This is a genomic window from Amycolatopsis sp. NPDC114504 (assembly GCF_055633595.1).
In genome coordinates this window covers 53167-165189 of sequence record NZ_JBVKDU010000001.1, presented here as the reverse complement: position 1 = coordinate 165189, position 112023 = coordinate 53167, and the positions used below count along the sequence as shown (strand labels likewise).

At 72.1% G+C, this 112023-nt stretch carries 108 protein-coding genes and 3 pseudogenes (2 of these 111 cut by a window edge); 61 read left to right on the top strand and 50 right to left on the bottom strand.

The genetic code is table 11. The features are described from left to right. Together ACZ7PG_RS00865 and ACZ7PG_RS00860 are read right to left on the bottom strand one after the other, a co-directional pair. Positions 1-412, bottom strand: the 5' portion of a protein-coding gene (locus ACZ7PG_RS00865; protein WP_470237002.1) for a CocE/NonD family hydrolase. Its footprint begins 1208 nt before the window's first position; 412 of the gene's 1620 nt are visible here — the first part of the coding sequence; it begins with the start codon at positions 410-412; its stop codon lies beyond the left edge, outside the window. Further along, the gene (locus tag ACZ7PG_RS00860; protein WP_470237001.1) at positions 409-1002 is read right to left on the bottom strand and encodes a TetR/AcrR family transcriptional regulator; all 594 of its coding nucleotides are present in this window, start codon (positions 1000-1002) and stop codon (positions 409-411) included. The genes ACZ7PG_RS00865 and ACZ7PG_RS00860 overlap by 4 nt, the downstream gene beginning before the upstream one ends. 70 nt (positions 1003-1072) lie before the next feature. On the opposite strand from ACZ7PG_RS00860, the gene ACZ7PG_RS00855 reads away from it, so the two are divergent. Beyond that, on the top strand, positions 1073-2074 hold the full coding sequence (locus tag ACZ7PG_RS00855) for a zinc-dependent alcohol dehydrogenase (RefSeq protein WP_470237000.1): 1002 nt from the start codon (positions 1073-1075) through the stop codon (positions 2072-2074). On the opposite strand, the gene ACZ7PG_RS00850 is transcribed toward ACZ7PG_RS00855, so the two are convergent. Continuing rightward, positions 2071-3618, bottom strand: coding sequence for an adenylate/guanylate cyclase domain-containing protein (locus ACZ7PG_RS00850; protein ID WP_470236999.1), 1548 nt, complete (start codon positions 3616-3618; stop codon positions 2071-2073). The two genes, ACZ7PG_RS00855 and ACZ7PG_RS00850, sit on opposite strands and share 4 nt — an antisense overlap. Before the next feature lie 206 nt (positions 3619-3824). Here ACZ7PG_RS00850 and ACZ7PG_RS00845 point away from each other — a divergent pair, with 206 nt between their 5' ends. Continuing rightward, the gene (locus ACZ7PG_RS00845; RefSeq protein WP_470236998.1) at positions 3825-4733 is read left to right on the top strand and encodes an AurF N-oxygenase family protein; all 909 of its coding nucleotides are present in this window, start codon (positions 3825-3827) and stop codon (positions 4731-4733) included. Positions 4734-4737: 4 nt separating this feature from the next. Next, positions 4738-6177 carry an FAD-dependent oxidoreductase gene (locus tag ACZ7PG_RS00840; protein WP_470236997.1) on the top strand — a complete coding sequence of 480 codons (1440 nt, stop codon included), beginning with the start codon at positions 4738-4740 and terminating at the stop codon, positions 6175-6177. A gap of 10 nt (positions 6178-6187) precedes the next feature. Here ACZ7PG_RS00840 and ACZ7PG_RS00835 read toward each other — a convergent pair whose 3' ends face one another. The 9 genes from ACZ7PG_RS00835 to ACZ7PG_RS00795 all read right to left on the bottom strand — a co-directional run bounded on the left by ACZ7PG_RS00835 (position 6188) and on the right by ACZ7PG_RS00795 (position 14489). Beyond that, complete coding sequence (locus tag ACZ7PG_RS00835) at positions 6188-6721, bottom strand: pyridoxamine 5'-phosphate oxidase family protein (RefSeq protein ID WP_470236996.1); 534 nt, start codon at positions 6719-6721, stop codon at positions 6188-6190. 22 nt (positions 6722-6743) lie between these two features. Further along, positions 6744-7883, bottom strand: a complete 1140-nt coding sequence (locus ACZ7PG_RS00830) for a M20 family metallopeptidase (RefSeq protein ID WP_470236995.1) — start codon at positions 7881-7883, stop codon at positions 6744-6746. Next, positions 7880-8866, bottom strand: a complete 987-nt coding sequence (locus ACZ7PG_RS00825; RefSeq protein WP_470236994.1) for a ketopantoate reductase family protein — start codon at positions 8864-8866, stop codon at positions 7880-7882. Before ACZ7PG_RS00825 ends, ACZ7PG_RS00830 begins: the two co-directional genes overlap by 4 nt. After that, entirely contained in the window at positions 8859-9638 is a 780-nt protein-coding gene (locus tag ACZ7PG_RS00820; RefSeq protein WP_470236993.1) for an SDR family NAD(P)-dependent oxidoreductase, read from the bottom strand. Before ACZ7PG_RS00820 ends, ACZ7PG_RS00825 begins: the two co-directional genes overlap by 8 nt. Then, positions 9638-10921 carry an MFS transporter gene (locus ACZ7PG_RS00815; RefSeq protein WP_470236992.1) on the bottom strand — a complete coding sequence of 428 codons (1284 nt, stop codon included), beginning with the start codon at positions 10919-10921 and terminating at the stop codon, positions 9638-9640. Before ACZ7PG_RS00815 ends, ACZ7PG_RS00820 begins: the two co-directional genes overlap by 1 nt. Further along, the gene (locus ACZ7PG_RS00810; RefSeq protein ID WP_470236991.1) at positions 10918-11805 is read right to left on the bottom strand and encodes a polysaccharide deacetylase family protein; all 888 of its coding nucleotides are present in this window, start codon (positions 11803-11805) and stop codon (positions 10918-10920) included. The genes ACZ7PG_RS00815 and ACZ7PG_RS00810 overlap by 4 nt, the downstream gene beginning before the upstream one ends. After that, positions 11802-12809: an Lrp/AsnC family transcriptional regulator gene (locus ACZ7PG_RS00805; RefSeq protein ID WP_470236990.1), complete on the bottom strand. Its 1008-nt coding sequence runs from the start codon at positions 12807-12809 to the stop codon at positions 11802-11804. Before ACZ7PG_RS00805 ends, ACZ7PG_RS00810 begins: the two co-directional genes overlap by 4 nt. A gap of 79 nt (positions 12810-12888) precedes the next feature. Beyond that, complete coding sequence (locus ACZ7PG_RS00800; RefSeq protein WP_470236989.1) at positions 12889-13821, bottom strand: carbohydrate kinase family protein; 933 nt, start codon at positions 13819-13821, stop codon at positions 12889-12891. Beyond that, on the bottom strand, positions 13818-14489 hold the full coding sequence (locus ACZ7PG_RS00795) for a class II aldolase/adducin family protein (RefSeq protein WP_470236988.1): 672 nt from the start codon (positions 14487-14489) through the stop codon (positions 13818-13820). Before ACZ7PG_RS00795 ends, ACZ7PG_RS00800 begins: the two co-directional genes overlap by 4 nt. A 55-nt stretch (positions 14490-14544) precedes the next feature. On the opposite strand from ACZ7PG_RS00795, the gene ACZ7PG_RS00790 reads away from it, so the two are divergent. The 4 genes from ACZ7PG_RS00790 (at position 14545) to ACZ7PG_RS00775 (ending at position 18629) form a co-directional block, all read left to right on the top strand. Further along, a complete protein-coding gene (locus ACZ7PG_RS00790; RefSeq protein WP_470236987.1) occupies positions 14545-15141 on the top strand; it encodes a TetR family transcriptional regulator in 597 nt (198 codons plus the stop codon). A gap of 10 nt (positions 15142-15151) precedes the next feature. Continuing rightward, complete coding sequence (locus ACZ7PG_RS00785; RefSeq protein ID WP_470236986.1) at positions 15152-15949, top strand: thymidylate synthase; 798 nt, start codon at positions 15152-15154, stop codon at positions 15947-15949. Next, positions 15946-16404 (top strand): dihydrofolate reductase, encoded by a 459-nt coding sequence (locus tag ACZ7PG_RS00780; protein ID WP_470236985.1) that lies wholly within the window; start codon positions 15946-15948, stop codon positions 16402-16404. The genes ACZ7PG_RS00785 and ACZ7PG_RS00780 overlap by 4 nt, the downstream gene beginning before the upstream one ends. 461 nt (positions 16405-16865) lie before the next feature. Then, a complete protein-coding gene (locus tag ACZ7PG_RS00775) occupies positions 16866-18629 on the top strand; it encodes a ricin-type beta-trefoil lectin domain protein (RefSeq protein ID WP_470236984.1) in 1764 nt (587 codons plus the stop codon). 1 nt (position 18630) lies between these two features. Here ACZ7PG_RS00775 and ACZ7PG_RS00770 read toward each other — a convergent pair whose 3' ends face one another. Further along, complete coding sequence (locus tag ACZ7PG_RS00770) at positions 18631-19626, bottom strand: LacI family DNA-binding transcriptional regulator (RefSeq protein WP_470236983.1); 996 nt, start codon at positions 19624-19626, stop codon at positions 18631-18633. A gap of 171 nt (positions 19627-19797) precedes the next feature. Between ACZ7PG_RS00770 and ACZ7PG_RS00765 the strand changes: the two genes are divergently transcribed. From ACZ7PG_RS00765 to ACZ7PG_RS00745, 5 genes are read left to right on the top strand one after another with little or no spacing between them, the layout of a single operon-like run. Next, positions 19798-21090: an ABC transporter substrate-binding protein gene (locus tag ACZ7PG_RS00765; protein WP_470236982.1), complete on the top strand. Its 1293-nt coding sequence runs from the start codon at positions 19798-19800 to the stop codon at positions 21088-21090. A 2-nt stretch (positions 21091-21092) separates the two neighbouring features. Beyond that, the gene (locus ACZ7PG_RS00760; protein WP_470236981.1) at positions 21093-22019 is read left to right on the top strand and encodes a carbohydrate ABC transporter permease; all 927 of its coding nucleotides are present in this window, start codon (positions 21093-21095) and stop codon (positions 22017-22019) included. Continuing rightward, positions 22016-22813: a carbohydrate ABC transporter permease gene (locus ACZ7PG_RS00755; RefSeq protein WP_470236980.1), complete on the top strand. Its 798-nt coding sequence runs from the start codon at positions 22016-22018 to the stop codon at positions 22811-22813. The genes ACZ7PG_RS00760 and ACZ7PG_RS00755 overlap by 4 nt, the downstream gene beginning before the upstream one ends. Positions 22814-22842: 29 nt before the next feature. Continuing rightward, entirely contained in the window at positions 22843-24726 is a 1884-nt protein-coding gene (locus tag ACZ7PG_RS00750) for a glycoside hydrolase family 127 protein (RefSeq protein ID WP_470236979.1), read from the top strand. A 29-nt stretch (positions 24727-24755) separates the two neighbouring features. Further along, positions 24756-26429, top strand: a complete 1674-nt coding sequence (locus ACZ7PG_RS00745) for a carbohydrate-binding protein (protein WP_470236978.1) — start codon at positions 24756-24758, stop codon at positions 26427-26429. Here ACZ7PG_RS00745 and ACZ7PG_RS00740 read toward each other — a convergent pair. The 5 genes from ACZ7PG_RS00740 to ACZ7PG_RS00720 form a co-directional block, all read right to left on the bottom strand. After that, a complete protein-coding gene (locus ACZ7PG_RS00740) occupies positions 26422-27321 on the bottom strand; it encodes an alpha/beta hydrolase (RefSeq protein WP_470236977.1) in 900 nt (299 codons plus the stop codon). The genes ACZ7PG_RS00745 and ACZ7PG_RS00740 overlap by 8 nt on opposite strands. Before the next feature lie 127 nt (positions 27322-27448). Beyond that, positions 27449-28009 carry a snapalysin family zinc-dependent metalloprotease gene (locus ACZ7PG_RS00735; RefSeq protein ID WP_470236976.1) on the bottom strand — a complete coding sequence of 187 codons (561 nt, stop codon included), beginning with the start codon at positions 28007-28009 and terminating at the stop codon, positions 27449-27451. A gap of 156 nt (positions 28010-28165) precedes the next feature. Next, on the bottom strand, positions 28166-28723 hold the full coding sequence (locus tag ACZ7PG_RS00730; RefSeq protein WP_470236975.1) for a TetR/AcrR family transcriptional regulator: 558 nt from the start codon (positions 28721-28723) through the stop codon (positions 28166-28168). Between the two features lie 2 nt (positions 28724-28725). Next, positions 28726-30210, bottom strand: a complete 1485-nt coding sequence (locus tag ACZ7PG_RS00725; RefSeq protein WP_470236974.1) for an MFS transporter — start codon at positions 30208-30210, stop codon at positions 28726-28728. 71 nt (positions 30211-30281) lie between these two features. Then, on the bottom strand, positions 30282-30473 hold the full coding sequence (locus ACZ7PG_RS00720) for a hypothetical protein (protein WP_470236973.1): 192 nt from the start codon (positions 30471-30473) through the stop codon (positions 30282-30284). A 311-nt stretch (positions 30474-30784) separates the two neighbouring features. Here ACZ7PG_RS00720 and ACZ7PG_RS00715 point away from each other — a divergent pair, with 311 nt between their 5' ends. After that, positions 30785-31015: a hypothetical protein gene (locus ACZ7PG_RS00715; protein WP_364615465.1), complete on the top strand. Its 231-nt coding sequence runs from the start codon at positions 30785-30787 to the stop codon at positions 31013-31015. A 126-nt stretch (positions 31016-31141) separates the two neighbouring features. Here the strand turns inward: ACZ7PG_RS00715 and ACZ7PG_RS00710 are convergent, their stop codons facing one another. After that, a complete protein-coding gene (locus ACZ7PG_RS00710) occupies positions 31142-32311 on the bottom strand; it encodes an ROK family protein (protein ID WP_470238974.1) in 1170 nt (389 codons plus the stop codon). 138 nt (positions 32312-32449) lie between these two features. On the opposite strand from ACZ7PG_RS00710, the gene ACZ7PG_RS00705 reads away from it, so the two are divergent. From ACZ7PG_RS00705 to ACZ7PG_RS00695, 3 genes are read left to right on the top strand one after another with little or no spacing between them, the layout of a single operon-like run. Further along, positions 32450-33880 carry an APC family permease gene (locus tag ACZ7PG_RS00705; protein ID WP_470236972.1) on the top strand — a complete coding sequence of 477 codons (1431 nt, stop codon included), beginning with the start codon at positions 32450-32452 and terminating at the stop codon, positions 33878-33880. After that, a complete protein-coding gene (locus tag ACZ7PG_RS00700; protein WP_470236971.1) occupies positions 33877-36735 on the top strand; it encodes a glycoside hydrolase family 2 protein in 2859 nt (952 codons plus the stop codon). Before ACZ7PG_RS00705 ends, ACZ7PG_RS00700 begins: the two co-directional genes overlap by 4 nt. Continuing rightward, on the top strand, positions 36732-37622 hold the full coding sequence (locus tag ACZ7PG_RS00695) for an ROK family protein (protein ID WP_470236970.1): 891 nt from the start codon (positions 36732-36734) through the stop codon (positions 37620-37622). The genes ACZ7PG_RS00700 and ACZ7PG_RS00695 overlap by 4 nt, the downstream gene beginning before the upstream one ends. A gap of 60 nt (positions 37623-37682) precedes the next feature. Here the strand turns inward: ACZ7PG_RS00695 and ACZ7PG_RS00690 are convergent, their stop codons facing one another. Together ACZ7PG_RS00690 and ACZ7PG_RS00685 are read right to left on the bottom strand one after the other, a co-directional pair. Further along, positions 37683-38081: a DUF4279 domain-containing protein gene (locus ACZ7PG_RS00690; protein WP_470236969.1), complete on the bottom strand. Its 399-nt coding sequence runs from the start codon at positions 38079-38081 to the stop codon at positions 37683-37685. Positions 38082-38083: 2 nt separating this feature from the next. Next, on the bottom strand, positions 38084-39289 hold the full coding sequence (locus tag ACZ7PG_RS00685) for an MFS transporter (RefSeq protein ID WP_470236968.1): 1206 nt from the start codon (positions 39287-39289) through the stop codon (positions 38084-38086). 193 nt (positions 39290-39482) lie between these two features. On the opposite strand from ACZ7PG_RS00685, the gene ACZ7PG_RS00680 reads away from it, so the two are divergent. Next, positions 39483-40100 carry a hypothetical protein gene (locus ACZ7PG_RS00680; protein ID WP_470236967.1) on the top strand — a complete coding sequence of 206 codons (618 nt, stop codon included), beginning with the start codon at positions 39483-39485 and terminating at the stop codon, positions 40098-40100. A gap of 9 nt (positions 40101-40109) precedes the next feature. Here ACZ7PG_RS00680 and ACZ7PG_RS00675 read toward each other — a convergent pair whose 3' ends face one another. Continuing rightward, the gene (locus ACZ7PG_RS00675; RefSeq protein WP_470236966.1) at positions 40110-41105 is read right to left on the bottom strand and encodes a LacI family DNA-binding transcriptional regulator; all 996 of its coding nucleotides are present in this window, start codon (positions 41103-41105) and stop codon (positions 40110-40112) included. A 131-nt stretch (positions 41106-41236) separates the two neighbouring features. Between ACZ7PG_RS00675 and ACZ7PG_RS00670 the strand changes: the two genes are divergently transcribed. Both ACZ7PG_RS00670 and ACZ7PG_RS00665 read left to right on the top strand, forming a co-directional pair. Continuing rightward, on the top strand, positions 41237-42898 hold the full coding sequence (locus ACZ7PG_RS00670; RefSeq protein ID WP_470236965.1) for a peptide-N4-asparagine amidase: 1662 nt from the start codon (positions 41237-41239) through the stop codon (positions 42896-42898). 53 nt (positions 42899-42951) lie between these two features. Then, positions 42952-44229: a cytochrome P450 gene (locus ACZ7PG_RS00665; RefSeq protein WP_470236964.1), complete on the top strand. Its 1278-nt coding sequence runs from the start codon at positions 42952-42954 to the stop codon at positions 44227-44229. Positions 44230-44483: 254 nt separating this feature from the next. Here the strand turns inward: ACZ7PG_RS00665 and ACZ7PG_RS00660 are convergent, their stop codons facing one another. Further along, positions 44484-45110, bottom strand: coding sequence for an alpha-ketoglutarate-dependent dioxygenase AlkB (locus ACZ7PG_RS00660; RefSeq protein WP_470236963.1), 627 nt, complete (start codon positions 45108-45110; stop codon positions 44484-44486). 34 nt (positions 45111-45144) lie between these two features. Beyond that, the gene (locus ACZ7PG_RS00655) at positions 45145-45720 is read right to left on the bottom strand and encodes a dihydrofolate reductase family protein (RefSeq protein WP_470236962.1); all 576 of its coding nucleotides are present in this window, start codon (positions 45718-45720) and stop codon (positions 45145-45147) included. Positions 45721-45959: 239 nt separating this feature from the next. On the opposite strand from ACZ7PG_RS00655, the gene ACZ7PG_RS00650 reads away from it, so the two are divergent. Then, complete coding sequence (locus tag ACZ7PG_RS00650; protein WP_470238973.1) at positions 45960-46538, top strand: hypothetical protein; 579 nt, start codon at positions 45960-45962, stop codon at positions 46536-46538. A gap of 17 nt (positions 46539-46555) precedes the next feature. On the opposite strand, the gene ACZ7PG_RS00645 is transcribed toward ACZ7PG_RS00650, so the two are convergent. Further along, positions 46556-47491, bottom strand: coding sequence for an RluA family pseudouridine synthase (locus ACZ7PG_RS00645; RefSeq protein WP_470236961.1), 936 nt, complete (start codon positions 47489-47491; stop codon positions 46556-46558). A gap of 16 nt (positions 47492-47507) precedes the next feature. Beyond that, positions 47508-47900, bottom strand: coding sequence for a DUF5313 domain-containing protein (locus ACZ7PG_RS00640; protein ID WP_470236960.1), 393 nt, complete (start codon positions 47898-47900; stop codon positions 47508-47510). A gap of 64 nt (positions 47901-47964) precedes the next feature. On the opposite strand from ACZ7PG_RS00640, the gene ACZ7PG_RS00635 reads away from it, so the two are divergent. Together ACZ7PG_RS00635 and ACZ7PG_RS00630 are read left to right on the top strand one after the other, a co-directional pair. Next, on the top strand, positions 47965-48402 hold the full coding sequence (locus ACZ7PG_RS00635; protein WP_470236959.1) for a MarR family winged helix-turn-helix transcriptional regulator: 438 nt from the start codon (positions 47965-47967) through the stop codon (positions 48400-48402). 10 nt (positions 48403-48412) lie between these two features. Beyond that, positions 48413-49303: a TIGR03854 family LLM class F420-dependent oxidoreductase gene (locus tag ACZ7PG_RS00630; protein WP_470236958.1), complete on the top strand. Its 891-nt coding sequence runs from the start codon at positions 48413-48415 to the stop codon at positions 49301-49303. Here ACZ7PG_RS00630 and ACZ7PG_RS00625 read toward each other — a convergent pair. Beyond that, entirely contained in the window at positions 49300-50814 is a 1515-nt protein-coding gene (locus tag ACZ7PG_RS00625) for an MDR family MFS transporter (RefSeq protein WP_470236957.1), read from the bottom strand. The two genes, ACZ7PG_RS00630 and ACZ7PG_RS00625, sit on opposite strands and share 4 nt — an antisense overlap. Before the next feature lie 125 nt (positions 50815-50939). Between ACZ7PG_RS00625 and ACZ7PG_RS00620 the strand changes: the two genes are divergently transcribed. Continuing rightward, positions 50940-52100, top strand: coding sequence for a DUF1015 family protein (locus ACZ7PG_RS00620; RefSeq protein WP_470236956.1), 1161 nt, complete (start codon positions 50940-50942; stop codon positions 52098-52100). On the opposite strand, the gene ACZ7PG_RS00615 is transcribed toward ACZ7PG_RS00620, so the two are convergent. Together ACZ7PG_RS00615 and ACZ7PG_RS00610 are read right to left on the bottom strand one after the other, a co-directional pair. After that, on the bottom strand, positions 52097-53020 hold the full coding sequence (locus ACZ7PG_RS00615; protein ID WP_470236955.1) for a squalene cyclase: 924 nt from the start codon (positions 53018-53020) through the stop codon (positions 52097-52099). The two genes, ACZ7PG_RS00620 and ACZ7PG_RS00615, sit on opposite strands and share 4 nt — an antisense overlap. Beyond that, complete coding sequence (locus ACZ7PG_RS00610) at positions 53020-53526, bottom strand: DinB family protein (protein ID WP_360475606.1); 507 nt, start codon at positions 53524-53526, stop codon at positions 53020-53022. Before ACZ7PG_RS00610 ends, ACZ7PG_RS00615 begins: the two co-directional genes overlap by 1 nt. A 55-nt stretch (positions 53527-53581) precedes the next feature. Here ACZ7PG_RS00610 and ACZ7PG_RS00605 point away from each other — a divergent pair, with 55 nt between their 5' ends. The 3 genes from ACZ7PG_RS00605 to ACZ7PG_RS00595 are packed head-to-tail and all read left to right on the top strand — an operon-like array spanning position 53582 to position 56128. Beyond that, positions 53582-54661, top strand: a complete 1080-nt coding sequence (locus tag ACZ7PG_RS00605) for an ATP-dependent DNA ligase (protein ID WP_470236954.1) — start codon at positions 53582-53584, stop codon at positions 54659-54661. Next, positions 54658-55662: a non-homologous end-joining DNA ligase gene (gene ligD / locus ACZ7PG_RS00600; RefSeq protein ID WP_470236953.1), complete on the top strand. Its 1005-nt coding sequence runs from the start codon at positions 54658-54660 to the stop codon at positions 55660-55662. The genes ACZ7PG_RS00605 and ligD overlap by 4 nt, the downstream gene beginning before the upstream one ends. Before the next feature lie 10 nt (positions 55663-55672). Then, entirely contained in the window at positions 55673-56128 is a 456-nt protein-coding gene (locus ACZ7PG_RS00595) for a GNAT family N-acetyltransferase (RefSeq protein WP_470236952.1), read from the top strand. 5 nt (positions 56129-56133) lie between these two features. Here the strand turns inward: ACZ7PG_RS00595 and ACZ7PG_RS00590 are convergent, their stop codons facing one another. Next, a complete protein-coding gene (locus tag ACZ7PG_RS00590) occupies positions 56134-56415 on the bottom strand; it encodes a hypothetical protein (protein ID WP_470236951.1) in 282 nt (93 codons plus the stop codon). A 71-nt stretch (positions 56416-56486) separates the two neighbouring features. After that, on the bottom strand, positions 56487-57491 hold the full coding sequence (locus tag ACZ7PG_RS00585; RefSeq protein WP_470236950.1) for a CobW family GTP-binding protein: 1005 nt from the start codon (positions 57489-57491) through the stop codon (positions 56487-56489). Positions 57492-57929: 438 nt separating this feature from the next. On the opposite strand from ACZ7PG_RS00585, the gene ACZ7PG_RS00580 reads away from it, so the two are divergent. The 3 genes from ACZ7PG_RS00580 to ACZ7PG_RS00570 all read left to right on the top strand — a co-directional run bounded on the left by ACZ7PG_RS00580 (position 57930) and on the right by ACZ7PG_RS00570 (position 61046). Then, positions 57930-59060 (top strand): nitric oxide synthase oxygenase, encoded by a 1131-nt coding sequence (locus tag ACZ7PG_RS00580; protein ID WP_470238972.1) that lies wholly within the window; start codon positions 57930-57932, stop codon positions 59058-59060. A 109-nt stretch (positions 59061-59169) separates the two neighbouring features. Continuing rightward, positions 59170-59676, top strand: coding sequence for a flavodoxin domain-containing protein (locus tag ACZ7PG_RS00575; protein WP_470236949.1), 507 nt, complete (start codon positions 59170-59172; stop codon positions 59674-59676). A 77-nt stretch (positions 59677-59753) separates the two neighbouring features. Continuing rightward, on the top strand, positions 59754-61046 hold the full coding sequence (locus tag ACZ7PG_RS00570; protein WP_470236948.1) for an MFS transporter: 1293 nt from the start codon (positions 59754-59756) through the stop codon (positions 61044-61046). Between the two features lie 4 nt (positions 61047-61050). On the opposite strand, the gene ACZ7PG_RS00565 is transcribed toward ACZ7PG_RS00570, so the two are convergent. The 3 genes from ACZ7PG_RS00565 to ACZ7PG_RS00555 are packed head-to-tail and all read right to left on the bottom strand — an operon-like array spanning position 61051 to position 63478. Then, positions 61051-61566, bottom strand: a complete 516-nt coding sequence (locus tag ACZ7PG_RS00565) for an STAS domain-containing protein (protein ID WP_470236947.1) — start codon at positions 61564-61566, stop codon at positions 61051-61053. 43 nt (positions 61567-61609) lie between these two features. Next, positions 61610-62269: a response regulator transcription factor gene (locus ACZ7PG_RS00560; protein ID WP_470236946.1), complete on the bottom strand. Its 660-nt coding sequence runs from the start codon at positions 62267-62269 to the stop codon at positions 61610-61612. A 9-nt stretch (positions 62270-62278) separates the two neighbouring features. Continuing rightward, on the bottom strand, positions 62279-63478 hold the full coding sequence (locus ACZ7PG_RS00555) for a sensor histidine kinase (RefSeq protein WP_470236945.1): 1200 nt from the start codon (positions 63476-63478) through the stop codon (positions 62279-62281). A 158-nt stretch (positions 63479-63636) separates the two neighbouring features. On the opposite strand from ACZ7PG_RS00555, the gene ACZ7PG_RS00550 reads away from it, so the two are divergent. Then, positions 63637-64245 (top strand): MmpS family transport accessory protein, encoded by a 609-nt coding sequence (locus tag ACZ7PG_RS00550; protein ID WP_470236944.1) that lies wholly within the window; start codon positions 63637-63639, stop codon positions 64243-64245. Between the two features lie 86 nt (positions 64246-64331). Here ACZ7PG_RS00550 and ACZ7PG_RS00545 read toward each other — a convergent pair whose 3' ends face one another. The 3 genes and pseudogenes from ACZ7PG_RS00545 to ACZ7PG_RS00535 all read right to left on the bottom strand — a co-directional run. After that, positions 64332-65381 (bottom strand): sialidase family protein, encoded by a 1050-nt coding sequence (locus tag ACZ7PG_RS00545; protein ID WP_470236943.1) that lies wholly within the window; start codon positions 65379-65381, stop codon positions 64332-64334. Positions 65382-65414: 33 nt separating this feature from the next. Next, positions 65415-65816 carry a hypothetical protein gene (locus tag ACZ7PG_RS00540; protein WP_470236942.1) on the bottom strand — a complete coding sequence of 134 codons (402 nt, stop codon included), beginning with the start codon at positions 65814-65816 and terminating at the stop codon, positions 65415-65417. Between the two features lie 133 nt (positions 65817-65949). Next, positions 65950-66159 (bottom strand): annotated as a pseudogene (locus ACZ7PG_RS00535) (putative sulfate exporter family transporter); the annotation flags it as partial. A gap of 92 nt (positions 66160-66251) precedes the next feature. Here ACZ7PG_RS00535 and ACZ7PG_RS00530 point away from each other — a divergent pair. Together ACZ7PG_RS00530 and ACZ7PG_RS00525 are read left to right on the top strand one after the other, a co-directional pair. Next, positions 66252-67037: a PadR family transcriptional regulator gene (locus tag ACZ7PG_RS00530; RefSeq protein WP_470236941.1), complete on the top strand. Its 786-nt coding sequence runs from the start codon at positions 66252-66254 to the stop codon at positions 67035-67037. Positions 67038-67318: 281 nt separating this feature from the next. Next, entirely contained in the window at positions 67319-68350 is a 1032-nt protein-coding gene (locus ACZ7PG_RS00525; RefSeq protein ID WP_470236940.1) for a class I SAM-dependent methyltransferase, read from the top strand. Position 68351: 1 nt separating this feature from the next. On the opposite strand, the gene ACZ7PG_RS00520 is transcribed toward ACZ7PG_RS00525, so the two are convergent. After that, positions 68352-69671, bottom strand: a complete 1320-nt coding sequence (locus ACZ7PG_RS00520; RefSeq protein WP_470236939.1) for a M14 family zinc carboxypeptidase — start codon at positions 69669-69671, stop codon at positions 68352-68354. Between the two features lie 196 nt (positions 69672-69867). On the opposite strand from ACZ7PG_RS00520, the gene folP reads away from it, so the two are divergent. Both folP and ACZ7PG_RS00510 read left to right on the top strand, forming a co-directional pair. Beyond that, positions 69868-70737 carry a dihydropteroate synthase gene (gene folP / locus ACZ7PG_RS00515; protein ID WP_470236938.1) on the top strand — a complete coding sequence of 290 codons (870 nt, stop codon included), beginning with the start codon at positions 69868-69870 and terminating at the stop codon, positions 70735-70737. Further along, on the top strand, positions 70734-71474 hold the full coding sequence (locus ACZ7PG_RS00510) for a dihydrofolate reductase family protein (protein ID WP_470236937.1): 741 nt from the start codon (positions 70734-70736) through the stop codon (positions 71472-71474). The genes folP and ACZ7PG_RS00510 overlap by 4 nt, the downstream gene beginning before the upstream one ends. A 78-nt stretch (positions 71475-71552) precedes the next feature. Here the strand turns inward: ACZ7PG_RS00510 and ACZ7PG_RS00505 are convergent, their stop codons facing one another. Both ACZ7PG_RS00505 and ACZ7PG_RS00500 read right to left on the bottom strand, forming a co-directional pair. Continuing rightward, complete coding sequence (locus ACZ7PG_RS00505; RefSeq protein ID WP_470236936.1) at positions 71553-77018, bottom strand: ATP-binding protein; 5466 nt, start codon at positions 77016-77018, stop codon at positions 71553-71555. A gap of 274 nt (positions 77019-77292) precedes the next feature. Beyond that, a complete protein-coding gene (locus ACZ7PG_RS00500) occupies positions 77293-77532 on the bottom strand; it encodes a hypothetical protein (RefSeq protein ID WP_470236935.1) in 240 nt (79 codons plus the stop codon). 114 nt (positions 77533-77646) lie between these two features. On the opposite strand from ACZ7PG_RS00500, the gene ACZ7PG_RS00495 reads away from it, so the two are divergent. The 3 genes from ACZ7PG_RS00495 (at position 77647) to ACZ7PG_RS00485 (ending at position 80457) form a co-directional block, all read left to right on the top strand. Further along, entirely contained in the window at positions 77647-77973 is a 327-nt protein-coding gene (locus ACZ7PG_RS00495; RefSeq protein WP_470236934.1) for a hypothetical protein, read from the top strand. Between the two features lie 86 nt (positions 77974-78059). Then, positions 78060-79580 carry a CehA/McbA family metallohydrolase gene (locus tag ACZ7PG_RS00490; RefSeq protein WP_470236933.1) on the top strand — a complete coding sequence of 507 codons (1521 nt, stop codon included), beginning with the start codon at positions 78060-78062 and terminating at the stop codon, positions 79578-79580. A gap of 88 nt (positions 79581-79668) precedes the next feature. Further along, positions 79669-80457, top strand: a complete 789-nt coding sequence (locus ACZ7PG_RS00485) for a hypothetical protein (protein ID WP_470236932.1) — start codon at positions 79669-79671, stop codon at positions 80455-80457. A 192-nt stretch (positions 80458-80649) separates the two neighbouring features. On the opposite strand, the gene ACZ7PG_RS00480 is transcribed toward ACZ7PG_RS00485, so the two are convergent. The 3 genes from ACZ7PG_RS00480 to ACZ7PG_RS00470 are packed head-to-tail and all read right to left on the bottom strand — an operon-like array spanning position 80650 to position 83376. After that, positions 80650-81675, bottom strand: coding sequence for an NAD(P)-dependent alcohol dehydrogenase (locus ACZ7PG_RS00480; protein ID WP_470236931.1), 1026 nt, complete (start codon positions 81673-81675; stop codon positions 80650-80652). Further along, a complete protein-coding gene (locus ACZ7PG_RS00475) occupies positions 81672-82361 on the bottom strand; it encodes an iron-sulfur cluster assembly protein (RefSeq protein WP_470236930.1) in 690 nt (229 codons plus the stop codon). Before ACZ7PG_RS00475 ends, ACZ7PG_RS00480 begins: the two co-directional genes overlap by 4 nt. Before the next feature lies 1 nt (position 82362). Then, positions 82363-83376, bottom strand: coding sequence for an amidohydrolase family protein (locus ACZ7PG_RS00470; RefSeq protein WP_470236929.1), 1014 nt, complete (start codon positions 83374-83376; stop codon positions 82363-82365). Between the two features lie 162 nt (positions 83377-83538). Here ACZ7PG_RS00470 and ACZ7PG_RS00465 point away from each other — a divergent pair, with 162 nt between their 5' ends. After that, positions 83539-85008, top strand: coding sequence for an AAA-type ATPase lid domain-containing protein (locus tag ACZ7PG_RS00465; RefSeq protein ID WP_470236928.1), 1470 nt, complete (start codon positions 83539-83541; stop codon positions 85006-85008). A gap of 388 nt (positions 85009-85396) precedes the next feature. Here ACZ7PG_RS00465 and ACZ7PG_RS00460 read toward each other — a convergent pair whose 3' ends face one another. Continuing rightward, a complete protein-coding gene (locus ACZ7PG_RS00460) occupies positions 85397-86620 on the bottom strand; it encodes an MFS transporter (protein ID WP_470236927.1) in 1224 nt (407 codons plus the stop codon). 81 nt (positions 86621-86701) lie between these two features. Here ACZ7PG_RS00460 and pdxR point away from each other — a divergent pair, with 81 nt between their 5' ends. Further along, positions 86702-88111: a MocR-like pyridoxine biosynthesis transcription factor PdxR gene (gene pdxR / locus ACZ7PG_RS00455; protein ID WP_470236926.1), complete on the top strand. Its 1410-nt coding sequence runs from the start codon at positions 86702-86704 to the stop codon at positions 88109-88111. Here the strand turns inward: pdxR and ACZ7PG_RS00450 are convergent. After that, on the bottom strand, positions 88039-89472 hold the full coding sequence (locus ACZ7PG_RS00450) for an MFS transporter (RefSeq protein ID WP_470236925.1): 1434 nt from the start codon (positions 89470-89472) through the stop codon (positions 88039-88041). The two genes, pdxR and ACZ7PG_RS00450, sit on opposite strands and share 73 nt — an antisense overlap. 108 nt (positions 89473-89580) lie before the next feature. After that, positions 89581-90051 (bottom strand): SRPBCC family protein, encoded by a 471-nt coding sequence (locus ACZ7PG_RS00445; RefSeq protein ID WP_470236924.1) that lies wholly within the window; start codon positions 90049-90051, stop codon positions 89581-89583. 172 nt (positions 90052-90223) lie between these two features. On the opposite strand from ACZ7PG_RS00445, the gene ACZ7PG_RS00440 reads away from it, so the two are divergent. Beyond that, positions 90224-90739, top strand: coding sequence for a bifunctional nuclease family protein (locus tag ACZ7PG_RS00440; RefSeq protein ID WP_470236923.1), 516 nt, complete (start codon positions 90224-90226; stop codon positions 90737-90739). A 38-nt stretch (positions 90740-90777) separates the two neighbouring features. Further along, the gene (locus ACZ7PG_RS00435) at positions 90778-91746 is read left to right on the top strand and encodes a sigma-70 family RNA polymerase sigma factor (RefSeq protein ID WP_470236922.1); all 969 of its coding nucleotides are present in this window, start codon (positions 90778-90780) and stop codon (positions 91744-91746) included. Here the strand turns inward: ACZ7PG_RS00435 and ACZ7PG_RS00430 are convergent. After that, complete coding sequence (locus ACZ7PG_RS00430) at positions 91710-92174, bottom strand: DUF2087 domain-containing protein (RefSeq protein ID WP_470236921.1); 465 nt, start codon at positions 92172-92174, stop codon at positions 91710-91712. The genes ACZ7PG_RS00435 and ACZ7PG_RS00430 overlap by 37 nt on opposite strands. A 78-nt stretch (positions 92175-92252) precedes the next feature. On the opposite strand from ACZ7PG_RS00430, the gene ACZ7PG_RS00425 reads away from it, so the two are divergent. The 8 genes from ACZ7PG_RS00425 to ACZ7PG_RS00390 are packed head-to-tail and all read left to right on the top strand — an operon-like array spanning position 92253 to position 100494. Continuing rightward, entirely contained in the window at positions 92253-92696 is a 444-nt protein-coding gene (locus ACZ7PG_RS00425) for a MarR family winged helix-turn-helix transcriptional regulator (protein WP_470236920.1), read from the top strand. Beyond that, positions 92693-94072 carry an MFS transporter gene (locus ACZ7PG_RS00420; RefSeq protein WP_470236919.1) on the top strand — a complete coding sequence of 460 codons (1380 nt, stop codon included), beginning with the start codon at positions 92693-92695 and terminating at the stop codon, positions 94070-94072. The genes ACZ7PG_RS00425 and ACZ7PG_RS00420 overlap by 4 nt, the downstream gene beginning before the upstream one ends. Then, positions 94065-94661, top strand: coding sequence for a cysteine hydrolase family protein (locus ACZ7PG_RS00415; protein WP_470236918.1), 597 nt, complete (start codon positions 94065-94067; stop codon positions 94659-94661). Before ACZ7PG_RS00420 ends, ACZ7PG_RS00415 begins: the two co-directional genes overlap by 8 nt. Positions 94662-94671: 10 nt before the next feature. Continuing rightward, positions 94672-96318 (top strand): fatty acyl-AMP ligase, encoded by a 1647-nt coding sequence (locus tag ACZ7PG_RS00410; protein WP_470236917.1) that lies wholly within the window; start codon positions 94672-94674, stop codon positions 96316-96318. Continuing rightward, the gene (locus tag ACZ7PG_RS00405; RefSeq protein WP_470236916.1) at positions 96299-96568 is read left to right on the top strand and encodes an acyl carrier protein; all 270 of its coding nucleotides are present in this window, start codon (positions 96299-96301) and stop codon (positions 96566-96568) included. Before ACZ7PG_RS00410 ends, ACZ7PG_RS00405 begins: the two co-directional genes overlap by 20 nt. Position 96569: 1 nt before the next feature. Beyond that, complete coding sequence (locus ACZ7PG_RS00400; RefSeq protein ID WP_470236915.1) at positions 96570-96887, top strand: hypothetical protein; 318 nt, start codon at positions 96570-96572, stop codon at positions 96885-96887. After that, on the top strand, positions 96887-100096 hold the full coding sequence (locus ACZ7PG_RS00395; protein WP_470236914.1) for a WXG100 family type VII secretion target: 3210 nt from the start codon (positions 96887-96889) through the stop codon (positions 100094-100096). The genes ACZ7PG_RS00400 and ACZ7PG_RS00395 overlap by 1 nt, the downstream gene beginning before the upstream one ends. Positions 100097-100104: 8 nt before the next feature. Beyond that, the gene (locus ACZ7PG_RS00390; RefSeq protein WP_470236913.1) at positions 100105-100494 is read left to right on the top strand and encodes a hypothetical protein; all 390 of its coding nucleotides are present in this window, start codon (positions 100105-100107) and stop codon (positions 100492-100494) included. Positions 100495-100512: 18 nt separating this feature from the next. Here ACZ7PG_RS00390 and ACZ7PG_RS00385 read toward each other — a convergent pair whose 3' ends face one another. Then, a complete protein-coding gene (locus tag ACZ7PG_RS00385) occupies positions 100513-101322 on the bottom strand; it encodes a class I SAM-dependent methyltransferase (RefSeq protein WP_470236912.1) in 810 nt (269 codons plus the stop codon). A gap of 26 nt (positions 101323-101348) precedes the next feature. Between ACZ7PG_RS00385 and ACZ7PG_RS00380 the strand changes: the two genes are divergently transcribed. The 3 genes from ACZ7PG_RS00380 (at position 101349) to ACZ7PG_RS00370 (ending at position 103650) form a co-directional block, all read left to right on the top strand. Beyond that, entirely contained in the window at positions 101349-102923 is a 1575-nt protein-coding gene (locus ACZ7PG_RS00380; protein ID WP_470236911.1) for a glycoside hydrolase family 13 protein, read from the top strand. A gap of 362 nt (positions 102924-103285) precedes the next feature. Then, on the top strand, positions 103286-103474 hold the full coding sequence (locus ACZ7PG_RS00375) for a hypothetical protein (protein ID WP_470236910.1): 189 nt from the start codon (positions 103286-103288) through the stop codon (positions 103472-103474). Further along, positions 103474-103650 (top strand): hypothetical protein, encoded by a 177-nt coding sequence (locus ACZ7PG_RS00370; protein ID WP_470236909.1) that lies wholly within the window; start codon positions 103474-103476, stop codon positions 103648-103650. Before ACZ7PG_RS00375 ends, ACZ7PG_RS00370 begins: the two co-directional genes overlap by 1 nt. Positions 103651-103661: 11 nt before the next feature. Here the strand turns inward: ACZ7PG_RS00370 and ACZ7PG_RS00365 are convergent, their stop codons facing one another. Continuing rightward, the gene (locus ACZ7PG_RS00365; protein ID WP_470236908.1) at positions 103662-104549 is read right to left on the bottom strand and encodes a PfkB family carbohydrate kinase; all 888 of its coding nucleotides are present in this window, start codon (positions 104547-104549) and stop codon (positions 103662-103664) included. Positions 104550-104783: 234 nt separating this feature from the next. On the opposite strand from ACZ7PG_RS00365, the gene ACZ7PG_RS00360 reads away from it, so the two are divergent. After that, on the top strand, positions 104784-105179 hold the full coding sequence (locus tag ACZ7PG_RS00360; RefSeq protein WP_470236907.1) for an anti-sigma factor antagonist: 396 nt from the start codon (positions 104784-104786) through the stop codon (positions 105177-105179). Between the two features lie 101 nt (positions 105180-105280). Next, positions 105281-105421, top strand: a complete 141-nt coding sequence (locus ACZ7PG_RS00355; RefSeq protein ID WP_470236906.1) for a hypothetical protein — start codon at positions 105281-105283, stop codon at positions 105419-105421. Positions 105422-105449: 28 nt separating this feature from the next. Here ACZ7PG_RS00355 and ACZ7PG_RS00350 read toward each other — a convergent pair whose 3' ends face one another. Further along, positions 105450-106484, bottom strand: a complete 1035-nt coding sequence (locus ACZ7PG_RS00350; RefSeq protein WP_470236905.1) for an NAD(P)-dependent alcohol dehydrogenase — start codon at positions 106482-106484, stop codon at positions 105450-105452. A gap of 18 nt (positions 106485-106502) precedes the next feature. Here ACZ7PG_RS00350 and ACZ7PG_RS00345 point away from each other — a divergent pair, with 18 nt between their 5' ends. From ACZ7PG_RS00345 to ACZ7PG_RS00315, 7 genes and pseudogenes are all read left to right on the top strand, one after another. Further along, on the top strand, positions 106503-107297 hold the full coding sequence (locus ACZ7PG_RS00345; RefSeq protein WP_470236904.1) for an SDR family NAD(P)-dependent oxidoreductase: 795 nt from the start codon (positions 106503-106505) through the stop codon (positions 107295-107297). 76 nt (positions 107298-107373) lie between these two features. Continuing rightward, positions 107374-108243, top strand: coding sequence for a branched-chain amino acid ABC transporter permease (locus tag ACZ7PG_RS00340; RefSeq protein WP_470236903.1), 870 nt, complete (start codon positions 107374-107376; stop codon positions 108241-108243). 8 nt (positions 108244-108251) lie between these two features. Beyond that, positions 108252-109130 (top strand): annotated as a pseudogene (locus ACZ7PG_RS00335) (branched-chain amino acid ABC transporter permease); the annotation flags it as partial. Positions 109131-109301: 171 nt separating this feature from the next. Further along, positions 109302-109748, top strand: a pseudogene (locus ACZ7PG_RS00330) (ATP-binding cassette domain-containing protein); the annotation flags it as partial. 84 nt (positions 109749-109832) lie between these two features. Then, the gene (locus tag ACZ7PG_RS00325; RefSeq protein WP_470238971.1) at positions 109833-110759 is read left to right on the top strand and encodes an ABC transporter ATP-binding protein; all 927 of its coding nucleotides are present in this window, start codon (positions 109833-109835) and stop codon (positions 110757-110759) included. Beyond that, on the top strand, positions 110759-111751 hold the full coding sequence (locus ACZ7PG_RS00320; RefSeq protein ID WP_470236902.1) for an acyl-CoA dehydrogenase family protein: 993 nt from the start codon (positions 110759-110761) through the stop codon (positions 111749-111751). Before ACZ7PG_RS00325 ends, ACZ7PG_RS00320 begins: the two co-directional genes overlap by 1 nt. Positions 111752-111828: 77 nt before the next feature. After that, positions 111829-112023, top strand: the start of a protein-coding gene (locus ACZ7PG_RS00315; RefSeq protein ID WP_470236901.1) for an enoyl-CoA hydratase/isomerase family protein. Its footprint extends 594 nt past the window's final position; the window shows 195 of its 789 coding nt (coding positions 1-195); it begins with the start codon at positions 111829-111831; its stop codon lies beyond the right edge, outside the window.

Genomic DNA, 112023 nt, shown 5'->3' with positions numbered 1-112023 from the left:
CGACCGCCCACTGGACGTAGCCGAGGTAGCTGGCCCCGACGAGCACCATCGCGTCGCCGAACCAGGGCTGCCGCACGACCCAGTCCAGCGTCGCGAGGCCGTCTTCGCGCTCCTGCCGCAGCGGGTCGAAGACGCCGCCGGAGCCGAAGCCGCCGCGGGTGCTCTGGATCAGCACCTGGAAGCCGCGTTCCGCCAGCGGCCGGGCGAAGAGCGCGCCGAAGGCACCCTTGCGGCCGTAGGGACTGCGCACCAGCGCCGTCGGCAGGCCGTCCCCGCCCGCGCGCGGCGCCCACCGGTCGGCGAGCAGCTCGGCGCCGTCGGGCATCGGGACGCGCAGGTCGCGCTGGACGACCAGCTTCCGGGTCGCCGGGGCGGGCAGCTTCAGCAGACGCTCGAAGAGACGGCTGATCACCGGTCGGCCTCCTTCGTGATCATCGAGGTGACGACCGAGCGGATCTGCATCAGCCGGTCGGTGAACTCGTCCGGGTCGAGGGGCTCCGGCCCGTCGACGACCCACGCGTTGACGACCGCGCCGGCCCCGCCGGTCAGGAACGTGGCCAGGTCCTCGATCCCGCGCGGGTCGAGGACGTCGCCGAAAGCGCGGCCGAGGTGCCGCCGGTTGAGCGGGAGGAACAGGCCGGTCAGCGCCTCCGTGAACGCGAACGCCGACGCTCCGGTCAGGAGGGCGCGGTAGAAGCGGCGGTGCGCGGCGAAGTGCTCGGCCAAGGCCAGGAGGGACGCGCGTTCGTCGCCGGGTGGCTCGGCGAGCAGCTCCCGCCGGACGAGGTCCTGCGCGGCCTCGAGGACGAGCGAGTCGCGGTCGCCGAACTGCTGGTAGAGCACTTGGCGGCTGACGTCCGCGGCCTCGGCGATCTCGGACACCGCGACGGCGGCGGACTCCCGTTCGGAGACGAGCTCGACGGCGGCCCGCATCAACGCCGCACGCGACCGGCGCACCCGCCGGTCCTTGACGGGAGCTTCGGTCGTCCAGTCGGCCCGCATGACCTCGATAATGGACAGGTGTCAAGAAAATGGCAAGTGTTCGGCAACGGCCTTGTGCGAGCATGCCGTCATGTCTTCGACCATGCGGGCCTTCGTGCTCACCGGGCCGCGCCGGGGGGCCGTCCACGAGGTCCCCGTGCCGCGGGCCGACGCGGGGGAGGTCGTCGTCGACGTCGAACGGGCCGGGGTCTGCGGCACCGACGTCGAGTTCTTCACCGGGGAGATGGCCTACCTGCACCAGGGCCACGCTGCCTACCCGATGCGGCTCGGGCACGAATGGTGCGGCACCGTCTCCGCCGTCGGGCCGGGCGTCGACCCCGCGTGGCTCGGGCGGCGGGTCATGGGGGACACCATGCTCGGCGACCGGACGTGCCGCCGCTGCCGGAAGGGGCACCAGCACACCTGCGAGCGACGGCAGGAGGTCGGCATCCGCGGCGGGCGGGCGGGTGCGCTGGCCGAGAAGCTCGCCGTTCCCGCCTGGTCGCTGCACGTCCTGCCCGATGCGGTCGACGCCGCGCTGGGTGCCCTGGTCGAGCCCGGAGGCAATGCCTTGCGGGCCGCGCGGGCGGCTGGGGCCGGTGCCGGCGACCGGGCCCTCGTGCTCGGCCCGGGAACGATCGGCCTGCTCACCGCGATGTTCCTGCGCGCCGCGGGCGCCGAGGTCCACCTCCTCGGCCTCGCCGGCAGCACTGGCGGTCTCGGGTTCGAGCACGTCTGGACCCGCGAGACGCTCCCCGACCTGCCTTTCGACGCGGTCGTCGACGCCACCGGTGCGCCCGATTCGCCCGCGCTGGCGCTGGACCTGGTGGAACCGGCGGGCCGGGTCGTCTACATCGGACTGTCCGGCCGTCCCAGCCTGCTCGACAGCCGCGCGCTGGTGCTGAAGGACGTCACCGCGATCGGGGTGCTGTCCGCGTCACCGGGGCTGGCGGACACCATCACCGCCTACGCCGCCGGGACCGTGGACCCGCGCCCGCTGGTCGGGGCGACCGTCGCGCTGGACCGGGTCGGCGCGGTGCTCGCCGGCGAGCGGTTCGGCGCTCCGAAGGTCCACATCGACCCGCGGCTCTAGCGCGGTGAGGCCAGCGTCGTCGGGCGGCTGCGCCCGCGCAGGGTGACGTCCTCGGTGGCCCGCCACTGGCCCGCTTCCTCCGCCGCCGCGGCCTCGACGGCCGTCCACGACGCCAGCAGACGGCCCGGTGCGTTCTTCGCCAGCTCGGTCAGCCGGGCGGCTTCGTTGACCGGGTCGCCGATCACCGTGTACTCGAACCGGCGCGGGTCGCCGACGTTGCCCGCCACCGCGTCGCCGGTCGCGACGCCGATGCCGGCCGGGCCGTCCGGCACTTCGAGCGCCAGGCGGCGGGCGATCGCGCGGCCGGCGGCCAGCGCGCACGTCGCGTGGTCGCCGAGCGGCGCCGGCGCCCCGAAGACCGCCAACGCGGCGTCGCCGACGAACTTGTTGACCAGCCCGTGGTGCCGGTCGACCTCGTCGACCACCACCGCGAAGAACCGGTTGAGCAGGCCGACGACCTCCTCGGGCGGCCGGCTCGCGGCCAGCGCCGTCGAGCCGACGAGGTCGACGAACAGCACCGACACCGTGCGGACCGTGCCGCCGAGCTCGGACGTGCGCATGGCCTCGACGGCGACCTCGTGGCCGACGTGCCGGCCGAACAGGTCGCGCATCCGTTCCCGTTCGGCCAGTCCGGCCGCCATGTCGTTGAACCCGGCCTGCAGCAGGCCCAGCTCGGTGCCGTCGTAGACCGGGATGGCCACGTCGAACTCGCCGGCCCGGACGCGGCCGAGCGCGTCGCGGACCGAGGCGATCGGGTTCACGACCGCGCGGGCGGTGAACACGGTGACCAACAGGCCGAAGCACAGCACGACCAGGCCGAGCGCGATCACCGACACGGCGAGCTTCGTCGTCGAGACGTCGCCGCGCACCCAGGCCAGCACCGCCGTGACGACCAGCCCGGCCACCGGCACCCCGGTGCCCAGGCACCAGAACAGCAGCATCCGCAGGTTGACGCCGCCGCTGAGCGGGCGCGGCGGCGCGGTCCCGGCGAGTGCGCGGGCCGCGTACGGCCGCAGGGCGAACTCGCCGGAGAGGTAGGCGATCGCGCACACCACGACGCTCGCGAACGCGACGACCAGGAAGACGGTCAGCGCGACGGCGGGCTGCCGGAGTACGGCCAGCGCGGCGAACACCACCGTCGCCACACCCCACAGGACGGCCTGCATGAGCGTGAGGCGCAGGGGAACCCGCAGGCTGGCGACGCGCTCGGCTTCGGTCGGGCGGCGCCGTTCGGCCGCCCAGCGCAGGGTCCGCAGCGCCCCGCGAGTGCCCCAGAGGGTGCCGACGACGACTGCCGACACGACGTAGACCGGTACGGCGACCGCCGTGACCCGCACGAGGTCGGCGGACATGCCCGGGGCGGGCATGAGCAGCGCCGCCAGCCCGACGACCACCAGCGCGCCGATGACGTTCGTGGCGATCAGGGTGGCGGTGAGCAGGCGCTGGACCCGCCGCCGCAGTACGGTGACGTCCTGGTCGAGGGGCCCGAGCAGCCCGGAGCCGAACGGCCCGGACCGGGTGGGGATGTCGCTTCGTGAGTGCACCGGTTCCCGCCGTTCGACGCGATTGAGTGAACGAATGTACACCGACGCGTCCAAGGCCTGCGAGCCGGTTCACGCCTCCGAGTGGCTGACGACTGTCCCGCCGAGCGACCTTTCGTCGTCCTTGAGCCGACGGGTGTGTACTGGGCCGGGTATGTGTTACGGTTGGTAACAGTGAACTTGGGTAACACCTGTCAAGGAGGTCGGCGATGACCAGCACCAGCGAACGCGAAGCGGGCGTGACTGAGCGCGAGACCACCGCGCGCCGGCTGCTGGACTCGGCGGAGCAGCTCTCCTACGACCCCGTCAAGGAGGTCGACTGGGAGACGCCGCTGGACACGGGCTACCACGGTGCGAGCCCCGAGTGGAGCACGCTCTACGGCACGTCCTACTGGGCCGAGATGACGCCGGAGCAGCAGCGCGAGCTGACTCGCCAGGAGGCGGCGTCGGTGGCCAGCACCGGGATCTGGTTCGAGATGATCCTGCAGCAGATGATCCTGCGGGACTTCTACGCCAAGGACCCGACCGACCCGGCGTTCCAGTGGGCGTTGACGGAGATCGCCGACGAGTGCCGGCACTCGATCATGTTCGCCCGCGGCGCGGCGAAGCTGCGCGCGCCCGCGTACCGGCCGCGCAAGTTCGTCGTCGAGGCCGGCCGGATCTTCAAGGCGACCGCGACCGGCGAGGCGGCCTACGCGGCGATCCTCGTGGCCGAAGAGGTCCTCGACGTGATGCAGCGCGACTGGATGCGGGACGAGCGCGTCGTCCCGTTCGTCCGGACCATCAACAACATCCACGTCGTCGAAGAGTCGCGCCACATGAAGTTCGCGCGCGAGGAGACCCGCCAGCGGCTCGAGGGTGCCGGCTGGGTGCGGCGGCAGGTCAACGCGCTGGTCGTCGCGATCGCGTCCTACGTCATCGTCGGCAGCATGGTCAACGGCAAGGTCTACGAGAACGCCGGGCTCGACGGCAAGCGCGGGCGCCGCGAGGCGAAGGCCAACGAGCACCACAAGTCGATGCTGCGCTCGAGCTGCTCCGGGCTGATGGAGTTCCTGCACTCCGCCGGGCTGCTCACCAAGCCCGCGCTGTGGTTCTACAAGCGCGCGAACCTGATCTGACGTCATGGCCTTCGCGATCACCCAGACCTGCTGCGCCGACGCGTCCTGCGTGTCGGTCTGCCCGGTCAACTGCATCCACCCGACGCCGGACGAGCCGGACTTCGGGCGCACCGAGATGCTCTACGTCGACCCGGCCACGTGCATCGACTGCGGTGCCTGCGCCGACGCGTGCCCGGTCGACGCGATCTTCCCGGCCGGCGACCTGACCGGGCCGCTGAAGGTCTACGAGGAGATCAACGCGGAGTACTACGCGGGCCGGGACGTGCTCGCCGAAGCGACGGCCGCCCCGAACTTCCACCGCTGGTCCCCGCCGGAGTTCGCCCGGGTCCTGCCGAGTGACTTCGCGGCGCTGGACGTCGCGGTCGTCGGCACCGGCCCGGCGGGCATGTACGCCGTCGAGGACCTGTTGCTGCACACGGGTTCCCGGGTCACGCTGATCGACCGGCTGGCCACGGCCGGCGGCCTGATCCGCTACGGCGTCGCGCCCGACCACCCGTCGACGAAGAAGATCGCCGAGACGTTCGCGCGGTTCCACGACCACCCCCGCCTGCGGCTGCGGCTCGGCACCGAGGCCGGTCCCGAGCTGGCCGACCGCCACGACGCCGTCATCTACGCGGTCGGGGCCACGGAAGCCCGTCGCCTGGGTGTCGCCGGTGAAGACCTGCCGGGCAGCCTCCCGGCCGCTTCGGTGGTCGGCTGGTACAACGGCCACCCGGACATCGCGCCGGACGCCGTGGACCTCTCGGCCGAGCGCGTGGTCGTGGTGGGCACGGGCAACGTCGCCCTCGACATCGCCCGGATCCTGACGGCCTCGCCCGAATCGCTGGCCGGGACCGCGATCGCTCCCGCGGCGCTGGCCCGGCTGCGGTCGAGCAAGGTGCGCGAGGTCGTGGTGCTGGCCCGGCGCGGGCCGGCCGACGCGGCGTACACGCGGCCGGAACTGCTGGCGCTGGCGGCGCGGGGCGACCTCGTCGTGGACGCGCACGACCCGCGTGTCGGTGCGGCGATCGACGCCGGGGAGGGGAAAGCCGCGTGGTTGAGCGGGCTGCCCCGCGTGGCGGTGGACTGGTCGTCGCCGCCCCCGGACGGGCGGCGGATCGTGCTGCGGTTCCACTCTTCGCCGCTGGAGTTCACCGGCGACACCGAGGTCCGCGGCGTCCGCGTGACCGGCGACGTCGAGATCGTCGCCGGCCGCGTCGTGCGGGCCGCCGGGTTCCGGGGCGCCCCGGTGCCGGACCTGCCGTTCGACGCGGACACGGGGACCGTGCCGAACGTTTCCGGGCGGGTCGAGCCGGGGACCTACGTGGCGGGCTGGATCAAGCGCGGCCCGTCGGGCGGGATCGGCGCCAACAAGGCGTGCGCCCGGGAGACCGTGGGCGCGCTGCTGGACGACGCGGTCGCCGGTCGGCTGCGGACCCGGCGGCGCGGGCTGCTCCGCCGCTGAGCCGGTCCGGTCAGGGCCGGTGGCTGGTGTGGGTGAATTCCACAGTGGACAGCATCGAGGTGTCCGAAGGGCTTGTCCGCTTCCGGCCGAAGGCCAGGACTTTCGCGGGCTCGACCGCGAACACCGCGACGTCGTCGTGGCCGCCCTGCCGGAACCCTTCGTCGGTCGTCTCGTAGACCCAGCTGCCGTCCCACTTGGCCAGCCAAGCTTCGGCGAGACGCTCCAGTGTCGGGCGGTCCGTGACGCGCCGGGCGACGCCCTCGACCATCACGTCCAGGGCGTCGTCCCACGAGTCGCTGCCGGTGGTCAGCACGACGTTCGGGTTCGCGGTCAGGTTGAGGTACTTCTGCTCGGTCTTGCCGGTGCTGAAGTGGAGGGCACCGTCGAGCCACACCGCGACCAGTGGAGTCACGTGCGGCCGGCCGTCGGCGCGCACCGTCGTGAGCCAGCTGATCTGGGCGTTTTCGAGTGTATGGACCGTTTCGGCCCAGCCGGTGGCCTCGGTGCCGGGGTCGCTGAACCGTTCGTCGAGCCGGGTTTCCATCGTCACTCCGTTCGGTCGGCCGCTATCCGGCCAGCCGGTGCAGGACGGCGGCCGCCAGCGCGGTGCGTTCCATCATCCCCTCTACGCTGATGTGCTCGTGGCGGGCGTGCGCGCCGTCGCCGACCGCGCCGAAGCCGTCCAGGACCGGGTGGCCCAGCGCCGCCACGAAGTTGCCGTCGCTGGCGCCGCCGACCGAGCACTCCCGCAGCGTGACGCCCAGTTCCGCGGCCTCCTCGCGGGCCAGCTCGTACAGCCGTGCGATGGCTTCCGACCGTTCCATCACCGGCCGGTTCCAGCCACCGGTCACCTCGACCTTCGCCCGGGAGTCGTGCGCCGCGAGCGCCGCCAGGCCCGCGTCGATGCGGGCCGCCTCGGCCGCGCTGGACACGCGGACGTCGATCTCGCCGGACGCGGCGCCCGCGATCACGTTCTGCCGGGTGCCCCCGGTGATCACGCCGACGTTCACCGTGGTGCCGGCGTCCGGATCGGACAGTCCGTGCAGCGCGAGGATCGCCCGCGCCAGCTCGTCGATCGCGCTCGCACCCTTCGTGGGGTCGAGCCCGGCGTGCGCCTCGACGCCCGTCGTGTGCACCCGGAACAGGCCGACGCCCTTGCGCGCGGTCTTCACCGCGCCGTCGGCGCTCGCCTCGAACACCAGCGTCGCGCGCGTCCCCGCGGCGGCTTCCTCGATCACCGGCCTCGACGCCGGGCTGCCGATCTCCTCGTCGCCGTTGAGCACCAGCCGCACCGCCGGGCGCGGCAGCCCGGCCGCGTCGAGCGCGCGCAGCGCCCACACCGCGTGCACCAGACCCGACTTCATGTCGAAGATCCCGGGGCCGGTCGCGCGGTCACCGTCCACAGTGAACGGCCACGCGGCGAGTGTCCCCAGTGGCCACACCGTGTCGTAGTGGCAGAGCAGGAGCACCGGCTCGCCGGCGCCGGGGAAGTCGTAGACCTTGATGTCGCCGTACCGCCCGCCGTCGACGTCCCGGACGTTCCCGGGTGCGCCGAGCCGCTCGCGCAGCCAGCCGTCCACCCAGGACAGCCCGCGGTCCAAAGCGGACTTGTCGTCGCTGGGTGTCTCGATGCCGACGTAGGTCGCGACGTCGTCGAGGAGCTCGTCGCGGTGCGTGCGCACCCACTCGTGCAGTTCGCGGATCACAGCGCTCGCTCCAGTTCCGTCAGGTGGTCTTCGGACATCGCCGCGGCGCCGGTCTCGACGTCACGCAGCCTCGTCAGCATCGCACGCAGCAAGGGGACGTCCGCCGTCGCGAGCACGGGCGCGTAGTGGTGGTGGACCTCGACCGGGCGGTGCCGGACGGCGATGTCGCGCCAGATGCCGCTGCGGTCCTTGGGCTGGGTCCGCAGCCACGCGACGAGCCGGTCGGTGGCCGCCTCGCGCCCGGTCGCACCCGGCAGGTAGGCGGCCGGGTCGAACTGGTCGAACGGCTCCAGCGTCCGGTCGCCGGCCGCGGCGAACACCTCCGCGGTGAGCGCGTGCATGAGCGGCCGGTGCCGGTCGATCAGGTCGGCCATCGGCGCGTCGGCCAGCGCCGTCGTGGTGAGCATCGCGCCGAAGCCGAGCTTCGCCCACAGGTAGCCCTCGACGTTGGCGGTCGCCTTCGCCGGGCCCCACGCCTGCAGGTCCGCGACGACCTCTTCGACGCGGTCGGTGATCCGGCCGTCGGGCTCGCCGACGACCAGCGCGCCGAGGCCGCCGTCCCGAACGACGCCGGGCTCGACGACGTCGGCGAAGAGGTTCACGAACGCCCCGACCGTCCTTTCCGGACCGACGTGCGAGGCGATCAGTCCTTCGTTGAGCCCGTTCTGCAGTGAGACGACGAAGCCGTCGTTCGCCAGTCGCGGAGTGAGCCACGGCAGCACCGTCTCGGTGGCCTGGGCCTTGACGGCCAGCAGGACCCGGCCGAGCACCGGCGGGGCGTCGTCCGGGAGGAAGGCGGGCAGGTCGACCGTCTCGTCGCCGTCGGGGCGGCGCAGGGTGAGGCCGCGGTCCGCGATCGCCGCGACGTGCGCCGGGTCGGCGTCCACGATGGACACCGGGTGCCCGGCCCGCGCGAGGTGGAACGCGAGTGTCCCGCCGATCGCGCCGCCGCCGACCACGGTGTACGAGCGCCGGTCAGACATGGGCTTCCTCTCCTTGTTGCACGGCGGTCTCCCCGGCCCAGTGCAAGGGAAGGCCGGCCGCGCCCGCGGTCGAACCGCCGTCGACGCGCAGGACGGCACCCGAGATCCAGCCGGCTTCGGGACCGGCGAGCCAGAACACCGCGTCGGCGATCTCGCGCGGCTCGCCGCGCCGGCCGAGCGGGTTGACCGACACCGCCGCCGCGTAGGCCTCGGTGACCGGGTTCGCGTCGCTGTCCACGGTGACGAAGCCCGGGCTCACGGCGTTGACGCGGATGCCGAGCGGGCCCAGCTCGACCGCGCACGCCTTGGTGGCCATCTCCAGTGCGGCCTTCGACGTCGCGTAGTGCGCGGCGCCGGGACGGGCCCGGGTCGCCGCGCCGGAGGAGATGTTGACGACCGCGCCGCTGGTCCCGGCCTTGGCGTGCGCACGTCCGAAAGCGACAGTGGTGAGCAGCGCGGCCCGCACGTTGACGTTCTGCACGCGGTCCCAGATCGCCGCGGTCATGTCGAGCAGGGGAGTGGCGGGGTAGATCCCGGCGGCGTTGACCAGGACGTCGACCGCCCCGGCCCGGTCGACGAGCCCTTCGGCGTAGTCCGCGTCGGCGAGGTCGCCGGGCAGCTCGACGACCTCGCCGGGCAACCGGGCCGCCACTGTGGACAGTTCCGCCGCGCGGAGGTCGGACAGGACGAGGCGGTCTCCCGCCGCGGCGAACCGGGCCGCGATCGCGGCGCCGATGCCACCGCCGGCGCCGGTGACGAGCACGGTCCGCACTACAGCACCTTTCCCTTCGTCTCCGGCATGGTGAGGTAGACCGCGACGCCGATGAGCGCGGCGGCCGCGACGTAGACCCACACGAGGTTGCCGAGGTGGTTGGCGTTGAGCCAGGTCGTGACGTACGGCGCGGTCCCGCCGAAGATCGCCACGGCGAGCGCGTACGGCAGGCCGATGCCGGTGGTGCGGACCTCCGGCGGGAACTGCTCGGCCATGATCACCGCGCAGTTCGCCGAGTACCCGACGATCAGGACGAGCCCGATCAGCTCGATGACGAACACGCTCCAGAAGCTGTTGCCCAGGAAGTGGAACGCGGGCCAGGCGAACACCACGAACCCGCCGGCGAAGATCGTCATCGTCGGCTTGCGCCCGAGCCGGTCGGACAGCAGGCCGCCGAAGGGCAGCAGCGCGATGAACACGACCATGGCGAGGGTGTTGGCCAGCAGCGCCGTCTTCAGCGGGATGCCGGTGGCCAGGTGGGCGTAGGCCGGCATGTAGGAGACCCACACGTAGTAGATCAGCGTCCCGGCGATGGTGACGCCGGCGACGCGCAGCGCGGCCTTCGGGTGGTCGCGCAGCATCGCGACCACCGGGTTGCGCCGCGGCTTCGCGGCGATCTTCGTGAACGCCTCGGTCTCCTGCACCGAAACTCGCAGCCACAGCCCGACCAGGCCGAGCAGCCCGGCGAGGCCGAACGCGAGCCGCCAGCCCCAGCCGCGCAGGTCGGCGTCGGACAGCGTCGAGTTGAGGATCGTCCCCATCAGCGCGGCGAGCAGCGAGCCGAGACCGACCGAGACCTGCTGCCAGGATCCGGCGAACGCGCGGCGTCCGGGCGCGGCCGACTCGATGAGGAACGCCGACGACGAGCCGAACTCGCCGCCCGCGGAGAAGCCCTGCACGAGCCGGGCCAGCAGCAGCACGATCGGGGCCAGCACGCCGATCGCGGAGTACGTCGGGCAGACCGCGATGACGATCGACGCTCCGGCCATCAGCGAGATGGTGAGCGTCAGGCCCTTCTTGCGGCCCCTCCGGTCGGCGTACGCGCCGAGCACGGCGCCGCCGATCGGCCGCATGACGAACCCGACGGCGAAGACGGCCAAAGTGGACAGCAGGGCCGTGGTCTCGTTGCCACCGGCGAAGAACTGGCCGGCGAAGACCGGGGCGAACGTGGCGTAGACGGCCCAGTCGACCCATTCGACGGTGTTGCCGACGGCACCGGCGACGATCGCCTTGCGCTGCCGGGCCGTCAAGCGGTGGCTGACGACGGTGTCCACAGTGGTCATGACCGCTCCTTCAGGACGTGGTCGACGATCTGGGCGTGCGTGGCGAACCAGACGCCGTCGTGGCCGGAGATGTGGTCGAGGAGGTCCGCCAGGATCGCGATCCGCGAGCGGTGGCCGATGATGTGCGGGTGCATGGTCAGCTGGAAGATGCCGCCGTCGGCGAGGGCGGCGTCGAACTCGTCGAGCCAGATCGAGAGGACTCCGCGCGGCGGGGTGTAGGGCCGCAGCGAGGCGAACCGGTCCATCATGAAGTACGGCGCGTCGTCGCGGATCCACTCGACCGGCAGCTCGACGACGCCGGTGGGCTCACCGTTCTCGATCAGCTCGTAGCAGTCGTCGTCGGCCATCAGCGACGAGTCGTACTTCAGGCCCAGCTCGCGCGTGATGGCGAGGGTGTGCGCGGAGAAGTCCCAGGACGGCGTCCGGATCCCGACCGGCCGGGTGCCCGCGAGGCGTTCGAGGACGTCGGCGGCGCGGAAGGCGAGGTCACGCTCCTCGGTCTGGGTGAGCGCGGTGTTGCGTTCGTGGATCCAGCCGTGCAGCGCGACTTCGTGGCCGTCGTCCACATAGGACTTGACTTCACCGTCGTGCAGCAGCGCCGACACGGCGGGCATGAAGAACGACGCGGGCGCGTCGTGCTGCCGCAGCAGCTTCAGGATGCGCGGCACGCCGACGCGGGCGCCGTACTCGCCCTGGGCCATCTTGCCGGGCAGGACGTCGCCGTCGCGCAGGGCGGGCGTCTCGTGGTCGGAGTCGAAGGACAGGGCCACGGCGACCTTCGCGCCGCCGGGCCACGACGCCGGGCGCAGCGCGCGTCCGGCGCGGACGTGCTCGACGTGTCCGCGCCACGTCTGTTCGTCCCACTGCCACGGTTGTTCCGTCATGCGTCCTCCAAGCTGGCGGCGGGCGTCGGGGCCCACGCGCGCTTGAGCGTCGAAACCTGCAGGGTCACGTCGGCCTCCCGGAGCCCGGGCAGCGCGCCGACGACGTCGGTGGTGTGGCGGTAGAGCTCCCCGTAGTGGCGCAGCACGATCTGGCCGACGAGGTTGAAGCGGCCGGTGGTGGCGCTGAGGTACTTCGTCCCGGGGTGGGCGGCGAGCTGCTGCCCGGCGCGGTCGAGCTCGCCGGGGACGACCGAGAGCCAGAGCATGAACTCGAGCGCGTAGCCGAACATCGCGGGCTCGGCGAGCGTCCGGAACCGCAGACAGCCCCGGCGTACCAGCGAATCGACCCGGCGGGCCACCGTGGACTCGCTGGTGCCGACCTGTTTGGACACTTCCTTGAAGGGTGCCCGCCCGTCCTCGCCGAGGACGGCGCAGATCGCGAGGTCGAGCTCGTCGAGCTGCTCGGGCGGACGCTCCCAGTGCTGCTCCTCGAACGGACGGACGTCGCCGCCGCGCAGCTCCTTCGCGGTCTCGGGGCTCAGTTCGCCGGAGTCCCAGTCGTGGTTGGAGGTGAAGGTCCGCATGACGGCGAAGGTCTCGGCGTCCCGGATCGCTTCGGCGGCGGGGAAACCGTTCTCCTGCAAGGCGGCGATGTCGGCGTAGGACGGCAGGACGAACTCGGCGGAGCAGTCGGCGCTCCCGGCGAGCACGGTCGCGTACCGGACGTCGGGCCGGGCGGCGAGGGCGTCGGCGACGGCGGCGGCCGCACCGGGGCGGCACTTCAGCCGGGCGATGACGGGCACGCCGAGGCCGCACCGGAGCACGTCGACGACGCCGATGACCCGGAGCCGGCCGCTCTCGGTGAGCTTTTCGGCCCGCCGGAGGACGGTGGACTCACTGGCGCCCACGTGCCGGGCGATGGCGCCCCAGGACGCCCGGCCGTTGAGCTGGAGCGCGGCGACGATGCGGCGGTCCAGTTCGGTCGCTTTGCCTTCGATCTGCACAGAAGGCATCCTGCGTGCAGGAAAACGTCAAGTCAAGGGGTGGTGATGCAAGAAATCGGCAAAGCCCGGATCAGTCCGTCTAGAGGACCGGGGTTGCCGCTGCGAAGGCGTCGGCTGCTGCGAGGTCGAACTCGCCGTGGTCGCTGCCCAGGCCCTGGGCCACCAGCCCGGCCGCCGCGCAGCCGAGCACCGCGGCCTCCCGCAGAGAACGGCCCAGGCCGACGCCCCGCAGGAAGCCCGCCGAAAACGCGTCGCCGCAGCCCGTCGTGTCGAGCACCGGCACCTCGAACGCCGGCACCGCGATCGTCTCCTCGGGCGTTACCACCAACGCCCCGCGCGCGCCCCGCGTGACCGCGACGCACCCGACTCCGCGCTCCAGTAACGCGCGGGCGCCGTCCTCCAGCGAGACCGCGCTCGTCAACCCCAGCACCTGCTCTTCGTTCGGCAGCAGGTAGTCCAAAGAGGACAGGGCGGGGTCGATCCAGGCGAGCACCCCCGGGTCGCCGGGTGCCAGCAGGTCCGCCGACGTCACGACCCCGGCCAAGCGCGCCGGCACCAGGATCGACGCCGCCGCGGCGCCACCCATCAGCTCCGGCCCGCCCAGGTGCAGGTGCGTCGCGCGGGAAATCTCGGCCAGCGGAGCCTCCGACGGCTCGTACCCCAGGTTCGCCCCCGGCACGTGGAACGCCGGCCGGCTGCCGTCGGGGCGGATCGGGAGCACCGACGCCGACGTCTGCACGCCCGGGCGCCGCAGGACCATCGACGTGTCGATGCCGTATTGGCCGAGCATCGACAGCAGCAGGTCGCCGATGGGGTCGTCGCCGACCGCGCCGGCGGACCGGACCCAGGCGCCGAGCTTCGCCAAGGTCACCGCGGTGCCCGCGGCCGTCCCCGCCGGGCCGAACCGGATCTGCTCCACCAGCGTCGCGCCCTGGCCCGCCGGGATGGCCTCGACCGGCCGGACCTGCACGTCGAACACGTGCGCGCCCAGCGTCACGACGGTCTGCGTCATCGGTCCTCCAGCCGCCGCGGCCGGCCGTACTCGCGCTGCACCGCCGCGGTCACGACGGCTTCCTGCTGTAACTCGTCGAGTGCGCGGGGCGCGCCGAGCGCCGCCGCCCGCACGTACAGGCCGCACGCCCACTCCAGCAGCAGCGCGTTGTCCATCGCCGCGTCCAGCGTCGGGCCGTGGGCGATCGCGCCGTGGTTGGCCAGCAGCGCCGCCGCCTTGCCCTCGAGCGCCGCGAGCGTGCCCGCGGCCAGCTCCGACGAGCCGAACACCGCGAACGGCGCAACCCGGACCGAGCCGCCCAGCGCGAGCTGCTGGTAGTGCACGCAGGGGAGCTCGTCGAGCACCAGCGACACCGCGGTGGCCTGCGGCGAGTGCGTGTGCACCACCGCGCCCGCGTCGTAGCGCCGGTAGATCCCCAGGTGCAGCTCCAGTTCCGAGGTCGGCGCCAGCTCCCCGGCGACGACCTCGCCGTCCAGGTCGACGACGGTCACGTCGTCCGGCGTGGCCGCGCCCAGCACGATCCCCGTCGCGGTCACCGCCACGTGCTCGCCGGCCCGGACGCTGACGTTGCCCGCGGTGCCGACCAGCAGGCCTTCGCCGGCGAGGCCGTTGCTGGCGCGGGCCACCGCCCGCCGCGCGTCGTCGAGTACGGAACTTCCCACTGCCATGGCCCGAGGCTAGAATAAATGCGAATCAAAGTCACGTTCAGGTTTGGGGTGGTGGATGCCGCAGCGGGTTCCGCGTCAGGCCCGGGCCCGGGAGAAGCTGGCCCGGGTGCTCGAGGCCGCCGACCGCCTGCTCGCGGCGGAGGGTGTCGAAGCGCTCACGACGACCCGGGTCGCCGCCGCGGCCGGCGTCTCCGTCGGCGCGCTGTACCAGTACCTGCCGGACCGCGACGCCATCACCGAGGCGCTGGCCGACGGCTATCTCGCCCGCCTCGAAGACCTCATGACCGCCTTCGCCGACCAAGCGGCGAAGGAGACCTGGGAGGACCCCGTCGGCCTGCTGGTCGACGCGTTCGCCGCGCTCTACCGCGCCGAACCCGGGTTCCGTGCGCTGTGGCTGGGCCGCGGGCTCACCCAGGCGACGCGGGAAGCCGACGTCGCGCACAAGCGCGTGATGGCCGCCGGGGTGCACCGCGTGCTCGTCGCGCAGGGCCTGCTCCGCGACGACGCCGAGGCCGCGACGGCGTGCCGCACCGCGTTCCTCGCCGCCGACGCGGTGATCCAGGAGGCGTTCCGCGCCGATCCCGACGGCGCCGACGCGCTGCTCGACCCGCTGAAAGAGATGCTGCGGGCTTACCTGGAGCGGCTCGTCTAGGCTCGCGGGCATGCCCGACACGCAGTACGAAGACCTGCTCCGCCACGTCCTCGACACCGGAGCCCGCAAGGCGGACCGCACCGGCACGGGCACGCGGTCGATCTTCGGGCACCAGCTGCGCTACCGCCTGGCCGACGGATTCCCGCTGGTCACGACGAAGAAGGTCCACTTCCGGTCGGTCGCGTACGAGCTGCTGTGGTTCCTGCGCGGCGACGGCAACGTCGAGTGGCTCCAGGAGAACGGCGTCACGATCTGGGACGAGTGGGCCGCACCGGACGGCGGCCTCGGACCGGTGTACGGCGTCCAGTGGCGGTCGTGGCCGACCCCGGACGGCGGGCACATCGACCAGATCGCCGAGGTGCTGCGCACGCTGCGCGAGAACCCGGACTCGCGGCGCATCATCGTGTCGGCGTGGAACGTCGCCGACATCCCCCGGATGGCGCTGCCGCCGTGTCACGCGTTCTTCCAGTTCTACGTCGCCGACGGAGAGCTGTCCTGCCAGCTGTACCAGCGCAGCGCGGACCTGTTCCTCGGCGTGCCGTTCAACATCGCGAGCTACGCGCTGCTGACGCACATGATCGCCGCCCAGGTGGGTCTCGCGGTCGGCGACTTCGTGTGGACCGGCGGCGACTGCCACATCTACGACAACCACGAGGAGCAGGTCCGCAGGCAGCTGGCCCGCGACGCGCGGCCGTTCCCGACGTTGAGCTTGAAGGAGGCGGACAGCCTCTTCGACTACACGTACGACGACATCGCGCTGGACGGGTACGACCCGCACCCGGGCATCAAGGCCCCGGTGGCGGTGTGATCGGGCTGGTCTGGGCGCAGTCGTCGAACGGAGTCATCGGCCGCGATGGAACGCTGCCGTGGCACCTTCCGGAGGATTTGAAGCACTTCCGGACGCTGACGTCGGGCGCGACGGTCCTGATGGGACGCCGGACGTGGGAGTCGTTGCCGCCTCGGTTCCGGCCGTTGCCGGGGCGGCGCAATCTGGTGCTGTCGCGGACGGCTCAGGAGGGCGTGGAGACGTTTTCCGAGTTGGCTGCGGCGGTCGCGGCAGTGTCGGACGATGTGTGGGTGATCGGCGGTGCGGCGGTTTATGGGGCGGCGCTGCCGTTTGCGGACCGGATCATGGTGACGGAGATCCGGGAGACCTTCGAGGGTGACACGCGGGCGCCTGAGGTGGGTCGTGTGCCGGACTCCGTGGGGGAGTGGCAGGAGTCTTCGGGTGGGCTGCACTATCGGTTTCTGAGCTGGGGTTGAGCCTGGCTCGGGACTGCGGCTGTGTCGATCATCGGGGCGCTCAACCGACCGTCGGTAGTGGCGAGGGCGACGGCGGGGATGGGGGTGCCGTCAAGGGTTCGGCTCGGTGCGAGGGCGCGGGCTCGTTTGACCACCGTCTCGGCGGCTGACTTCGGGACGTCGGCGAGGTGCTCGAAAAGCCGTGCGGCAGAACGGTATCCGAACAGCTCCATGACACCGCGCGACTCGATCTCGACTAGCAGCGAACCAGGCGCCAACCGACTTTCCTCCCTTGACGCCCAACCCCAGGGGGTCAACAATTCACCCGTACCACAGAATGTTAACGCTAACACACTCGACGACGAAGTCGGAGCGATGCCATGAAGCTGCGCCAAGCGATGTCGGTGCTCCTACTACTAGCCGGGACCCTCCTGGGAACCAGCACCGCAAACGCAGCCGAAGCCCCGACGACACCACCAGCGATGGGCTGGGCCTCCTGGAACTCCTTCGCCGCCAAGATCGACTACAACGTCATCAAAACCCAAGCCGACGCCCTGGTGTCGAACGGCCTGAAAGACGCCGGCTACACCTACGTCAACATCGACGAAGGCTGGTGGCAGGGCACCCGCGACAGCGCCGGGAACATCACCGTCGACGAAACCGAATGGCCCGGCGGCATGAAGGCGATCGCGGACTACCTGCACGGCAAAGGCCTGAAAGCCGGCATCTACACCGACGCCGGACGCGACGGCTGCGGCTACTACTTCCCGACCGGCCGCCCCGCGGCGCCCGGCTCCGGCAGCGAAGGCCACTACCTGCAGGACATGCTGCAGTTCCAGCGCTGGGGCTTCGACTTCGTCAAGGTCGACTGGTGCGGTGGCGACGTCGAAGGCCTCGACCCGGCCAGCACCTACCGCGCGATCAGCGACGCCAACAAGGCCGCCACCGCGCAGACCGGGCGCACGCTCACGCTGTCGATCTGTGACTGGGGCAAGAAGAACCCGTGGAACTGGGGCCCCGGCACCGCTCCGATGTGGCGTACCAGCACGGACATCATCTACTACGGCCAGACCGCGACCCTCCCGCAGGCGCTGACCAACTTCGACCAGGCGCAGCACCCCGTCTCGCAGCACACCGGGTACGTCAACGACCCCGACATGCTCACCGTCGGCATGCCCGGGCTGACCGCCGCGCAGGGCCGGACCGAAATGGGCATGTGGGCGGTCTCCGGTGCGCCACTGCTCGCCGGCAACAACCTCGCGACGATGACGGCGGAAACGGCGAACGTCCTGAAGAACCGGGAGGTCATCGCCGTCGACCAGGACGCACGCGGGCTGCAAGGCGTCAAGGTCGCCGAAGACGCCGCCGGGCTCCAGGTCTACGGCAAGGTCTTGAGCGGCGTCGGCAAACGCGCGGTGCTGCTGCTCAACCGGACGTCTTCGGCGGCGACGATGACCGCGCGCTGGACCGACCTGGGGCTCACCCCGAGCGAAGCGAAGGTGCGGAACCTCTGGGCCGCCGCCGACAAAGGCAGCTACGCCACCGGGTACAGCGTGAGCGTCCCGGCCAACGACTCGGTGCTGCTGACCGTCCAGGGCACCGACGTCGCACAGTCGAGCGGGACCACCGCGGCCGCCACGGGGCTGGCCGTCGCGACCTTCACCTACAGCGCGTCCACCTCGCAGACGTCCACGCTCGCGGTGAACGGCCAGCAGCCGACCGTCGTCGCCTTCCCGGCGACCGGGGGAGTGGCCAAGACCGTCTCCGCCGTCGTCTCGCTGGGCAAAGGCACGAACACCCTGACGTTCGGAGGTGCCCAGCCGCACCCGACCAACGTCTCCATCCTGCCCCTGCCCGGCACCGCCGGCGTCCAGGTGGTCGGCACGCAGTCGAACCGCTGCCTCGACGTCGACGACAACAGCATCGCCAACGGCGTCCGGACCCAGCTGTGGGACTGCGCCGCGGGACCCAACCAGACGTGGACGCCGGCACGCGGGCAGCTCGTCGTCAACGGCACCAAATGCCTGGACGCTTACAACAACGGCACGACGAACGGCACCGCGGTCGTCATCTGGGACTGCAACGGTCAGCGCAACCAGCAGTGGACCTTGAACGCGAACGGCACCATCACGAACGCGTTGTCCGGGCTGTGCCTGGACGCGAGCGGTGCCGGCACCGCGAACGCCACGAAGACCATCCTCTGGGCCTGCGGCGGCGGGGCCAACCAGCAGTGGACCCGGCGGTGACCTACGCGGTCGAGTCGCGGATCACCAGCCGGCACGGCCGCGTGTGCCGGCCGGGTGACGGCGAGCCGTTGATCGCCGCCAGCAGCAGGTCGGCGGCGGTCCGCCCGAGCGCCTCCAGTTCCATGTCGACGCTCGTCAGCGGCGGCTGGCAGGCCAGCGCCATGACGTCCCAGTTGTCGAAGCCGACCAGCGCGACGTCGTCGGGGACGCGGCGCCCGGCCGCCTGCAGCGCGTCGGCGACGCCGCGGGCGATCTGGTCGCTGCCGCAGAACACGGCGTCGAACGGAGAACCCGCGCCGAGCAACATCCGCACTGCCTGGCGGCCCCACGCCTCGCTCCACTCGCCGAACATCGGCGCGGCGACGAGCTCCAGGCCGTCCGAGGCGAGCCGCTCGACGGCCGCGGTCGCGCGCACGGTCGCCGAGTTGTGGTGCTCGGGGCCGGTGACGTGGGCGATGCGCCGCCGTCCGGTGGCCAGGAGGTGCTCGACGGCCTTGCGGGCGCCACCCGCCTCGTCCGGCACCACGGAGCAGTCGTGCGGGTCGGCCGAGCTGATGAACGCGTACACGACGGGGATGGGCAGGGCCGCGCCGATCGGCGGCCGGGCCTGGGTCCGGCGGCCGGTGACGATGATGCCGTCGACGCGGCGCGACAGCAGCGTGCGCAGGTAGTACTGCTCGCGGATCGGGTCGTCGCGGGCGTCGCAGAGGAAGACCGACATCTCGCCGGCGCCCAGCGCGTCTTCCGCGCCCATCATCAGCGGGATGCTGAACCGGCCGATGGTGTCGGTGGTGATCATGCCGACGGTGTAGGTGCGGCCCGAGTTGAGCGTGACGGCCGCGCGGTTGGGCTGGAAGCCCAGCTGCTCGGCGGCGGACAGCACGCGCTGCCGGGTCTCCGCGCGCAGCGACCCGCGGCCGTTGAGCGCCTTCGACGCGGTGCCGACCGAGACGCCGGCCAGCAGCGCGACCTCGCTGATCGTGGCCGGCTTGGTCACGTTTCCGGGAGTTTCCGAAAGTTTCCTCGGGGGCATGGTGGAACAGTACCTCCCCTGCGGCGAAATGGGTGCTTGACGTGCCTGTGTGAGGAGCATAACTTGATTCGGCAACCGGTTTCCGAATTTTCCTCTTCGACGTTCACAGGTGGCGGCCTCCCGTTAGGAGAGTCGATGACTTCGCACATCCGAACCAGGGTCGTGGCCGCAGTCGCGGGCGTGCTCGTCCTCGCGGCCTGCCAGAGCGGGCCGGCCGGACCGGCGGCGGGGGACACCGCCGGCGTCGACGACGGCACCACGATCACCATGTGGACCCGGTCGCCGACGGCCACCTTCAGCCAGACGCTGATCGACGCCTACAACGCGAGCCACAAGAACAAGGTCAAGCTGACCGTCTTCCCGGCCGACTCCTACCAGCAGAAAGTCGGTACGGCGGCGGGTGCGCGGCAGCTGCCGGACCTGCTGGCCGCCGACGTCGTCTACGCGCCGAACTACGCGGCCAAGGGCCTGTTCCTCGACCTCACCGACCGCGTGAACCAGCTGCAGTTCAAGGGTTCCCTCGCCCCGGCGCACATGAAGGCGGCGACCTTCGAGGGCAAGCACTACGCGGTGCCGCACGACATCGACCTGTCCGCGGTCTTCTACAACAAGGTCCTCTTCACCCGCGCCGGGCTCGACCCCGCGAAGCCACCGGCCACGCTGGACGAGCTCGCCGCGGCCGCCCGCAAGATCGCCGCGCTCGGCGGGGACGTCAAGGGCTACTTCTTCGGCGGCGCCTGCCCGGGCTGCCAGCTGTTCACCACCTGGCCGATGATCTGGGCCTCCGGCGGCACGGTGCTCAACGACCAGGGCACCGCGGCGACGCTCGACAGCCCGCAGGCCGCGCAGGTCTACTCGTGGCAGCGGCAGCTCTACACCGACGGGATCGTGCCCACCTCGGCGAAGAACGAGTCCGGGCCGACGTGGACCCAGCCGTTCCTCGACGGCAAGATCGGCATCCAACCGATGGGCGCGACCGCGTTGCAGGGCATCAAGGAAGGACCCGGCCTCCAGGTCGGCGTCGCCCCGATCCCCGGCCTGACCGGCGGCAGCTCGTCGTTCGTCGGCGGGGACGTCGTCGGGATCGGCAGCAACAGCGCGCACGCCGCGGCCGCGTGGGACTTCATCGCCTGGACGCTGTCCGACCAGGCCCAGGTCGACGTCGTGGCGAAGAGCAAGAACATCACCGTCCGCTCCGACCTCGCCGACAACACCTACGCGAAGCAGGACCCGCGGCTCGGCGTGTTCAACCGGCTCGCCGGCCAGGGCCAGACGCCGATCTCGGTCAACTTCGGCAAGACGTTCAACGACACCAACGGTCCCTGGACGCAGACGGTGATCGATGCGGTGTTCGGCGGTGGTGACGTCGGCGCGATCCTGAAGCAGCACAACGCGGCCGTCACCGAATCCCTCGCCGGCGGCAGCTGACGATGGTGTCGCTGTTGTCCTCGCGGGCACCGGCGCCGGAGACCCCGGCGCCGGCACCCCGCCGCCGCGGCTCGATCGCCCGGAACCGGCGCCGGCTGGGGATTGCCTACGCCGCCCCGATGGCGGTGCTGGTCGTCGTCTTCTTCGTCATCCCGCTCGTGCTGATGCTGTGGATGTCGGTCAACCACTGGCCGCTGGTCGGCGTCTCGGCGCCCAACGGCGTCGAGAACTACGACGCGCTGTCCGATCCGCTGTTCCTGCGCGCGGTCGGGTTCACGGTGAAGTACACGCTGGTCACGACCGTGGTGCTCGGGGTCGTCGCGTTCGGGCTGGCGCTGCTGGTCCAGCACGACCGGCCCGGCACCGGCGTGGCCCGCACGGTGTTCTTCCTGCCCAGCGCGGTCGGGCTCGCGTCGACCAGCCTCCTGTTCTATGGCCTGTTCAACACCGACTCGTCCGCGCTCAACCACCTCGTGGACGCCCTCGGCTTCGGCCGCGTGGACTGGCTCGGCTCGGGTGGCGGCGCGCTCGCCTCGACCGTCGGGATGATCACCTGGCGCTTCGCCGGCTTCTACATGCTCATCCTGATGACCGGCCTGCAGAGCATCGACCCGGCGCTGTACGAGGCCGCGCGCATCGACGGCGCCACCCGGTGGCAGATCCTCTGGCGGGTCACGCTCCCGCTGCTGCGCCCGACGCTCGCGCTCGCGGCGGTGCTGTCGCTGACCGGCTCGCTGCTCGCGTTCGACCAGTTCTTCATCCTCACCGGCGGCCGGCACGACACCGCCACGGTCGTCATCGACATCTACCGCGAGGCGTTCCTGTCGCAGGACCTCGGCCGGGCCGCCGCGGTCTCGGTCGCGACGCTCGCCGTGCTCATCGTCCTCAACGTCGCCCAGCTGCGGCTGATCCGCCGGGAGGGACGGTGATCCGGAACGCGGGCCGATACGTGACGAGCGCGGCGCTGGCCGTGTTGTTCCTGCTGCCGCTGCTGTGGACGCTCTACTCGTCGCTGACCGGGCGGGAGGCCGGCGACTCCGGGACCGACAACTACCGGCGGCTCGCCGGCTACGGCATCGGGCTCGGCACCTACCTGCTCAACACGACCGTCGTCGCGCTGGTCGCGGTGAGCGTCACCGTCGTGACGACCACGCTCGGCGGCTACGCCATGGCCCGGCTCGCCTTCCCCGGGCGCAACCTGCTGTTCCTGGTCACCCTGGCCATCCTGATGGTGCCGTACACGACGATCCTGGTGCCGCTCTACATTCTCCTTGGCTGGCTCGGCCTGCAGAACTCGCTGATCGGGCTCGGTCTCGTCATGGCCGTGCTGCAGCTGCCGTTCGGGCTGTTCATGATGCGCAACTCCTTCGAAGCGCTGCCGGTCGAGCTCGAGGAGGCGGCGCTGATCGACGGCTGCTCGGTCGGCGGCGCGCTGCGCCGGGTGCTGCTGCGCGGGGTGCTCCCCGGCGTCGTCACCATCGCGCTGTTCTCGTTCCTGGCGGCGTGGAACGAGTTCGTCGCGCCGCTGATCTTCCTCACCGACGGCGAGAAGTTCACGCTGCCCGTCGCCCTGTTCAACCTGCAGTCCGGCAGCCTCGGCTCGGTCGACTTCGGGGCCCTGCAAGCGGGAGTGGTGGTCTCCGCCCTCCCGTGCGTGGCGGTCTTCCTCGTCCTGCAGCGGTACTACGTCCGCGGCTTCACCTCGGGAGCCCTCAAGGGCTGAACCCTCCACCGGCGCGACAGGAGCACTCGATGACCGAACGCATCCTCGGCCCCGCCCACCCCACGTCCGCCGCGACGTCGGCCCTGCGGCCCCTGTTCCTCGGTGCGGTCACCTTCGCGCCGGACAGCCTCTTCGGCGCGTGGCAGGAGCGCAACGCGACGCGAAGCCTGCCCCACTGCGTCGACCACCTCGACTCCGCCGGCGCGCTGGACAACCTCCGGCGCGTCACCGGCGAGGTCGAGGCCGGCCGTCGCAACATGTGGTTCTCCGACTCCGACGTCTACAAGACCCTCGAAGCCGCCGCCTGGCAGCTCGGCCGGACCCCGGACGACGCCGAGCTGCGCGCGTTCCTCGACACCACCGCCGCGCTGGTCGCGAAGGCGCAGGGGGAGGACGGCTACCTGAACTCGTACTTCGCCGTCGACAAGCCCGAGCTGCGGTGGCGGGAGCTGCACTGGAGCCACGAGCTGTACTGCGCGGGCCACCTGATCCAGGCCGCCGTCGCCGCCGCGCGGGCCGGGGTGGGCGCCCAGCTCGTCACGGTCGCCCGACGCTTCGCCGACTTGATCGTCGAACGGTTCTCGACTGTCGATGACGTCGACGGGCACCCGGAGATCGAGACCGCACTGGCCGAGCTGTACCGGGTGACCGGGCACCGGCCGTACCTGGACCTGGCGAAACGGTTCCTCGAGCTGCGCGGGCGCGGCCTGATCGACGGCGAGCGGTTCGGCCCGCGGTACCTGCAGGACCACGTGCCCGTCCGGGAAGCCGACGAGGTCGCCGGGCACGTCGTGCGCCAGCTGTACCTGCTGGCCGGCGTCGTCGACGTCGCCGTCGAGACCCGCGACGAGGAGCTGCTCGACGCCGCCCGCCGCGTCTGGGCCGACGCGTTCGGTGCGAAGACCTACCTCACCGGCGCGCAGGGTTCCCGCCACCGCGACGAGGCGTTCGGCGACCCGTACGAGCTGCCGCCCGACCGCGCGTACGGCGAGACCTGCGCCGCGATCGCGAGCTTCCAGGCGAACTGGCGGCTGCTGCTGGCGACCGGCGAGCGCCGGTACGCCGACGAGATGGAACGCGCGCTGTACAACGTGATCGCCGGCTCGACCGCGCTGGACGGGACGCACTTCTTCTACTCGAACCCGCTGCACCTGCGCACCGGCCACGACGGCTCGCACGAGGACGCGCCGTCGCAGCGGCTGCCGTGGTACTCGTGCGCCTGCTGCCCACCCAACCTCGCGCGGCTGGTCGCGTCGCTGTCCGGGTACGTGGCGACCACCGACCACGGCGGCCTGCAGGTGCACCTGTATGCCGCCGGGACACTGCGGACCACTGTGGACGGTGCCGACGTCCAGGTCGTCACCCGCACCGAGTACCCCTGGGACGGCCGGGTCGAGCTGACCGTGACGACGGACGTTCCGCTCACGCTGGCGCTGCGCATCCCGGGCTGGGCGTCCGGCGCGCTGGTCGACGGCGAGCCCGCCGACGTCCGCGACGGCTACGCCGAGGTGCGCCGCGACTGGTCCGACGGCGCCACAGTGACCCTGGACCTGCCGATGCCTGCCCGCGTCGTCCGGCCGCACCCGCGGATCGACGCTGTGCGCGGCTGCGTCGCCGTGACGCGCGGACCGCTCGTCTACTGCCTGGAGCAGGCCGACCTCCCGGACGGCGTCACGCTCGAAGACGTCCGGATCGACCCCACCGCGCGGCTCGCCGAGGGACGGCTCCCGGACGTGCCGGTGACCCTCACCGCGCGAGGCTCCGTCGAGGTGCCCGCGTCCGACGAGCTGTACGGCGCCGGTGCCAGCGGCCCCGGCGAGCCGGTCGAGCTGACCGCGATCCCGTATTTCCTGTGGGGCAACCGGACTCCCGGCCCGATGCGGGTCTGGATTCCGGTCGCCACCACGGAGTGACCCCGTCCCCGACAAGATCGAGGTACCCGATGTCACGACGCACTCTCGCACTGCCGATCGCCCTGCTCAGCGCCCTCGCGGTGGTGGCGCCGGCCCAAGCCGCCGGGCACACCCTCGTGGTGAACGCGGCCGCGCCGTTCCGGCCGGTCACGCACGCCGCCGCCGGCGGCCTCTACGCGCTGGCCGAGAACAGTCGGCCCGCTGATTCGACCCTGCTGCCCCTCAAGCTGAACACTCTCACCCAGCCGCCGCCGGACGTCGGCCAGAAACCGAACGGTCAGCCGCCCGGCGGCGACGCGCTGAAGATAGCGCCGCAGGCGGACCGCGTCGGTGCCGCGCAGGTCATCCGGATGCCGGACATCTACCCGGACTTCCCGTACAAGTGGGTGAGCTGGGACGACTGGCTGTCCAAGGTGGACACGATGGTCTCGAAGCGGCTCGCCGCCACGTCGGTGAGCAACGTCGCCGCGTGGGAGATCTGGAACGAGCCCGACGGCACCTGGAACACCGCGGCGGCCGGGGACTTCAACGCCGGCTGGGCGCGGACGGTCCAGCGGATCCGGACCCGCGACACCGTCACCCCGGTCGCCGGGCCCGGGTACTCGTCCTGGAACACCGACCGGATGCGGACGTTCCTGACCGCGGCCAAGAGCACCAACACCGTGCCGGACGTCGTCGTCTGGCACGAGCTGGGCCACAGCAGCGCGTCGATCGCGGCCGACGTCGCCGCGTACCGGTCGCTGGAATCGTCGCTCGGCATCAGCGCGCGGCCGATCTTCATCAACGAGTACGCGTGGACCGACGAGGTCGACGTGCCCGGGCGCGTCGCCAACTACGTCTCGAAGCTCGAACGAGCCGGGGTGGCGGCCGCCGACCGGGCGTTCTGGTACGAGTACGGGACCGTGAACGGCCTGGTCGTCAACAACACCCAGCCGACCGGGACGTGGTGGCTCTACAAGTGGTACGGCGACATGGCCGGGTCGATGGTGAGCACGACCCCGCCCGCTCAGTCCGGGTTGGACGGATTCGCTTCCTATGACTCGACGCGCAAGCGGGTCGACGTCGTCTTCGGTGACGAGTCGGGCACCAACTCGGTGCGGGTGACCGGGCTCAGCGGCACCGTGCGCGTCACGCTGGAGTCGACACCGTCGTCGGGGCGGTTCACGGCGGTGCCCGCGCCGACGACGATCTCGACGTCGACCTACACCGTCTCAGGTGGACAGATCACCGTGCCGGTGGCGAACATGTCCGCGACCAGCGCGTACCACCTGGTGGTCGAGCCGACCAGCGGTACTTATCAGCAGCGCTACGAAGCCGAGAACGCGTCGGTGTTCCGCGCGCAGCGGCTGGCGAGTTCCACCGCGTCCAACGGCGGTTACGTCGGCCGCATCGACAACTCCGGTGACCCGCGCAGCGACAGCTACGTCGACTTCGTCGTCAACGTCCCGAGCGCCCGCGCCTACACGATGACCCTCGGGTACGCGAACGGCACCGGAGCGACGTCGACCCAGGGGCTGGCCTACAACAGCGGCGGCTGGTCGACGGTCAGCTACCCACCGACGGCGGGCTGGGGCCAGTTCGGCACGGTTTCGACGTCGGTGAGCCTGCACGCGGGCTACAACACGATCCGGCTGGCCAAGGGCGCGCCGTTCTTCGCCGGCGGCACCGGTTACGCCGAGCTCGACTACCTCCAGCTCACCTGACCCCACATCGTCCCGGCGCCATTCGGCCGGCTCGGGGTGAACACGACGGTGTCCGGCGCGGAAGCCAGGCCGCCGAGGGTGCGGGACTTGCGCATGGTGATCGTCGCGTTCTACGTCGTCGTGGCCAGCTCACAAATAGCATCGGAAGAAGGAACCGAGCGACGCGCGGGTCGGACACCATCGTCTCGGCGGTGGTGAACCCGCCCGCGGAGTGGCCGAACATGCCGATCCGGGTCAGGTCGAGCGACAGTCCGGCGGGGAGATTTCCCGTCCGGGACAGGGAGTCCAGCTGGTCGAGGACGAACCGGATGTCCGCCACCCGCGTGGCGATCAGCTTCCTGCCGTCGGTGCCCGGCGGCAGCGCCCGCCGTTCGACGCGACCGCCGGGGAACTCCACCGCGGCCGGTTCGTGCGTGTGGTCGACGGCCACCGTCACATAGCCCTCGCTCGAGAGCTGCTCCAGCTGCGCTGTGCCGACCGAGCGCGGGTACTTCGCGCTGGGGGAGTAGAGCACGACGGGCCGCCGTCCACCGGCCGCGGGCGCGCCGGTGCGGGCGTGGGTGGGGAACGTGTAGTCGAGGCGGTCCGGGGAGATGCCGAGCTGCGCGGCGTCCTCTTCGGACACGAGCTTCGCGGCACCCGCCCGCAGGTAAGGCGCTTTCGGGCCGCTGCCGGGCCGCGCCGGGTACCGGACAGTCACCATCAGCTCCCGCGTCGTGCCCGCGACCCACGGGTCCGGCCGAGCGTGGTCGACGAGGTGGAGTTCGGTGCTGCCGACGGCGTACGGCCCGGTCGGCGCCGGAAGGCCGAGCCGGGCCGGAGTGGCCGAAGCGGCGGAAGCCGTGGTGATCAGGAGGACGCCGGCCAGCCCGGCGGCGAGGGTTTTTCGCATGGTTTGACCGTATTGACGCCGAGGTGCCGCGCCATCGGGACGATCACCGATTTCTTCCCGGTCAGGGTAGGGGCGACGCGAGGCGGCCCCGGGGGAGGTCGTCCCCGGGGCCGCGCTCAGCTTCGGGTCAGAAGCCGTAGATCTTTTCGTAGACCTGCTGCTGGTTCGTCGCCGCGAGGCCGTTGGCCCACAGCGAGTTCACCCGGCTGCGCTCGGCCGAGTTCGGCACCGCGTTGGTGCAGGACGGGCCGGGGCCGCCGCCGGACATCAGTTCCGAGCACGGACCCGAGTAGTGGTCGGGCAGCCCGAGCGCGTGCCCGGTCTCGTGCGCCGCGATGCGGGTCGGGTTGTACTGGCGGGCCTGGGTGTAGTCGATGAAGATGGTGCCGCTGCCGTGCCCGTTGGTCGAGGCGTAGGACCCGCGGGGGTCGTTGCCCTCGGTGTAGCGCAGGCTCGCGCCGGAGTTGCGCTCGACCAGTCTGACGTTGGTGACGCTGCGGTTCCAGTTGGCGGCACCGGCGTTGATCACCGAGCGGAACGACGGTGCGCTGGCGGTGCTGTAGTAGACCGTCGTGACGGCGGCTTCCTGCTGGGTGGAGGCCGGAGCGGCGGACGCGGTGCCCGCGGCGATCGGCGTCACGGCCAAGGCCATGGCGACAGCGCCGGCCAGGGCGAACTTCCTCGACATCGGAAGACTCCTCGTGGGGGACGGGGATTTGCCGGATTTGCGCGCGCTGTCGAAAATTTACCGGTTGTTCGCCTTCACCGGAGCCGACTTCCGTAGGGCGGTGCGAGTGGTGATTTCCCAATACTCACTGCGGGTTGACAAACGCCGGTGCGCGGTTCAGGCGTCCAGCGTCAGGTCGATGAGCTGCTGTTCCAGCTTCCGCGCCGCGGCCACCTCGAGGCCGACGCCCCACAGCGGCGCGGTGCTCGCCCCGTCGGCCGCGGCGACCACCAGCGTGACGACGTGGCCGGGGAGGCCGTCGTCGTGGAGGTCGCGTTCCCAGCGCTGGGCGTCCGCGCGGGCGAGCTCCGCGATGTCGGGGATCGAGATCAGCTGGGCGATCAGCGCGATGTTCTCGCGAATGGCGATCTCGTCGTACGACGTGTCCAGCGACGCCCGGATGTAGGCGCGCGTCAGCCGGCCCGGACGGGTGTCCGCGGGGTCGAGGGCCGCCAGCACCTCGGCGCGGTAGGTGTCGAGGATGTCCTGCGCGAGGGCGCGCACGAGCGCGTCCTTCGCCGGGAAGTGGTACAGGAGCCCGCCTTTCGACACGCCGGCGGCCTTGGCGATGTCGTCGAGCGACGCCGAAACGCCCCGCGTGCGGATGGCCGTCCCGGCCGCGTCGAGCAGCGCCCGGCGCGTCTCTTCGGGGCTGCGCCCGGCTTTTCGAGGCATGCTCAGTCCTTTCCGGACGGAATGGTACGCCAGGCGATCACCGCGGCGACGGCGGTGACAGCGGCGGCCGCCAGCGACGTCACCTGCATGGCACCGGTGAAGGCCTCCCGGGCGGCGTGCGCGAGCTCCGACCCCGGGTCGAGCACCGTCGCCGCGGACGCCAGGGAGTCGCGCGCCCGCACCGGGATCGGGCCGGCGGGCAGGGAAGCGCGGTAGACCACCGTGACCAGCGACCCGAGGGTCGCGATGCCCAGCGCCGCGCCGAGTTCGTACGCCGTCTCGGAGATCGCCGACGCCGAACCGGCCTTGTCCCGCGGGACGGCCGACAGCACCGAGTCGACGGTGAGCGTCAGCGCGAGTCCCACCCCGAGCCCGACCGGGACGAGCGTCAGGCCCAGCCACCAGTACTGGGGGAGCGGCTCGGCGACGGCGACCAGCGCGAGGCCCACCGCGGCGACGGTGAGCGCCGCGGCGACGGCCCGTCCCCGGCCGAGCCGCCGGACGACCACGCCGACGGCGGCCACGACGACGATCGACGCGAGCGTCGCCGGCATCTCCGCGAACCCGGCCCGCAACGGCGAGAAGCCGCGGACGAGCTGCAGGTACTGGGAGAAGAAGAACAGCAGGCCCATCAAGGCGAAGACGGCGATGAAGCTCGCCAGGACGGCACCGGTGAAAGCCCCGTTGCGGAACAGGGTGACGTCGATCAGCGGCGCGGCCGTCCGCCGCTGCCGGCGGACGAACAGGACGCCCGAGACGACGCCGACGGCGGCCGCGACGGCCACCCGCGCGTCGATCCCCGAGCCGACGGCGTGCTTGACCGCGTAGACCAGCGGGACGATCGCGGCCATCGACAGCCCGGCCGAGAGCACGTCGAAGCGGCCGGGGTTCGGGTCGCGCGACTCCGGCAGCAGGAACGCGCCCGCGACGAGGAAGACGAGGACGATCGGCACGTTGATCAGGAACACCGAGCCCCACCAGTAGTGCTCGAGGAGGGTGCCGCCGACGAGCGGGCCCAAGGCGATGCCGCCGCCGGAGCCGGCCGACCAGACCGCGATGGCGCGGGTGCGCTCGCGCGGGTCGGGGAACATCGTGCGGATGAGCGACAGCGTGGACGGCATGATCGTCGCGCCCGCGACCCCGAGCAGCAGCCGGGCGACGACGAGCACGCCCGCGGTGGGGGAGAAGGCCGCCAGCGCGGACGCCAGCCCGAAGGCCGCGGTGCCGATGAGCAGCACCCGCTTGCGGCCGAACCGGTCGGCGAGGTTCCCGGCGGTGACCAGCAGGCCGGCCAGGGCGAGGGAGTAGATGTCGCCGATCCAGAGGATCTCGATCGCGGTCGGCGCGAGCTCGCGGGTGAGCGAGGGGACGGCGAGGTAGAGCACGGTGCCGTCGACCGCGAGCAGGAGCACGGCGCCGACGAGCACGCTCAACGCGGCCCACCGGTGGCGAAGGGGGCTTTCCAGGGTCGGGGGATGGACGCTCATGCGAGTTACTATACCGTCTGGACGGTACAGTAAGCAGCTTGAAGTGAGCCACCGCACGGAGGGGTGTGGCGTCAGCTGTCTTGCTGGAGGGCCGGTCCGCGCCGCGCGAGCTCTTCCGCGAGGATGAGGTTGACGTGCACCGAAGCGTGTCCCAGCACGCGCCGCGCGGCGGCGAGCGCGGTCAGGGTGACGAGGACGCTCGTCCCGACGAGCAGTCCCCCGACGGTGTCACCGGGAATCACGGCGGCGACGGAGGCGGCCACGAGAACGGGCGGCCACCACGGGGCGGGGACTGCGTGCCGCGGACGCCGTGACCCGGCTCGCGTGCGCTGCCGATGCAGGGCCATGTCGCCTCCGCTCCGCCGTCGGGTGGGCTCAACATCATGACTGACCGGCTCGTCCGGGTTACCGGGTATTCGCGTTCCGTACACGATCGCCCGAAATCTCCGTCTAACGGCCCAATGGCGTGTGCGTTCGGTGTCCGGGCGGGACGTGGACATCACCACATCGGGGCTCGAAGTCTGGTGGATCAAGTGTTAGCCGGAGGTGCTTAGGATGGAGGGAGGAGGTGGACATGACGTCGGAGGAGCTGATGATCGAGTTCGCCTTGACGCGCCTGGACCACCCCGACCTGGACCTCGAGGACCTGGCGGCGCTGGTGGTGCGTCGGGGCGGGCCCGAACGGGTGCTGGAGTTCGCGTCGGAGAACTTGGCGGAGCGAGGGGAGCTGCGCGGAGCCCTGTTCCCGGCGGCGGTCGAGCACGTGCTGCGGGTGGTGCTCACGTTGCGTGGGCCTTCGGACTAGCTCGCGGGGCTGTGCTGCTGGGCGGGTTGCCGCCCGTTCGGGGACATGAGTGGTCGGTCGCGGGCCGGCGTGACCGGTCGTTCTGCCTGCTGGGGCAGTGCAGCGCTGGGGTGACCGGTCGTTCTCCTAAGCCCCACCCGCGGCCCGCCGCAACCCGCGGCGGTCGAACACCAGCTCCCGAGCCGTCCCCAAGGCCGTCGCGATCGCCCCCGCCAGCACCGCGTCCTCGCCCAGCTGCCCGGCCACGATCTCCGGCACCACCGGCACCGTCGCGGCCAACGCCGCACGCATCGGCGACGCAAGCAAATCCGCGTTGCCCCCGATCCCGCCGCCGAGCACGATCAGCCGTGGGTCGAGCACCGCGGTCACCGCCGCCACCACGTAAGCCAGCTTCTCCGCCTCCTCCGCCACCACCCGCAGCGCCACCGGATCGCCGCTCCGGGCCGACCGGAACACGTCCTTCGCCGACCGCGCCGCCAATCCCAGCGAACGGGCCGCCTCCACCACCGCCTGGCCCGCCGCCGCCGTCTCCATCGGGCCCGGCCGCCGAGCGCCCGCGCCAGATGGCAGGGGGCCGAACGGCAAGTCCGCGATCTCGCCCGCCGCCCCATGGGCTCCGCGGAACAGACGGCTGTCCACCAGTACGCCCATGCCGATCCCCGTGCCGACCGTCAGGCACACCAGCACGTCCACGCCCAGCGCCGCCCCGAGCGCGTGCTCGCCCACCGCGCACAGGTTCGCGTCGTTCTCCACCACCACGTCCGAACCCGCGCCGGCCAGGGCCGCGACCAGTTCGTGCAGCACCCCTCGCCGCTCCCAGCCCGGGAGGTTCGGCGCGCGGTGGACCGTCCCGGTCGCCGGGTCGGGGACGCCCGGGGTGCCGACCACCGTCGACACCACGTCGTGCGAGGCCAGTCCGGCCGACACCACCGCCTTTTCGACGGATTCGCTTACGGTACGCACCAAAGCGCTCGCGGAGCGGCACCGGTTGGGCGCGTCGAGCCGGGCGACGATGCTGCCTTCCAGGTCGGCCACGGCGATGCGGATCGCCCGCCGTCCGATGTCGACGCCGACGACGTGGCCCGCGTCCGGCGCCGCCCGGTAGACGACCGCCGCGCGGCCCGGGCCGGCCAGGCTGTGGCCAGTGGTCCGGACCAGTCCGTGCTGCTCGAGATCGAGGAGCGCCTGTCCCACCGTGGGTTTCGACAGTCCCGTCGCGGCCGCGATCTGCGGGCGCGTCGCTTCGCCCTGCCCGCGCAGCCGCTCCAGCACCAGCCGTTGGTTCAGCGCCCGCATGCTCGCCGGAGTTCCGACCTGCGGCCCGATTTGCCCCACCAGATCCTCCTGTGTTGCCGCAAGTTTATCCACGGAACTCTTCCGGCTCCGCACGTTCTATGTTAAGAAACTTTACTAACTACTAGACGGAGGCACGTCGTGAGTTCACCCACTCGCCCAGGGGAGCCGCAACCCGCCCTTGAGCGCAAGATCGGCCCGGTGCAGGCCACCGCGATCAACATGACCCAGATGTGCGGTATCGGCCCGTTCGTCACGATTCCCGCCATGGTCGCCACGATGGGCGGCCCGCAGGCGATGTTCGGCTGGATCATCGGGGCGATCGTCGCGCTGGCCGACGGGCTCATCTGGGCCGAACTCGGCGCCGCGATGCCGGGCGCCGGCGGCACCTACCTCTACCTGCGCGAGGCGTTCCAGTACCGCACGGGACGGTTGATGCCGTTCCTGTTCGTCTGGAGCGCGGTGCTGTTCATCCCGCTGATCATGTCCACCGGCATCATCGGGCTCGTCCAGTACCTCGGCTACCTGATCCCCGGCGTCACCGACGACGCGGGCACGACGCCACTGGGCAAGATCATCGGCGTCGGCGTCACGCTCGTCATCGTGGCCGCGCTGTTCCGCAAGATCGGCCAGATCGGCAAGCTGACGACGGTGCTGTTCGTGGTCATGCTGGTCGCGGTGCTCACCACGATCGTCGCGGCGTTCTCGCACTTCAGCGGCGCGCAGGCGTTCGCCTTCACCCCGGGCGCGTTCAGCTCCGCCGGCGAAGGCACGTTCTGGGGCGGCCTCGGCGCCGGCCTGATCATCGCGATCTACGACTACCTCGGCTACAACACGACGGCCTACCTCGGCGGTGAGGTGCAGAAGCCGGGCCGGACGATCCCGCGGTCGATCCTCTTCTCGATCGTCGGCATCATGAGCCTCTACTTCCTGCTGCAGGTCGGCGTGCTCGGCTCGGTCCCGCTGGAGGAGCTGAAGACCGCCACCTCCGTCGCCTCGACCGTGCTCGAGCAGGCGTGGGGCACCGCGACGGCGAAGGTCGTCACGGTCTTGATCGTCGTCGCGGCCGTCGGCTCGGTGTTCGCCGGGCTGCTCGGCGGCTCGCGCGTCCCCTTCGAAGCCGCGCGGGACAAGGTCTTCCTGTCGATGTTCGGCAAGCTGCACCCGAAGCTGAACCTGCCGACCGCCGGCGTGCTCACCATGGGCGCGATCACCATCATCGGCTCGCTGTTCACGCTGACCGACGTCATCAACGCGGCCGTCGCGACCCTGGTGATCATCCAATCGCTGGCGCAGGTCGCCGCGATCGTGACACTGCGCCGCCGCCAGCCGAACCTGAAGCGGCCGTACCGGCAGTGGCTCTACCCGGTGCCGACGATCGTCGCGCTGGTCGGCTGGGTCTACATCTACGTCTCCGCGACCTGGCTCTCGATCGGGCTGTCACTGGGCTGGATCGCCGTCGGCGCGATCGCGTACCTGGTCTACGCCAAGGCCGAGAACACCTGGCCGTTCGGACCCAAGGAGATCAAGGAGGCCTTCGCCTCCACCGAGACCGAAGGGGCTCAGGCATGACGAAGAAGCTCGCGGCGCTGGCCGCGCTGCTCCTGGTGCCGGGGGTGCTGAGTGTCGCCCCGCCGGCGTCGGCGCAACCGGAAACCGCCCGGCCGCACGGCCTCAGCACGATCGGTGCGCAGGGCTGGCAGGTGCTCACCACCGCGAACGTCAAGGACGGCGGCGACAAGGTCTCGACGCCCGGGTACGCCACCCGCGGCTGGCTGCCGGTGAAGCCGGACGACGCGGGCGCGCCCGGCACCGAGATCAACGCCCTGGTGCAGAACGGCAAGTGCCCCGACGTCTTCTACTCCGACAACATGCGCAAGTGCTTCGGGTACGTCGACAAGGTCGGCCCGGTCGTCACGAAGCCGTTCTCCGACCCGTGGTGGTACCGCGCCGACTTCACCCCGGACATCAAGGCGGGCCAGCACGCGAAGCTGACCATCCCGGGCATCGTCGGCGAGGGCGACGTGTGGGTGAACGGCAAGCTCGTCGCCACGAAGGACATCGTCAGCGGCGCGTTCGCCGGGCACACCTTCGACGTCTCGAAGCTCGTCAAGCCGGGCAAGAACACCCTGGCGATCAAGGTCTACCCCAACGACCCGCTGAAGATGTACACGCTCGACCAGGTCGACTGGGGCCAGATCCCGCCGGACAACGACACCGGCATCCAGTTCCCGCCGACGCTGCAGGTGTCCGACGCGCTGACCGGCGACAACGCGCACGTCGTGCAGGACAACGCCGCCGACCTGTCCAGCTCGAAGCTGACCGTGAAGGTCGACGTCACCAACGACGCGCCGGCCGCGCAGACCGGCGACGTCGCCGCGACCGTCACCTCGCCCTCGGGCACGCCGATCGTGGTCAAGCAGCGCGTCACGATCCCGGCGAACACCAAGCGGACCGTGACCTTCGCGCCGATCAAGATCAGCAAGCCGCAGGTCTGGTGGCCGTACTCGATGGGCGACCAGCCGCTGTACACGCTGAGCACCGCGGTCTCGCAGGACGGCGTGCTGTCGACGTCGTCCAAGAGCACCTTCGGCATCCGCACGGTGACCTCGCGCCTGGTCGGGAAGTCCGTGCCGCTGCCCGAGGGCGCGCGGCAGTTCACGATCAACGGCAAGGACTTCGTGTTCCGCGGCGGCGGCTTCGCGCCGGACCTGTTCCTGCGCTACGACTCCGCCGACACCGCGCACCAGATCGCGCTGATCAAGAACATGGGCCTCTCCGGCGTCCGGCTCGAGGGCCACGACATGCCGCAGGACTTCTACGACCAGGCCGACCGCGCCGGGCTGCTCGTCATCGGCGGGTTCCTGTGCTGTGACGCCTGGCAGCCCGAGGACGCCTCGACGCTGACCGAGCGCGACTACCGGATCATGCACGACTCGGCTTACACGATCGCGCAGATGGAGCGGAACCACCCGAGCGTCTTCAACTACGGCTGGAGCGACAACGAGCCGGTGCCGCGCCAGGAGTCCGAGACGCTGAAGGCGTTCAAGGAAGCCGACTTCCAGGTGCCGGTGATCGCCTCGGCGGAGTACAAGAGCACGCCGACGCTGGGCAACTCGGGGGAGAAGGAAGGCCCGTACGACTGGGTCCCGCCGTCCTACTGGTACGACACCTCGCACTTCGACGCCGAGGACTCGTCGCGGACCAACGCCGGTGGCTCCTGGGGCTTCGCGAGCGAGCAGAGCGCCGGGCACACCGTGCCGACGCTCGACTCGATCAAGCGGTTCCTCTCGCCGGCCGAACAGGCGAAGCTGTGGCAGGACCCGGCCTACAACCAGTACCACGCCAACTTCGAGCCCGACCACGGCGGCTACGCGTTCGGCACGCTGTACACGCTGGACCAGTCCATCACGCAGCGGTACGGGAAGTGGAACTCGCTGAAGTCCTATGTGGACCTCGCGAACATCGCGAACTACGAGAACACGCGCTCGCAGTTCGAGGCGTTCCTGCACCACTCGACGGACCGGGCGAACCCGTCGACCGGCGTCGTCTACTGGCAGCTGAACAAGGGCTGGCCGACGCTGCTGTGGTCGCTCTACAACGACGACGGCGACCAGGCGGGCGCGTTCTTCGGCGCCAAGAAGGCGAACAAGCCGCTGCACGCGATCTACGGCTACGACAACGGTTCCGTGACCCTGGACAACCTCGGCGCTTCGACGCAGTCCGGGCTTTCGGTGCAGGCCCGCGTCCTCGACACCGCGGGCAAGGTCCTCGACGACCAGACGGCGTCCGGGCTCTCGCTGGGCTCGCAGGGCGTGAAGACCGGTGTCCTCAAGCCGAAGGTGCCCGCCGAGACGAAGGCGCCGGCGCCCGCGCAGGTCTACTTCGTCGAACTGCAGGTGAAGCAGGGCGGGAAGGTCGTCGACCGGAACGTCTACTGGCTCTCGACGCAGAAGGACGTCGTCGACTGGGGCAAGACGCTGGGCAACCCGCAGGCGACGCTGTCGCAGTACAGCAACCTGCAGGCCCTGCAGAACCTGCCGAAGTCGCAGGTCGGCGCGGTGGCGTCGACGCGCGCGAACGGCGGCGACCTCGTCTCCACGGTGACCGTGACCAACACGTCGAAGACGCCGGGGGCGGCGTTCTTCCTGCGGGCCGACGTCCGCCGCGGCACGCCGGACGGGCACGAGGGACCGGGCGACAACCAGCTCGCGAACGCGACCTGGGACGACAACGACATCACGCTGTGGCCGGGCCAGTCGCAGACGCTGACCGTCACCTACAAGGCGTCCGACCTGCGGGGCGCGGTGCCGGTGATCAGCGTCGACGGCTTCAACACCGGCCGGATCGTGGTGCGGGCGGCCGGCGGGTACGGCCACCACGGGGAAGCGGCCGTCGCGCCGCGGATCGAGGGGACTCGGGAGTGACAGAGGAACGGATTCTCGGCATCGACTTCGGCGGCACGAAGGTGGCGCTGGGGCTCGCCGACCGCGACGGGACCCTGCTGGCCACGTGCCGGCTGGACACCGACGCGCAGGCGGGGGCCGATCAGGTGGTGGTGCGGGCGCTCGCCGGGGCCAAGGCGCTCTTGGCCGACGCGGGCGTGACGCCGGCCGCGATCGGTGTCGTCAGCCCGGGGATCGTGCTGCCGGACCGGATCCTGCTGGCACCGAACGTGCCGGGCTGGGAGGAGCTGCACCTGGCGGAGCTGGTGGCCGCCGAGTTCCCCGGCGTGCCGATTTCGGTGGGGACCGACGCGAAGGCGGCGGCGCTGGCGGAGTGGCGCTGGGGCGCGCTGGCCGGGGCCGACCCGGCGGTGTTCCTCTCGCTGGGCACGGGCATCGCGGCGGCGGTGCTGGTCGGCGGGCGGTTGCTGACCGGCGCCAACGGAGCTGCGGGCGAGATCGGGTACAACCTGCTCTCGCCGCAGGACACCGAGGGTTTCGCAAGCGGAGCGGCGCCGCTCGAGGAAGCCGTCGGTGGGCGTGGGCTGGGCGGCCGGGCGAGTGATCTGCTCGGCCGCCCGGTCACCGCGGGCGAGCTGTTCGCACTGGCCAAGGAGAACGTCGAGGCCAAGGAACTGGTGACGGCGGCGCTCGACGAGCTGTCGATGCACGTGGCCAACCTGGCGATCATGCTGGACCCGCAACGCATCGCCGTCGGCGGCGGGCTGGTCCGGTCGGCCGACGTCCTGCTGCCGGCGCTGGCGGACCGGCTGGCGCACGCGGTGCCGTTCCCGCCGGAGCTGGTGTCGGCCCGGTTCGACCAGGACGCGGCGCTGCTGGGCGCGGTGGCGCTGGCACTGGGCGGATAGTCCTCCGGGTGGCGTGCCGGTGCCCCGACCCGGTGCGCCACCCGGTTTCACTCCGCGTCTTCACCCCGTGTCGTCGCCGCAGACGTCGAGCAGCAGCTCGCCGGGCAGCGAGAGGATCCGCGCGAGCAGCCCGCGATCCAGTTCGACCGCGTGCTCGGTGGCGTGGGACGCGACCAGGCAGAACCGGCCGGCCCGGTAGCCGGCCTCGGCCAGCGCCCACAGCTCGGCCCGGCACGGCTCGAGGACGTCCAGCACCTGCCTGAGGTGCGCGGCCGGCTCGGCGTCCGCGGTGGACGTCGAGAGGCACCACAGCGATTCCGCGCGGACCGCGCTCGATCGCCGGCTCACCGGCGTCCCGGCTTCGGCCGCGGTCGTCGGGCGGACGCCGAGCCGCCGGGTGACCTCGGCGGCCGTCAGCCCGGGTCCGCCGAAGATCCGGTAGGTCGCCGCGGTGCGCACGGCTAAGCCCCGGCGGTGGCGAGTTCGGTGCGGCGGAACGCTTCGGGGGAGAGCTGGAACCACACCAGCACCGCGCTGACCGCCTGGATCGCGGCCACCACCACCCACACACCCCGCAGGCTCCAGTGCGCCGCGACCAGGCCGCCGGTCAGCGCGCCCAGCGGCGTCAGGCCCCAGGCCAGCGCGCGGTGGCTGGTCAGCACCCGGCCGAGCAGCGGCGCCGGGGTGAAGCGCTGGCGGCTGGACTGCGAGCAGACGTTCCAGACCAGCACCGTCGAGGTCAGGAAGACCAGCACCGCGCCGATCAGCGGCGGCCACGGCGGCAGCACGGCCAGCAGCAGCGGCGCCACCGCGCCGAGGCTCTGCGCGCCCCGCATCGACCACGAGTACCCGAACCGGTCGACGATCTTCTGCACGAAGAACGACGACGCCACCCAGCCGACCGCCAGGCAGGCGAGCAGCAGGCCGTAGCCGACCGAACCGACGTGCAGCACCTGCGTCGCGTAGAGCACCATCATCGAGTTGCCGGCACTGGCGGCGAACGAGCCGAGCGCGACGTTGATCGTGATCGAGCGCAGCAGCGGCGTCCGGACCAGGTGCGTGAGCCCGGCCGAGAGGTCCCGCAGCGGATGGGTCCGCGCCATGGTTCGCGACTCGGACGGGATGCGCCGCGCCATGAGGAGCGCGGCCAGCGCGCAGCCGGCGGCCAGCCACGCCGGAGCGCCCGCGCCGACGGCGATCAGGAACCCGGTCAGCGGCGGCACGACGAACTGCACGACACCCCGGTCGATCACGGTGAGGCGCGCGTTGGCGTGGGCGAGCCGGTCCGGCTCGACGAGCTCGGGCACGAGCGCCCCGCTGGCGCCGTCCCCGAGCACCTGCGCGGTGGTGACGACGAAGGCGACGACGAGCAGCACGGGCAGGCTGAGCAGCCCGGCCGACGCGACCGCGGCGAGCACGAGGGCGGCCCCGACCTGCACGGCGTAGGCCCAGGCGAGCACGGCGGTCCGCCGGACGCGGTCGATGAGCACCCCGGCGAAGAGGGACAGCAGCAGCCACGGCGCCTGCCCGGCGATGCCGACGAGCGAGATCTCCCGCGGGTCGGTGGTGATCGACACGGCGAGCAGCGGAAGTGCCGCGAGCATCAGCCCTTCGGCGGACGAACCGGACACCGCGACGGCCTGCAGCCGCACCCACCTGTTCGTCACGCGCGCCGCCCCATGATCGGCAGTGTGCCGAAAAGTCGTAAGCAAGCCAAACTATTTTCCGGAGGCGTCGATCACGCTCCGCGACGCACCCGGGCCGAGTCGCGGTGCCGTAACGGCGGACCGCGAATTCGAGACTCACCCCGGTAGTTCCCCGGTCGCCGGGCGCGGCCGGTCCGGATCCGAAGGGGACAAGTTGCGCAGGCGAAGCGAACGCGAGCAGGTCGATCCGACCGTCCAGGCAGCGCGCATCAACCGTCGTGGCACGCTGATCACCGCCATGGCCACGGTCATCGCCGCGTTGATCGGGGGCCTCTTCGCGGCCTACAAGGTCGGCAACGACCAGGGCGTGGCCAGTGCCCCGCCGCGGACGGTCACCGTCACGGCCACCAAGCCCGGGACCGCGCCGCCGCCCGCGTCCACCGGCGCGGCGCAGGCGAGCGACGTGTCCGCCCAGGTGCGGCTCGAATCCGGCACCGGGGTCGACATCGACGCGACGGATGCCCGGGCCGTGGAAACCAGCGGCCCGAACGGGGACTTCGACCTGTACTTCGCCGATCCGGGGCTCCTGGTCGGCCGCTCGGCGATGTACTACTACAACGGCGGCGAGAACACGGCGAGCGTCGCCTGTCCCAAAGCCGTGGCCAACGACAAGCCGGCCCCGGGCGGCCAGGTCGTGCTGTCGGCCGGGAGCCAGTTCTGCGTGCGGACCTCCGAAGGCCAGGTGGGCTGGGTCAGCTGCAACGACGTCAAGACGTCCAGCGACCACACCGGGTACCTGGTCTTGAACTACCGGCTGTTCGCCACGACGTGAGCCGCGGGTTCAGCGGCGCACCCGGGTCGACTCGCGCACGACCAGCTCGGGCGTGAACACCACGGCCTGGTGCTCCACCGTCGTGTCCGCCGTCTCGTTCAGCAGGAGCTCCGCCGCCGTGCGGCCGAGGCGCTGGGCGGGCTGGCGGACCGAGGTCAGCGGGACCGCCGCCGCGCCCGCGAACTCGATGTCGTCGTAGCCGACGATCGCCATCTCCTCCGGGATGCGGACGCCGGCGCCGACCATGGCCTGCAGCACCCCCAGCGCGAGCAGGTCGTTGGCGCAGAACACCGCCGTCGGGCGGGGGCTCGTGCCGAGCAGGCGGGCACCCGCGTCGCGGCCCGACGAGACGTCGAGGCCGATCGCCTCCAGGACCGTCAGCTCCACTCCGGAGTTCTCCAGCGCCGTGCGGACGCCCTGTTCGCGGTCGCGGCACTGGGCGAGGATCGCGGGGCCGTTGACGAACGCGATGCGCCGGTGGCCGGTCTCCAGGAGGTGGCGCGCCGCGAGGGCGCCGCCCGCGATGTCGTCCACCGCGACCGAGCTCGCCTCGGTCGTCGGCGCCTTGCGGTCGACGAACACGTACGGCGTGCCGCTGCGGCGGAACGCGCGCAGGGCCTCGCCGGAGGTCCCGACCGGGCTCAGCAGCACGCCGCGGACCCGCTGTTCGGCGAACATCGCCAGGTAGGACGCTTCGAGGTCGGACCGCTGGCCGCTGTTGCAGGTGATGATGTTGAGGCCCTCGGCGTGCGCGGCCTGCTCGGCGCCGCGGGCGACGTCGACGAAGAACGGGTTGCCGAGGTCGAGCACGAGCAGCCCCATGATCCGGCTGCGGCCGGCGCGCAGCTGCCGCGCCGACTCGTCGCGGACGTAGCCGAGCTCTTCGATCACCGACAGCACGCGGTTCCGGGTCGCCACCGCGACCACGTGCGGCCGGTTGACCACATTGGACACCGTGCCGATCGAGACACCGGCCCGCTTGGCGACGTCCTTGATGCCGACCAAAGCACCCCCTCGCAGAGAAAGCGTGAGCCTATCACGATCTGAAACGTTTCAGACGCTGATTCCCGCCCTTCGTCGGATGATCGCGGCACTAGGCTTCGCGGGCGGTGTGCGTGCCACTGGGAGGAGTCCGGGTGCGGATCTTCACGATCGTCCTGTCGCTGGTGCTGGCGTGGGTGCTCTCCGGGGCGGTCGCCGCGGCCGATCCCGTCCTGGAACACGACACCGACGACCCGGTGCCGGCCGCGCCGGCCGTCACCCGGCCGGACACAGTGCACTGCAGCGTCACGCTCGCCGACGCCTTCCGCTCCAACACCGCCGACGGCACCCCGCAGTTCTACGAAGGCACGCTCGCGCCGCCGAAGGCCTGCCCCGGCCCGTGGGCGAAGGTCGTGCTGGACCAGACCGTGACCGTCAGCGGCCGGCAGTACGACCGGATCGGCGACCTGCGGATCGGCACCACCGAAGTCTGGTGGGGCACGACCGAGGAGCCCAGCGGCGAGGGCAACCGGGCGATCACGTACCACTTCGACAAGGACCTCACGCCCTACAGCGCGCTGCTGCGCACGCCGCAGCCCTTCCACGGCGGCATCGAGAACTACAACTCGCCGATCTACACCGGTGTGTACGCCCAGACCGTGACGCTCACCTACTACCAGGCCGACCGGCGGCACCCCGCGCCCGAGACCCCCGACCACGTCGCCGGGTTCGGGCACGTCGACGCGACGCCCGCGGCGCCGACGGTGCACTTCAGCGCGAAGGACCTGCCGCGCAACATCACCCGCGCCTACCTCGAGGTCACCCTCGAAGGCCACGCGTGCGACGAGCAGTGGTTCGACGACGTCCCGGACGCGGTGTCGGCGAAGTACCCGGCGGCCGGGCTCTGCGGCAAGGGCCCCTACCGCGAAGCGAACTTCGCGCTCGACGGGACACCCGCCGGCAGCGCGTTCACCTTCCCGCACATCTACTCCGGCGGGATCGTGCCGCAGCTGTGGCGGCCGATCGTCGCGATCGACACCTTCAGCCTGCAGGCCGAGACCTACGACATCACGCCGTTCGCGGGCCGGCTCGTGGACGGCGGTGCGCACGATCTCTCCTTCTCCTTCCCGGACATCGGCGGTGAGTTCACCGTCGTCCCGACGCTACTGCTCTACACCGACAAAAACGCCGCGCGGACGTCCGGCGCCCTGACCCAGCACGACGTCGCGGCGGCGCCGGTGCGGCACGAAACGGTCAAGGACATCAAGGACGGCGTGAACGTGACGGTGACGGCGAAGCGCCACGACGTCACCGCGGGCTACGTCGACACCTCCGCGGGCCGCGTGTACTCCCGCGTCGAGCGCACCCGCGACTACCGCAACAGCGACGACGTCACCGGCGGCGGCTTCACCCAGCACGTCGTGCAGGGCGACTCGGGACAGCAGACGTCGACGTCCACTGTGGACGGCCGGGTGCGCTCGGCGGCGCGGCACACCTGGTCCTACCTGCTGACCACCGACGCGACCGCGGCCATCACCGACGACCAGAACCTGCGGATCTCCGGCTCGGCCGAGATGACGCAGACCCTCGCCGACCTCACCGGCGACGGGCGGGGGTGGCGCCCGGTCCGCGCGTCGAGCGAGTGGCTGAGCTCCTCGGGTGTGCTGGCCCGCACGAACGGCGTCAACACCGAGGCCGACGGGCGTTCGCGCACGTCGTTCGCCGGCTCCGACGACGCCGGCCGGCCGTACTTCCACTACGTCGCGAGCGAGCACGGGCTGATCACGGAGAACCGGGAGCTCCCGCCCAGGAGGTGAAACAGCTCTCGCGGTGCCTCACCCGATCGGGCTAGTGCGGTAGTGTCGTTTCCATGGGGAGTCTCCGCTCACGGGTCCTGGGCTGGGTCGGGCGTCGGTATCTCGCGCGGCAGTCGAAAAAGGGCTTCGACCTCGAAAAGATGTCGTCCTTCCTGCCCGAGGCGGCGCTGCGGCCGCTCCGGCGTGACGGGCTCGACCCGGTCGCCGAGATCGGCGCGATCCGGGCCGAGGCGCCGATCAGCAAGCTCGACCTGCCGTTCGGGATGAACGCCTGGCTGGTCACGGGCTACGACGAGGCGAAGGCCGTGCTGGGCAAGGTGACGGAGTTCTCCACGGACTTCACCAACCTGGTGGGCAGCGCCGGGGTGACCGAGGACCAGAACCCGGGCGGGCTCGGGTTCGCGGACCCGCCGGTGCACACCCGGCTGCGCAAGCTGCTCACGCCGGAGTTCACCATGCGCCGGCTCAACCGGCTGACCCCGCGCATCGACGAGATCGTCACCGAGCAGCTCGACGCGATGGCCAAGACCGAGGGCCCGGTCGACCTGTGGCGGGCGTTCGCGCTGCCGATCCCGTCGCTGACGATCTGCGAGCTGCTCGGCGTGTCCTACGAGGACCGCGAGGACTTCCAGCGGCTGGGCACCGCGCGCTTCGACCTGTTCGGCGGCGCGAGCGCATCGCTCGGCGCGATGTCGGAGTCGCTGACGTACCTGCTCGACATCGTGAAGAAGCAGCGGGAAGAGCCCGGCGACGGCCTGCTCGGCATGCTGATCAAGGAACACGGCGACGAGATCTCGGACCGCGAGCTGGCCGGCCTCGCCGACGGCGTCCTGACCGGCGGCCTGGAGACGACGGCCAGCATGCTCGCGCTCGGCGCACTGGTGCTGCTGCGCGACGAGAAGGCGTTCGACGCGGTCCGCGGCGACGAGCAGTCCGTGCACAAGTTCGTCGAGGAGCTGCTGCGCTACCTGACGGTGGTGCAGATGGCGTTCCCCCGGTTCGCCAAGGAGGACATGGAGATCGGCGGCGAGCGGATCTCCGAGGGCGACATCGTGCTGGTGTCGCTGTCGGCGGCCGACCGCGACGCGAAGCTGGGCGCGGACATGGAGAAGTTCGACGCCACCCGCGAGCCGACGTCACACTTGGCGTTCAGCTACGGAATCCACCGCTGCATCGGCGCGGAGCTGGCCCGCATGGAGCTGCGCACGGCGTACCCGGCCCTGGTCCGCCGCTTCCCGAACCTGCGCCTCGCGGTGCCGGCGGAGGAGCTTTCGTTCCGCAAGGTGTCCATTGTGTACGGACTGGACGAGCTGCCGGTCCTGGTGGACTGAAGTTGTAGACACCCACCAGCGGGTTCACGAACAGCTCGCTGCCGGCGGTGCGTGTGGTGAACTGGGCCTTCCCGAACTCACCCCGCAGCGCGGCGGCGAGGCTGACAATGTCCTCTTCGGGCGCACTCGGGGCGATCCGGCGAGGCTGTGCACCCGGCCATCCCGCGGGGGCGGGGTGGTCCTAAGTGGACCGAGAGCGCCGGTTCGCCGGCGAGACCCTGCCCGCCCGCCCCGGTCCCGGCGGGCGAACTACCTCAGTTCACCCCACGGGGCCGAAACTGAATGCTGATCCGCGGCCCAACAGCCTTCGCGGTCTTCGGAACCGAGTGCTCCCAAGTCCGCTGGCAACTCCCGCCCATCACCAGCAAATCGCCGTGCCCCAACGGCCGGCCCAGCGTCTTCCCGCCGCCGCCGCGAGGCCGCAGCGCCAGGTTGCGGGCCGCGCCGACCGACAGGATCGCGATCATCGTGTCTTCGCGGGCACCGCGGCCGATGCGGTCGCCGTGCCAGGCCACGCTGTCGCGGCCGTCGCGGTAGTAGCACAGGCCCGCCGTGCGGAACGGCTCGCGCAGCTCCCGCAAGTAGTGCTTGCTCAGCGCGTCCCGCGCTGCCACCAGCGCCGGGTGGGGGAGCGGCACGCTCTCGCGGTAATAGCTCAGCAGCCGCGGCACGGCGACGACGCGGTCGTACATCTTCCGCTTCTCCGCCTGCCACGGCACGCCCTCGACCAGCGCCGCGAACAGCTCGTCGGCGCCTTCGAGCCAGCCCGGCTGGACGTCCACCCACGCGCCCGAGCCGAGGTCGGTCCGCTCGGGCGCGAGCGGGCGCAGCGCGATCGCGCCCTCGGTGCCGAACAGGGAAGACTGGAGACCCGCGTTCATGGTCTCCAGCCTACACCAAGATCGAACACCTGTTCTAGTGAATCACGGCGTAGACGAGCTTCTGGATCCCGTTGCCGTAGGACTCGCTCTCGACGAGCTTCAGGGCCTGCTTGTCCTTGTCGGTCTCGCTGAACAGCCGCTTTCCCGCGCCGAGCAGCACCGGGAACACCAGCAGGTGGTAGCGGTCGACCAGGCCGGCGTCGGCGAGCGCGCGGTTCAGCGCGGCGCTGCCGTTGACGATGATCGGCCCGCCTTCGGTCTCCTTGAGCGCCGCGACGTCGTCCAGCGAGCGGAGGATCGTCGTCTCGCCCCAGTTCGTCACCAGGTCGGACTCCTGGAGCGTGGTCGACACGACGTACTTCGGCATCGCGTTGTAGGCCGCGAACTCGACCGTCATGCCCGGCCACACCGGCGCGAACGCCTCGTAGCTGACCCGGCCCAGCAGCAGCGCCGTCGCTTCCTCCTGCTCGGTGCCCTTCATGGCGTAGGCGGCCGGGTCGAACTCGATGTCCTTGAAGGTCCAGCCCGAGTTGCGGTAGCCCGGCTCTCCGCCGGGCCCTTCGACGACGCCGTCGAGCGAGACGAACGAGGTGGAGATCAGGGTGCGCATGGGTGCTCCTAGGTCGATCTTGGGTGCGTTCACCAGTGTGTCGAACGGCGGCGGCCGGATTCGACAACGCCGCGCGGAAAACTTCCGACGCACTTCCCGGCACTGAAGTGGGTCTTGTCCGCGGCCGCCCCGGCTCGTACAGTCACACCCACGCCGGACAAAGGTCTGAACCTGTGTCCGGGCACCGCCGCCTCGAGTGACACAGGAGGTCGACGGTGCGCAGACTTCGCGGCGCGGGCGTGCTCGCGGCGGTCGTGACGGGGCTCGCGGTCCTGGTCCCGAACGCGGACGCCCAGGTCGGTGATGGGTCCTGGACTTCGGACTCGCCGAGCTTCAACACGCAGGAAAAAGGGTGCGGCGACGTCTCCGGCCTCACCTTCAAGCTGACCTGCTCAACGGGCAGCGGTGAACAGCGGGCGGAACGCCGCTACGCCACCTACTCCGGTGGCACCCACCAGTTCGAGGGCTCCTTCAAGATCACCAGCATGACCGGCTCCCGGATCAGTCTCAAGCAGACGTTCCGGGACGGCTCGAGCGCCGGCCCGTACTTCCTGCTGGCCGTCGAGAAGGGCGGCCGGATGTACGCCGTCGAAGGCGGAGCGACGCTGGGCAGCGGCGCGACCGTCGGGACGTCGGTGCGGGTCAACACGATCAACCAGGTCGGCAGCTCGCACAAGGTGTACATCAACGGCTCGCTGAAGCAGACGATCTCGAGCCCGGGCGGCAGCTACTACGACAAGTTCGGCAGCTACCGCACCGCCAGCGGCGCGGGGCCGATCACCGTGACGTGGAGCGGCGTCAAGTTCTGGCACAAGTAGCGGCCGGCGCCTCCGGTTCAGGCCGGGGGCGCCGCCCACGCGTCGAGGCCGTCGCGGGCGGCCAGCCGCAGCCCGCTGGTGAACCGGCGGTGCGTCCCGGTGAGCGGGTCGTCGAACGCGAGGACCTTGGCCAGCAGCTGCAGGGGTTTCGTGAAGTCCCCGAGGGGCTTGTCCCGCAGTTCGGGGTAGAAGTCGTCGCCGAGGATCGGGACGCCGAGGCCGCTCAGGTGCACGCGCAGCTGGTGCGTCCGCCCGGTCGAGGGCACCAGCCGGTAGTGACCCAGCCCGTCGCGGTGCCCGGCCAGCTCGACGTAGGTCTCGGCGTTCGGTTCGCCCGGCACCTCCTGCGCCGCCAGTACGCCGCGTTCCTTGACGATCCGGCTGCGCACGGTCCGCGGCAGCTCCAGCGCCGGGTCGTACGGCGCGATCGCCTCGTACTCCTTGTGCACCTTCCGGTCGCGGAAGAGCGTCTGGTACTTCCCGCGCAGCTCCGGCGTGATCACGAACATCACCAGCCCGGCGGTGACGCGGTCGAGGCGGTGCGCGGGGGAGAGGTGCGGGAGGTCGAGGTCGCGGCGCAAGCGCACGAGCGCCGTCTCGAGGATGTGCTGCCCGCGCGGGATGGTCGCCAGGAAGTGCGGCTTGTCGACGACCAGCAGGTGCTCGTCGCGGTGCACGACGCGGATGGCGAACGGCACCGGCACCTCGTCCGGCAGGTCGCGGTGGAACCAGATGAACGAGCCGGGCGCGTACGGCTCGTCGGCGGCGAGCGGGCCGTCGGTGCCGTGGATGCGCTCCTCGCGCAGCATCTGCTCGATCCGGTCCGGCGTCACGCGCGGAAGGCGGTCGACGAGGTGCGCCAGCAGGGTGGGCCACTCGCCGTCGGGCAGTTTCAGCCGGGCGGGCTCCAGCCCGTGGCGGGGCGGGATCGGGGGCCGGAGCTTGCGTCTCATCGTCCCCCGACTGTAGCTAACCCTCCGACGGCGTCCGGTAGCGCGCGATGTAGCGGGCCGTCGCCTCGGCGTTCTTCGCCTCGGCCGCCGCGGCCCGGACGTGGCGGCCGGTGTGGTGCGGGAAGCCCTGCCGGCCGAGCCGGTGCTCGATGCTCTCCTCCATGTAGGCGCAGGAGTAGAAGTACGCGACGAGCGCGGCCATGAGGACCAGTGAGAGGCGCAGCCAGATCGAGCCGGGCAGCAGCAGCCACACCGCGCAGAGGGGCACGATGCCGACCGACCGCTGGGACACGTACCGGGCTCGCCAGTGCTTCGACGTCGCGTCGTGCAGGGCCCAGTCCTTGTAGCGGTCCGGAAGTTTGACGCCGATGGCGTAACCGAGCCAGCGGAGTGCACCAGGTCGTTCCATGGGTTCCAGTGTACACTAATAGTTAGTGTACTAATTGTCTCGTGGGCCACGTTAGGATCGCGCCATGATCGACCTGGGTGAGGACCCCCTGAAGCTCGACCGGCAGGTGTGTTTCGCACTGTCGGTGGCTTCGCGCAGCGTGATCGCGATCTACCGGCCGCTGCTGGAGCCGTACGGCCTGACCCATCCGCAGTACCTGGTGATGCTCGCGCTGTGGGAGCGCTCGCCGCGGTCGGTGAAGGACCTGGGCACGTCGCTGCGGCACGAGCCGGCGACGCTGTCGCCGCTGCTCAAGCGGCTGGAGGCGCTGGGGTACGTCACGCGCAGGCGGAGCCGGGCGGACGAACGCCAGCTGATCGTCGAGCTGACGGAGTCCGGGCGCGCGTTGCGGGCCGAGGCGGAGAAGATCCCGTACCGCGTGGTGGAAGCGTTGGGGATGGAGGTCTCCGAGCTGGAGGCGCTGCACGGCGTGCTGTCCCGGGTCATCGCGGCGACGGCTTGAAGGGGGCAGTGTGCTGAAGATCAGGCTGGGCGTCGCCCCGGCGGCGGGCACCGGACCGGCGGAGTTCGCCGGCCTGGCGGAACGGCTGGAGAGCGCCGGCGTCGACTCGCTGTGGCTGTCCGAGCTGGTGTACTCGCCCGAGGTCGACCCGATGATCGGCATGGCGCACGCGCTGGCCCGGACGTCGAAGCTCAAGGTCGGCACGGGCGTCGCGATCCTGCCGGGGCGGCACCCGGTGCTGGTGGCGAAGCAGCTGCTGACGTTGGCGGGGCTGGCGCCCAAGCGGGTGCTGCCGGTGTTCGGGTTGCGCCCGGCGCGTGCGACGGAGCATGACTTGTTCCCGGTGCCGGCCGGTCGCCGGGCGGCGGTGTTCGACGAGTCGCTCGTGCTTCTGCGGCGGCTGCTGGAGGAGGACTCGGTGTCGTTCTCGGGTTCGTTCTTCGAGGTTTCGGACGTTTCGCTGGGGCCGCGTCCGGCGAAGCGCCTGGACGTCTGGCTGGGCGGGTCGGCACCGGCCGCGGTGCGTCGTACGGGACGGCTGGCCGATGGGTGGCTGGGGAGTTTTCACACGCCGTCGCAGGCGCGGGCGGCCGTTGTGGCGATCCAGGCCGCTGCCGCGGAGGCGGGTCGGGAGATCGAGGAGGATCACTTCGGGCTGAGCCTGGTGGTGGCGGATCGTGGGGTGCCCGCGGAGCTGGCGGCGGTGGCGGCTCGGCGGAGTCCGGGGGTGCCGGTTTCGGAGCTGGTGGCGACCAGCTGGCCCGAGGCCCGGCGGCTGGTGGAGGAGTACATCGAGGCGGGGCTGTCGAAGTTCGTGATCCGGCCGGGGCACGGGGATTTCGACGGGTTCCTGGAGAAGTTCCAGGCCGAGCTGGTGCCGCTGCAGAACTACGGCCGCTAGAACTCCAGCTGCTCCGCCTTCCGCGGCATCAGCAGCAACGCAACCACAGAAACCGCCGCCACCACCAACAGCCCGACGAACACGTAGTGCGTAGCCTCCGCCAAAGCCCCCCGGACGAACGTCGCCACCGGCGACGCCGAATGGTCGCCCAGCACCAGCGAAGTCGCGTCCACCGAAGGTGGCAGCTTGCCCGCCACCTCCGCCGGCGGCGAGGCAAACCGCGAAGCCAGCGTCGCGTTCGCGATCGCGCCGAACACCGCCGCTCCCACCGCGCTGCCCAGGGACCTGCTGAACAGGTTCGTCGCCGTCACCACTCCTCGGCGGTCCCAGCCCACCACCGACTGGATCGCCACCAGGGTCGGGCTCGACGTCAACCCCAGGCCTAGACCCAGGACGAACGCCGCCAGCGCCGCCGCCCACAGGGACGACCTCGCGTCCAGCAGGGCCACCAGTACCGCGCCGCCGACCACGAACACCGTGCCGATCAGGGCCGTGTCGCGGAAGCCGATGCGCAGGTAGATCTTGCCCGCCAACGATGCCGAGATCGGCCAGCCGACCGTCAACGCCGCCACCGCGAAGCCCGCGACCAGCGCTCCCGCGCCGAGTACGCCCTGTGCGTACGTGGGCAGGTACGACGTCAGCCCCATCAGGACCGCGCCGACCACTACGGCCAGCAGGTTGCCGCCCACCAGGATCCGGCGGGTGAACACCCACAGCGGCAGCACCGGCTCGGCCGCCCGCTTTTCCACCAGCACGAACGCCACCAGCATGACCACGCCCGTGACGAAGATCGCCACGCTCGGCACCGAGCCCCACGCCCACGCCACGCCGCCTTCGAGCAGGCCCAGGATCACCAGCGAACAGCCGATCGTGAGCAGCGCCGCGCCCGTGTAGTCGACCTTGTGGGGCTTGCGCTCCACCCGCTCGGCGAAGTTGCGGACCAGCATCAGCGCCGCGATCGCGCCCAGCGGCAGGTTGATGAAGAAGATCCACCGCCAGTCGAGGTACTCCGCGAACACGCCGCCGATCGTCGGGCCGACCACCGACGCGATGCCCCAGACGCTCGCGACGTAGCCCTGCACCCGGGCGCGTTCCTCGACCGTGTAGAGGTCGCCGATGATCGTCATCGACATCGGCTGGATCGCGCCCGCGCCGATGCCCTGCACCGCGCGCGCCGCGATCAGCACCGGCATGCTCCACGCGGCGCCGCACAGCACCGAGCCGACCAGGAACGCCGCGATCCCGAAGAACATCACCGGACGGCGGCCGAGCACGTCGGCGAACTTGCCGTAGAGCGGGACGGTGACCGCCTGGGTCAGCAGGTAGACCGAGAACAGCCACGGGAACTGCGAAAACCCGCCGAGGTCGCGCACCACCGACGGGACGGCGGTCGCGATGATCGTGCTGTCCAGGGCGACCAGGGCGGTGCTCAGCATGACCGCGATCAGCACCGGGCCGCGCTCCGACCGGAAACCGACCCCCTTCACGCTGGTGGCGGGGGTGCTCGTCATCGGCGGGCTGCTCCTCGGGGCGGTCACGACTGAGGTCAACTACTTTGCACTCCTAAGCATTCCATCCGGGGGCCGGGTACCCCAGTGAATTTCCGTCACAGTGCGCATCCCGGAAGATGGGTCGGATGAGCGACTGGATCCGGCCGATCGGGCAGGGGTGGGTGGTCCGCGACGCGGTGCCCGGCCCCGACGTCGACGAGTTCGCCGAACCCGAGCGCGTGGTCGCGGCGCTGGCCGCGCCCGGCGCCGCGGACAGCCTGCTGGCCGTGCAGCACCCGGCCCGCACGCCCGCGGCGCTGGCGCGCGGGCTCGACCTGTCCGCCGCGGTCCCGGTCGCGCGGGCCGTGCTCGAACGGCTCCGCAAGCGGTTCTACCGGCCGGTGCGCGAGGTCGTCGCGCCCTACCGGATCGAAGGGCCGGACGGCGTGGCGCTCGGCCTGCTGTGCCTGGTCGACCCGGCGGCGGTGACCGACGACGGCGCCGCGCGCGTCCGGCACACCGAGGACGTCTACGCCGACGTCGTGGCCGAACGCGCGGCCGTGCTGGCGGGGCTGGGCTGCGCGACGAGCGCGGCGATGCTCGTCCCGGCGGCCGACGGCGACCTGCTGACCGAGCAGGTCGAACGGGCCTGCGCCGGCCTCGGCCTGCCCGATCTGTCCACTTCGGACGCGGCCGGGCGGCGGCACGAGCTGTGGGTGGTGCCGGCGGGGCCGTTGCAGAGCCGGCTGCTGGCCGCGGTCGCCGCGGCCGAGCTGCTGGTCGCCGACGGCAACCACCGGGTCGCCGCCGCGACGGCGGCCGGGCACAGCGCGCTGCTCGCCCTGGTCACGGCGGGTCCGCAGCTGCGGATCGGCGCGATCAACCGGGTTCTGACCGGCACCGGGCTCGGGCCGGAAGACCTGGTGTCCCGCTGGTGCGCGGCCGGCCTGGACGTCCGGTACGACGAGCACGCGGTGCCCGTGCCGGGCGAAGTGGTGGTCCGCGCGGGCTCGGCGGTGCTGCGGATCCCGCTCCCGGAGCTGCCGGGGGCGGCACCGGTGATCGACCACGAGATCGTCGAGCGGGTCCTGTTCGCCGAAGCGCTCGGGGTGGATCCCGACGGGCCGTGCGTGCTGCCGTTGCCCGCGGGCCGTCCGCTGCCGGCCGACGCGGACGCCGTGGTCCTGCTGGCACCGGTGCGGTATTCGGACGTGCTCGCGGTGCACGCGGCCGGCCGCCGGATGCCGCGCAAGGCCACCTACTTCACGCCGAAGCCGCGCAGCGGGCTGGTGCTGGCGGAGCTCTAGCGCGCGTCCCACCAGGTCAGGACCCGGGTCGCCAGGAGCGTCAGCCACTTCGACGGCTCGCCCGACGGGACGTCGACCTCGAACCACACCCGGCCGGTGTGCCGTTCGGTCTGGATCCACGTGCCGTCCGGCTGCCGCGCTGCGCGGATCAGCTCGACGGCCTCCGCTATGCGCGGGTCCGGCCGGTCCGCGTCCCGGAAGTACGAAGCCGCGTTGAGCACGTCGTAGTGCCAGCGGATCGGGTACGAGAACTCGCCCATCCACGGCGCGATCGGCGCGCCCGTCGACAGCCGCCGGAAGAGGCCGCGTTCCAGCAGGTACTCCTCACCGGCGAGGCGGGCCTCCCGGGAAGCGGGGGTGCCGCCGGTCGCGCGTTCGAACGCGAGCAGGCCCTTCAGCGCGTTGAGTGTCGAGTGGACCGACGAGCGCGTCGACCCCTCGACCCACTCGCAGTTCCAGCCGCCGTCCGGCAGCCGGTGCGCGACGAACCAGTCGGCGATCCCGGAGACGTCCGCGCCGAGCCAGACGCCGTTCGCCAACGTCCAGGCGTTGATGCAGCAGTCGACTTCGCCGTCCCAGTAGGGCAGGTTTTCGTACTCCCACCGGCTGTTCTCGGCCAGCAAGGCCGCGGTTCCCCGCAGTGCCGCGGCGTCGAGGCCCCACTCGCGCAACGAGTTCAGCGTCCACGTCGTCGCCGTCCAGGGCTGGGCCTCGCCGCCCTGGAAGCCCGCCGGGAAGAACGCGCCGCCCGCCCACTGGCCGTCGGGGTCCTGCAGCGCCAGCAGCCGCGCGCCGAACCCCTCCGTGGCGATCCGCGCCCGCGTCGCCTCCCAAACGGACGGTGGCTCGCCCGCCAGATCGCGCTCCACCTGCCAGCGCAGGGCCGGGTCGGAGTCGAGCAGCCAGGCGAGCACGTCCATCAGGCCCCCGTGACGCCGTCGATCGCTTCGCGCAGGAAGTCGGCGTGTCCGTTGTGCCGCGCGTACTCGTGGATCATGTGGAGCATCACCAGTCGCAGCGAGACGTCTTCGCCCCAGCGCGCCTGGTGCCCGGTGACGTCGAGGGATTCGGCGGCCTCTTCGATCTTCCGGGATTGCTCCACTTCGGCCTGCCACGCCTCGAACGCCTCCGCGCGCGTCGAGGTGCTCGCGTCGTAGGCGGCCTGGAAGTCGCCCTCCGCCGACCACCGCAACGGGATGTCCTCGGCGTTGATCACCCGCCGGAACCAGGTGCGCTCGACCTCGGCCATGTGCTTGACCAGGCCGAGCAGGGTCAGCGTGGACGGCGGGCTCGAGGCCCGCCGGAGGTCCTCGTCGGACAGTCCGTCGCACTTCATGGCGAGGGTGGCGCGGTGGAAGTCGAGGAACGTGCGCAGCATTTCGCGCTCGCCCCCGACCAGCGGTGGTTCGGGACGTTCGGTGGTCACCGGACAGTGTCTATCACGCTCAGAAATGTCGTACCGGTGATTTAAGCTCGCCGACGTGGACTTGCCCGTGATGCCGCCCGTGCGGCCGATGCTCGCGAAAGCCGTGCACGAGGTGCCTCGTGACCCGGGGCTGCTGTACGAGCCCAAGTGGGACGGGTTCCGCTGCATCGTGTTCCGCGACGGCGACGAGATCGAGCTCGGCTCCCGCAACGACCGCCCGCTGACCCGGTACTTCCCGGAGCTGGTGGAGCTGCTGGCCGCCGCGCTGCCGCCCCGCTGCGTCGTGGACGGCGAGATCGTGCTGGTCACGCCCCAGGGCCTCGACTTCGAGGTGCTGCAGCTGCGGCTGCACCCGGCGGCCTCGCGCGTGCGCAAGCTCGCGGAGGAGACGCCCGCCAGCTTCATCGCCTTCGACCTGCTCGCCCTCGGCGACACCGACCTCACCGAAGCGCCGTTCCGCGAGCGGCGCGAGCAGCTCGAAAGCATCCTCCGGACCGACGCCGAAGGCCTCCAGCGCGTCCACCTGACTCCACTGAGCGACGACCCCGCCCAGGCCGAAGACTGGTTCACCCGGTTCGAGGGCGCGGGCTTCGACGGCGTCATGGCCAAGCCCGCCGACCTGCCGTACGAGCAGGACAAGCGGGTCATGCTGAAGGTCAAGCACGAGCGCACGGCCGACTGCGTCGTCACCGGGTTCCGCTGGCACAAGGACGGCGCCGGCATCGGCTCGCTGCTCCTGGGGTTGTTCGACGACGACGGCGTGCTGCACCACGTCGGCGTGGCGAGCAGCTTCACCAAGGCGCGGCGGGCCGAGCTGGTCGACGAGCTGGCGCCGCTGCGCGAGAACGCCCTCGAGAACCACCCGTGGCGGTCGTGGGCCGAGTACGAACCGGAGCCGGGGCGCCGGCCGGGCGCGAACAGCCGGTGGGCGCCGCAGAAGGAGCTGACCTGGGAGCCGCTGCGGACCGAGTGGGTGGCCGAGGTCCGCTACGAGCACCTGCAGGGCGGCCGGTTCCGCCACGGCGGGCGGCTGGTCCGGTTCCGGCCCGACCGCACCCCGGAGTCGTGCACGTACGCCCAGCTCGACGAGGCGCCGCCCGCCGAGCTCGCGAGACTGTTCGGGGAGGCGAGATGAGCGAGGCGATGCTGCTCGACGTCGACGGCGTCGAGGTCAAGATCAGCAGCCCGGACAAGGTCTACTTCCCGGAGCGGGGGCAGACGAAGCTCGACCTCGTCGAGTACTACCGGGCCGTCTCGGGTCCGCTGCTCGCCCGGCTCGGCGGGCGCCCGCTGCTGCTGGAGCGCTACCCGGACGGCGCCGGCGGCAAGAACTGGTTCCAGAAACGCGTCCCCAAGGGCGCGCCGCCGTGGCTGAGCACCACCGTCGTCTCGACGCCGAACGGCACGACGAGCGACGCGCTGGTCGCGAAGGACCTGGCCCACATCCTGTGGGCGGTGAACCTGGGCTGTCTCGGCTTCCACGTCTGGCCCTACCTGGCCGACACGCCGGAGGTGACCGACGAGCTGCGCGTCGACCTCGACCCGTCGCCCGGCATCGGGTTCGACGACCTGCGCGAGGCCGCGTTGCTGACCCGGGAGTTCCTGGCCGGGCACGGCATCGAAGGCCACCTGAAGACGTCCGGTTCGCGGGGGCTGCACCTGTACGTGATGCTCGAGCCGCGCTGGGACAGCTTCCAGGTGCGGGCCGCGGCGGTCGCGCTGGCGCGGGCCCTGGAGCGGCGGCACCCGGAGAAGATCACCGCGCAGTGGTGGAAGGAAGAGCGCGGCTCGCGCGTGTTCGTCGACTTCAACCAGAACGCGCCGCACAAGACCGTGTTCGGCACGTGGTGCGTGCGGCCGCGGGTCAGCGGGCAGGTGTCCACGCCGATCGCGTGGGACGAGCTGGACGGCGTCGAGCCCGACGCGTTCACGCTCAGCACGGTGCCGGCCCGGGTCGCCGAGCGCGGCGATCCGTGGGCCGGGGCGGGGGAGCGGCCGCAGTCGATCGCGCCGCTGCTGGAAATGTCCGAACGCGACCTGGCGAACGGGCTGATGGACGCGCCGTGGCCGCCGGTGTACCCGAAGATGCCGAACGAGCCGCCCCGGGTCGCGCCGAGCCGGGCGAAGAAGGCGTGAGGTGGCTGCGGTGTCCGAAGTGTCTACGGTCGCCGAATGCCCGGCCGACGACGGCTTCCTGCTGGCGCTGATGACGGCGATGACGGCCGAGCTGGTCGTCGTCTACGGCCTGCCGCCGGACACGCGCCCGCGGCCGCTGGACCCGGCGAGCCGGTACCTGCTGGCCCGAGAGGGCTCGCGGGCGATCGGGTGTTGCGCGGTGGAGCCGGTCGGGCCGGGCGTGTACGAGCTGAAGCGGATGTTCGTCGCCCCGGACGCCCGCGGGACGGGGGTCTCGAGCGAGCTGGTGGCGGAGTCCGAGCGGCTGGCCCGCAGCGGCGGCGGAGTGCGGCTGCGGCTGGAGACGGGCGTGCGCCAGCCGGCGGCGATGCGGCTGTACGAGCGGGCGGGGTACCGGCGGGTGCCGAACTTCCCGCCGCACGAGGCCGATCCCGAGTCGGTCTGCTACGAAAAGGTGCTGGGGTAGCCGGTTCAGAGGTCCAGGTTCAGCGACAGCTGGCCGAGGTCGTCGCCAGCGGGGGCGACGCGGAGGCCCGCCGGCGGTGCGGGCAGCGTCGCCACGCAGGCCGCGCACGGCGCCACCTCCGACGTCGTCAGGTCCACCGGTTTCCAGCTGCGGGACTCCTTCGCGCCGCACGCGGAACGGCGGTAGCGGAGGTCGCCGGAGCGGGTCATCAGGTGCGCCGACGGTACTTCTTCGGGCAGCACGCCGACCAGGTACCAGCGTGGTGCGCTCACCGCGGTGGTCGTCATGGCCGCCAGTCTCCGTCGCGGCCCTCGGCACCCGCGTGCATTTGCCGATCCTCGGCGTGGCGGGGCGGAAGTCAGGCCGGCAGGTAGCGGGTGATGTACATCAGCCCGCGCTCGTCGACCGCCGACGGGTCGGGTGCCACGCAGGCGCGCAGGTCCGCCAGCACCGCGTCGGCGTCGAGGCCCGCGCCGATCAGCACCAGCTCCGTGCGCCGCGGTGCGCCGGACGGCCAGGCCGACCGCTCCAGCTGCACGAACCCGCCGACCGTGTGGAGCTGGAAGCGCGCGTCCGCGGCGAAGTCCGCCTGGCCCTTCATCCGGTAGAGCCCGGCCGGCCGCCGCTCGAGGAAGTCGACGAACGCCTTCGGCGCGAGTGGGGTCTCGGCGGTGAAGGTGACCGTCTCGTACCGCGCGTGCAGGTGCTGCGAGTGGTCGTGGTCGTCCTCGCGCAGGTCGTCGAAGGACAGCTGGCCGGCGCGCTCGCCGCGGGGCTCGGGGTCGAAGAACAGCCTCGGGTCGACGCGCCCGTGCGCGGTGACCAGCAGCGGACGGCCCGGCGCGAGCTCCTCGACCGTCGCGGTGACCTTGGCCAGCGCCTCGGCCGGCACCCGGTCGGCCTTGTTCAGCACCACCAGGTCGGCCAGGCGCAGGTGGTCGGCCAGCTCGGGGTGCCGCTCGCGCGCGGCTTCGAACTCGGCGGCGTCCACGACCTCCGCGAGCCCGCCGTAGCGGATGTCCGGGTTCTCGCTGGCGATCATCAGCCGGATCAGGTCGCGCGGCTCGGCGATGCCGCTGGCCTCGACGACGATGACGTCGATCCCGGCCTCGGCGCTCGAGAGCCGCCCGAGCATCGCGTCGAGGCCGCTCGTGTCGACCGCGCAGCACAGGCAGCCGTTGCCGAGCGAGACCATCGTGTCGACCTGGCCGGCGACGGCGAGCGCGTCGACGTTCACGCTGCCGAAGTCGTTGACCACGACGCCGACCCGGGCGCCCTCGCGGTTGGCGAGCAGGTGGTTGAGCAGCGTCGTCTTGCCCGCGCCGAGGAACCCGGCGACGAGGACCACGGGGATCTTGCGCACGAAACGACTCTACGTCGCGCGCGGGCGCGTCGGTACACGGGGGAGTGTCGCCGGACTAGGCCGTTCGCCGAATACGCTCGAAAAGACGCAGGTGGCCCGCGGGAAAACAATCACGGCGTTTTCACCGTCCACAGTGATCGATTGACGGAAAATGCGCACCGGCATGTCCGGATAACGCTTGGTAGCAGCTATTTTTACGGAGTTTTCCCAGGCAGAGACGGAATTGCGGGGATGGGGGAGACGTCGTTCACGTCCGGTGGATTGCGCCGGCAGGAACGTGGGGTACTCTCCCCGGCCTGGCCGGAGGTGCTGCTGCCGCAGTGACTTCCGGCCAGGCCCGTTGCCGGCGACCATCGGAGGAACGGTGAACCTTTCCGTCGGGATGCAGATCACGATTTCGGAGAGTGGGGTCACGTCGTGACGGTTACACCCGAGCGGGTGACGCCCACGCTGCCGATCTACCAGCGTGTCTCGGAAGAGCAGAGCGTGAATTCCGCGGAAGCGGAAGAATTCCTGGACCGGATGTTCGCCGAAGGCGCCGCCGAAGAAGGCGACCGCTTCGAGACCCGGCTGGCGGAGGTCCGCGCGGAAATCGCCGAAACGGGCACCTACCGGCACACCGCGGCCGAACTGGCCTACGGCGCGCGCGTCGCGTGGCGCAACTCCGCCCGCTGCATCGGCCGGTTGTACTGGCACAGCCTGCGGATCCGCGACCGGCGCCGGGTCACCGACCCCGCCGCGATCGCCGGTGAGTGCGTCGCCCACCTCCGTCAGGCCACCCGGGGCGGCCGGATCCGGCCGACGATCACGGTGTTCGCCCCGGACGCGCCCGCCGCGCCCGGGCCGCGCATCCACAACGAGCAGCTGATCCGGTACGCGGGCTACCGCCTCGAAGACGGTTCGGTGCTCGGCGATCCGCGCTACGCGGAGTTCACCGAGCAGGTGCGAAGACTGGGGTGGCGGCCACCGGAGCGAAGAGGCTCCTTCGACGTCCTCCCGCTGCTGGTCGAGGCGGACCCCGGCGATCCGCGGCTGTTCACGCTGCCCGCGGACGCCGTCCTGGAGGTCCCGCTGACCCACCCCGACCACCGCTGGTTCGCCGGGCTCGGGCTGCGCTGGCACGCCGTGCCGGCGATCAGCAACATGCCCCTGGAGATCGGCGGCGTCACCTACCCCGCCGCGCCGTTCAACGGCTGGTACGTCGGTTCCGAGATCGGCGCCCGGAACCTGGCCGACGAGCAGCGCTACGACCTGCTGCCGGTCATCGCCGAGCTGATGGGCCTGGACACCGCGTCGGAGCGGACGCTGTGGCGCGACCGCGCGCTGGTCGAACTGACCCTCGCGGTGCAGCACTCGTTCGACGCGGCCGGCGTGACGATGGCCGACCACCACACCGAGTCGCGCCGGTTCCTGAACCACCTCGCGCGCGAGGAACGGTCCGGCCGCCGGTGCCCGGCCGACTGGAGCTGGATCGTCCCGCCCTTGTCCGGCGGCCAGACCCCGGTCTTCCACCGCTACTACGACCCGCCCGACCCCGAGGAGCGGCCGGCGTTCCTCTCACCGGACTGAGTCACGGCGGAGCCCCGGATGCCACGGAGAGCAACCTGGCAGCGCCCGTATGGCGGATCGTGACCGGCCCGCGCCGCACGACCGCGCGGCAAGGCCGACAATGGGACGCATGACCGCAGTCCTCGTCGCCTACGCCGGGCGTCACGGCGGAACCCGGCAGATCGCCGAGGTCATCGCGGCCGAGCTCGGCGAAGCCGGCCTGAGCGTCGACGTGCGCGATGCCGCCGACGTCGGCGGGGTCGGCCACTACGCCGCGGTCGTCGTCGGCAGCGCCCTGTACTACCACCGGTGGCGGCCCGAGGCCGTCCGGTTGCTGGAACGCAACGCCCCGGCGCTCGCCGAGCGGCCGGTGTGGCTGTTCCACAGCGGACCGTGCGGCCCGGGCGCGGCCACGCAGCAGGTCAGCCTGCCGGCGAACGTGGCCCTGCTCGCCGCGCGCATCGACGCGGAGCGCACCGCCACCTTCGGCGGCCGGCTCGACCCGGCGACGGTGCGCGGCCTGATCCCGCGGCTGATGGCGTCGGGGCAGCGCGCGGGCGACTTCCGCGACTGGGACCGGATCAAGGCGTGGGCCCGCGACGTCGGCCGCCGTGTCCGCACGCGCGTGGCGCTCTGACTCTTGCCCGCGCCCGTCGGTGGATGCTAGACCAGCTCTGAGCTCTTCCGGTGAAGAACCGACGGGACGGGGCAAACGTGACGGATCAGGCGGCACCCGGGACAGGGAAGAAAGCGCTTACATCCGATCAGCGCAACGCGTTCCTCGCGGCGCTGCTCGGCTGGAGCATGGACTCGTTCGACTACTTCCTCGTCGTGTTCGTCCTCGCGGACATCGCGAAGGACAAGTCGTTCGGCGCGACCGCGACGCAGCTGGCGTTCATCACCACCGCGACCCTCGTGATGCGCCCGGTCGGCGCGCTCCTGTTCGGCCTGTGGGCCGACCGCGTCGGACGGCGGATCCCGCTGATCGCCGACGTCCTGCTGTACTCCCTGGCCGGCCTGCTGTGCGCGTTCGCGCCGAACTTCACCGTGCTGCTGATCCTGCGGTTCGTCTACGGCGTAGGCATGGGCGGCGAGTGGGGCCTCGGCGCGGCGCTGGCGATGGAGAAGATCCCGGTGGCGCGGCGCGGGTTCTTCTCCGGGCTGCTGCAGGTCGGCTATTCGATCGGGTACCTGCTCGCCGCGCTCGCGTACCTGCTGTTCCATTCGGCCCTCGGCCTCGAATGGCGCTGGATCTTCGTGCTGAGCATCTTCCCGGCGCTGATCACCCTGCTGATCCGCGCGCGCGTGCGGGAGTCGGAGGTCTGGGAGACCACGCGGGAGAAGCTGCGCGTGACGCGGACGTCGGTCAAGGACGTCCTGCTGAGCGGGAAGGTGATCCGCCGGTTCGGCTACCTGATCCTGCTGATGACGGCGTTCAACTGGATGAGCCACGGCACCCAGGACGTCTACCCGAGCTTCCTCAAGGCCCACGACAACGGCGGCGCCGGCCTCAGCGCGGCGACGAGCACGTGGATCGCCGTGCTGTACAACGTGGGCGCGATCATCGGCGGCCTGACGTTCGGCACGCTGTCGGAACGCCTGGGCCGCCGCCGGACCATCGTGACGGCCGCGGTGCTCGGCCTGCCGGTGATCCCGATCTTCGCCTTCGACCACGGCGCCGGGATGCTGGCGCTGGGCTCGTTCCTGATGCAGATCATGGTGCAGGGCGCGTGGGGCGTGATCCCCGCGCACCTCACGGAGATGTCGCCGGACGCGATCCGCGGCTTCTACCCCGGCGTGACGTACCAGCTGGGCAACCTGCTGGCGGCGCTGAACCTGCCGATCCAGCAGGCGATCGCGGAGTCGCACGGGTACAGCTCCGCTCTCTTGTGGACGGTCGTGCCCGGCCTGATCGCCGTCGCCGTCCTGACCGCGATCGGCAAGGAGGCCAAGGGGATCCGGTTCGGCGAGTCGGCGGTGGCGACGGCACCGGCCGGCTCGAAGTAGGTCGTCAGCGGAGCGTCTTGAGCCGGTCCAGGAGATCGAGCCACTCGACCGCGTCGGCCGTCGTGGCGTGCAACTGCAGCGCTTCGCCCAGTCCCAGCGCGTCGATCGCCCGGCGCACCACCGGCACGCACCCGACGATCGCGAACGGGACGCCGGCCGCGCGGGCGTCCCCGGTCGCTTCGAGGAGCACCGCCAGGCCTCGGGCGGAGCAGTGGGCCGCGCCGGTCAGGTCGAGGACGAGGGCCCGTGGCGCCAGGCCGATCTCCTCGGTGAGCCGGGAGCGCAGCCGGCGGCTGCCGGTCAGGTCGAGCTCGCCGCCGACGGCCAGGACGCTGACGGCGGCGGTCGTCGTCACCACCAGCTCCATCACCGGCTCTTCGCGCCGGCTCTCGTAGTGGCGGGCCATCAGCGCGTCGATGTCCAGGCCGGGCGGGTAGGGCACGGCGTCGATTTCCCGCGCCCACGCGCGCAACGCCGCCAGCACCTCGCGGTGCCGTGCGTCGTCTTCGCGCCAGTCCATACCGGTTACATCGCTCGAGGGGCCCCGGGCGCAACAGCCGCGGTCAGGGTGTGACGAGACCCGCTTCGTAGGCGAAGATCGTCAACTGCACGCGGTTGCTCACGTCGAGCTTCGCGAACGTCCGGGTGATGTGCGTCTTGACCGTCGCCTCGCTGAGGAACAGCTCCGCCGCGATGTCCGCGTTCGGCTTGCCCCGGGCGACCGCCGTGACGATTTCCCGTTCGCGGTTGCTGAGCAGTTCGAGCTTCGCCAGGGCCTTGGCGCGCCGCGGGTTGGCCCGGGCCGCCACGAACTGGCCGATCAGCTGCTTCGTCGTGCGTGGCGACAGCATCGCGTCGCCGTTCGCCACAACCCGGACGGCCTCGATGATCTCCTGCGGCGAGCCCTCCTTGAGCAGGAATCCGCTGGCACCGGCCGCGAGCGCTTCGAAAACGTACTCGTCGAGGTCGAACGTCGTCAGGATCAGCACCTTCGGCGCTCGCGGCTGGGCGAGCACCGCCGCCGTCGCGGTGAGGCCGTTCATCCGCCGCATCCGGATGTCCATGATCACGACGTCCGGCGCGTGCCGCGCGACCTGCTGGACGGCTTCGTCACCGTCGCCCGCCTGCGCGACGACCTCCAGATCGGGGGCGCTGCCCAGGATCATGGACAGCCCGGTGCGGACCAGCGGGTCGTCGTCGACGAGCAGTACGCGCACGCTCACCCGCCGATCCTAGGGCGCGGCCGGTACCCACGGCAGCGAGGCCCTCAGCGCGAAGGTCCGCTGGTCGACCGGTCCCGCGGCCAGAGTGCCGCCGAGCAAGGTGATCCGCTCGTTGACGCCGGTGAGCCCGGTGCCCGATCCGGGCGAGGGCACCGGGTGCGGCGGCAGCGCGTTGACGACTTCGATCAGCAGCCCGGCACCCGGGCCGCCGCGCACCGACACCTCCGCGGGCGCTCCCGGCGCGTGCCGCAGGACGTTGGTCAGCGCCTCCTGGAGGATCCGGTAGGCGGCCGTGCCGAGCGGGGCCGGTGCGGTGGCGGCCTGGTCGAGCAGGACGGTGAGGTTGACCGCGAGCCCGGCCTGCCGGGCGCCGGTGACGAGGTCGGGGATGTCCGCGAGCGTCGGCTGGGGCGGCTCCGCCGGTCCGCCGCCGGGCCGGTCGGCGAAACCCGGTCCGCGCAGCACGCCGATGACCTGGCGCAGGTCGTCGAGCGACTGCCGCGCGGTGGTCCGCACGGTCTTGGCCGCCTCCGCCGTGTCCGGGGCGGTGCCGCTGGTGACCTCGAGCGCGCCCGCCTGCAGGGAAAGCAGCGACAGCCGGTGCCCCAGGACGTCGTGCATCTCGCGGGCGATCCGCGCCTGCTCCTCGCGGCGCGCCACCTGGTCGCGCAGGGCCGCCTGCTCGGTGGTGCGCCGCCGCGTCTCGGCCATGCTGTGCCGGACGATCCCGAGGGTCAGCGGGATCGCCGTGTACACCGCCGCCGTCAGGATGATCCCGGTCAGCTCGGCACCGGCCGAGCCGGTCGGAATCCAGGCCTCGGACAGCGACAGCTCCGCGTCGCGGCCGACGTCGCGCCACACCGCCAGCCCGGTCGCGGCGAACACGAGCGTCGCCGCGCTCCAGCGCCACCAGCCCGTGAAGTACGTCGTGAGCGCGGCGAGGGCGATCAGCGCGGCCAGCGAGTCCGCGCGCAGCAGCAGCGGGGGCGCGATCGCGATCCCGGTGACGACCAGGGGAAACTGGTGCCGCCAGACCAGCATGATCGCCGCGCCGATCCCGAAGAACCAGCCGAGGAGCGCGCCGGCGGTCGGGTGGATGTCGTCGCTGCCGGCGACGCTGAGCTCCAGCGACACGTTCGCGATCCCGCTCACCAGGCTCGCGGCGACCGCGAGCACCGTGCACACCACACCCAGCACGGACCGTCCCATGGGGGAAAGCCTACGGGCGGCCCCCTCAGCCGTTCCGCTGGTTCGCGCGAACCGCGATGACGACTTTCGTCGTACGGGGTCTAGGCCCGCGGACGACGCGCGCACCGCCCCGCCGCTGGTTTCCTGCTCGCCGTCAGCAGAGGCGAAAGGAAACCCCGATGACCGACTACACCCCGATCCAGCAGTACCCGGCTCCGCAGGCCGCGCCGCCGCGCAACGGTCTCGGCACGGCCGGCTTCGTGCTCGGCTTGGTCGGGCTGGTGTTCTCGCCGATCCCGTTCGTCGGGGTCGTCGCCTGGCCGCTCGTGGTGCTCGGCCTGATCCTGTCCGCCGTCGGCGTGGCCCGGGTGCGGGCCGGGAAGGCCACCAACAAGGGACTGTCGATCGCCGGCGTCGTCGTCTCGGTGCTCGGCCTGGTGGTGAGCATCCTGTGGGTGGTGGTCATCGGCAAGGCCATCAGCGATGTGAACGACCAGGCCACCCAGCACCACACCGTCACCTACGAGGTGACCGGCGACGCGCCGTCGGTCACGGTCGTCTACAGCACGTTCGACCAGCACACCATCCTGATCGACACCGAGCCGTCGGCGCCGGTGCCGTGGACGAAGACCGTCGAGGCGACCGGGTTCCTCGAAGGCGCCCAGTTCGCCGCGACGACCGGTCCCGAGGGCGGCTCGATCACGTGCAAGGTCGTCGTCGACGGCAAGCAGACGAAGACGGCGACCGCGTCCGGTCCGGCCGCGGTCGCCAGCTGCACCGGCTTCTGAACCTCCCGCGCCGCCCGGGCGAGGGGGCCGGGCGGCGCGGGAGGAGGGTGGGACCCGGCCCGGGGGCGGGTCCCACCCTTCGCGGGTCAGCCGCAGTGCTCGAACTCGCTGTTGTAGGCCTGGCCGTCGGTCGCGCCGCCCCACTTGACGCACTTGTCCGCCGCGGCCGCCGACACCGGGCCGGCGAAGTAGGAGAACGAGCCGGAGTCCGTGGCCCGCGCGGAACCCTGGACCTCCAGGTAGGCCGACGTCTGCGTGGCCGTCCCGGCGGACGTGCTCTTCATCGCGGCGACGCAGTTCTGGCCGTTCGCGGCGTTGTAGGACAGGTAGACCGTGCCCGCCGTGCCGAGCGGCGCCGAGTCGATGACGCTGTAGCCGCCACCGCAGGCGGGGGCGCCCAGCTGCGTGTCGGTCACCGCGGCGTAGCGGATCGTGTCGTTGGCGTGCCCCGTCGGCCCCGCCTCGAACAGCACGCCGACCGAGGACTGCGAAAGCTGCACCATGTCGGAGTACGCCGCGTCCTGGCCCCACACGAGCAGGCTGCCGGCGGTGCCGGTCCAGTTGGCGCCTTCGTCGAACGAGGAGTGGATCCGCAGCTCCTTGCGACGGTCGCAAGTGGACGGTGCGGCGAAGACGATCCGGTCGTACTTGCCGCCGGTGTCGGCGGCGCTCATCCGGGCCGTCGACCCCTCCACGGTCGGGGCGACGAGGTCGGTGGCGAAGGTGAACTTCGTGCTGAAGGTCGCGCCCCCGTCCGAGCTGATCGCGTACGCCCGGTTGTGCGTGCCGTCCAGCAGGCACTTGTCGCCGTCGTTCGCCTGGTTGCGCGCGGCGGCGTAGACCCGCCCGTCCGCCAGCTCGGTGACGCTGATCTCCTGCGGGTTCATCGTGCTGGCGGTGGGCTTGTCGGTGGCCCCGAGGTGCCAGGTGGAGCCGTTGTCGTCGCTGTAGACCAGTGCGCCGACGTTCGAGTAGCTCATGCCGGCGACGAGCCGTCCCTTGTGCGCGCCCCGGGTGAGCACGATCCCGTGCGACGGCCCGGTCGCCAGCCAGCTCGGCGCCGCGGCGAAGCCGAGCTCGGTGGTCAGCACCTTCGGCGCGCCCCACGTCTTCCCGTTGTCCTCGCTGAGGGACACGCGCGGGACGCGGCCGCAGTCGGGGTTCGTGTATCACTGCATCGTCGAGAGCAGCACGACCCGGTTGCTGCCCGGGATGACGATCGGGGCCGGGTTGCCCTTGGTGTCGCCGTTGGCCTTGATGACGGTCTGCAGCGCGCTCCACGTCTTGCCGCCGTCGGTGGAGCGTTTCATGACGAGGTCGATGGCGCCGAGGTCGTTGCAGACGCTGGCGCCGTCGTTGCGGCCTTCGGCGAAGGCGAGCAGCGCGCCGTCGTTCGCCTTGACGATGGTGGGGATGCGGTAACAGTCGTGGCCCTCGGTGTTTTTGGTGAACACCAAGGTGCTGGCGACGTCGGCCTGCGCGGTGGCGGCGCCGACGGCCGCCGGGACGGCGACGGCGGCGCACCCCAGCAGCCCGGCCAGCAGGCCTCTGGCGATCCGGGTGATCTTCACGGGTTTCTCCCTACGGATTCGTTCTACGTCCTACGTCTCGGCGGTAGCGTCGACGCGGCCCGTACAAGACCCGTACAACCCGGCGTATAACGACCTATACCTTGCCGGGAGGGAAACGTCAGGTGAACACGGCCAGGGCGCCGAGCCGGACGGCACAGCCGAGGCCGAACAGCGCGCCGGCGAGCAGGAGCGTCGACGCCGTCTTCGCGACGTCGAGCGCGAACTGCGGAACAAGCCCGGCGCTGCGGACGGCGACCGTGGCGGGAAAGTCGAGGACGAACAGCGGCGCGTGGCCGCCGCGGCGGGTGCGTTCGGTGGCGTCGACGATCGCGACCACCGGGGCTTGAGGTCTGTTCGCTCGCTGGTGGGTTGCCGTCGATCGGACGGCGATATATCGTCGTAGTGTCGGCGATACGGCGAGCGAAGGAGACAGTCATGGAGATGAGCGCGGGAGCGGGACGGATGTTCGGCGGATTCGGCGGCGGGTTCGGTGGCCACGGGCCCGCGGGGCACCACGGTTTCGGGCACCCGGACCACGACGTGCCGGGGCGCGAGGGCTGGGACGGCGGCCCCGACCTGGCGCGCGGCGGCCCTCCGGGTGGGTTCCCGCCGCCACCGCCACACCCGCCGCACCCACCGCAGCCGCCGGGCTTTCCCGGGTTCCCCGGTGGGCCGGGGTCCTTCGGCGGCCCCGGCGGCTGGGACGGCGTGGGCAGCGCGTTCCAGCGGGTACGCGAGTTCCGTGGCGGCGGGCGCGCCCCGAGCCGTCCGGTGCGGCCGGCGGTGCTGGCGCTGCTCGCGGAGGAGCCGCGGCACGGTTACCAGCTGATGCAGGAGATCCGGCGCCGCACGAACGAGCGGTGGCGGCCGAGCCCCGGTTCGGTGTACCCGATCCTGCAGCAGCTGGAGGACGAGGGTCTGGTCCACACGGTCGAGACGGCCGGGCGGCGGGTAGCCGAGCTGACCGACGCCGGCCGCGAGCACGTCGCCGGGCGGGAGGCCGAGTTCGCGGCGCTCTGGGAGGAGCCCGAGGAGGAGCCGGGCGCCGACCGGTTCGCGGCGTTGTGGCACGCGCTGGGGGAGCTGTCCGGAGCGGCGGCGCAGGTCGGGTACAGCGGAACGGAGGCCCAGGTCGCCGAGGTGAAGAAGATCCTCGCCGACGCCCGCAGGCGGGTGTACGCGGTCCTAGCGGACGCGGGCCTGGAGGAAGAGGACGCCTGACCGGCTGCTTGCGGCCCGCCGGACCTGCCTCGCTTTCGCCGAGCCGGGTCCGGCGGTGCCGGCCGAGTGGGCCATGAGTGAACCGCTCGGCCGGTGACCGTCCGTGCCGGTCGGTTGGTCCGGTTGTCGGGGCGAGGTCCGTCGGTGATCGCTCGCGCTGGTCGGCTGGTACCTGGTCCGGCCTCGGTCTACCAGCGGTGGGCCGATCGGTGCCGGCACGCTTGGCCCGCCGAACGACCGTCCACATCGGACGGTACGCCCGGCGGGTAAGCTCGGGCCGCATGGAGGAAACGGACTTCGCGGCGCACCTCACCGCGACCATGACCGGCAGCGCGCTCACCATGCTCATCGGTGTCGGCCACCGCACCGGGCTCTTCGAAGCCGCCGCCGCAGGGCCCGCCACCAGCGGTGAGCTCGCCGAGCGCGCCGGGCTTCGGGAGCGGTACGTCCGCGAGTGGCTCGGTGCCATGGTCACCGGCGGCATCTTCACCCTCGATGCCGGGCGCTACACCTTCCCGCCCGAGCACGCGAAGTTCCTGCTCGGCGAGACGTCGGCGAACCTCATGCCGTCGCTGCTGACCCTGACCGCGTTCACCGGCATCCTGCCCGACCTCGAACGCAGCTTCGCCGACGGCGGCGGCGTCCCGAGGGCGGCGTACGGGCCCTACCTCGAAACCCTCGGCGCGAAGACCGGCGACAGCTGGAAGCACGTCTACCGCGAACACCTCGTCGACGGGTTCTTCGGCGCGGTTCCCGGTCTGAAGGAGCGGCTCACCGCCGGAGTGCGCGTGCTCGACCTGGGCTGCGGTACCGGCAACGCCATCGCCGTGGCCGCCCGCGCGTTCCCCGCCTCGCGGTTCACCGGCGTCGACATCAACGCGAACGTCGTCGAGCAGGCGCGCGAGACCGCGGACGGGCTGCCGAACGCCGAGTTCGCCGTCGGGGACGCCGCCGAGCTGACCGGCGAGTTCGACGTGATCACCGCCTTCGACGCCATCCACGACCAGGACCGCCCGGACGTCGTGCTGCGGCGGATCCACGGCGCCCTCGCCGAAGACGGCCTGTTCTTCATGGTGGACACCAACTTCTCGAGCCACGTCGCGAACAACGTCGGCAACCCGCTGGCCGCGCTCTGCTACTCGATCAGCCTGATGTACTGCACGACGACGTCGCTGGCCGAGGGCGGCGCCGCGCTCGGGGCGATGTGGGGCATCGAAACGGCGCGGGAAATGCTCGCGGACGCGGGGTTCCGGCACGTCGACGTGCTCGGTTCCCCGCGTCCGCAGAACTGCATCTACGCCTGCCGGCCCTGACTCACTGCTGGTACGGCGCCGCCGCGGCCTTCGCGGCGGTGACCAGCGCGCCCTTGTTCTTCGGCCAGAACGTGCTGTCGACGCAGGTGTAGCGCGGCAGGAAGCCGCCGCAGGTGCCGCTCGAGCCGCCGACCTCGAACGTCACGCTGGCGACGCCCAGCTCGCCGTAGGTGAAGTCGTCGGTGGTGCCGCTCGTGTCGTAGCCGACGGTCTCCTCGTTGGTGCCGACGAGGTAGCCGTTCGACGCGGAGTACTTCGCGCCGAGCCTGCGGTACTGCGCGTCGTTCGGCGAGGTCGACTGGGTGAAGCCCCACGGGATGATGATGTCGTTGCCGTAGCTGTGCAACGTGATCATCGTGCCCTTGGCGGTCGACGGCGCCGGGTCGTTGTTCCCGGTGCCGCGCTGGTCCGGGAAGATCGCGCGGGCCAGCTTCTCCAGCGCCTGCGTCTCGGGCTCGGAGCCGGCGCTCACGCCCTGGTAGGTCTCGGAGCACGCCGAGTTGGAGTCGCCGCCCCACTTGAACGTCGAGTTGCGGTTCAGGTCGATGCCGATGTTCGTGCCGGTGCAGCCGCCGCGGGTGTTGTTCGCGTTCTTGCGCTGCAGCTTCGGCGAGTTGCCGCCCGAAGCGACGATGTCGACGCCGTCGGGGTTGGAAATCGGCACCACCCAGACCTCGGTCGTGTCCAAAATGGACTTCGCGGTGGCGTCGGTGGCGTAGCCGTCGGCGAGGTAGTCGATCCAGCGCCAGGCGAGCTCGCCGGTCGACAGTTCGCGTGCGTGGATCTGGGCCATCAGGAAGAACTTCGGCTTCGACGACGTCGTCGACAGCGTGCAGTCGCCGGTCTGCTTCTTGGTCAGGCAGATGGCCTGGATGTCGTGGCCGCCCTGGCCCTTCGTCTTCTTCCACGACTGGCCGATCGTGTACTTCGTGGCCAGGTCGGGGTGCGCGGCGGCGACCGCGGTGAGGTGGTTCTCGTGCGCGGTGACGGTGCGGTACCCGCCGTAGAAGGTGTCGGCTGCCAGGGAGTTCGCCTGCGCCGGGAGTTCCTTGTAGACGGTGTCGTAGAAGGTGGGCCGGTAGCCCAGCCCCTGCAGCCGGGCGGCGACGGCCTTGCCGCCGACGACGTACACCGCTCCGGCATCGCCTTCTTCGACGTCGAAGCCGGCTTCGGTCAGGGCGGCCGCCTGGGTGGCGGTCGCCGGGACGCGCCAGAACACGGGGGTGTCGGCGGGCTGCGCGGCCGCGGTGCCGCCGAGCAGCGCGGACAGCACGACCCCGGTTGCCGCGCACGCGAGCCGGGACAGGGACCTTGACGCCATCGGGGGATCTCCTCACGGCCGCACGGATGGAGTTCCGGCCCGGGGCTCTCGGTCACCGGACCGGCACGCACAGTGTGTCGGTCCGGGACAAATCCGCCATACCCCCGAAAGTCGCGAAACCGGTCGCGGCGGGCCCCGGGTCACCCGCCTCACTATGCTCGGAAGGGGCCCAGACCCGATCTTGAACGGAGAGCGCATGCCGATCCACGACCTCGTCTTCCGGGGGAGACGGCTCACCAGCGACCACGCGCTGGTGATGGCGATCGTCAACCGGACCCCGGACTCGTTCTACGACAACGGGGTGACGTACGAGGAAGACCGGGCGCGCGCGGCCGTCGGCAAGGCGATCGAGGACGGCGCCGCGGTGATCGACATCGGCGGCGTGCCCGCCAGCCCCGGCCCCGAGGTGACCGTGGCGGAGGAGATCAGCCGCGTCGTGCCGACCGTGGAGTGGATCCGCGCGGCGTTCCCCGACGTCGTGATCAGCGTCGACACCTACCGCGCCGAGGTCGCCGACGCCGTCTGCCGGGTCGGCGCGGACCTGATCAACGACAACTGGGCCGCCTACGAGCCGGAGATCCTCGACGTCGCCGCCGAGCACGGCGCCGGGTACATCTGCGCCCACGTCGACGGGCTCGACCCGCGCACCGACCCGATCAAGCCGCAGTACGACGACGTCGTCGCGTCGGTCGTGGCCGACACCACCGACCTCGCCGAACGGGCGGTCGCGAAGGGCGTCCCGCGCGAGGGGATCATGATCGACCCCTGCATCGACTTCTCGAAGAACACCTACCAGTCGCTGACGATCCTGCGGAACGTCGACAAGCTCGTGGCCACCGGGTGGCCGGTGCTGATGGCGTTGTCCAACAAGGGAGTGGTGGGGGAGACGCTCGACGTCGGCATGGACGACCGGGTCACCGGCACCCTCGCCGCCACCGCGCACGCGGCCGCGCAGGGTGCCGCGATGTTCCGCGCGCACCAGGTCCGCGAGACGCGGCACACGGTCGAGATGATCGCGAGCATCATCGGTACCCGCCCGCCGAAGAACGCGGTGCGCTGGCTGTGATCCGGCAGATCTGGCCGCTCGAAGCCGGCCGCGAGCTCGCTACCGGCGACCTCGAAGCCCTCTACCGCTTCCCCGACGTCGCGAAGTGGCTCGTCGTCAACTTCGTGTCGAGCACGGACGGCGCGATCACGGTCGCCGGCCGCTCGCGCCCGCTGTCGACCGAGCCCGACCGGGTCGTGTTCAAGCTGGGCAGCGACCTCGCCGACGTCGTCCTGCTCGGTGCAGGGACCGCGGTGATCGAGGAGTTCGAGGGCGTCCACCCGGACCCGGAGACCGCGGACCGGCGCCGGCGGCACGGCCTCGAGCCGATCCCGCCGATCGCGGTCGTCACCACGGGACGCAGCCTGCCGCCGGACGCACCGGTGCTGACCCGGGCGGCCGTGCCGACGATCGTCCTCACCTGCGAGCGGGCGCCGGAGGACCTGCGCGCAGCCTGGCGGCGGGCGGGCGCCGAGGTGGTCGTCGCGGGGGAGGACGCGGTGGCGCTCGACGTCGCCGTGGCCGCGCTGACCGAGCGCGGCCTGCGGCGGATCGACTGCGAAGGCGGGCCGAAGCTGTTCGCGTCGCTGGCCGAGGCGGGCCTGGTCGACGAGTTCCGGCTGACTGTCGCGCCGTACCTGGTGGCGGGGACGGCGGACCGCGCCGCCATGGGTGGCGCCTTCGACCCGGTTCGGTTGGAGCTGGCCACGGTCCTGACCGACGGCGCGAGCCTGCTGACGCGGTACCTGGTGCCGTAGCCGGTCTGCCGCGACTGGTCGTGAGTGAGAAACAGTGTTCTAACACTGTTTCTCACTCACGACCCCGCTGCGGCGGACCTACTGCTTGAGGCCGTGCTCGATGGCCTCGATGATCCGCGGCCGCAGCTCGGCGGTGCTGATGATCGCGTCCACCGAACCGACCTCGACGGCGCGCTGGATGCTGTGCACCTTGTCGAACTCCGCCGCGATCTCGCTGACCTTCTCCGCGCGGACCGACGACTGGACCTCGGCGAGCTGGGCGTTCAACGCCGCCCGGGACGGGGCGTCGGCCACCGCGACCCGGGCCTGGAGCTCGGTCACCCGCGGGTCGTTCGCCGTGCGCTTGGCCACCTCGCCCGCGAACACCACCGCCGCCGCCGGGGCGCCGCCCAGCACCGAGGCGAACGAACCCTCCAGCGCCAGCACCGTCATGTTCGGGTTGAGCGCCTTGGAGAACACCACGAACGCGCCGCCGTGGTAGCGCGAGATCACGGTGAACACGATCGGGCCCTCGAAGTTGACGATCGCCCGGCCGATCTCCGCGCCGTACTCCAGCTGCAGCTTGCGCAGCGACTCCGGCGAGCCGTCGAACCCGGACAGGTTCGCCAGCACGACCAGCGGCCGGTTGCCGGACGCCGCGTTGATCGCCCGCGCCGTCTTCTTCGACGACCGCGGGAACAGCGTGCCCGCCGTGTAGGTGTCCGGCCCGTCGGTGGGAGGGAAGCCGCGGCGGGGGACCGACCGCGACTCGATGCCGACCAGGCAGACCGGGCGGCCGCCGATGTGCACGTCCTGCACCGCGGCCGTGTCGGCGTCGGCCATGCCCGCCCAGCGCTCCAGCACCGGGTGGTCCTGGTCCGACAGCGCGCGCATCACCGTGCGGATGTCGAACGGCTTCTTGCGGTCCGGGTTGTGCTCGGCGGAGAAGATCTCCCCGACGGTCCGGAAGTCGCTGTCGACGATCGCGTGCGGGAACGGCGAGACGTCGCGGTCGACCGGGTCGTTCGTGCCGACCTTCCGCGGGCCGGTTTCACCCGGGACGACGTAGGTGTGGTCGTAGTGCGACATCAGGACTTCGCGGGCCGCGGGCAGGTTCGGCGCCCAGTACTGTGCCTGGCCGTTCGGGCCCATGACGCGGTCGTAGCCGCCGATGCCGAAGTTGTCCTCCGCCGACACGCCACCCGAGAAGTCGAGCGCCTGCTTGCCGGTGAGCACCATCGCCGAGTCCGGCGTCATGATCAGGACGCCCTTGGTGTGCATGAGCATCGTGGCTTCGGCGTTCCAGTACGGCTGGGCGCCGACGTTGATCCCGTTGACCACGATGTTGATCTCGCCGCCGTCCTGGGTGAACGTGACGATCCGCTTGAGCGCCGCGGCGACCCAGTCCATGTTCTCGGTGCCCGAGGACATCGAGATCCGCGCGCCGGAGGACAGCGCGAACCACTCCAGCGGCACCCGCATGCGCTCGGCCAGGTCGAGCGCCGCGATGACACGCGAGCACTCCGGCTCCGACAGCGCGCCGAGCGACTTCGTCGGGTCGCCGATCAGCACGACGCGCGTGACGCCCTCGGCGTGCCGCTCGGTCGGGGTCGTCACGACGCCCGCGACGATCGCCGCGGTGTTCTTGCCCTTCGGCCGGTCGACCGGCACCAGCGCGCCCGCCTCGAGGTCGTGCTCGACGAACGTGCCGTCCTGGCCGGCGAGCAGCCCGGTCAGCTCGTACGGGTAGACCGTGCCGCGCCGGGCCGCGCGCAGCACCTTCAGGCGGTAGTCGTCGAGCGGCTGCACCGGCTCGGTCGACGCCGGCCCGACGTGCAGCCGCGCGCCGCGACCCGGTTCGAAGGCGATCCGGACGGCCAGCTCGGTCAGCTTGCCCGCGTCGGTGCGGCGGCGGGCCAGGAACTGGACCTCCTCCAGCCCGGCCCCCACCGACGTCGGCAGGATGCGCTGGACCAGCGTGTTCAGCTCGTCGGTGGTGAGCTCCGTCGGCGGCCAGACGTACATCATGATCCGGTTGGTGTCGAACCGCTTGTTCTGCGGCCGCTGCGCCTGGATGTTGCGGATCGCGTCGAGGCAGGCGGTGACCGCGTCCTCGAGCGCGGGCAGGGCGACCAGCCGGCCGTCGGCCTCGCGCAGCGGCGTCAGGTCGCGGACCTGGCCCATCGCGATCAGCCGCTCGTCGGCCGGGTTGCTCTTCGCGACGGCCTTGAAGAGGTAGATCTCCTCGTCCGCCGACGGCAGCCGGGTGAGGTCGAACTCGTGCAGCCGCTGCAGCTGCAGCCGGTTCGCGATCTGCGGGTGCAGACCGCGGATCAGCCGGTCTTCGGTGAAGGCCGCGCCGTCGCGCCGGAAGGTGAAGTGGTGGTGCATCACCGCGCCGCCGGTGCCGGCCACGGTCAGCACGACGTGCCGCACGCTCGCCGGCAGCGGGTGCTCGGCCAGCAGCGCGCCGAGCCGCTCCGCGGTCGCGTCGACGTCCGGCTGGTCCTCCCAGCGCAGGTACACGTCGGCGACGACGCCTTCGGTCGCCACCTCGCCGATCGCGCGGACGGCGTCGGGCAGGGCTGCGATGTCGACGGCGGTGGTGACCAGCGGCAGCACGCCGTCGGGCGTGTTCAATTCGGCGGTCAGCAGCCGGCAGCCGGCGACGTCGCGCACGGCGACCCCGGTCAGCCTGCGGTTGCCGTAGTAGCGGCGGGTCAGCACTTCCAGCAGCGGCGCGTGGTCGCGGCCGGGCCGGCCGATCCGCTGCCCGATCAGCCGGACGAGGGGCTGCGAGCCGGTGATCATGGCCTGGATCCGCTCGGCGCGGTCCGCGGCGTCCGGGTGCTGGTCGAGGTAGCGCAGCTCGGTGCGGACGGCGGCGTACACCTCGGCGCGGTTGCGGCGCAGCAGCGGCTGGGCGAACCAGCGGAACACCACGCCGCGGGCCAGGTCGGACACCGTGGGGAAGCGCACCTGCGTGGCTTCGACCAGGTGCTCCAGGGCCAGCCCGGCGCGCTGGCTCAGCGACTCCGACGGCTGCGCCCCGGCCAGCCACAGCCGGAGCAGCTCGGAGACGACGGCGACGTCGGCCGAAGTCCGTTGCTGCGCCAGGAAGATCCGGAAGACCGCGGACTCCAGCTCGGGGGTGCGCTCCAGGTCGGTGACGCCGTAGTGGCCGAGCACCTTGGTCAGCTTGGCCTGGAAGCCTTCGGTGACGCCCGCGCGCTCGACGTCGAGGCTCTGCAGGTAGCTGTGGAAGAACTCCCGCGGGCTGTGCACCGCGCCGTTGGGCACGGTGTCCTCGCCGCCCGGGGTGTTGCGGCTCAGGTCGGACAGGTCGGCGAAGACCGTCAGCAGCTCCAGCTCGCCTTCGACCGGACGGTTGCCCAGCTCGGCCCGCGCGGCGACGTAGGCCGACAGGACGCGCTTGCGCTCCGACGGGTCGACGTCGAAGCCGAGCAGCAGGCTGCGCAGGTCCTGCAGACCGCGCTCGACGCGGTCGGCCGCGGAGACGTCCGCCGCCTCGGCGGGCAGCTCGATCTCGATGGTCTCGGTCTCCTCGGCGACCTCGTCCTCGGCTCCGTCGGCCAGCGGCTCCAGGCGCATCAGCGGCGCGCCGGTCTCGACCTGGCTGCCGACCGACACCGGGCATTCGCGCACGCGGGCGCGGAACGGCGCGCGCAGCACCGTCTCCATCTTCATGCTCTCCAGCACGAGGATCGGCGCGTTCGCCTCGACCTCGTCGCCGACCGACAGCGGCGTCGCGACCACCAGCGCGGGCGCGGGGGAGCGGACGACGCCGCCTTCGTCGCGGCTGACGCGGTGGGTGACGCCGTCGACCTCGACGAGGTGGATCGGGCCGTGCGTGGCCGCGACCAGGCGGAAGCCCTGCCCGTTGACCCGGATCCGGCCGCTGTGGGCGTCGAAGCGGTCGATCTCGACGTCGGCGTGGTGCACCTCCGACGTCCCGGCCGAAACGCCGACGCGGAACCGCTTCTGGCCGATGCGCGCGACGCTGACGCGGTAGCCGACGCCGCGGAGCTTGAGGTCGAGCGGGCGGCCGGTCTCGTGCTGGACCTGCGGGCGGCCGCCGTGCGCGGTGGCCAGCAGGCGCTGGACGGAGACCTCTTCCTCGTCTTCGTACGCCTCGATGGCGGCCGCGGCGAGCGCGACGGCGGAGTGCCGGTGGGTGACCAGGCGGCCTTCGGCGCGGACGCGGTCGATCCAGCCGGTGTCGGCACTCGCGTCGATGACCTCGGGCTGGTCGAGCAGGTCGAGCACGAAGCTCTTGTTGGTCGCGCCACCCTCGATGATCACGGTGGTCTCGGCCATCGCGCGGCGCAGGCGGCCGAGCGCCTCGTCGCGGTCGCGGCCGTAGGCGATGATCTTGGCGATCATCGAGTCGAAGTCGGCGGGGATGGTGTCGCCCTCGCTGACGCCGGTGTCGACACGGATGCCGGGGCCGGCGGGCAGCGCCAGCCGCGCGATGCGGCCGGGGGAGGGCGCGAAGTCGCGGTCGGGGTCCTCGGCGTTGAGCCGGGCTTCGACGGCGTGGCCGAGCTCGGCCGGCTGGTCGCCTTCGAGCTTGCCGCCGTCGGCGACGTGCAGCTGCAGCTTGACCAGGTCGGTGCCGGTGGTGATCTCGGTGATCGGGTGCTCGACCTGCAGGCGGGTGTTGACCTCGAGGAAGGCGAACAGCTTCTCGCCGGGGTGGTAGAGGAACTCGACGGTGCACGCGCCGCGGTAGCCGACGGCGACCGCGAGCCGCTCGGCCGACGTCTTCAGCTCGGCGGTCTGCGCCGCGTCCAGGACCGGCGACGCGGACTCTTCGATGATCTTCTGGTTGCGCCGCTGCACCGAGCAGTCGCGGACGCCGAGCGCCCACGCCGTCGCGCCGTCGGAGATCACCTGGACCTCGACGTGCCGGGCGCCGGTGACCAGGCGCTCGAGGAACACGACGCCGGAACCGAACGCGCGCAGGGCTTCCTGGCTCGTGCGCTCGTAGGCGTCGGCGAGGTCTTCGCCGGAGGCGACCATGCGGATGCCGCGCCCGCCGCCGCCCGCGGTGGCCTTGAGCATCAGCGGGTAGCCGATCCGGTCGCCCGCCTTCAGCGCGTCTTCGAGCGTCGCGACCTCGCCGCGGCTCCACGGCGCGACCGGGACGCCGACCTCTTCGGCGATCAGCTTCGCGCCGATCTTGTCGCCCAGCTTGCGCATCGCGTCGGCGCTCGGGCCGACGAAGGTGATGCCGATCTTCTCGCACAGCTCGGCGAAGGCCGGGTCCTCGGCGACGAAGCCCCAGCCGACCCACGCGGCGTCGGCCTTCGTCTCGACGAGGGCCTGCTCGAGCTTGGCCAGGTCGAGGTACGGGCGGGCCGACGCGGGACCGAGGTCGTAGGCCAGGTCGGCCTCACGGACGAAGGTGGCCGTGCGGTCCGCATCGGTGTAGAGGGCGACCGTCTCGATCTTCGTACCGGTTTCCGCCGACAGATCCCGGACGGCGTGGATGAGCCGCATCGCGGCCTCTCCGCGGTTGACGATGGCGACACGATTGAACACCGGCTGAGCCTCCCAAGTACCCACGCACAGAAGGCGACGCACCTGTACTGGGGCGTCGCCTGCACCTGTCTACACCCTGCTGGATTACCGCCGGGTAGACCAATGTCCGCCATGGCGCATGCCGAGGCGGCTGCTTTGTGGGAACCCCACAAAAAGCGACCCGGGCCACACTGCCACGGGCGCTTTTCTCGCGAGGACTGCCACAAAGCACGGTGCGTAGCCTACGGCGGAAACCAGTAGGGAAACATCCGGTGGCGCCGAGATAAGGGGTCGGCTAGGAGGCGAGCAGGACGTCCGGGTGCAGCACCTGGCTCAGCTCCCGCTGCTCCGCCTCCGACAGCGGCACGGCGGCGACGCTGCAGCGGCCGTCCGGGCCCGGGGCCGTCGTGATCGCCAGCACTGGTCGTCCGTCGATCTCGCGCAAGTTCACCCGGCCGCCGCAGGCGAGGTCCAGGCTGATCCCGGGCCGGTCGCGATGCCTGCCGAGCCAGCGGCTGACGAAGTCGAAGGTCATCGCGGTCTCCCCTCGCAGCGAACTCACCCCTGTGCAACACAGGTGGCATTCGTTAATGCCCCGGATACACCGTGTTCACACCCGAACGGACGGAAAAGTCGCCATGATGGCCGGATGAAACTCGGGCAGCTGGCTTCGACCGCGCGGGACCTGTTCACCGCGAAGCTCGTCTACGGGGACGCGGTCGACCGGGACGGGGTCGTCGTCATCCCGGCCGCGGTCGTCTTCGGTGGCGGGGGCGGCGGCGAGGGCGACGCGGCCGCGCTGCCCGTGCGCGAAGGTGCCGGGTTCGGGGTGTTCGCCCGGCCCGCGGGCGCCTTCGTCGTCCGCGAAGGCACGGTGACCTGGGTGCCCGCCGTCGACCGCACCCGGCTCGCGTTCACTGCCGCCTTCACCGTCGTCGCGCTCGCCAAGATCCTCGCGCGCCGCGCCAGGTCCTGACCCGACGCCGTAAGTTCACCGCCGGTTTCAGCGGGCGTTCTCGTTCGAGGCCTAGCGTCGGGGCGTCTTTCGATGCGGAGGTACGCATGAGTTCTGGGGACTTGAGCCGGCGCGCGCTGCTGCGCGCGAGCGGGGTGGTGGCGGCCGGAGCGGCTGGGTCTGCCTTGGGGATGCTGCCCGGTGTCGCGTTCGCCGACCAGCCGGGCGGCACCGGCAGCCAGACCCGGACCGTCACCGGCACGCTGAAGCCGGACGTCCCGGACTGGTACTACCTGCCGGTCGACGTCCCGCGCGGGGTGCGGCAGATCGACGTCGTCTACTCCTACGACAAGCCCCCGGTGCCCGCCGGGACGCGCGGGAACGCCTGTGACATCGGCATGTTCGGCCCGGAAGGCCACGAGCTGGGCAACGCCCGCGGCTTCCGCGGCTGGTCCGGCGGCTTCCGCGACCGGTTCTCGATCAGCGCGTCGGAGGCGACGCCCGGGTACCTGGCCGGTCCGATCAAACCGGGCCGGTGGCACGTCATCCTCGGGCCGTACACCGTGGCGCCGCAGGGCCTGAACCACAAAGTGGACATCACGCTCACCTTCGGGCCGGACGCCGCGCCGTTCGTGCCGAAGCCGGCGCCGGAGTCCGCGCCCGCCCGCGAGCGGGGCCGCGCCTGGTACCGCGGCGACGGCCACCTGCACACCGTCCACTCCGACGGCCGCCGCACGCCGGAGCAGCTCGTCGCCGACGCCCGCGCGGCCGGCCTCGACTTCATGATCTCGACCGACCACAACACGTCCAGCTCGCAGCTGGTGTGGGGTCAGTACGCCACCGACGACCTGCTCATCCTCAACGGCGAAGAGGTGACGACGCGGTCCGGGCACTGGCCCGCGATCGGCCTGCCCGCCGGCACGTGGATCGACTGGCGCTACCGCGCGGCCGACCCGCAGGACTTCCGCCGCTTCACCGACCAGGTGCACCGCGCGGGCGGCCTGGTCACCGCGGCGCACCCGTTCGCCAACTGCTTCGGCTGCACCTACGAGTTCGCGTACGAGATCGCCGACCTCGTCGAGGTGTGGAACGGGCCGTGGACCCAGGACGACGAGGCCAGCGTCATCCACTGGGACGGCCTGCTGCGCGGCGGCCGGTTCATCCCGGCGATCGGCGACTCCGACGCGCACAACCCGGACCAGCGCGTCGCGCTTCCGCACACCGTCGTGCTCGCCGATCGCCTGCGCCGCAAGGAACTCCTGGCGGGGTTGAAGGCGGGACGGTCGTGGCTGGCCGAGTCGTCGGCGGTCCAGCTGGACTTCACGGTGTCGGGCGGCGGCCGCACGGCGGGCATCGGCGAGCGGCTCCCGGCGGGCACCGGAACGCCGGTCACGGTGCGCGCGGCGGTCGGTGGCGTGCCGGGGACGACGGTGACGTTCCTCGACCAGCTGGGCCCGGAACACACGGAGACCATCGGCGACTCGGGGGCGGCGACGGCGACGTGGACGACGTACCCGCGGTACTCGCGGTGGGTGCGCGTCGAGGTCCGCCGCCCGTCCGGGGGCCCGAACACCACCCAGCCGAACGCGATGGTGGCGATGTCGAACCCGATCTTCCTCGGCGCCTGAACCTCCACCCGGCGCTCCGCGTCCTGCTTTTGGCAGACTGGTGCGAACGGGTGAAAGTGGGGACAGGGTGCGCGGGTGTGGCCTGAAGGTGGCTCTCTTCTTGGGGGCGGTCGTCGTACTGACCGCGGGGGTCATCGTGGCGGTGGTGCTGACGCGCGCCCCGGTGAAGACGCCGGGCTGCACCGTGGCGGTGGCCGGGCAGAACGGGTACACGTTCACGCCCGAGCAGACGGACAACGCCGCGCGGATCGCGGGCGTCGGGGCGAAGCTGGGGCTGCCGCCGCACGCGGCCACGGTCGCGCTGGCCACGGCGTTGCAGGAGTCGAAGCTGCAGAACCTCGCGGGCGGTGACCGCGACTCGGTCGGGCTGTTCCAGCAGCGGCCCAGCCAGGGCTGGGGCACGGTGGCGCAGCTGCGCGACCCCGTCTACGCGGCGACGGCGTTCTACGAGAAGCTCGAGAAGCTGCCGGGCTGGGAGACGATGCCGATCACCGAGGCGGCCCAGGAGATCCAGCGCTCCGGCGTCCCGGACGCGTACGCGCAGTGGGAGCCGCAGTCCCGCGCGCTGGCGGCGGCGTTCAACGGCCAGTTCCCGGCGGCGCTGACCTGCCGGAACCTGACCCTGGCCGCCCCGGCCGACCTGGCGGCGGCGGCGACCGGCGAGCTGGGCACGGCGAAGCTGAGCGGAGCCCACCCGGCGGCGCAGGGCTGGACGTACGCGAGCTGGCTGGTCGGCCGCGCGGAGGCGCTCGGGGTGGACAAGGTGAGCTTCGCCGGCCAGACGTGGACGGCGGAGTCCGGGGCGTGGACCCAGGACTCCGCCGCCGGTCAAGACCTCTCCCTGCACCAGGCCCCGGCGGCCCAGCCCAGCGAGTGAGCCCAGAGGCATCACGCGTGTCCGGAGAGGCATCTCGCGTGTCTGGAGGGGCATCACGCGTGTCTGGAGGGGCATCACGCGTGATGCCCGCCCAATCACGCGTGAAGCCCGCCCAATCACGCGTGATGCCCGCCCAGACACGCGTGATGCCCCGCTGATCACGCGTGATGCCTCTTTGCGCACGCGACTGGGTCAGGGGACCAGGATCGCGCGGCCGCGGATGCGGCCCGCGTCGAGGTCGTCGAGCGCCGTCTGGAACTCGTTCAGCGAGTACCGGGCCGTGTGCAGCTTCACGCGGCCCTGCGCCGCCAGCACCATCAGCTCGCACAGGTCGTTGTACGACCCCACCAGGTTGCCGATCAGGTTGATCTCCGTGGAGATGATGTCGATCGTCGGGACGTCGATGTTCTCGCCGTACCCGACGACGTGGTAGTCGCCCGCCCGCCGCAGCATCGCGATCCCGTCGCGTGTCGCGCCGCCCTCGCCGACGAAGTCGATCACCGTCTCGGCGCCGTTTCCGCCCGTCAGCTCCAGGACCTGCGCGACCTGGGAGCCGTCGCCGACCACGCCGTGGTCCGCGCCGATCGACACCGCGAGCTTCACCGCGTCCGGGTTGCGGTCGACGACGATCAGCTCGGCCGCCGAGATCGCCTTGAGCACCTGGATCCCGATGTGCCCGAGCCCGCCCGCGCCGATGACGACGCACTTGTCGCCCGGACGCAAGCGCCGTGACGCCTTCGCCGCCGCGTGGTACGCCGTCAGTCCGGCGTCCGCCAGTGCCGCGACGTCCGCCGGCTCCAGCGCGTCGTCGATCTTCACCACGCTGCGCGCGGACGTCTTGAGGTACTCCGCGTACCCGCCCGCGGTGTCGATGCCCGGGAACTGCGACTGCGTGCAGTGGACGTCGTCGCCGAAGCGGCAGGCCCGGCAGAGCCCGCACGTGATCAGCGGGTGCACGATCACCTTGTCGCCCTCGGCGACGTTCGTGACCGCGCCGCCGACCGCGTGCACCCAGCCCGCGTTCTCGTGCCCGATCGTGTAGGGCAGCGTGACGCCGGACTTCTCCTGCCACTGCCCTTCCAGGATGTGCAGGTCGGTGCGGCAGACGCCGGCGCCGCCGATCCGCACGACCACGTCGTACGGCCCGGTCACCTCCGGCGCCGGGACGTCGGTCATCCGCAGGGGCTGGTCGTACCCGACGACCTGGACCGCCTTCATGCTGTTGCCTCCACAGTGGACATTGACGGAGTGGATTCGGGGTAGCGGGTGCGCAGCAGCCCGCGGCAGAAGTGGGAGTTGCCTTCGATCGAGATCCGGACCGACCGCGCGAACCGCAGCCGCACCGGGATCTCCTCCCGCGGGAACGGCGTTCCGTCGTGGTCGACCAGCACCGGTGCCGACGGGTCGGTCGGCAACCCCAGCGCCTCGCGACGCCGGAGCAGCGCCGCGGCGGCGGGAACGTCCGGCAGGTCCGCGAGGGTGACGTCGTGCAGGTCGACGTGCTCGTCGGCACGCAGCAGCACGGTCAGCGCGCGTTCCATCGCCGCCTGGTGCGCCTTGCGGCGGAACGTCAGCCGCAGCTCCTCGAGGTCTTCCTCGGCTTCGTGGCCGAACGTGCCGCGGTAGCCGGCGTCCGCGGCGAGCCCGCGGTTGATGAGGTCGGAGTCGTGGTGGTCGTCGAGCTCCACCACGACTTCCGACGTCCACGGCAGCGCCGTCAGCACGTCCTTCGCGTCCGACGCCATGAGGTAGGCGAAGTTCGGCGCGCAGAACGACGTCGGCAGTCGCAAGTGGACGGTCACGCGGGTGCCGTCCACGGTGAGCGACTTGACGAAGCCGAGGTCGGTGATGGGCTCGTCGAGCTCCGGGTCGAGAACCGCGTCCAGCGCGGTGAAGGCGTCCACGTCAGGCCACCGACACGGCCTGCGGCTCGATCGGAGCCAGCTGCAGCTCCGTCGGCACGGGGATGTCGTACATCGCCGCCGCGTTGAGGCCGAGGATCTTCTTCTTCTGGTCGACGGTCAGCGGCGCGTACTCCGGCAGGTCCTCGGGGATCTGGAAGTCGACGAACCGCTCGATCAGCCATTTCGGCGTCCAGATCGCGTAGTCGCTGGAGAACTGGATCCGGTCTTCGTCGAGCCAGTACAGCAGCTCGCCGATGATCTGCGCGAAGTACTTCGGCCGGGTGTGGATGAACGGCATCGCGACGGCGAGCCCCGCGTGGACGTTCGGCTCCTGCGTCGCGATCCAGCAGAAGTCCTCCAACCGCGGCAGGCCGCAGTGCTCGACGACGAAGTTGAGGTCGGTGAAGTCGGTGGCCGCGTGGTCGACGTCGGCGACGTCGAAGGCGTCGCGGTCCAGCGGCCGGATCGTCGGTCCCTTGTGGACGTGGATGTTCTTGATGCCCAGTTCCTGGCAGGCCTCGAAGTACTTGTACGTCCACTTGTCGTCGAGCTTGTAGCCGCGCGAGTCGCCCTGCCACTCGGCCGTGTAGAGCTTGACGCCCTTCAGGTCGAAGCGCTCGGCGTCGCGGCGTAGCTGGTCGATGCCGGCCTGCTCGAACCGCGGGTCGAAGAAGTGGTTGTAGGTCAGCTTGTCCGGATGCCGCTGCTTCAGCGCGAAGGCTTCTTCCGTCTGCCCGAAGCCGTTTTCGTAGAACGCGCCGAGGTGCGCCGGCTGGAAGACGGCGTGGTCGACGTAGCCGTCGTCGAAGAGGTCCTTCATCAGCCGCTCGCCGCCCTGGTAGAGGTAGTCCTCGTAGGGCCAGACCTCGGACTCGGGGCTGAGGTTGCGGTGGTAGTCGTAGAAGCAGTCGATGAACTGCTTGCCGTGGACGTTGCGTTGGTTCTCCGGGCGCGCGTCCCAGAGCGCCACGTGGGCGTCCACGATGAAGTACGTCTCGCCGTCCTTGCTGTACATCCGGTTCCTCCACGTCTTCGTGTGTTGCTGGGACGGTAAGGACGTCGGCGCTGGTCAGGGACCCATCGGGTGTCTCGATATGAGACAGCGCGTGCTGTCGCCGCCCGATCGGTGGACGTACGGTGGAGGAGTCCGACGCAGAGCCGCGTCCCGGGAGGCCAGGTGGAGAACCCGCAGGTGCACGTCACGCGCTCGTTCGACGCGCGCGGGGCGGCCGCGATCGCACCCCGGCTGCGGGCGTCGTGGCAGCGCAGCGAGCGCTACGGCGTGCCCGAGGACGAGGTCATGCCGGTGTTCTCCGGCGCCGTCGACACCGGGTCGCTGCTCTACGAATGCGGCACCGAGGTGCTGCGCGGCCTGCAGGCGACGCTGGCCAACGAGCCGATCAGCCTGATGATCACCGACAGCGAAGGCCTCGTGCTGAGCCGGCTGTGCACGGACGCCACGATCAACCGCTCGCTGGACCGCGTCCACCTGGCGCCGGGGTTCTACTTCGCGGAGAGCAACGCGGGCACCAACGGGCTCGGCCTGGCGCTCGCCGACCGGGCGCCGTCGCTGGTCCGGGCGAGCGAGCACTACTGCACCGACCTGCGCGGATACACCTGCGCGGCGGTGCCGGTGCTCGACCCGCTGACCGGGGCGCTCGCCGGCAGCGTCAACCTCACGACGTGGTCGGAGCAGTCTTCGGAGCTGCTGCTGGCGCTGGCGCAGGCCGCCGCCGGGAACACCGCGGCGCTGATGCTGGCGCGCGCGTCGGGGCGGATCGCCCGGCCGACGCCGCGGGGCGAGGTCTTCCGCGTCTACGCCGACCGCGTCGACCCGGGCGACGTGCGGCGCCTCTCGCCCGCCTGGACCACCGCGGTCGATGCGGCGAAGGCGGCGTTCACGGCCGGTCGCGTCGTCGCGGTCGTCGGCGAGCCGGGCGCGGGCAAGACGGCGCTGGCGGCGCTGGCCCGGCGGGAGCTGCGGCCCCGCGAGCGGGTTTTGAACGCGCGGCCGCCGGCGCCGGACGACGTCGACACGTGGCTGACGCTGTGGACACCCGAGCTGGCCAAGGACGGCACGTGCGTGATCGTGTCGGGCGTGGAGGCGCTGCCCGCGTGGGCGGCGGAGGAGCTGGCCCGGCGGTTCACGGAGGTCCGGGGCGACGGGCCGCCACCGTTCGTGCTCACCGCGCCGGACGCGGAGTCGGTGCCGTCGGCGCTGCGGCCGCTGGTGGAACGGGTGGTCGAGGTCCCGGCGCTCCGTTTCCGGCCGGACGACGTCCTCCCCCTGGCCCACCACTTCGCCCGGCGCGACCGCGGCCGCGACGTCACGTTCACGTCGGCGGCGTCACGGGCGTTGACGGCGTTCGACTGGCCGGAGAACGCGAAGCAGCTACGACGGGTTGTGCGCGAAGCGGCTTCGCGGTCCGACGTGATCGACACGGCGCATCTGCCGGCGGAGGTGTTCAGCGCGGCGGGGCACCGGTTGAGCCGCCTGCAGGCGATGGAACGCGACGAGATCGTGCGCTGCCTGTCGGAGCCGGGCGCGACGGTGGTGCACGCGGCGGGGAAGTTGGGGATGGGCCGGGCGACGCTTTATCGGAAGATGGCGCAGTACGGGCTTAACGCGCGGCAGCTGAAGTCCTAGCTCGGGCTGGGGTGGCTCGCGGGCGGGCCGGAGAGTTGTGGCGCTTGGGTGGTTGTCGGCCGGAGCCGGGGCTGCCACGCGCTCGGCGGGCGATCGGCCAAGCGGGCGATCGGCGGGCTGGCGCGGGCTCGGCGGTTCGGCGGGCGGCGGTGCCAGCCAGGCGGGGGATCGGCAGGGTCGGGGTGCGTGGCGGGGTTCTGCGGGCCGGACAAATGCGGCGCCGGGCGGGTTATCGGCCGGAGTCGGGGCGGCCAAGCGGCCCGCGGGCGAGCGGCCAGGCGGCCAAGCGGCCGGGGGGCGATCGCGGCGGGGCCCGGCGGCCAGCGTGGGCCCGGCGGCCAGCGTGGGCTCGGCGGCCAAGCGACTAGCGGTGGTGCCACAAGGCCGGTCAGCGCACTCCCGCAGTAACCCGCGTGGCCTGCGCCCAGCGGACCGCCGGGCCCATCGCGTACCCGGCCGCCAAGAACACCACCCCCAGCAGGAGCCACCCCGGCAGGCCCCAGCCGATCACCGCCGTGCTCAGCAGGACCGGGCCGATCGCGCGCGCCACCGATACGCCCGTTCCGAAGAAGCCCTGGTACTGCCCCTGCTGGTCGGCCGGTGCCAGTGCGAAGCCGATCTCCCATGAGCCCGCCGACTGCAGCATCTCGCCGAACACCTGCACCACCGCGCCCACCACCAGCACCGCGAACGCGACCCACGGCGAACTCCCGGACGCCGCCAGCGCGAACGCCACGCACGACGCCAGCAGCAGCACCCCGGACCGGCGCACCATCCGCGCCGCCGTGCCGATGCTCGCCAGCCGGGCGGCCACGCGGACCTGGAACAGCACCACCACGACCGTGTTCAGCACGAACAGTGCGGACACCGTCCAGCCCGGCGCCGCCGTCCGCTCGACGATCCACAGCGGGATCGCGACGCTCAGCAGCGGCATGCGCAGCAACAGCACCGCGTTGAGCAGCGTCACCAGCGCGTACGGCCGGTCGCGCAGCACCGCCAGCTTCGGTGCCCCCGCTCGCGGGGCCGACGTCGTCACCGCCGGGAGCCCGAGCAGGATCCCCGCGGTGACCGCGAACGTCACGGCGTCGAGCACGAAGACCGTCAGGTACGCCGGCGCCGTGTCGGCCGAGAGGGCGGGCCCGCCCAGGCCGGCGCCGATGGCCAGGCCCGCGTTGCCCGCCGACTGCAGCTGCGCGCGGACGCGCGTCCGGCGTTCCGGGTCGGCCAGTGCGGCCAGCAGCGCCTGGCGGACGGCGGCCAGGCCCGTCTGGCAGCTGCCGTAGAGACAAGCGGCGAGGACGAACAGCAGCGGCGTGCGGACCAGCAGGAACGTCAGGATCGACGCGCTTGTCGCCAGTGCCAGCAGCACGGCCGAGCCGCGCGCGCCGTGGCGATCGGCGAGGTGGCCGAGCGGCACTCCCGCGACCGAACCCACCGCCCAGCCGAGCGTGAGACCCAGCCCGACCTGGGCCGGGGTCAGGCCGACGATCCGGGTGAAGAACAGCACCGAGCAGGTCAGGAACGCGCCGTCGCCGAGCGAGCCGGCCAGCTGGGCGGCGGCCAGCAGCCTTCCGGAGCGGGCGGGTGCCGGGCGGTCCGCAGTCAGCGTCATGGGGATAACGCTAGATCGGCACTTGGCCCGATCCCAGATCCAATTCTCTCGAATCGGACTGGGCCAATGTAGGGTCGCCGGATGGACTTCCACGTCAGCCTGGCCGGGCGCGGCGACCTGTCGGTCCGGATCTACCGCCAGCTGCGCGACGCCGTGCTGGACGGCAGGCTGCGGGCGGGGGAGCGGCTGCCGCCGACGCGGGAGCTGGCGCGACGCCTGGCCGTCTCGCGCAACACCGTCGCGGTCGCCTACGACCGGCTGACCGCCGACGGGTTCCTCACCGGCCGCGTCGGCGCCGGGACGTACGTCAGCGGTTCGCTGCCGGCGCCGAAGCCGCGCAAGGCTCCTTCGTCATCCGGGCCGCGGCCGAAGGCGATCTGGCGGTCGCTGCCGTCGCCGGCCGCCGCGGTGGGGGAGGCGCCCGGGTACGACTTCCGCGTCGGCATCCCCGACGCCGCGCTGTTCCCGCTGGAAACCTGGCGGCGGCTGCTCGGGCGGGAACTGCGGGCCGCGGCCGGGTTCGTGCACTACGTCGACCCCGGCGGGCATCCCGGCTTGCGCGCCGCGATCGCCCGGCACGTCGGCGTGTCGCGTTCGGTGCGCGCCGACGCGGACGACGTGCTCGTCACGCAAGGTGCGCAGCAGGCCCTCGACCTGCTCTGCCGGGTGCTGATCTCACCGGGCGACCGGGTGGCCGTCGAAGAGCCCGGCTACCGGCAGGCGAAGCTGCTCTTCGCGTCCCACGGCGCCGAAGTCGTCGGCGTGCCGGTGGACGGCGAAGGCCTCGACGTCGCCGCGATACCGCCGCGGACGAAGCTCGTGTACGTCACGCCGTCGCACCAGTTCCCGCTCGGGACGCCGATGTCGCTGGCCCGCCGCACGGCGCTGCTGGCGTGGGCCGGGCGCGCGGACGCCGTCATCGTCGAGGACGACTACGACAGCGAGTTCCGGTTCTCCGACCGGCCACTGGAACCGTTGCAGAGCCTGGACCGCGGCGGGCGCGTGGCGTACGTCGGGTCGTTCTCGAAGACGCTGCTTCCCATGCTGCGCCTGGGTTTCCTGGTCGCACCGCCGTCGTTGCAGGACGCCCTGCGCCACGCGCGTCAGCTGTCGGACTGGCACGGCGACGTCCCGGCCCAGGCGGCGCTGGCCCGGTTCGTCGACGAGGGGCTGTTCGCCCGCCACATCCGCCGCGCGACGAAGGTGTACGCGGAGCGGCACGAGCGTCTGGTGTCCACTGTGGACCGGGTCTTCGCCGGCCGGCTGCGGGTGGTCCCGTCGGCGGCCGGGCTGCACTTGTGCGCCCTCGCCGACGCCGACCTGGAACCGATCGCCGCGCGGGCCGCGGCCGCGGGCGTGGCGGTACAGACGCTTTCCGATCTGTGCGGCGGGTTTCCGGCGCCGGGACTGGTCCTCGGTTACGGCTCGATCCCGGTGGAGAGGATCGACGACGGACTCGCGGCGCTGGACACGGCCTGGGGCTCGACGTAGTGGTCCGTGCGGCGGCGGGCGGCGATCAGCAGCCCACCCGCCGACGTCGCCACCGCCGTGGCCAGGACCAGGAGCCAGCCGTGCCGGAAGTCCGTCAGGTCCGGTGTTCCCGCGAAAATCGCGACCAGGACCGCCGTCCCCAGGACCGTCCCGATCTGGCGCGTCGTGTTGACCATCGACGAGCCCGCGCCCCACCGCGGGGGCGGCAGGACCGTGCCCACCACGCCCGACAGGCTCGGCAGGATCAGGCCGACCCCGATGCCGGTCAGGAGCTGGCCGGGCAGCATCGACGTCGCGTAGTCGGGCGTCGAACCCATGCGCAGCAACCAGATCAGCACGCCGGCGCCGAACGAGACGCCGCCGAGGGCGACCACCGGGCCCGGGCCGAAGCGGTGCACGAACCGGCCGCCGAGGATCGACACCGGCACCACCATCAGCGGCCCCGGGGCCAGGGACAGCCCGGCCAGCAGGATCGAGTCGTGCCAGATCGACGTCAGGAACAGCACGTTGCCGAACAGCATCGCGGCGAACCCGGCCGCGAACACGCCGGTCGTGACGCACGCCAGCCACAGCGTCGGGACGCGCAGCGCCGGCAGGTCCAGCACCGGCACGGCGTGGCGCGCCGAGCGCAGCGGCACCCAGGCCAGCGCGACGGCGGCGACCGCGAACGCGAGCAGCACCGGCCCCGAGGTCCAGCCGTGGTCGGGCGCTTCGACCAGCGCGTAGGCCAGCGCCCCGACGCCGAGCAGGAGCCCGGCCGCGCCGAGCAGGTCCGGGACGCCGGTGGTGGTGTCCCGCGACTCGCGCAGCACCCGCGGGCCGGCCAGGAGTGTCAGCGCGCAGATCGGCAGGTTCACCAGGAAGACCCAGCGCCAGGACGCCTCGACGAGCAGCCCGCCGACGGGCGGCCCGAGCGCGGCGGCCGCGGCGCCCACGGAAGCCCAGACGCCGACCGCCATCGGCCGCCGGTGCGCGGGGAAGGCGGTCAGCAGCAGGGCGAGCGACGTCGGCATGACGAGCGCGGCGCCGACCGCCTGCACGGCGCGGAAGGCGACGAGGACGGGGATGGACGGCGCGGCGGCGCACGCGGCCGAGGCGAGGGTGAAGACGGCGACGCCGAGGAGGAAGAGGCGCTTGCGGCCGTAGCGGTCGGCCAGCCGCCCGGCCGGGGCGAGGCAGGCGGCGAACAGGACGGTGTAGCCGTTGAGCACCCACGACAGCGTGGCGAGGTCGTCGCCGGGGAAGGCGGCCCGGATGCCGGGGAACGCGATGGTGACGATGAACGTGTCGAGGCTCGCGAGGAAGGCCGCGGTCGAGACGACCAGCAGCACGAGGCCGGGCTTCGGCGCGGTGTCGGTCATGGTCCTCCTAGGTTTGAAAAAGCAACCTAGCCGGAGGAGGTGGGTCTCAACAAGAGACCGACCAGTTCAGGGCGACCTATGTCACGCGCGGCCGGCGGCGTGGGTGCCTCAAGCAGCCGCGGCCAGCCCTTCCGCGCGGGCCTTCAGCGCGGCCAGGGTGTGTTCGATCGACCGCACGTTGTACCCCGGCCGATCCGCTCGCCCCGTCACCCGCGGGCCCATGAACTTGCGGACCACCCAGGTCCCGCTGCGGTACCAGTTCTCCGTCACCCGGCAGCCCGCCGGGCTCGGGGCCAGCACGTACTCCCACCGCGACACCCGCGAACCGAGCGGTGTCCGCACGTCGAAGGCGAACCGGTGCCCCTCGTCGAACCGCACCACCTTCACCCGCGTCCACCAGCGCAGCTCGCCGTTCACGTTGCGACCGCGAAAGCGGGCGCCGGGGCCCGGGGTGTCCAGCCAGCGGCCGCCGACGTTCTCCGGGCTCAGCTCGCCCATCCGGGGCAGGTCGGTCACCCACGACCACACCGTGGCCGGGTCGGCCGGAACGTCGATGCTGCGCGAAATCGTCGGCTCCACGCCTCGACGGTGACAGTCCCGCGACGCACCCGGCAAGGGCCCGGCGCGTTGTCCGCAGCCGAGGAGAGCCGGCCGCGGCACGGGCACCGAAAAAACTCACCCGGATGACCGGGTTGCCGATCACGTCTTCTGGGTATTTCGCGCGCGGAGGAGTACCTACACGGAGGGTGCGGTGGTCAGCGTGATCCCGATCGAGGTCGTGGGGATGGCCGTTCCGGTTCCGGGGGAGGCACCCCTGATGCTGCTCCGGGAGCCGGACGGCGCCCGCCGCTGGCTGGCGATCATGATCGGCTACGGCGAGGCCGAGGCGCTCGTGCGGGCGCGCGAGCAGATCGCGCAGCCGCGGCCGGGCACGATCGAGCTGCTCGGCGACGTGCTCGCGGCGTTCGGCCAGGGTGTCGCCGCGGTCGAGCTGACCGAGGTGCGGGACGGCATCTTCTACGCCGACCTCGTGCTCGTGTCCGGGACCCGCGTGTCGGCCCGGCCGAGCGACGCCGTCGCGCTGGGCCTGCGGCAAGGCGCGCCGATCAGCGTCGCCGAAGAGGTGCTCGACGTCGCGTCGGTGCAGCTGGAGGTCGAGCAGGAGGCCGAAGGCCCCGCCGCCGACCTGCTCGACACCGAGGCCGAGGTCGCGCGCTTCCGCGCCGAGCTCGACGGCCTGCGGCCCGAGGACTTCGACGACCTGTAGGGAATCATCTCCCGGACGGACGGACCGACGGGAGAGCGATGCCGGACTTCGCGACGAGCACCGAGCCGCACCGGCGCGAGCTGCTGGTGCACTGCTACCGCCTGCTCGGCTCGGTGCACGAGGCCGAAGACCTGGTGCAGGGCACGCTGGTCCGCGCGTGGAAGGCGTGGGACGGCTACGACCCGGCCCGCGCGTCGGTGCGCACCTGGCTGTACCGGATCGCGACCAACGCGTGCCTCACCGCGCTGGAGGGCCGGGCCCGCCGCCCGCTCCCGTCCGGTCTCGGCCGCCCGAGCGAAGACCCGGGCGCGCCGCTGACGCCGTCGTTCGAGATCCCGTGGCTGCACCCGTTCCCGGACGCGCGCCTCGACGACCCCGGCCTGCGCCTGGCCCGCCGGGGCAGGCTGCGGCTGGCGCTGCTCGCCGCCATGCAGACGCTGCCGCCCAAGCAGCGCGCGGTGCTGATCCTGCGTGACGTCCTGGAGTTCAGCGCGGCGGAGGTGGCCGGTTTCCTCGAGACGACGCCCGCCGCGGTCAACAGCGCCCTCCAGCGCGCCCGCGCGGGTCTCGGCGACCTGTCGGCGGACGAGGTCCCCGAGCCGGACGACTCGGCGGTCGAGGCGGTCCTCGACCGCTACGTCCGGGCGTTCGAGTCCGCCGACGTCGCGGGCCTGGTCGGGCTGCTGACCGACGACGTCGTGCTGGAGATGCCGCCGGTGCCGCTGTGGTACCTCGGCCGCGACGGCTACGGCCGGTTCCTCGAGCGGCTGTTCGCGATGCGCGGCCCGGACTGGCGCATGACGCGCACCGCCGCCAACGGCCAGCCCGCCCTGGTCGCCTACTGCCGCGACGACGCCGGCGTCTACCGGCTGCACACCCTGCAGGTCTTCACGATCGACAAGGAGCGGGTGGCGCACAACGTGGTCTTCGCGGACCCGGCCGTCCTGGCGCTGTTCGACCTCCCGGCGACTCACCCGGCGGCGCGGGCCTCCGACGGGCGGCCGTAGGCGCCGCCGTCGTTGCTGCGCTGCAGCAGGCCTTCGTCGACGAGGTAACGGCGCAGCGTCGCGTGGTCGTCGTGGACCATCGACAGCTTCTCGCGGACGTCCTGCTCGGTGTAGAGCCGGCCCGGCTCGAACCGCTCGGCGAGGTGGGCGAGCAGCAGCTGCCGCCGCTTGCCCGAATGCGGGATGGTGACGAGCCTGCCGTGGCGGAACAGCCCGTCGAGCGGGTCGGCCGGGGCCTTGGCGAGCGCCTCGCGGAACACCTCGGGCACGGCGCGGTAGGTGTCCCCGTCCACGGTGACGAGCCCCGCGTCGACCAGCCGTCTGACGAGTTTCGCGTCGTCGGCCGGGAGGCCGGCGCAGATGCGGGCGAACAGCTGCAGGCGGGCGGGGTCCGCGAGGGCGGAGACCAGTGCTTCCGGGGAGGCCATGGCGGCAGAGCGTACCCGGACTCCGTGCGCCCGCCCCGGAAACTCGACAGGGTCAACTGATAAGTCTAGGCTGTCGATATGGGTGCGAAGACGGTTCCCGCTTCGGCGGTCGCGGCCGCGCAGACGCTGCGCGTGCTCGTCGGCCGGCTGCGGCGGCAGATGATGGACGCGACCGCGGTCGGTGACCTGACCTCCGCGCAGGCCTCGGCGCTCGCCCGGCTCGCGAAGATGGAGCCGGCGACGGCGAGCGTGCTGGCCGGCGCGGAGCGGGTGCGCCCGCAGTCGATGGCGGTGACAGTGGCCGCGCTGGAGAAGCTGGGCCTGGTCCGCCGTGAGGACGACCCGGAGGACGGCCGCCGCCAGCTGATCTTCTTCACGCCCGAGGGCCGCGCGTACGGCCAGGGCGCCCGCGCCTCACGGCAGGAGTGGCTGGCCAAGACCCTCGCCGGGCGGCTCACCGAAGACGAGCTGGCCGTGGTCAACGAGGCGCTGGCCCTGCTCGGCCGCGTCGTCGAACCATGACGACGCGGGAACGGATGCGCGACGGGTTCGACCGGAAGCTGCTCGCGCCGCTGATCTCGGGCGCGGTGCTCAACCCGGTCAACTCGACGATCATCGCGGTCGCGCTGGTGCCGATCGGCGTCGCGTTCGGGCAGCCGGCGTCGGCGACCGCCTGGCTGATCTCCGCGCTGTACCTGGCCACCGCGGTCGGGCAGCCGGTGGCCGGGCGGCTGATCGACCGGTACGGCCCGCGGCGCGTTTTCCTCCCGGCGACGGCGCTGGTCGGGCTGGCGGGCGTGCTCGGCACCGTCGCGCCGGACTTCGCGTGGCTGATCGTCGCGCGGGTCGTCCTGGGCTTCGGCACGTGCGCCGGCTACCCGGCGGCGATGCGGCTCATCCGCGACGAGAGCGACCGGACCGGCCACGACAGCCCCGCTTCCGTGCTCACGGTGCTGGCGATCTCGACCCAGACGATCTCGGTGGTCGGCCCGGCGCTGGGCGGCCTGCTCATCGGCGCCGGCGGCTGGCGCGCGACCTTCGCCCTCAACATCCCGATCGCGCTGGCCGCCTTCGTCCTCGGCGCCCGCCGGTTCGCCAAGACGGCGCGGCCCGCGTCGAAGGGCGCGTTCGACCTCGACCTCCCGGGCATGGCGCTGTTCGCCGGCACGCTCGTCTCCCTGCTGCTGTTCCTGATGCACCCGGGCGCGGGGGACTGGTACCTCCTCGCGATCGCCGTCGCGGGTGCCGCCGGGTTCGCGGCGCGTGAGCTGACCCACGCCCACCCGTTCATCGACCTGCGGCTGCTCGGCCGCAACGGGCCGCTGCTGCGCACCTACGGCCGCGCGCTGCTGGCCTACGTCATCGCGTACAGCTTCCTCTACGGCTACACGCAATGGCTCGAGCACGGCCGCGGCCTGTCGGCGAGCGAAGCCGGCTTGGCCACCCTGCCGCTGTTCGCGACCGCGATCGTCGTGTCGCTGCTGACCGGGCGCCGCGAGCAGCCGCGCGGCAAGCTGCTCGGCGCCGCGATCGGGCAGCTCGCCGGGTGCGCGCTGCTGCTGGCACTGGACGGCTCGGCCGCCGTCTGGCTGCTCGTCGTGGTCGCGCTCGTGGCCGGCGTGCCGCAGGGGCTGAGCAGCCTCGCGCTGCAGAACTCCGTGTACCGCCAGGCGAACCCCGCCGACATCGCCGCGTCGGCCGGGCTGCTGCGCACCTTCGGCTACCTCGGCGCGATCGTCTCCTCCGCGCTGCAGGGCGCCCTCTTCGGGCCCGCCGCCGACACCGGCGGCCTGCACGACCTCGCGCTGCTGCTCCTCGGCATCGGCGTGCTCTTCCTGCTCGTCACCGTGTTCGACCGTTCCCTGTCCCGACCCGAGAAAGCCGGAACCGATGCCTGACCCCACCCTCGACCCGAACCGCACGGCGCTGCTCGTGATGGACTACCAGAACGGGATCGTCGGGCAGCTGCCCGAGCCGGGCCCGCTCCTCGACCGCGTCACGAGCCTGATCGACGACGTCCGCGGGCGCGGCGCCCACGTCGGCTGGGTGCGCGTCGGGTTCGAAGACGCCGAGTTCGACGCCATCCCCGAGACGAGCATGTTCGCCCCGTACGCGGCCGCCCCGGAACACCGGGCGGTGATGCGCGCGGACGGGCCGGCGACGCAGATCCACCCGAGGCTCACGCCGCGACCCGAAGACGTCCAGGTGCGCAAGATCCGCGTCGGCGCGTTCTCCACCACCGATCTCGAGCAGCAGCTGGAGAAGCGCGGGATCACCACGCTCGTCCTCGCCGGGATCAGCACCAGCGGCGTCGTGCTGAGCACCGTGCGGGAAGCGATGGACCGCGACTACCGGATCGTCGTCGTGGGCGACGGGTGCGCCGACCGCGACCAGGCGACGCACGACTTCCTGACCGGCACGCTGTTCCCCCGCACCGCCGCCGTCGTCGACGTGGCCGGGCTCGGGGACCGCTGGGCCGTCCAGTAGGTTTCGCTGCGTGCCCCGTCCGCCCGAGACCGTGCCCGGCGAGGTGCTGCGCGCCTCGATCGTGGACCGCCTGTTCGCCCGCGCGGACGACGACCGGCCGCTGTTCACCCACCAGGACCACACGCACGACGCCGAGCACACGCTGACGTGGGCGCAGTTCGCCGCCCGCGTCCGGGTGGTCGCGGGCGGGCTGCGCCGGGTCGCGGAGCCGGGGGAACGGGTCGCCGTCCTCGCCGGGCAGGAGCTCGCCTACCCGCTCGCGTTCTTCGGCGTGCTGGCGGCGGGCATGATCGCCGTCCCGCTGATGCCGCCGGGCAACCGCGCGCAGGCCGAGCGGCTCGGCGGGGTCCTGGCCGACTCCGGCGCGCGGGTATGGCTGACGTCGTCGGCCGCGGCGGCGCGGGTCCGCGAGTTCGGGGCCCCCGGCGACCTGCTGGTGGCCGACGAGCTGACCGGGCCGGGCGTGGACCCGGTGCCGGTCGAGCCGGAAAGCCCGGCCTACCTGCAGTACACGTCGGGTTCGACGCGGGAGCCGGCCGGCGCGGTGATCCCGCACCGGGCGATCGTCGCCGCGTGCTGGCAGGGCGGCCGGGCCTACGCCGTCGACGAAGGCACGACCTGCGCGGGCTGGATCCCGTTCTTCCACGACATGGGCCTGATCCAGCTGCTGTGCCTGCCGGTCTTCGCCGGCGGCCGGGCGGTGTTCATGGCGCCGGCCGAGTTCGTGCACCGGCCGCGACGCTGGCTGCGGCAGATGGCGGACTACCCCGCGGTGTTCACCGCCGCCCCGAACTTCGCCTACGACCTCGCGGCCGACGCCGGCCCCGGCGACGACGACCTGGACCTCTCGGACGTCCGGGTCGCGCTCAACGGCGCCGAGCCCGTCCGCCCGCGCACGGTGGAGCGCTTTCTGGAGGTCTTCGGCCCGCACGGCTTCAAGCGCGAGGCGTACCGGCCGTCGTACGGGCTCGCCGAGGCCACCGTGTACGTCGCGAGCGCGGGGCCGGAAGGGCCGCGCGGCGCGAAGTTCGACCGGGAAGCCCTTGCCCAGGGCCGGGTCGTCGAAACCGTCGAAGGACAGGAGCTCGTGTCGGTGGGCCGTCCGGTCGGGCAGCTCGTCCGGATCGTCCACGAGGGACACGAGCAGCCCGAGGGCGCCGTCGGCGAGATCTGGATCCACGGCGCGAACGTCGCGACCGGCTACTGGGGCCGGGGCGACGCGGGCGCGTTCGGCGCCACCCTCGACGGCCTCGGCGGCTGGCTGCGCACCGGCGACCTCGGCGTGGTGCACCGCGGCGACCTGTACGTCACCGGCCGGCTCAAGGACCTCATCGTCGTCGACGGCCGCAACTTCCACCCGCAGGACATCGAGGCGGCGGCGGGGGAGGCCCACCCCGCGGTCCGCCGGGACCGCGTCGCCGCGTTCGGCGTCGCCGACGAGGACGGCGAGGGCGCGATGGTGGTCGCGGAGTGGGCGCGCGACGCTGACGCGGACCTCAAAGAGGTGACCCGCGCGGTGCTGCGCGCGGTGTCACGGGAGCACGATCTCACCCTCCGTGCGGTACATCTGGTCCCTTCCGGCGGACTTCCGCGCACATCCAGTGGCAAGGTCGCCCGGTCGGCGGCCAAGGCACGTTATGGTGACGTCCGTGGGTGATCACCGCGCCGAGGTCACGAAGGTCGTCAGCGACACCTTCCGGCTCGACCCGGCCCTCGTCGAGCCCGACGCACCGCTGGAGGAGCTGGGCATCGACTCGAAGGGCCGGATCAAGCTCCTGGCGGCGCTGGAGGTCTATTACGGGGTGACGATCGACCTGGACGAGCTCGAGCGGTTCACCGACGTGGGGTCCGTGGCGGACGTGCTCGCGGAAGCACTGGGAACTGAAGGATCTGAGGAGAGGCGCTGACATGAGCGGCGGGGGGTACACCGCGACGACGGAAGCGTTGTCGACGGCGTCCAAGACCATCGGGGACCTGGCGGAGCACCTGCTGGACGACAACCCGGACCTGGAGACCCCGGCGGTCACCGCGGAGGGCTTCGGCAAGGCGCACAACGCCCACGCGGCGAAGTACACCGCCGGCGCGCAGGCGCTGTGGGCCGCGGTCTCCGGCTACAGCACCACGCTGGGTACGTTCGGCGGCAACCTCGGCACCGCCGGGAAGAGCTACGGCACCAACGAGGACAACCAGTCCGGCGCGATCACGAACGCCGGGGGCTCGCTCTGATGGCCGACAAGAAGAAGTGGTCCGACGTCAAGGCGATCCTCGACGACCCGAGCGTCCCCGCCGGGCAGAAGAGCGCGCTGATCAGCAGCTGGCTGCGGGAGAACCCGCCACCGCCGCCGTTCCTGGCCGACCAGGAACCGGACGACATCAAGCAGAAGCGGCAGGAAGCCGAGAAGTACGCCGGCGCGTACAACGCCAACCCGCTCTTCGCCGGGCAGTCGGTCGACGAGGCCTACGACAAGGCCAAGTCCAGCGGCGACCAGAACTCCTACAACGAAGACCAGGAAAAGAAGGCCGTCGACGACGGCAAGACGAAGCTCGACGACACGAAGCCGCCCGCCGCCGGCGAGAACGGTGGTGACGCCACCGGCACGAAGACGTCCGACGAGATCTTCGACGCCGCCGCGCCCGCGCTGAAGCTGTTCGAGACCTTCGGCTCGCTGCTGGCCAAGATCCCGGCCGACTGCCGCGGCAACACCCGCGCGATCGACATCGACAAGGACATCCGCGTCCCGTTCGACGAGCAGCGCGGGATCAGCTTCGCGAACTTCGTCCAGGACGCCGCGCACTTCAAGACCGGCTCCGAGACGGTCGACCGGACGATGCAGGACACCGGGTCCCAGCTGAGCACCCTCTACCAGACGTGGAGCGGCGCCGGCGCCGACGCGGCGTCCGACACCTACAACGACAAGATCCAGCCGAAGGCGTCGAAGCTGTCGCAGACGCTCGGTGACGTCAGCGAAGCGACGAAGACCACCGCGACGACGGTCTTCCAGCTCTGCAAGGGCAAGGCCGACGCCGTCATCGGCATGTACACCGACCTGGTGGGCAAGGCCGACTACACGATGGCGCAGAAGGTCATCGCGGTCGCCAGCGGCGAGCACGGCAACGAGCAGGACCTGGCCCAGATCGCGGGCTGGATGGACCTCAACTTCGGCACCAACCTGGTCAAGACCTTCAACGACCAGGGCTGCTGCGACGGCGACGAGATCAAGAAGCACGGCCAGGACCTGGCCAAGCAGTGGATCCAGAACCAGTTCAACCCGGACATGTGGGACCGGCTCTACAAGGGCTTCGAGAAGACCTGCAAGGACACGAAGGACCTCGTCGACCAGGCGTACGACGCGCTCGACAAGGTCATGGGCAAGGTCAAGAACGAGTTCGAGGGCGCGGGCGGCTCGGGTTCCGGCGGCTCGGGTTCTGGCGGCGCCGGTGGCGGTTCCGGCTCGGGTTCGGGCAGCGGTTCCGGCTCCGGCAGCGGGTCCGGCAATGGCTCGGGTGGTGCCGGTGGCGGTTCCGGCTCGGGCAGCGGATCGGGTTCGGGCAGCGGGTCCGGTTCGGGCTCGGGTGGTTCGGGAGCCGGTGGGGGCGGTGGCGAGGTGCCGCCGATTCCCGAAGGCGGGTCCGGCTCCGGGGGCAGCGGCCTCGGCGGCGGTTCGGGCGCCGGTGGCTCGGGTACCGACGTGCCCAGCGGCGCGGGCGGTGGCTCCGGCAGTGGTTCCGGCAGTGGCTCCGGGGCCGGCGGCGGTGGTTCGATGCCGCCGATCCCCGACGTCTCCGGTGGCGGTGGGTCCGGCTCGGGCAGCGGCTCCGGTTCGGGCTCGGGTGCCGGTGGCGGGGGCTCGATGCCGCCGATCCCCGACCTGGACACGTCCTCCGGTGCGGGTGGGTCCGGCCTCGGCTCCGGGGGTGGCTCGGGATCCGGTTCGGGCTCGGGTTCCGGCTCCGGGTCCGGTTCTGACGACACCTCGCCGTCCTCGGTGCAGCCGCCTTCGGACAACGGCCAGGCGGCGGCCGCGGCGGCCGCCGAAGAAGCCAAGAAGAAGGCCGCGGACGCGCTGAAGGAGTTCAGCGGCCCGGGGATCCAGACCGACTCCGGCGCCGGTGCGGGTGGCAGCGGCCTCGGCGGCGGCGAAGGGGCCGGTGGCAGCGGGCTCGGCGGCGACGAAGGCCTCGGCGGCGGGTCCGGCACGGGCGGCGGTTCGGGGTCCGGTTCGGGTGGTTCCGGCTCGGGTTCGTCGGGCGGGTCCGGCGCCGACGACGGCAAGGCCGCGGCCGAGCAGGCGGCGGAAGAGGCGAAGCAGAAGGCAGCCGACGCGCTGAAGGAGTTCAGCGGCGAAGGCATCAAGACCGACTCCGGCGACGGCGCGGGCCTCGGCGACACCGGCACCGACACGGACGGCGACGGCAAGCCCGACAACCCGCTCGGCGTCGACAAGGACGGCGACGGCAAGCCGGACAACCCGCTGGGCGAGGACAAGGACGGCGACGGGAAGCCCGACGGCCTGGACAAGGACGGCGACGGCAAACCGGACGGCCTGCTCGGCGACGACAAGGACGGCGACGGCAAGCCCGACAAGCTCGGCGACGAGACCCCCGACACCCTGAAGGTCAAGCAGGGCGACAAGACCTTCGAGATGACCGAACCCGACGCCGACGGGAAGATGGACATCAAGGTCGGCGACGGGACCGACGACGCCAAGGACTTCAAGCTCGACTGGTCCAAGGACGCCAAGGACGCCGACGGTCCACAAGGGACCGACGACACGTACTGCCCCGGCCCCGACGGCAAGATCCACATCGAGGACGGCGGCGTCAAGATCACCGCCGAGCGGCCCGACGGCCCGGACGGCCCGACCGTCGTCACCGTCGATGACGGCAGCGGCACCCCGACGACCTACACCCTCGGCGAGGACGACAAGGCCTCCGACGTCCTCGGCGACACGCCCGGCAAGAAGCTCGACGACGACCTGCCGAACCACAGCGGCACCCTCGACGACCTGAAGCACGACGGTCCCGGTGGTGGCGGCCACGGCGGTGGTGGCGCGGGGGCCGGCATCGGCGGCGGCTCGCACGGCGGCGCCGGCCTTTCGGCGGCCGGTCTCGACCCGGGTGGCGCGCACGGGCTCGGCGACACGCCGGTGTCCGGTGGCGTCCACAGCGGTGTCGGTGCGACGCAGTCCCAGCCCGCGGCCGCGTTCGCCCCGGCCGGCGCGTCGGCGGGCCCGTCCGGCCAGTCCGGGATGACCGGCATGGGTGGCATGGGGGCCATGGGCGGCGCCCACGGCGGTGCCGGCGGCGGGGACACCGAACGCCGGCCCGCCTACCGGATCGAGGGCGCGGTCTTCGACAACCTCGGTGAGCCCGGCCGCCGGATCATCGGCTCCCTCAACGACGACGAAGACCCGCCGTCCGCCCGGACCTGGTAGGAGGACGCATGAGCGAGATCGACGCGATGAAGGCCGAGCTGGACGGTCTCGTCCGCGAGCAGTCCGACCGGCGTGCCCTGCGCGAGCTGCAGGGCGAGGAGATCAAGGCCCGGTCCCAGGAGTACATGACCAAGCAGGTCCAGGCGGCCGAGCGGTACGTGCAGCACGTCCGCGAGATGGCGCAGCGCAAGACGAAGTCGGGCTGGAGCACCGACCGGGGCACCACGGAACCGCCGTCGGCCTTCGACACGGACGCCTTCGGCGACGAGCCCGGCTCGGCGTCGCCGTTCGCGCCGACGGCCGGGGCGCGGCACGCGGCCCGCGACGAAGCCCCTCGCCGGGGCCGCCGGGCCCGCGCGGCGGACGATGACGACGGCTACGACAACAACCCCTGGTGACACCGTCCACAGTGGACGTCAGGCGCGCCAGAGGTCGACGGCGATCTCGCGCAGCCGCTCGGTGAACGTCCCGGCCGGGCTCGCCTGCCGCAGCAGCAGGCGGAGCTCGGCCTCGAACTCGGCGCGGCGGTCGCCGAACAGGTGGGGTGCCGCGCTGGACAACGAGAACACGCCGGCGACGACGTCGTCGGCGGTGCGTTCGACGACCCGGCCCGGGACCTCGAACCGCCGCGGCTCACCGAACCCGGCGGCGCGGTAGATCTCCGCTTCGCCGCCGGCCGTGCCGTTCGGCAGGGTGCCCTGACCGGCTCGCCGCACCGACCCGAGGTACGTCCGCACCAGCTCGGTGATCTCGGCGTGCGGCACGGAGCTTTCGACGCCTTCGTGCGTCGTCGCGTGCACGTGGGCGCAGGCGCCGCCGGGCGCCAGCATGCCGTGCGCCGCGGCGGCGACCCGCGCCCGGTCGAACCAGTGGAACGACTGCGCGAACGTGACCAGCCGGAACCGGCCCAGGCCGGCGGGCAGATCTTCGGCCCGCCGGTGCACCCAGCGGCAGTTCCCGATCCCGGCGAGCGTGGCGAGCCGGTCCGCTTCGCCGAGCATGTCCGCGTCGGCGTCCAGCCCGACCGCTTCCCCGAACGAGCCGGCCAGCAGGAGGGTCAGCGACCCCGGCCCGCAGCCGACGTCGAGCAGACGGCCCGACCCGTCCAGGTCCAGCTCGGCCGCGAACGCGGCGGCGAGCTCCGGGGGATAGGCGGCGCGCCCCCGCGCGTAGTACCCGGCACTGCCCGAATAGAGGGACGGATCCCACACCCACGCGTCGGTCATGGCGCCAGCGTAGATACTCGGGTGTCATGGACTCCGCGAACTGGTGGCGCGACGCCGTCGTCTACGAGGTCTACGTACGCAGCTTCGCCGACGCGGACGGGGACGGCACCGGGGATCTCGCGGGCCTGCGCTCGCGCCTGGGTCACCTGGCCGACCTCGGCGTCGACGCGGTGTGGACGACGCCGTGGTACCGCTCGCCGATGGTCGACGGCGGCTACGACGTCGAGGACCACCGGACCCCCGACCCGCTGTTCGGCACCGACCCGGACGTGCTCGACCTCGTGGCCGAGGTCCACCGGGTGGGGCTGCGGCTGCTGATCGACGTCGTGCCGAACCACACCTCCGACCGCCACCCGTGGTTCCGCGCCGCGCTCGCCGGCGGGCCCGAACGCGCGCGGTACCACTTCCGGCCGGGGCGCGGGGCGGACGGCGAGCTGCCGCCGACCGACTGGCGCAGCGTCTTCGGCGGGCCGGCGTGGACGCGGGTGGCCGACGGCGAGTGGTACCTGCACCTGTTCGCCCCGGAGCAGCCCGACCTCAACTGGGACGACGAGGCTGTCCGGGCCGACTTCGAGGACCTGCTGCGGTTCTGGTTCGCGCGCGGGGTCGACGGCGTCCGCATCGACGTCGCCCACGGGCTGCTCAAGGACCCGGCGTTCCCCGACCTCGGCGCCGACGACGAAGAGATCGCGCGCCCGCCGGACCGCGCCGCGCACCCGCACTGGGACCTCGACGGCGTGCACGACATCTACCGCTCGTGGCGCGAGATCGCGGGGGAGTTCGGCCCGGACCGGGTGTTCGTCGCGGAGGCGTGGGTCGACCGGCCGGACCGCCTCGCGCGGTACGTGCGCCCGGACGAGCTGCACACGGCGTTCAACTTCGACTTCCTGCGCTGCGACTGGGACGCCGGCGCGCTGCGCGAGGTGATCGACCGGACGCTGGCGGCGCTGACGGCGGTCGGCGCGCCCGCGACCTGGGTGCTGTCCAACCACGACGTCGTCCGGCACGTGACGCGGTTCGCGCCCGGCGGCGACCTCGAGCGGGGCCGACGGCGGGCCAGGGCGGCGCTGCTGCTGATGCTCGCCCTGCCCGGCGGGGCGTACCTGTACCAGGGCGAGGAGCTGGGGCTGGCGGAGGTCGAGGACCTGCCCGAGGCGGTGCTCGCCGACCCGACGTGGGAGCGGTCCGGCCACACCCGCCGCGGTCGTGACGGCTGCCGGGTGCCGCTGCCGTGGTCGGGGACGACGCCGCCGTTCGGGTTTTCGCCCGACGGGACGAGCACGTGGCTGCCGCAGCCGCCTGACTGGCGCACGGCGACGGCCGAGGCCCAGGCGGCCGACCCCGGTTCGATGCTCCGGCTGTACCGGGCGGCCCTCGCCGCCCGCCGGGCCCACCCGGCGCTCGGGGACGGGACGCTGACGTGGCTGCCGTCGTCTCCCGGTGTGCTGTCCTTCGCGCGGGAGCCGGGGTTCGGGTGCGTGGTGAACCTGTCGGCCGCGCCGTACGAGCTGCCCGAGGGCGCGCGGGTGCTGCTGTCGAGCGTGCCGTTGGAGGCGGGGCGGCTGCCGGTGGACGCGGCGGTGTGGCTCGTGCGGGACTGAGTGGCGTTGTCTGGCGGATCGGCGGGCGGCTGAGGGCTCAGCGGTGTGGCTCGTGCGGCGCTGGAGTGGCGCTGTCTGGCGGGTCGCGGGTGTGGCTGAGGGGCGCAGCGGTGTGGCTCGTGCGGGGCTGAGCGGTGCTGTCCGGTGGATCGGAGAGTGGCGGGCGGCCGGTGGGCGCGGCGGCTCGTGCGGGAGCGAGCGGCGGGGTCGCGAGTGTCGCGGGCGGCCGGGGCGCGGCAGTGCGGCTCGTCAGGAGTTGAACGGACTTCACCCGGACGGGTTGAGTGAAGCGGTGTGAAGCCGGGAGCGGCGGGGTATCCGGTCGCGTTCGTTGCCGCTCTTCCCGAGCCGGAGGTCGTCCGATGCCCGTTCGCACCCCGCGTCCACCCGCCACCGATGTCGTGGCCATGGCGTTGAAGATCCTGGTGGCCCAGGGCATGACGGGTGCGGCCGCGCAGGCCGCCCTGATCGCGATGGCGCAGGACCGCGGCCTCGCGGTCCGCAACTGCGCCACGCTGCTCGTCGCCGCCGTCGACGGGAGAAAAGGCTGATGGCTCTCGCCGGAGGAGCTTCGCGGGCCGGGACCGCCGACACCGGCGGGGGCGTGCTGCTCGCCGTCGGGCTGGTCGTCGCGTTCTTCACCTGGTGGTCGTGGTGGACGGCCGCGGGGATCGCGCTGGCCGCCGCCGGCGCCCTGTGGCTCACGCTCGCGAACCGGCCGGAGTAACCTGCCGGCTCTCAGGCGTCGACCGTTTCGAGGCTCCGGGGCCGCAGCCGGTCGAGGACGGGTCCCGACAGGCGCGGCCGCCCGCCCGGGTGCTCGGACGTCGCCGCGGCCGCCGCGACCGCCAGGCAGGCCGCCGCCTCCAGCGGACGCCGCCGGGTCAGCGCCGCGGTCAAGGTCGCGACCAGCGCGTCCCCGGCCCCGGTCGGGTCGATCACCTCGGTTTCGACGTGCGGCACGAACCACGACTGACCCGGGCCGGCGAACAGGTTCCCCTGCCCGGCCACCTCCAGCACGACCAGCGACGGCCCGCGCCGACGCAGGTCCGCCGCGGCGCGGGTCGCGCCGGCGACGTCGGCCACCGGCCGGCCGGTGAGCAGCTCCGCGTCGCGGGCGTCGGCGCGCAGGACGTCGGCGAGGCCCAGCAGCTCCGGGACCAGGCTTTCCGGCGCGCCGTCCAGGACGACCCGCGTGCCCGCGGTGTGCGCGAGCCGGGCCGCCAGCAAGGCCGCCGGTGCGGGCTGCTGCAGCTGGACGATCACGGACGCGGCGGCCGAGATCGGCGCGGACGCGGCGAGGACGTCGGACTCGGTCACCAGCGTCGCGTCCGGGACGTGCTCGAGGTAGCGGTCGCCGACGACGTCGACGATGACCGCCGTCTCGGTGCCCGGCCGCCGGACCACGTGCGTGGTGCCGATCCGGTCGGCCCGGGCACGGGCGCGCAACGCGTCGCCGGCGGCGTCCCGCCCGACGACGCCGACCAGCGACACCGCCACGCCGAGCTGACTCAGCGCCACGGCCTGGTTGGCACCCTTCCCGCCGAGCGGCGCCGGCGCGTCCGGGGCCTCGAGCACCAGGTCACGGGCGATCTGCCCGACCACCACGACTTCGCTGAACATCATCGGTCCCACCGGTCCATGACGCCTCCTCGCTTGGCGAAGATCGACTACCCAGGTGCGAGCGGGAGGCAAACCGCACGATCGGGTCGAGCACCCCGAGGCCGGCCCAACGGCCCTGGTCGGCGTCCCACGCGGAAAAAGAGCGTTTCCCTTCCGGTGGTTTGGGTATCAAGATCCCGACCTTGATCACCCCGCTGTGACGCCGGCTCCACCCGGCGCGGAAGGCCTGCCGAATCCGTGTCCCCTGCCCTGCCGGTCCCCACCCGGTCCGCGCCGCTCACGGCGCGCCGGACGGAGTACCGCCCCGGTCTGCTGGTGCTCACCTTCGCCGGGGAGATCGACGCCCTGACCCTGCCGATCCTGAAGCGTGAGCTGGCGGCGTCGCCACCGGGGACGACGGTGGTGAACCTGTCCCAGGTGGAGTTCCTCGGCCTGGCCGGCGCTCGCGCCCTGGCGGCGGCCGCGGAGCTCGCGGGGGAGGAGGGCGGCCGGTTCGGGGTGGTGGCGAACAGCCGGACCCTGGCGCGGCTGTTCCGGATCACGGGGCTGGCCGAGGTGGTCCCGATGTTCGCTTCGCTGTCGGACGCGTTGCGGGAGCTGCTGGCGGCGGGCGTGCACGACGCGGCCTCCTGAGCGCGCCCGCCTCAGCGGATGACCGATCAGCCCGGCCGGTCGTCGCGGGGGAGGCGCCGTCCCGCGAGCACCGGACGGCGACGGGGGTCGAGACGGGGCTCATGCCGCCGATCACGTTCACCGACCAGCGGCACCTCGGCGCCACCGAGGTGCAGCGCGTGACGGTGACCGGCGGGCACTGGACCGCGGTGGGCGGCTTCTTCGCCCCACGCCTGACGGGTGGCCCGCCGCGGCGGTCGTGAGTGAGAAACAGTGTTCTAACCCTGTTTCTCACTCACGACCGGGCACCAGCACCGCGCGGCCGACGATCTTGCCCGCGCGCAGCCGCTCGAGTGCTTCGGCCGCCTCGGACAACGGGAAGACCTCGGTCTCCACCTGCAGCGCGCCGGAGCGCGCGAGGGCGATCACCTCGTGCAGCTCCGGCCGGCTGCCCCAGAACGGGAGCGAGATCGAGCCGCCCGCGGGGAGCGGGCCCGGCTTGCTCACCGTGAGCGTTCCGCCCGCGCTGCCGACCAGCACCAGATCCCCGCCGGGGCGCAGGACTCCCGCCCCGAGGCGCAGGGTCGCGGCACTGCCGACGAAGTCGAGCACGGCGTCGGCCGTGCGGCCCAGGACCGTCTCGGTGTCGGCTCGGACGAGCAGCGTCCGGTGGGCGCCACACCGGTCGGCGAGGGCCAGTGCGTCCTCGCGGACGTCGACGGCGACCACCTCGGCCTCGGTGATCGCGCGCAGGAGCTGGATCGCGACGTGGCCGAGCCCGCCGACGCCGATGACCACGACGACGGAGCCCGCGCCCAGCGTCAGCCCGGCGATCGCGTGGTACGGCGTCAGGCCGGCGTCCGTCAGCGGCGCCGCCTGGGTGGCGTCGAGGTCGCCGATCGGGACGAGGTGCCGGGCGTGGGGGACCAGGACGTGGTCGGCCATCCCGCCGTCGCGGCCGAGACCGGCGCCGGAGAAGCCCAGGTTCGCGCGGCGGTCGCAGTAGTTGTCCCGCCCGGCCTCGCAACTGCGGCACTCGCCGCACCCCCACGGCCCGTAGACGGCGACGCGGTCGCCGAGCGCGACGCCGGTGACCGCGTCGCCGAGGGCGTGGACGCGGCCCGCGATCTCGTGGCCGAGCGTGAAGGGGAGGCGGTAGGGGAAGACGTCGTCGAGGACGTGCAGGTCGGAGTGGCAGATCCCGGCCGCCTCGACGCGGACCAGCACCTCGGTGCCCACCGGCTCGGGGACGTCGACGTCGACGAGGGACGGCGGGGTCCGCCAGGCGGACAGGCGCAGCGCCCGGGTCTTGCGCGATTCGCTCACGCGACCGACGATACAGAAATGAACTCAGTTCAGGAAGAATGGCAGGGCAAGGTGGTGCTCGTGACCGGCGCGGGGTCGGGGATCGGGGCCGCGGTGGCGCGGAAGCTGGCCGGGCGGGGCGCGCGGACGATCGTGCTCGCCGACCTGGACGCGGACGCCGCCGGGAAGGTCGCCGCGCCGCTGGCCGGCGCGCGGGCCGCGGAGGTGGACGTCGCCGACCCGGACCGCGTCGACTGGCTGGTCGGCGGGATCGTGCGCGACCAAGGCCGGCTCGACGTCGTCGTGCACGCGGCCGGCATCGACGACCCGCAGGCCAAGCAGTGGATCGCCGACGCCTGGGAGGCGCGGACGCCGCTCGAAGTCACGTCGCGCCTTGACACCCGGTCCTGGCGGCGCGTGCTGAGCGTGAACCTCGACGGCACGTTCCACGTCCTGCGCGCCGCGGTCCGCGTGATGGTGCCGCGCCGGGCCGGCGCCGTGGTCGTCGTCGGCTCGTCGTCCGCGTTCGACGCCCCGGTGGGCTATCCGCACTACTCCGCGTCGAAGGCCGGGGTGCACGCGCTGGCCCAGGCGGTCGCGAAGGAGGTCGTCCCGTTCGGGGTGCGGGTCAACGTCGTGGCGCCCGGGCCGACCGAGACGGGGATGGCCGCGCGGACGCCGGACGCGCTGCGCCGGGCGTTCGAGGAGTCCGGTGCTGGGGCCTACGCGACGCCGGAGGAGATCGCGGACGTGGCGCTGTTCCTGGCGGGTGGGGAAGCGGCGAACCTGGCCGGTTCGGTGGTGCTCGCCAACGGTGGCCGCTTCACCGCGTGACCTCTTGCCAGCGCGGAGCCGGCGAGCTACCGTCACCTGAACTGAGTTCACTTTGCTCTCAAGGGAGAGGGTCGGCGTGGATCAATTCCTGCTCGTGCTGGTCAGCGGGATCGCCAGTGGTGCGATCTACGGCCTGATGGGCCTCGGCCTGGTGATCGTCTACCGGGCCACCGACGTGGTGAACTTCGCGCTCGCCAGCCTGGCGACGCTCGGCCTCTACGCCGCGATCACCTTCCACGACAACGGAACCGCGGTGATCGTCGGCGTGCTGGGCGCGATCGCGGTGACCGTCGCCGCCGGGCTGCTGGTCCGCGAAGTCGTGATCCGCCCGCTCGGCCAGGGACAGCTCTTCGCCGCGCTGGTGGTCACCATGGGCGTGGCGCTCATCGCCGAGAGCGTGATCAGCTCGATCTGGGGCACCGAACCGAAGGCGTTCCCCAGCATCGTCGACGGCACGGTCCGCGCGGGCGGCGTCGCGATCCCGGCGCAGAGCCTGCTGACCATCGCCGTCGCCGCCGTCGCGATGGGACTGGTCGCCTTCCTGTTCGGCCGGACCACCACCGGCTCCGCGATGCGCGCGGTCGCGGAATCGGCTGACACCGCGCAGGTCGTCGGGATCGACGCGCAGCGGATCGCGCGGCTGGCGTGGGCGCTGGGACTCGGGCTCGGCGCACTCGCCGCGTGCCTCTACGCCCCCAAGGTCGGCCTGGCGCCGACTGTGCTCTCGGCCCCGCTGTTCCGCGCCTTCGCCGGGATCTTCCTCGGCGGCCTCAACAGCATGTACGGCGCGGTCGTCGGCGGCCTCGTGGTCGGGGTACTGGAGAACCTCGGCGCGAGCTACGTCTCGGCCAGTTTCCGCGACACCTTCGTCTTCTCGTTCACCGTCCTCGTGCTGCTGATCCGCCCGCAGGGCCTCTTCGGCACGCGCACCTTCCAACGGGTTTGAGGTACGCCATGTCCTTCATCCGATCCAGGACGGCGCGGGCCCTGCTGGGGCCGCTCGCCGCCGTCGCGGTGATCGCCGTGACGAACTCCGGGGCCATCCCGCCCTTCCAGACGTATTCGATCGCACTGGCCGCCGTCTACACCATCGCCGTGCTGTCGGTCGGGCTGCTCGCCGGCTGGTCCGGCGTCTGGTCGGTCGGGCACCCGGCGTTCTTCGCGGTCGGCGCCTACTTCGCCGCCTACGGCAGCGGGCACGGCTGGTCGCTGGAGACCATCGTGGCCGGCACGGTGGTGGTCAGCGCGGTGCTCGGCGGCTTCCTCGGTTATGCCGGCGCCCGCTTCTCGACGCTCTACATCGCCTTGCTCACCTTGGCGTTCAGCCTGGTCTCCCTCGAGGTGATCAACCGCTGGACCGACGTCACGGGCGGCGACCAGGGTGTCCCGGTGTCGCAAGTGGACACCGTCGCCGGCGTGCTGCCGAGCGGGGGAACGGAAGTCCAGACCCTGGCGATCGGCGCGGCCGGCGTCTGCCTGGCGATCGCCGTGCTCGCCAAGGGATCGGCGCTGCGGATGCGCCTGGTGGCGGCCAAGTCGCACCCGCTGGTCGCGCAGTCGATCGGGATCGCGCCGGAGGCCCAGTCGGCGCTCGCGTTCGCGGTGAGCGCCGCGTTCACCGGCTTCGCCGGGGTGCTGCTCGGCCTGCTCAGCGGGTTCGTCAGCCCCGACCCGTTCTCGCTCAACCTCGGGATCTCGCTCATCGCGTCGTGCGTGCTCGGCGGCGTCGGCAGCGTGCTCGGCGCGGTCGTCGGCGGCGGCTACCTCGCCTGGTCGCCGACGCTGGCGAGCTCGATCGGCCTGCCCCAGCCGGTGGTGCAGGGACTCGTGCTGATCGCCGCGCTGATCTTCCTGCCGGGCGGGGTGGTGCCGTTCCTGGGCAAGCTCGCGCGCAAGCTCGTCCGGGTACCCGCGACGCGCCCGGCGCAGGTCCCGGCCACCGAGTCCGACGTCGTGCACCAGGCGCCCGGCGGAGCGCCGCTGCTGACCCTTGCGGACGTGTCGGTGCGGTTCGGCGGGTTGAAGGCGCTGGAGGGCGCGTCGCTGTCGGTCCGCCGCGGCGAGGTGCTCGCGGTCATCGGCCCGAACGGCGCGGGCAAGACCACCCTGATGAACGTCCTTTCCGGACTCGCCGGCGGTGGCCGGGTCGGCGGAAGCGCTGTGTACGAAGGCAAGGAGCTGCTGTCCACACGAGCCACCGCCCGGCGGCGGCTCGGGATCGGGCGCACCTTCCAGCACGCCGAGGTCTTCGGCGAGCTGACCGTCGCGGAGAACGTCCTGTGCACGCACCGGCGGATCACGCCCCGGCACCGCCGGACCGCCGCCGAGCTCCTGGCCCGCGTCGGGCTCGCCGACGTCGCGGACCGCTACCCGGCGGAGCTGCCGTTCGGGCTGCAAAAACGGCTCGACCTCGCGCGGGCGATGGCCGAGGAGCCCGCGCTGCTCGTCCTCGACGAACCGTTCGGCGGCCTGGACGCCGACGAGCGCGCGACGGCGGCCCGGCAGATCGAGCGCCTGCGCGACGGCGGCGCCGCCGTGCTGGTCATCGACCACGTGCTGGACGACCTCTTCGCCGTCGCCGACCGGGTCGTCGCCTTCGACTTCGGCAAGCCCGTCGGTGAAGGACTGCCCGGCGACGTGCTGCGCGACCCCGCCGTCCAGGCGTCCTACCTCGGCACGACCACCGCCCGCCCGGCGCTGGCCACCCGCGCCGAAGACGCGCCCGTGGTGCTCCGGCTGTCCGGCGTCGAACACCACTACGGCGGGGTCGCCGCGCTGCGCGGCATCGACCTCGACATCCGCGAAGGAGCCGTCCTCGGCGTGGTGGGCGCGAACGGCGCGGGCAAGAGCACGCTCGGGCGCGTCCTCCACGGCTCGCTGCGGCCCTCCGCCGGCACGCGGGAGGTGAGCCGGACGGGCGTCCGCACGGTCGGCACCAGTCTCGTCCCGGAAGGCCGGGCCCTGTTCAAAACCCTTTCGCTGCGCGAAAACCTGGAGGTGGCCGCGTACTCGGCGGGGCTGAAGGGCGCCCGGCTGCGCGCGAAGCTCGACGAGACCGCCGAGTGGCTCCCGCCGCGGCTGCGCGACCGGCTGTCGGTGCAGGCGGCCGGGCTCAGCGGCGGCGAGCAGCAGATGCTCGCCATCGCCCGCGCCCTGATGGCCGGCCCGGACGTCCTGATCGTCGACGAGCCGGCCCTGGGACTCGCCCCGGCGCTGGTCGACGAGGTGTACGCGCGGCTCGGCGACCTCGCCGGCGGCGGGATGACCGTCGTCCTGCTGGAGCAGCTGCTCAGCCGCGCGATGGCGACCTGCCACGAGGTGGTCGTGCTGCACGAAGGGGTCGTGGCCGCGCACGGCTCGGCGGCCGACTCAGCGTTCGCCACCCGGGCCGAGTCCGCCTACTTCGGCGGCGAGCACGCCGTCGCGCTGGGCGTGCGTGACGTGACGACGTTGGAGGCGTGATGCCGGCGATCGACCCGGCCCTGCTCACCGAGACCCCCGAGCAGCGCGAACTCCGTGCGGTGGCGAGGGACTTCTTCGCCGCGCACGGGGGAGACTGGAAGCGGATGGCCGGTGAGCTGGGCGTCCAAGGGCTCGCGATCCCCGAGGAGTACGGCGGCGCCGGGTATTCGTTCGCCGAACTGGCTGTGGTGCTGGAAGAGGCCGGACGCGCGTTGTGCGCCGGTGCGTTGCTCCCGACCGTCGTCCTGGCCGCGCACACCCTGGTGCTCAGCGGCGACGAGCGCTACCTGCCCGGCATCGCCGACGGCTCTCTGAGCGTCACCGTCGCCTTCGACGGCGACGTCCAAGCGCGCGACGGGACGCTGTCGGGAACGGCGGACTTCGTCCTCGGGGGAGCGGACGCGGATCTGGTCCTCGTGCGGGCGGGGGACGGGCTGTTCGCCTGCTCGCCGGGCACCAGGACGCCGTTGCGCGTGCTCGACGAGAGCCGACCCCAGGCACGCCTCGAGTTCCACGACACCCCGGCGACGCCGATCGGGAGCGCGGACGTCGTGCCGCGGGTGCTCGACATCGGGCGGGCGGCGTTGGCCGCCGAGCAGGTGGGCGGGATCGCGCACGCGCTCGAGGCGACCGTGGCGTACGTCGGGCAGCGCCGGCAGTTCGGCCGGCCGATCGGGTCGTTCCAGGCGGTGAAGCACCGGCTCGCCGCGTTGCTCGTCGAGTACGAGGCCGCGCGCTCGGCGGCGGCGTACGCGATCGCCTGCGTCGCGACGGAGTCCGCCGAGCTACCGGTGGCGGCCGCCGCGGCCGCCGCGGTGTGCGCGGACGCGTACCGGCTGGCGGTCACCGAGTACGTCCAGCTGTACGGCGGGACCGGCTTCACCTGGGAGCACCCGGCCCACCGGTACGTCCGGCGCGCGCGGGCGGACGAGGTGCTGTTCGGCACGCCGCAGGACCACCACGCCCGGCTCGCCGCCGCTTTGGGGCTCTGACCACCTGTCAGCGGGTTGACAGCGGACCCGTCCGACCTATTCAATCAAACTGAAGTCAGTTCAGTTAGGAGAACGAGATGGCCGTGGAAGACGAGATCCAGTTCGAGCGCGACGGGCACGTGGCCCGGGTGTGGCTGAACCGGCCCTGGAAGAAGAACTGCGTCACCGTGCCGATCCTGGAGCGGCTCGACGAGATCATCACCGAGGTCGACAAGGACCCGGACCTGCGGGTGCTGGTCCTGCGCGGCCGCGGGGGCACGTTCTGCTCCGGG

Coding starts and splice junctions, on each gene's coding strand:
- ACZ7PG_RS00860 (WP_470237001.1), bottom strand. CDS start 1,002: ATGCGGGCCGACTGGACGACCGAAGCTCCCGTCAAGGACCGGCGGGTG.
- ACZ7PG_RS00855 (WP_470237000.1), top strand. CDS start 1,073: ATGTCTTCGACCATGCGGGCCTTCGTGCTCACCGGGCCGCGCCGGGGG.
- ACZ7PG_RS00845 (WP_470236998.1), top strand. CDS start 3,825: ATGACCAGCACCAGCGAACGCGAAGCGGGCGTGACTGAGCGCGAGACC.
- ACZ7PG_RS00840 (WP_470236997.1), top strand. CDS start 4,738: ATGGCCTTCGCGATCACCCAGACCTGCTGCGCCGACGCGTCCTGCGTG.
- ACZ7PG_RS00835 (WP_470236996.1), bottom strand. CDS start 6,721: ATGGAAACCCGGCTCGACGAACGGTTCAGCGACCCCGGCACCGAGGCC.
- ACZ7PG_RS00825 (WP_470236994.1), bottom strand. CDS start 8,866: ATGTCTGACCGGCGCTCGTACACCGTGGTCGGCGGCGGCGCGATCGGC.
- ACZ7PG_RS00815 (WP_470236992.1), bottom strand. CDS start 10,921: ATGACCACTGTGGACACCGTCGTCAGCCACCGCTTGACGGCCCGGCAG.
- ACZ7PG_RS00810 (WP_470236991.1), bottom strand. CDS start 11,805: ATGACGGAACAACCGTGGCAGTGGGACGAACAGACGTGGCGCGGACAC.
- ACZ7PG_RS00800 (WP_470236989.1), bottom strand. CDS start 13,821: ATGACGCAGACCGTCGTGACGCTGGGCGCGCACGTGTTCGACGTGCAG.
- ACZ7PG_RS00795 (WP_470236988.1), bottom strand. CDS start 14,489: ATGGCAGTGGGAAGTTCCGTACTCGACGACGCGCGGCGGGCGGTGGCC.
- ACZ7PG_RS00790 (WP_470236987.1), top strand. CDS start 14,545: ATGCCGCAGCGGGTTCCGCGTCAGGCCCGGGCCCGGGAGAAGCTGGCC.
- ACZ7PG_RS00785 (WP_470236986.1), top strand. CDS start 15,152: ATGCCCGACACGCAGTACGAAGACCTGCTCCGCCACGTCCTCGACACC.
- ACZ7PG_RS00775 (WP_470236984.1), top strand. CDS start 16,866: ATGGGCTGGGCCTCCTGGAACTCCTTCGCCGCCAAGATCGACTACAAC.
- ACZ7PG_RS00765 (WP_470236982.1), top strand. CDS start 19,798: ATGACTTCGCACATCCGAACCAGGGTCGTGGCCGCAGTCGCGGGCGTG.
- ACZ7PG_RS00760 (WP_470236981.1), top strand. CDS start 21,093: ATGGTGTCGCTGTTGTCCTCGCGGGCACCGGCGCCGGAGACCCCGGCG.
- ACZ7PG_RS00750 (WP_470236979.1), top strand. CDS start 22,843: ATGACCGAACGCATCCTCGGCCCCGCCCACCCCACGTCCGCCGCGACG.
- ACZ7PG_RS00745 (WP_470236978.1), top strand. CDS start 24,756: ATGTCACGACGCACTCTCGCACTGCCGATCGCCCTGCTCAGCGCCCTC.
- ACZ7PG_RS00740 (WP_470236977.1), bottom strand. CDS start 27,321: ATGCGAAAAACCCTCGCCGCCGGGCTGGCCGGCGTCCTCCTGATCACC.
- ACZ7PG_RS00735 (WP_470236976.1), bottom strand. CDS start 28,009: ATGTCGAGGAAGTTCGCCCTGGCCGGCGCTGTCGCCATGGCCTTGGCC.
- ACZ7PG_RS00730 (WP_470236975.1), bottom strand. CDS start 28,723: ATGCCTCGAAAAGCCGGGCGCAGCCCCGAAGAGACGCGCCGGGCGCTG.
- ACZ7PG_RS00725 (WP_470236974.1), bottom strand. CDS start 30,210: ATGAGCGTCCATCCCCCGACCCTGGAAAGCCCCCTTCGCCACCGGTGG.
- ACZ7PG_RS00715 (WP_364615465.1), top strand. CDS start 30,785: ATGACGTCGGAGGAGCTGATGATCGAGTTCGCCTTGACGCGCCTGGAC.
- ACZ7PG_RS00710 (WP_470238974.1), bottom strand. CDS start 32,311: ATGCGGGCGCTGAACCAACGGCTGGTGCTGGAGCGGCTGCGCGGGCAG.
- ACZ7PG_RS00700 (WP_470236971.1), top strand. CDS start 33,877: ATGACGAAGAAGCTCGCGGCGCTGGCCGCGCTGCTCCTGGTGCCGGGG.
- ACZ7PG_RS00665 (WP_470236964.1), top strand. CDS start 42,952: ATGGGGAGTCTCCGCTCACGGGTCCTGGGCTGGGTCGGGCGTCGGTAT.
- ACZ7PG_RS00660 (WP_470236963.1), bottom strand. CDS start 45,110: ATGAACGCGGGTCTCCAGTCTTCCCTGTTCGGCACCGAGGGCGCGATC.
- ACZ7PG_RS00655 (WP_470236962.1), bottom strand. CDS start 45,720: ATGCGCACCCTGATCTCCACCTCGTTCGTCTCGCTCGACGGCGTCGTC.
- ACZ7PG_RS00645 (WP_470236961.1), bottom strand. CDS start 47,491: ATGAGACGCAAGCTCCGGCCCCCGATCCCGCCCCGCCACGGGCTGGAG.
- ACZ7PG_RS00640 (WP_470236960.1), bottom strand. CDS start 47,900: ATGGAACGACCTGGTGCACTCCGCTGGCTCGGTTACGCCATCGGCGTC.
- ACZ7PG_RS00635 (WP_470236959.1), top strand. CDS start 47,965: ATGATCGACCTGGGTGAGGACCCCCTGAAGCTCGACCGGCAGGTGTGT.
- ACZ7PG_RS00625 (WP_470236957.1), bottom strand. CDS start 50,814: ATGACGAGCACCCCCGCCACCAGCGTGAAGGGGGTCGGTTTCCGGTCG.
- ACZ7PG_RS00620 (WP_470236956.1), top strand. CDS start 50,940: ATGAGCGACTGGATCCGGCCGATCGGGCAGGGGTGGGTGGTCCGCGAC.
- ACZ7PG_RS00615 (WP_470236955.1), bottom strand. CDS start 53,020: ATGGACGTGCTCGCCTGGCTGCTCGACTCCGACCCGGCCCTGCGCTGG.
- ligD (WP_470236953.1), top strand. CDS start 54,658: ATGAGCGAGGCGATGCTGCTCGACGTCGACGGCGTCGAGGTCAAGATC.
- ACZ7PG_RS00590 (WP_470236951.1), bottom strand. CDS start 56,415: ATGACGACCACCGCGGTGAGCGCACCACGCTGGTACCTGGTCGGCGTG.
- ACZ7PG_RS00575 (WP_470236949.1), top strand. CDS start 59,170: ATGACCGCAGTCCTCGTCGCCTACGCCGGGCGTCACGGCGGAACCCGG.
- ACZ7PG_RS00565 (WP_470236947.1), bottom strand. CDS start 61,566: ATGGACTGGCGCGAAGACGACGCACGGCACCGCGAGGTGCTGGCGGCG.
- ACZ7PG_RS00555 (WP_470236945.1), bottom strand. CDS start 63,478: ATGGGACGGTCCGTGCTGGGTGTGGTGTGCACGGTGCTCGCGGTCGCC.
- ACZ7PG_RS00550 (WP_470236944.1), top strand. CDS start 63,637: ATGACCGACTACACCCCGATCCAGCAGTACCCGGCTCCGCAGGCCGCG.
- ACZ7PG_RS00530 (WP_470236941.1), top strand. CDS start 66,252: ATGGAGATGAGCGCGGGAGCGGGACGGATGTTCGGCGGATTCGGCGGC.
- ACZ7PG_RS00525 (WP_470236940.1), top strand. CDS start 67,319: ATGGAGGAAACGGACTTCGCGGCGCACCTCACCGCGACCATGACCGGC.
- ACZ7PG_RS00520 (WP_470236939.1), bottom strand. CDS start 69,671: ATGGCGTCAAGGTCCCTGTCCCGGCTCGCGTGCGCGGCAACCGGGGTC.
- folP (WP_470236938.1), top strand. CDS start 69,868: ATGCCGATCCACGACCTCGTCTTCCGGGGGAGACGGCTCACCAGCGAC.
- ACZ7PG_RS00500 (WP_470236935.1), bottom strand. CDS start 77,532: ATGACCTTCGACTTCGTCAGCCGCTGGCTCGGCAGGCATCGCGACCGG.
- ACZ7PG_RS00495 (WP_470236934.1), top strand. CDS start 77,647: ATGAAACTCGGGCAGCTGGCTTCGACCGCGCGGGACCTGTTCACCGCG.
- ACZ7PG_RS00490 (WP_470236933.1), top strand. CDS start 78,060: ATGAGTTCTGGGGACTTGAGCCGGCGCGCGCTGCTGCGCGCGAGCGGG.
- ACZ7PG_RS00480 (WP_470236931.1), bottom strand. CDS start 81,675: ATGAAGGCGGTCCAGGTCGTCGGGTACGACCAGCCCCTGCGGATGACC.
- ACZ7PG_RS00470 (WP_470236929.1), bottom strand. CDS start 83,376: ATGTACAGCAAGGACGGCGAGACGTACTTCATCGTGGACGCCCACGTG.
- ACZ7PG_RS00460 (WP_470236927.1), bottom strand. CDS start 86,620: ATGACGCTGACTGCGGACCGCCCGGCACCCGCCCGCTCCGGAAGGCTG.
- pdxR (WP_470236926.1), top strand. CDS start 86,702: ATGGACTTCCACGTCAGCCTGGCCGGGCGCGGCGACCTGTCGGTCCGG.
- ACZ7PG_RS00450 (WP_470236925.1), bottom strand. CDS start 89,472: ATGACCGACACCGCGCCGAAGCCCGGCCTCGTGCTGCTGGTCGTCTCG.
- ACZ7PG_RS00435 (WP_470236922.1), top strand. CDS start 90,778: ATGCCGGACTTCGCGACGAGCACCGAGCCGCACCGGCGCGAGCTGCTG.
- ACZ7PG_RS00430 (WP_470236921.1), bottom strand. CDS start 92,174: ATGGCCTCCCCGGAAGCACTGGTCTCCGCCCTCGCGGACCCCGCCCGC.
- ACZ7PG_RS00425 (WP_470236920.1), top strand. CDS start 92,253: ATGGGTGCGAAGACGGTTCCCGCTTCGGCGGTCGCGGCCGCGCAGACG.
- ACZ7PG_RS00420 (WP_470236919.1), top strand. CDS start 92,693: ATGACGACGCGGGAACGGATGCGCGACGGGTTCGACCGGAAGCTGCTC.
- ACZ7PG_RS00415 (WP_470236918.1), top strand. CDS start 94,065: ATGCCTGACCCCACCCTCGACCCGAACCGCACGGCGCTGCTCGTGATG.
- ACZ7PG_RS00405 (WP_470236916.1), top strand. CDS start 96,299: ATGGTGACGTCCGTGGGTGATCACCGCGCCGAGGTCACGAAGGTCGTC.
- ACZ7PG_RS00400 (WP_470236915.1), top strand. CDS start 96,570: ATGAGCGGCGGGGGGTACACCGCGACGACGGAAGCGTTGTCGACGGCG.
- ACZ7PG_RS00395 (WP_470236914.1), top strand. CDS start 96,887: ATGGCCGACAAGAAGAAGTGGTCCGACGTCAAGGCGATCCTCGACGAC.
- ACZ7PG_RS00390 (WP_470236913.1), top strand. CDS start 100,105: ATGAGCGAGATCGACGCGATGAAGGCCGAGCTGGACGGTCTCGTCCGC.
- ACZ7PG_RS00385 (WP_470236912.1), bottom strand. CDS start 101,322: ATGACCGACGCGTGGGTGTGGGATCCGTCCCTCTATTCGGGCAGTGCC.
- ACZ7PG_RS00380 (WP_470236911.1), top strand. CDS start 101,349: ATGGACTCCGCGAACTGGTGGCGCGACGCCGTCGTCTACGAGGTCTAC.
- ACZ7PG_RS00375 (WP_470236910.1), top strand. CDS start 103,286: ATGCCCGTTCGCACCCCGCGTCCACCCGCCACCGATGTCGTGGCCATG.
- ACZ7PG_RS00370 (WP_470236909.1), top strand. CDS start 103,474: ATGGCTCTCGCCGGAGGAGCTTCGCGGGCCGGGACCGCCGACACCGGC.
- ACZ7PG_RS00365 (WP_470236908.1), bottom strand. CDS start 104,549: ATGATGTTCAGCGAAGTCGTGGTGGTCGGGCAGATCGCCCGTGACCTG.
- ACZ7PG_RS00355 (WP_470236906.1), top strand. CDS start 105,281: ATGCCGCCGATCACGTTCACCGACCAGCGGCACCTCGGCGCCACCGAG.
- ACZ7PG_RS00345 (WP_470236904.1), top strand. CDS start 106,503: ATGAACTCAGTTCAGGAAGAATGGCAGGGCAAGGTGGTGCTCGTGACC.
- ACZ7PG_RS00320 (WP_470236902.1), top strand. CDS start 110,759: ATGCCGGCGATCGACCCGGCCCTGCTCACCGAGACCCCCGAGCAGCGC.